The sequence below is a fragment of the Rhodococcus sp. A14 genome, assembly GCF_011603105.1.
In the GTDB taxonomy this organism is placed as follows: domain Bacteria; phylum Actinomycetota; class Actinomycetes; order Mycobacteriales; family Mycobacteriaceae; genus Rhodococcus_F; species Rhodococcus_F opacus.
The window spans coordinates 57,374-172,716 of record NZ_JAAOQS010000004.1; the positions used below are offsets into that span (position 1 = coordinate 57,374).

The 115,343-nt window shown below is 67.1% G+C and carries 104 protein-coding genes and 1 pseudogene (2 of these 105 running past the window's edge); 40 read left to right on the forward strand and 65 right to left on the reverse strand.

Going from position 1 to position 115,343, the window contains the following annotated elements; translation table 11 throughout:
• Nucleotides 1-1,141, reverse strand: partial view of a DUF4118 domain-containing protein gene (locus G9373_RS03670; protein ID WP_005260977.1) — the 5' portion only. 401 nt of this gene lie to the left of the window's left edge; only the first 1,141 of its 1,542 coding nucleotides appear in the window; the start codon lies at nucleotides 1,139-1,141; the stop codon falls past the left edge of the window.
• A 257-nt stretch (nucleotides 1,142-1,398) separates the two neighbouring features.
• Here G9373_RS03670 and G9373_RS03675 point away from each other — a divergent pair, with 257 nt between their 5' ends.
• Complete coding sequence (locus G9373_RS03675) at nucleotides 1,399-1,632, forward strand: hypothetical protein (RefSeq protein WP_005250954.1); 234 nt, start codon at nucleotides 1,399-1,401, stop codon at nucleotides 1,630-1,632.
• 10 nt (nucleotides 1,633-1,642) lie between these two features.
• Here G9373_RS03675 and G9373_RS03680 read toward each other — a convergent pair.
• The 8 genes and pseudogenes from G9373_RS03680 to G9373_RS03715 all read right to left on the reverse strand — a co-directional run bounded on the left by G9373_RS03680 (nucleotide 1,643) and on the right by G9373_RS03715 (nucleotide 9,629).
• Nucleotides 1,643-2,537, reverse strand: a pseudogene (locus G9373_RS03680) (IS5 family transposase).
• Between the two features lie 28 nt (nucleotides 2,538-2,565).
• Entirely contained in the window at nucleotides 2,566-3,165 is a 600-nt protein-coding gene (locus G9373_RS03685) for a hypothetical protein (RefSeq protein WP_054247700.1), read from the reverse strand.
• Nucleotides 3,166-3,184: 19 nt separating this feature from the next.
• On the reverse strand, nucleotides 3,185-3,847 hold the full coding sequence (locus G9373_RS03690) for a TetR/AcrR family transcriptional regulator (RefSeq protein ID WP_005260980.1): 663 nt from the start codon (nucleotides 3,845-3,847) through the stop codon (nucleotides 3,185-3,187).
• An 89-nt stretch (nucleotides 3,848-3,936) separates the two neighbouring features.
• The gene (locus G9373_RS03695) at nucleotides 3,937-5,079 is read right to left on the reverse strand and encodes an acyl-CoA dehydrogenase family protein (protein WP_167113916.1); all 1,143 of its coding nucleotides are present in this window, start codon (nucleotides 5,077-5,079) and stop codon (nucleotides 3,937-3,939) included.
• An 11-nt stretch (nucleotides 5,080-5,090) separates the two neighbouring features.
• On the reverse strand, nucleotides 5,091-6,770 hold the full coding sequence (locus G9373_RS03700) for an AMP-binding protein (RefSeq protein WP_167113919.1): 1,680 nt from the start codon (nucleotides 6,768-6,770) through the stop codon (nucleotides 5,091-5,093).
• 25 nt (nucleotides 6,771-6,795) lie between these two features.
• Nucleotides 6,796-7,530, reverse strand: a complete 735-nt coding sequence (locus tag G9373_RS03705) for an SDR family oxidoreductase (RefSeq protein WP_005260983.1) — start codon at nucleotides 7,528-7,530, stop codon at nucleotides 6,796-6,798.
• A gap of 28 nt (nucleotides 7,531-7,558) precedes the next feature.
• The gene (locus G9373_RS03710; RefSeq protein ID WP_007301580.1) at nucleotides 7,559-8,353 is read right to left on the reverse strand and encodes an enoyl-CoA hydratase-related protein; all 795 of its coding nucleotides are present in this window, start codon (nucleotides 8,351-8,353) and stop codon (nucleotides 7,559-7,561) included.
• Between the two features lie 124 nt (nucleotides 8,354-8,477).
• On the reverse strand, nucleotides 8,478-9,629 hold the full coding sequence (locus tag G9373_RS03715; RefSeq protein WP_005570194.1) for an acyl-CoA dehydrogenase family protein: 1,152 nt from the start codon (nucleotides 9,627-9,629) through the stop codon (nucleotides 8,478-8,480).
• 141 nt (nucleotides 9,630-9,770) lie between these two features.
• On the opposite strand from G9373_RS03715, the gene G9373_RS03720 reads away from it, so the two are divergent.
• The 3 genes from G9373_RS03720 to G9373_RS03730 all read left to right on the forward strand — a co-directional run bounded on the left by G9373_RS03720 (nucleotide 9,771) and on the right by G9373_RS03730 (nucleotide 11,756).
• Complete coding sequence (locus tag G9373_RS03720; protein ID WP_054247705.1) at nucleotides 9,771-10,721, forward strand: hypothetical protein; 951 nt, start codon at nucleotides 9,771-9,773, stop codon at nucleotides 10,719-10,721.
• 132 nt (nucleotides 10,722-10,853) lie between these two features.
• Complete coding sequence (locus G9373_RS03725; RefSeq protein WP_005250938.1) at nucleotides 10,854-11,465, forward strand: TetR/AcrR family transcriptional regulator; 612 nt, start codon at nucleotides 10,854-10,856, stop codon at nucleotides 11,463-11,465.
• 48 nt (nucleotides 11,466-11,513) lie between these two features.
• The gene (locus tag G9373_RS03730) at nucleotides 11,514-11,756 is read left to right on the forward strand and encodes a hypothetical protein (RefSeq protein WP_167113922.1); all 243 of its coding nucleotides are present in this window, start codon (nucleotides 11,514-11,516) and stop codon (nucleotides 11,754-11,756) included.
• Between the two features lie 369 nt (nucleotides 11,757-12,125).
• On the opposite strand, the gene G9373_RS03735 is transcribed toward G9373_RS03730, so the two are convergent.
• From G9373_RS03735 to G9373_RS03765, 7 genes are all read right to left on the reverse strand, one after another.
• Nucleotides 12,126-13,289, reverse strand: a complete 1,164-nt coding sequence (locus G9373_RS03735; RefSeq protein ID WP_120660358.1) for a thiolase family protein — start codon at nucleotides 13,287-13,289, stop codon at nucleotides 12,126-12,128.
• A gap of 30 nt (nucleotides 13,290-13,319) precedes the next feature.
• Nucleotides 13,320-14,099: a crotonase/enoyl-CoA hydratase family protein gene (locus G9373_RS03740; RefSeq protein ID WP_120660357.1), complete on the reverse strand. Its 780-nt coding sequence runs from the start codon at nucleotides 14,097-14,099 to the stop codon at nucleotides 13,320-13,322.
• Complete coding sequence (locus tag G9373_RS03745; RefSeq protein WP_120660356.1) at nucleotides 14,096-14,860, reverse strand: SDR family NAD(P)-dependent oxidoreductase; 765 nt, start codon at nucleotides 14,858-14,860, stop codon at nucleotides 14,096-14,098. Before G9373_RS03745 ends, G9373_RS03740 begins: the two co-directional genes overlap by 4 nt.
• Before the next feature lie 65 nt (nucleotides 14,861-14,925).
• The gene (locus G9373_RS03750; RefSeq protein ID WP_120660355.1) at nucleotides 14,926-16,074 is read right to left on the reverse strand and encodes an acyl-CoA dehydrogenase family protein; all 1,149 of its coding nucleotides are present in this window, start codon (nucleotides 16,072-16,074) and stop codon (nucleotides 14,926-14,928) included.
• 47 nt (nucleotides 16,075-16,121) lie between these two features.
• Entirely contained in the window at nucleotides 16,122-17,312 is a 1,191-nt protein-coding gene (locus G9373_RS03755) for a CoA transferase (protein ID WP_166680625.1), read from the reverse strand.
• Nucleotides 17,309-18,622: an MFS transporter gene (locus G9373_RS03760; protein WP_120660354.1), complete on the reverse strand. Its 1,314-nt coding sequence runs from the start codon at nucleotides 18,620-18,622 to the stop codon at nucleotides 17,309-17,311. Before G9373_RS03760 ends, G9373_RS03755 begins: the two co-directional genes overlap by 4 nt.
• A 190-nt stretch (nucleotides 18,623-18,812) precedes the next feature.
• Nucleotides 18,813-19,814 (reverse strand): LysR family transcriptional regulator, encoded by a 1,002-nt coding sequence (locus G9373_RS03765; protein ID WP_169692741.1) that lies wholly within the window; start codon nucleotides 19,812-19,814, stop codon nucleotides 18,813-18,815.
• 164 nt (nucleotides 19,815-19,978) lie between these two features.
• Here G9373_RS03765 and G9373_RS03770 point away from each other — a divergent pair, with 164 nt between their 5' ends.
• Nucleotides 19,979-20,635: a histidine phosphatase family protein gene (locus G9373_RS03770; RefSeq protein ID WP_167113925.1), complete on the forward strand. Its 657-nt coding sequence runs from the start codon at nucleotides 19,979-19,981 to the stop codon at nucleotides 20,633-20,635.
• Here the strand turns inward: G9373_RS03770 and G9373_RS03775 are convergent.
• From G9373_RS03775 to G9373_RS03845, 15 genes are all read right to left on the reverse strand, one after another.
• Nucleotides 20,622-23,339: a LuxR family transcriptional regulator gene (locus G9373_RS03775; protein WP_167113928.1), complete on the reverse strand. Its 2,718-nt coding sequence runs from the start codon at nucleotides 23,337-23,339 to the stop codon at nucleotides 20,622-20,624. The two genes, G9373_RS03770 and G9373_RS03775, sit on opposite strands and share 14 nt — an antisense overlap.
• A gap of 5 nt (nucleotides 23,340-23,344) precedes the next feature.
• Complete coding sequence (locus G9373_RS03780; protein WP_257225969.1) at nucleotides 23,345-24,562, reverse strand: cytochrome P450; 1,218 nt, start codon at nucleotides 24,560-24,562, stop codon at nucleotides 23,345-23,347.
• Between the two features lie 11 nt (nucleotides 24,563-24,573).
• A complete protein-coding gene (locus G9373_RS03785) occupies nucleotides 24,574-25,590 on the reverse strand; it encodes a PDR/VanB family oxidoreductase (RefSeq protein ID WP_120660350.1) in 1,017 nt (338 codons plus the stop codon).
• Between the two features lie 213 nt (nucleotides 25,591-25,803).
• The gene (locus G9373_RS03790) at nucleotides 25,804-27,033 is read right to left on the reverse strand and encodes an acyl-CoA dehydrogenase family protein (RefSeq protein WP_120660349.1); all 1,230 of its coding nucleotides are present in this window, start codon (nucleotides 27,031-27,033) and stop codon (nucleotides 25,804-25,806) included.
• Nucleotides 27,034-28,107, reverse strand: coding sequence for a phosphotransferase family protein (locus G9373_RS03795; protein WP_120660348.1), 1,074 nt, complete (start codon nucleotides 28,105-28,107; stop codon nucleotides 27,034-27,036).
• An 8-nt stretch (nucleotides 28,108-28,115) separates the two neighbouring features.
• Nucleotides 28,116-29,114 carry an ABC transporter substrate-binding protein gene (locus G9373_RS03800; RefSeq protein WP_167113931.1) on the reverse strand — a complete coding sequence of 333 codons (999 nt, stop codon included), beginning with the start codon at nucleotides 29,112-29,114 and terminating at the stop codon, nucleotides 28,116-28,118.
• Between the two features lie 192 nt (nucleotides 29,115-29,306).
• Complete coding sequence (locus tag G9373_RS03805) at nucleotides 29,307-30,305, reverse strand: NADPH:quinone oxidoreductase family protein (RefSeq protein WP_120660346.1); 999 nt, start codon at nucleotides 30,303-30,305, stop codon at nucleotides 29,307-29,309.
• 20 nt (nucleotides 30,306-30,325) lie between these two features.
• Nucleotides 30,326-30,547, reverse strand: a complete 222-nt coding sequence (locus G9373_RS03810) for a biotin/lipoyl-binding carrier protein (protein WP_072937218.1) — start codon at nucleotides 30,545-30,547, stop codon at nucleotides 30,326-30,328.
• A gap of 1 nt (nucleotide 30,548) precedes the next feature.
• Nucleotides 30,549-31,925 carry a biotin carboxylase N-terminal domain-containing protein gene (locus G9373_RS03815; RefSeq protein WP_120660345.1) on the reverse strand — a complete coding sequence of 459 codons (1,377 nt, stop codon included), beginning with the start codon at nucleotides 31,923-31,925 and terminating at the stop codon, nucleotides 30,549-30,551.
• Between the two features lie 10 nt (nucleotides 31,926-31,935).
• On the reverse strand, nucleotides 31,936-33,474 hold the full coding sequence (locus tag G9373_RS03820) for a carboxyl transferase domain-containing protein (protein WP_120661409.1): 1,539 nt from the start codon (nucleotides 33,472-33,474) through the stop codon (nucleotides 31,936-31,938).
• 23 nt (nucleotides 33,475-33,497) lie between these two features.
• Nucleotides 33,498-35,714, reverse strand: a complete 2,217-nt coding sequence (locus tag G9373_RS48090) for an acetate--CoA ligase family protein (protein WP_346842800.1) — start codon at nucleotides 35,712-35,714, stop codon at nucleotides 33,498-33,500.
• Nucleotides 35,715-35,866: 152 nt separating this feature from the next.
• Complete coding sequence (locus tag G9373_RS03830) at nucleotides 35,867-36,769, reverse strand: LysR family transcriptional regulator (RefSeq protein WP_120660343.1); 903 nt, start codon at nucleotides 36,767-36,769, stop codon at nucleotides 35,867-35,869.
• Between the two features lie 123 nt (nucleotides 36,770-36,892).
• Nucleotides 36,893-37,726 (reverse strand): SDR family oxidoreductase, encoded by an 834-nt coding sequence (locus tag G9373_RS03835; protein ID WP_166680628.1) that lies wholly within the window; start codon nucleotides 37,724-37,726, stop codon nucleotides 36,893-36,895.
• Nucleotides 37,714-38,586 (reverse strand): ABC transporter permease, encoded by an 873-nt coding sequence (locus G9373_RS03840; protein WP_167113937.1) that lies wholly within the window; start codon nucleotides 38,584-38,586, stop codon nucleotides 37,714-37,716. Before G9373_RS03840 ends, G9373_RS03835 begins: the two co-directional genes overlap by 13 nt.
• Nucleotides 38,579-39,670 (reverse strand): glucose 1-dehydrogenase, encoded by a 1,092-nt coding sequence (locus G9373_RS03845; protein WP_167113940.1) that lies wholly within the window; start codon nucleotides 39,668-39,670, stop codon nucleotides 38,579-38,581. The genes G9373_RS03840 and G9373_RS03845 overlap by 8 nt, the downstream gene beginning before the upstream one ends.
• 112 nt (nucleotides 39,671-39,782) lie before the next feature.
• On the opposite strand from G9373_RS03845, the gene G9373_RS03850 reads away from it, so the two are divergent.
• From G9373_RS03850 to G9373_RS03875, 6 genes are all read left to right on the forward strand, one after another.
• A complete protein-coding gene (locus G9373_RS03850; protein ID WP_166680631.1) occupies nucleotides 39,783-40,631 on the forward strand; it encodes an ABC transporter ATP-binding protein in 849 nt (282 codons plus the stop codon).
• A complete protein-coding gene (locus G9373_RS03855) occupies nucleotides 40,624-41,430 on the forward strand; it encodes an alpha/beta fold hydrolase (protein ID WP_120660340.1) in 807 nt (268 codons plus the stop codon). The genes G9373_RS03850 and G9373_RS03855 overlap by 8 nt, the downstream gene beginning before the upstream one ends.
• 51 nt (nucleotides 41,431-41,481) lie before the next feature.
• Nucleotides 41,482-43,386, forward strand: coding sequence for an NAD(P)/FAD-dependent oxidoreductase (locus G9373_RS03860; RefSeq protein ID WP_120660339.1), 1,905 nt, complete (start codon nucleotides 41,482-41,484; stop codon nucleotides 43,384-43,386).
• 47 nt (nucleotides 43,387-43,433) lie between these two features.
• On the forward strand, nucleotides 43,434-44,276 hold the full coding sequence (locus tag G9373_RS03865; protein WP_166680632.1) for an alpha/beta hydrolase: 843 nt from the start codon (nucleotides 43,434-43,436) through the stop codon (nucleotides 44,274-44,276).
• 38 nt (nucleotides 44,277-44,314) lie between these two features.
• Nucleotides 44,315-45,010 (forward strand): SDR family oxidoreductase, encoded by a 696-nt coding sequence (locus G9373_RS03870; RefSeq protein ID WP_166680633.1) that lies wholly within the window; start codon nucleotides 44,315-44,317, stop codon nucleotides 45,008-45,010.
• A gap of 163 nt (nucleotides 45,011-45,173) precedes the next feature.
• Complete coding sequence (locus G9373_RS03875; protein WP_120660336.1) at nucleotides 45,174-48,452, forward strand: protein kinase; 3,279 nt, start codon at nucleotides 45,174-45,176, stop codon at nucleotides 48,450-48,452.
• On the opposite strand, the gene G9373_RS03880 is transcribed toward G9373_RS03875, so the two are convergent.
• Together G9373_RS03880 and G9373_RS47595 are read right to left on the reverse strand one after the other, a co-directional pair.
• On the reverse strand, nucleotides 48,435-48,995 hold the full coding sequence (locus tag G9373_RS03880) for an oxygenase MpaB family protein (RefSeq protein ID WP_259465671.1): 561 nt from the start codon (nucleotides 48,993-48,995) through the stop codon (nucleotides 48,435-48,437). The two genes, G9373_RS03875 and G9373_RS03880, sit on opposite strands and share 18 nt — an antisense overlap.
• 8 nt (nucleotides 48,996-49,003) lie before the next feature.
• Nucleotides 49,004-49,267 (reverse strand): oxygenase MpaB family protein, encoded by a 264-nt coding sequence (locus tag G9373_RS47595; RefSeq protein WP_259465670.1) that lies wholly within the window; start codon nucleotides 49,265-49,267, stop codon nucleotides 49,004-49,006.
• 107 nt (nucleotides 49,268-49,374) lie between these two features.
• Between G9373_RS47595 and G9373_RS03885 the strand changes: the two genes are divergently transcribed.
• Nucleotides 49,375-50,025 carry a TetR/AcrR family transcriptional regulator gene (locus tag G9373_RS03885; RefSeq protein ID WP_054247706.1) on the forward strand — a complete coding sequence of 217 codons (651 nt, stop codon included), beginning with the start codon at nucleotides 49,375-49,377 and terminating at the stop codon, nucleotides 50,023-50,025.
• Here the strand turns inward: G9373_RS03885 and G9373_RS03890 are convergent.
• Entirely contained in the window at nucleotides 50,022-50,489 is a 468-nt protein-coding gene (locus G9373_RS03890; protein ID WP_164060435.1) for a DUF6069 family protein, read from the reverse strand. The genes G9373_RS03885 and G9373_RS03890 overlap by 4 nt on opposite strands.
• A gap of 181 nt (nucleotides 50,490-50,670) precedes the next feature.
• Here G9373_RS03890 and G9373_RS03895 point away from each other — a divergent pair, with 181 nt between their 5' ends.
• Entirely contained in the window at nucleotides 50,671-51,210 is a 540-nt protein-coding gene (locus G9373_RS03895; protein WP_007301584.1) for a nitroreductase family deazaflavin-dependent oxidoreductase, read from the forward strand.
• On the opposite strand, the gene G9373_RS03900 is transcribed toward G9373_RS03895, so the two are convergent.
• Nucleotides 51,188-51,748 carry a TetR/AcrR family transcriptional regulator gene (locus G9373_RS03900; protein ID WP_065492315.1) on the reverse strand — a complete coding sequence of 187 codons (561 nt, stop codon included), beginning with the start codon at nucleotides 51,746-51,748 and terminating at the stop codon, nucleotides 51,188-51,190. The genes G9373_RS03895 and G9373_RS03900 overlap by 23 nt on opposite strands.
• 250 nt (nucleotides 51,749-51,998) lie before the next feature.
• Between G9373_RS03900 and G9373_RS03905 the strand changes: the two genes are divergently transcribed.
• The 4 genes from G9373_RS03905 to G9373_RS03920 are packed head-to-tail and all read left to right on the forward strand — an operon-like array spanning nucleotide 51,999 to nucleotide 58,848.
• Nucleotides 51,999-53,234: a cytochrome P450 gene (locus G9373_RS03905; protein ID WP_167113946.1), complete on the forward strand. Its 1,236-nt coding sequence runs from the start codon at nucleotides 51,999-52,001 to the stop codon at nucleotides 53,232-53,234.
• Between the two features lie 26 nt (nucleotides 53,235-53,260).
• Complete coding sequence (locus G9373_RS03910) at nucleotides 53,261-53,887, forward strand: TetR/AcrR family transcriptional regulator (protein ID WP_167113949.1); 627 nt, start codon at nucleotides 53,261-53,263, stop codon at nucleotides 53,885-53,887.
• A gap of 33 nt (nucleotides 53,888-53,920) precedes the next feature.
• On the forward strand, nucleotides 53,921-55,630 hold the full coding sequence (locus G9373_RS03915) for an AMP-binding protein (protein WP_167113952.1): 1,710 nt from the start codon (nucleotides 53,921-53,923) through the stop codon (nucleotides 55,628-55,630).
• Nucleotides 55,627-58,848 (forward strand): carboxyl transferase domain-containing protein, encoded by a 3,222-nt coding sequence (locus G9373_RS03920; protein ID WP_167113955.1) that lies wholly within the window; start codon nucleotides 55,627-55,629, stop codon nucleotides 58,846-58,848. The genes G9373_RS03915 and G9373_RS03920 overlap by 4 nt, the downstream gene beginning before the upstream one ends.
• A 21-nt stretch (nucleotides 58,849-58,869) precedes the next feature.
• Here the strand turns inward: G9373_RS03920 and G9373_RS03925 are convergent, their stop codons facing one another.
• The 10 genes from G9373_RS03925 to G9373_RS03970 form a co-directional block, all read right to left on the reverse strand.
• Entirely contained in the window at nucleotides 58,870-59,871 is a 1,002-nt protein-coding gene (locus tag G9373_RS03925; protein ID WP_054245991.1) for an MDR family oxidoreductase, read from the reverse strand.
• Nucleotides 59,872-59,959: 88 nt separating this feature from the next.
• Nucleotides 59,960-61,030, reverse strand: coding sequence for an L-idonate 5-dehydrogenase (locus tag G9373_RS03930; RefSeq protein ID WP_167113958.1), 1,071 nt, complete (start codon nucleotides 61,028-61,030; stop codon nucleotides 59,960-59,962).
• 35 nt (nucleotides 61,031-61,065) lie between these two features.
• Nucleotides 61,066-62,004, reverse strand: a complete 939-nt coding sequence (locus G9373_RS03935) for a sugar kinase (RefSeq protein WP_167113961.1) — start codon at nucleotides 62,002-62,004, stop codon at nucleotides 61,066-61,068.
• Complete coding sequence (locus G9373_RS03940; RefSeq protein WP_167113963.1) at nucleotides 62,004-62,618, reverse strand: bifunctional 4-hydroxy-2-oxoglutarate aldolase/2-dehydro-3-deoxy-phosphogluconate aldolase; 615 nt, start codon at nucleotides 62,616-62,618, stop codon at nucleotides 62,004-62,006. Before G9373_RS03940 ends, G9373_RS03935 begins: the two co-directional genes overlap by 1 nt.
• On the reverse strand, nucleotides 62,615-63,994 hold the full coding sequence (locus G9373_RS03945) for an MFS transporter (RefSeq protein WP_054245996.1): 1,380 nt from the start codon (nucleotides 63,992-63,994) through the stop codon (nucleotides 62,615-62,617). The genes G9373_RS03940 and G9373_RS03945 overlap by 4 nt, the downstream gene beginning before the upstream one ends.
• A 50-nt stretch (nucleotides 63,995-64,044) precedes the next feature.
• A complete protein-coding gene (locus G9373_RS03950; RefSeq protein ID WP_133985255.1) occupies nucleotides 64,045-65,580 on the reverse strand; it encodes a mannitol dehydrogenase family protein in 1,536 nt (511 codons plus the stop codon).
• A 5-nt stretch (nucleotides 65,581-65,585) separates the two neighbouring features.
• A complete protein-coding gene (gene manD / locus G9373_RS03955; RefSeq protein ID WP_167113966.1) occupies nucleotides 65,586-66,803 on the reverse strand; it encodes a D-mannonate dehydratase ManD in 1,218 nt (405 codons plus the stop codon).
• Nucleotides 66,800-67,804, reverse strand: coding sequence for a 2-hydroxyacid dehydrogenase (locus G9373_RS03960; RefSeq protein WP_054245987.1), 1,005 nt, complete (start codon nucleotides 67,802-67,804; stop codon nucleotides 66,800-66,802). The genes manD and G9373_RS03960 overlap by 4 nt, the downstream gene beginning before the upstream one ends.
• Complete coding sequence (locus G9373_RS03965) at nucleotides 67,805-68,821, reverse strand: LacI family DNA-binding transcriptional regulator (RefSeq protein WP_005250920.1); 1,017 nt, start codon at nucleotides 68,819-68,821, stop codon at nucleotides 67,805-67,807.
• Nucleotides 68,822-68,933: 112 nt separating this feature from the next.
• Nucleotides 68,934-69,908: an LLM class flavin-dependent oxidoreductase gene (locus tag G9373_RS03970; protein WP_167113969.1), complete on the reverse strand. Its 975-nt coding sequence runs from the start codon at nucleotides 69,906-69,908 to the stop codon at nucleotides 68,934-68,936.
• Nucleotides 69,909-70,049: 141 nt separating this feature from the next.
• Here G9373_RS03970 and G9373_RS03975 point away from each other — a divergent pair, with 141 nt between their 5' ends.
• Nucleotides 70,050-71,180 carry a nitric oxide synthase oxygenase gene (locus G9373_RS03975; RefSeq protein WP_167114023.1) on the forward strand — a complete coding sequence of 377 codons (1,131 nt, stop codon included), beginning with the start codon at nucleotides 70,050-70,052 and terminating at the stop codon, nucleotides 71,178-71,180.
• Here the strand turns inward: G9373_RS03975 and G9373_RS03980 are convergent.
• Nucleotides 71,148-72,062, reverse strand: a complete 915-nt coding sequence (locus G9373_RS03980; RefSeq protein WP_167114026.1) for a LysR family transcriptional regulator — start codon at nucleotides 72,060-72,062, stop codon at nucleotides 71,148-71,150. The genes G9373_RS03975 and G9373_RS03980 overlap by 33 nt on opposite strands.
• Before the next feature lie 122 nt (nucleotides 72,063-72,184).
• Between G9373_RS03980 and mdlC the strand changes: the two genes are divergently transcribed.
• The 3 genes from mdlC to G9373_RS03995 are packed head-to-tail and all read left to right on the forward strand — an operon-like array spanning nucleotide 72,185 to nucleotide 76,680.
• A complete protein-coding gene (mdlC, locus tag G9373_RS03985; protein WP_167113972.1) occupies nucleotides 72,185-73,771 on the forward strand; it encodes a benzoylformate decarboxylase in 1,587 nt (528 codons plus the stop codon).
• 53 nt (nucleotides 73,772-73,824) lie between these two features.
• Nucleotides 73,825-75,195: an aromatic acid/H+ symport family MFS transporter gene (locus G9373_RS03990; RefSeq protein WP_082359712.1), complete on the forward strand. Its 1,371-nt coding sequence runs from the start codon at nucleotides 73,825-73,827 to the stop codon at nucleotides 75,193-75,195.
• Nucleotides 75,196-75,222: 27 nt separating this feature from the next.
• Nucleotides 75,223-76,680, forward strand: a complete 1,458-nt coding sequence (locus tag G9373_RS03995) for an aldehyde dehydrogenase family protein (RefSeq protein ID WP_005572991.1) — start codon at nucleotides 75,223-75,225, stop codon at nucleotides 76,678-76,680.
• A gap of 26 nt (nucleotides 76,681-76,706) precedes the next feature.
• Here the strand turns inward: G9373_RS03995 and G9373_RS04000 are convergent, their stop codons facing one another.
• Nucleotides 76,707-77,177, reverse strand: coding sequence for a group II truncated hemoglobin (locus tag G9373_RS04000; protein WP_005572992.1), 471 nt, complete (start codon nucleotides 77,175-77,177; stop codon nucleotides 76,707-76,709).
• 70 nt (nucleotides 77,178-77,247) lie between these two features.
• On the opposite strand from G9373_RS04000, the gene G9373_RS04005 reads away from it, so the two are divergent.
• Nucleotides 77,248-77,826 (forward strand): TetR/AcrR family transcriptional regulator, encoded by a 579-nt coding sequence (locus tag G9373_RS04005; RefSeq protein WP_005572993.1) that lies wholly within the window; start codon nucleotides 77,248-77,250, stop codon nucleotides 77,824-77,826.
• An 8-nt stretch (nucleotides 77,827-77,834) separates the two neighbouring features.
• On the opposite strand, the gene G9373_RS04010 is transcribed toward G9373_RS04005, so the two are convergent.
• Complete coding sequence (locus tag G9373_RS04010; RefSeq protein WP_054245984.1) at nucleotides 77,835-79,259, reverse strand: MFS transporter; 1,425 nt, start codon at nucleotides 79,257-79,259, stop codon at nucleotides 77,835-77,837.
• Nucleotides 79,256-79,708, reverse strand: a complete 453-nt coding sequence (locus G9373_RS04015) for a MarR family winged helix-turn-helix transcriptional regulator (RefSeq protein WP_005572995.1) — start codon at nucleotides 79,706-79,708, stop codon at nucleotides 79,256-79,258. Before G9373_RS04015 ends, G9373_RS04010 begins: the two co-directional genes overlap by 4 nt.
• Before the next feature lie 257 nt (nucleotides 79,709-79,965).
• On the opposite strand from G9373_RS04015, the gene G9373_RS04020 reads away from it, so the two are divergent.
• Both G9373_RS04020 and G9373_RS04025 read left to right on the forward strand, forming a co-directional pair.
• Entirely contained in the window at nucleotides 79,966-81,162 is a 1,197-nt protein-coding gene (locus G9373_RS04020; RefSeq protein ID WP_005572997.1) for an Ig-like domain-containing protein, read from the forward strand.
• Nucleotides 81,163-81,171: 9 nt separating this feature from the next.
• Nucleotides 81,172-82,581, forward strand: coding sequence for an FAD-binding oxidoreductase (locus G9373_RS04025; RefSeq protein ID WP_167113975.1), 1,410 nt, complete (start codon nucleotides 81,172-81,174; stop codon nucleotides 82,579-82,581).
• An 8-nt stretch (nucleotides 82,582-82,589) separates the two neighbouring features.
• Here G9373_RS04025 and ugpC read toward each other — a convergent pair whose 3' ends face one another.
• Genes ugpC through G9373_RS04050 form a run of 5 tightly spaced genes read right to left on the reverse strand, consistent with a single transcriptional unit; the run spans nucleotide 82,590 to nucleotide 87,967 of the window.
• Nucleotides 82,590-83,675, reverse strand: a complete 1,086-nt coding sequence (gene ugpC, locus G9373_RS04030) for a sn-glycerol-3-phosphate ABC transporter ATP-binding protein UgpC (protein ID WP_005569879.1) — start codon at nucleotides 83,673-83,675, stop codon at nucleotides 82,590-82,592.
• A 51-nt stretch (nucleotides 83,676-83,726) separates the two neighbouring features.
• Complete coding sequence (locus G9373_RS04035; protein WP_005261017.1) at nucleotides 83,727-84,605, reverse strand: carbohydrate ABC transporter permease; 879 nt, start codon at nucleotides 84,603-84,605, stop codon at nucleotides 83,727-83,729.
• Nucleotides 84,605-85,570 carry a sugar ABC transporter permease gene (locus G9373_RS04040; RefSeq protein WP_005569878.1) on the reverse strand — a complete coding sequence of 322 codons (966 nt, stop codon included), beginning with the start codon at nucleotides 85,568-85,570 and terminating at the stop codon, nucleotides 84,605-84,607. Before G9373_RS04040 ends, G9373_RS04035 begins: the two co-directional genes overlap by 1 nt.
• A complete protein-coding gene (locus tag G9373_RS04045) occupies nucleotides 85,567-86,892 on the reverse strand; it encodes a sugar ABC transporter substrate-binding protein (RefSeq protein ID WP_054245618.1) in 1,326 nt (441 codons plus the stop codon). Before G9373_RS04045 ends, G9373_RS04040 begins: the two co-directional genes overlap by 4 nt.
• A 52-nt stretch (nucleotides 86,893-86,944) precedes the next feature.
• Nucleotides 86,945-87,967, reverse strand: coding sequence for a sugar-binding domain-containing protein (locus G9373_RS04050; protein WP_054245619.1), 1,023 nt, complete (start codon nucleotides 87,965-87,967; stop codon nucleotides 86,945-86,947).
• Between the two features lie 150 nt (nucleotides 87,968-88,117).
• Here G9373_RS04050 and G9373_RS04055 point away from each other — a divergent pair, with 150 nt between their 5' ends.
• From G9373_RS04055 to xylB, 4 genes are read left to right on the forward strand one after another with little or no spacing between them, the layout of a single operon-like run.
• A complete protein-coding gene (locus tag G9373_RS04055; RefSeq protein ID WP_167114029.1) occupies nucleotides 88,118-89,122 on the forward strand; it encodes an NAD(P)-dependent alcohol dehydrogenase in 1,005 nt (334 codons plus the stop codon).
• Between the two features lie 10 nt (nucleotides 89,123-89,132).
• The gene (locus tag G9373_RS04060) at nucleotides 89,133-90,614 is read left to right on the forward strand and encodes a mannitol dehydrogenase family protein (protein WP_005569874.1); all 1,482 of its coding nucleotides are present in this window, start codon (nucleotides 89,133-89,135) and stop codon (nucleotides 90,612-90,614) included.
• Complete coding sequence (locus G9373_RS04065) at nucleotides 90,611-91,534, forward strand: carbohydrate kinase (RefSeq protein ID WP_054245620.1); 924 nt, start codon at nucleotides 90,611-90,613, stop codon at nucleotides 91,532-91,534. Before G9373_RS04060 ends, G9373_RS04065 begins: the two co-directional genes overlap by 4 nt.
• On the forward strand, nucleotides 91,531-92,913 hold the full coding sequence (xylB, locus tag G9373_RS04070) for a xylulokinase (RefSeq protein ID WP_167113978.1): 1,383 nt from the start codon (nucleotides 91,531-91,533) through the stop codon (nucleotides 92,911-92,913). Before G9373_RS04065 ends, xylB begins: the two co-directional genes overlap by 4 nt.
• Nucleotides 92,914-92,966: 53 nt before the next feature.
• On the opposite strand, the gene G9373_RS04075 is transcribed toward xylB, so the two are convergent.
• Both G9373_RS04075 and G9373_RS04080 read right to left on the reverse strand, forming a co-directional pair.
• The gene (locus G9373_RS04075) at nucleotides 92,967-93,974 is read right to left on the reverse strand and encodes an NADP-dependent oxidoreductase (RefSeq protein ID WP_054245622.1); all 1,008 of its coding nucleotides are present in this window, start codon (nucleotides 93,972-93,974) and stop codon (nucleotides 92,967-92,969) included.
• 26 nt (nucleotides 93,975-94,000) lie between these two features.
• Nucleotides 94,001-94,387: a DUF1304 domain-containing protein gene (locus G9373_RS04080; protein WP_005261026.1), complete on the reverse strand. Its 387-nt coding sequence runs from the start codon at nucleotides 94,385-94,387 to the stop codon at nucleotides 94,001-94,003.
• An 80-nt stretch (nucleotides 94,388-94,467) separates the two neighbouring features.
• Between G9373_RS04080 and G9373_RS04085 the strand changes: the two genes are divergently transcribed.
• Entirely contained in the window at nucleotides 94,468-95,061 is a 594-nt protein-coding gene (locus tag G9373_RS04085; RefSeq protein WP_043791435.1) for a TetR/AcrR family transcriptional regulator, read from the forward strand.
• A gap of 37 nt (nucleotides 95,062-95,098) precedes the next feature.
• Here the strand turns inward: G9373_RS04085 and G9373_RS04090 are convergent, their stop codons facing one another.
• From G9373_RS04090 to G9373_RS04115, 6 genes are all read right to left on the reverse strand, one after another.
• The gene (locus tag G9373_RS04090) at nucleotides 95,099-96,328 is read right to left on the reverse strand and encodes an allantoate amidohydrolase (RefSeq protein ID WP_167113981.1); all 1,230 of its coding nucleotides are present in this window, start codon (nucleotides 96,326-96,328) and stop codon (nucleotides 95,099-95,101) included.
• 104 nt (nucleotides 96,329-96,432) lie between these two features.
• The gene (locus G9373_RS04095) at nucleotides 96,433-97,749 is read right to left on the reverse strand and encodes an FMN-binding glutamate synthase family protein (protein WP_005250836.1); all 1,317 of its coding nucleotides are present in this window, start codon (nucleotides 97,747-97,749) and stop codon (nucleotides 96,433-96,435) included.
• 10 nt (nucleotides 97,750-97,759) lie between these two features.
• Complete coding sequence (locus G9373_RS04100; protein WP_005569860.1) at nucleotides 97,760-98,458, reverse strand: formylmethanofuran dehydrogenase; 699 nt, start codon at nucleotides 98,456-98,458, stop codon at nucleotides 97,760-97,762.
• On the reverse strand, nucleotides 98,446-99,342 hold the full coding sequence (locus G9373_RS04105; protein ID WP_167113984.1) for a glutamine amidotransferase family protein: 897 nt from the start codon (nucleotides 99,340-99,342) through the stop codon (nucleotides 98,446-98,448). Before G9373_RS04105 ends, G9373_RS04100 begins: the two co-directional genes overlap by 13 nt.
• 24 nt (nucleotides 99,343-99,366) lie before the next feature.
• A complete protein-coding gene (glnT, locus tag G9373_RS04110; protein ID WP_005255994.1) occupies nucleotides 99,367-100,728 on the reverse strand; it encodes a type III glutamate--ammonia ligase in 1,362 nt (453 codons plus the stop codon).
• A 45-nt stretch (nucleotides 100,729-100,773) separates the two neighbouring features.
• Nucleotides 100,774-101,967 (reverse strand): FAD-dependent oxidoreductase, encoded by a 1,194-nt coding sequence (locus G9373_RS04115; protein WP_167113987.1) that lies wholly within the window; start codon nucleotides 101,965-101,967, stop codon nucleotides 100,774-100,776.
• Between the two features lie 314 nt (nucleotides 101,968-102,281).
• Between G9373_RS04115 and G9373_RS04120 the strand changes: the two genes are divergently transcribed.
• Genes G9373_RS04120 through G9373_RS04140 form a run of 5 tightly spaced genes read left to right on the forward strand, consistent with a single transcriptional unit; the run spans nucleotide 102,282 to nucleotide 105,758 of the window.
• Nucleotides 102,282-102,665, forward strand: coding sequence for an ethanolamine utilization protein (locus G9373_RS04120; protein WP_005250830.1), 384 nt, complete (start codon nucleotides 102,282-102,284; stop codon nucleotides 102,663-102,665).
• A gap of 6 nt (nucleotides 102,666-102,671) precedes the next feature.
• Nucleotides 102,672-103,217 (forward strand): dimethylamine monooxygenase subunit DmmA family protein, encoded by a 546-nt coding sequence (locus G9373_RS04125; protein WP_167113989.1) that lies wholly within the window; start codon nucleotides 102,672-102,674, stop codon nucleotides 103,215-103,217.
• Nucleotides 103,214-104,191, forward strand: coding sequence for a PDR/VanB family oxidoreductase (locus tag G9373_RS04130; RefSeq protein WP_167113992.1), 978 nt, complete (start codon nucleotides 103,214-103,216; stop codon nucleotides 104,189-104,191). The genes G9373_RS04125 and G9373_RS04130 overlap by 4 nt, the downstream gene beginning before the upstream one ends.
• Nucleotides 104,188-105,186: a DUF3445 domain-containing protein gene (locus tag G9373_RS04135; protein ID WP_167113994.1), complete on the forward strand. Its 999-nt coding sequence runs from the start codon at nucleotides 104,188-104,190 to the stop codon at nucleotides 105,184-105,186. Before G9373_RS04130 ends, G9373_RS04135 begins: the two co-directional genes overlap by 4 nt.
• Complete coding sequence (locus tag G9373_RS04140) at nucleotides 105,183-105,758, forward strand: TetR family transcriptional regulator (RefSeq protein WP_167114032.1); 576 nt, start codon at nucleotides 105,183-105,185, stop codon at nucleotides 105,756-105,758. Before G9373_RS04135 ends, G9373_RS04140 begins: the two co-directional genes overlap by 4 nt.
• 45 nt (nucleotides 105,759-105,803) lie before the next feature.
• On the opposite strand, the gene G9373_RS04145 is transcribed toward G9373_RS04140, so the two are convergent.
• The gene (locus tag G9373_RS04145) at nucleotides 105,804-106,355 is read right to left on the reverse strand and encodes a HutD family protein (RefSeq protein WP_167113997.1); all 552 of its coding nucleotides are present in this window, start codon (nucleotides 106,353-106,355) and stop codon (nucleotides 105,804-105,806) included.
• A gap of 201 nt (nucleotides 106,356-106,556) precedes the next feature.
• Here G9373_RS04145 and G9373_RS04150 point away from each other — a divergent pair, with 201 nt between their 5' ends.
• Nucleotides 106,557-107,909 (forward strand): ammonium transporter, encoded by a 1,353-nt coding sequence (locus G9373_RS04150; protein ID WP_054245630.1) that lies wholly within the window; start codon nucleotides 106,557-106,559, stop codon nucleotides 107,907-107,909.
• Nucleotides 107,910-107,982: 73 nt separating this feature from the next.
• On the opposite strand, the gene G9373_RS04155 is transcribed toward G9373_RS04150, so the two are convergent.
• Together G9373_RS04155 and G9373_RS04160 are read right to left on the reverse strand one after the other, a co-directional pair.
• Nucleotides 107,983-108,594, reverse strand: coding sequence for a transcriptional regulator (locus G9373_RS04155; RefSeq protein ID WP_167114000.1), 612 nt, complete (start codon nucleotides 108,592-108,594; stop codon nucleotides 107,983-107,985).
• 57 nt (nucleotides 108,595-108,651) lie between these two features.
• Entirely contained in the window at nucleotides 108,652-109,317 is a 666-nt protein-coding gene (locus tag G9373_RS04160; RefSeq protein ID WP_005255983.1) for an XRE family transcriptional regulator, read from the reverse strand.
• A 170-nt stretch (nucleotides 109,318-109,487) separates the two neighbouring features.
• Between G9373_RS04160 and styD the strand changes: the two genes are divergently transcribed.
• The 5 genes from styD to G9373_RS04185 all read left to right on the forward strand — a co-directional run.
• Nucleotides 109,488-110,975 carry a phenylacetaldehyde dehydrogenase StyD gene (gene styD / locus G9373_RS04165; protein WP_167114003.1) on the forward strand — a complete coding sequence of 496 codons (1,488 nt, stop codon included), beginning with the start codon at nucleotides 109,488-109,490 and terminating at the stop codon, nucleotides 110,973-110,975.
• A gap of 39 nt (nucleotides 110,976-111,014) precedes the next feature.
• Nucleotides 111,015-112,130, forward strand: coding sequence for an NDMA-dependent alcohol dehydrogenase (locus G9373_RS04170; RefSeq protein WP_167114007.1), 1,116 nt, complete (start codon nucleotides 111,015-111,017; stop codon nucleotides 112,128-112,130).
• A gap of 204 nt (nucleotides 112,131-112,334) precedes the next feature.
• Nucleotides 112,335-112,904, forward strand: a complete 570-nt coding sequence (locus G9373_RS04175; RefSeq protein ID WP_167114035.1) for a TetR/AcrR family transcriptional regulator — start codon at nucleotides 112,335-112,337, stop codon at nucleotides 112,902-112,904.
• 172 nt (nucleotides 112,905-113,076) lie between these two features.
• Nucleotides 113,077-115,035, forward strand: a complete 1,959-nt coding sequence (locus G9373_RS04180; RefSeq protein WP_120660317.1) for a primary-amine oxidase — start codon at nucleotides 113,077-113,079, stop codon at nucleotides 115,033-115,035.
• Nucleotides 115,028-115,343 carry the 5' end (the start) of an APC family permease gene (locus G9373_RS04185; protein WP_065492334.1) on the forward strand. It continues 1,124 nt past the right edge of the window, so 316 of the gene's 1,440 nt are visible here — the first part of the coding sequence; the start codon lies at nucleotides 115,028-115,030; its stop codon lies beyond the right edge, outside the window. Before G9373_RS04180 ends, G9373_RS04185 begins: the two co-directional genes overlap by 8 nt.

Below are 115,343 nucleotides of genomic sequence, written 5' to 3' on the forward strand. Positions count from 1 at the left end.
AGAGTTCCCGCAGATCCTCCGACACGCCCGTGAGCCCCGAGGCGATGGCCGACAACTGCTCGCGCACGTCCCCCCACTCGGCCGGCACCGACGCCTCCGCCATCCGCACCTCCAGTCCCAGCGACACCAGCCGCTGCTGGGCCCCGTCGTGCAGGTCACGTTCCAGGCGACGCCGGGCCTCGTCGGTTGCCGTGATGATCCTGGCCCGCGAGGCGATCAGTTCGGCACGGGTCGCCGCATTGGCGATCGCGGTCGCGACGAGATCGGCGAAGTCACCGAGTCGGACCTCGGTGTCCGCGGGCAGCGGCTCGGTGCGCCGCGATCCGACGATCGCCGCGCCCCACACCCGTTTGTCCACGACGATCGGGACTCCCACGATCGATCCGAAGCCCTCGGCACGAATGCGGGTAGCAACTGCCCCACCGACATCTTCGTGGTTGTCGATCCTGGCGCCGTGGCCGGTGCGCAAGACGATCGCCCCGACGTCGTCGCCCTCCGTCGAGATCCTGTCTCCGGTGACGGGCATCCGAGTTTCCCCCGGCTCGTATCGAACGGCGACCAACGTCCCTGTGCCGTCTCCCTCGTAGCGAAGCAACACGGCGTCGACCACATGCAGCCAGAGCGCGAGTTCTTCGGCCACCGCCGTGAACACCTCCGAGGGGCTCACCCCACGCGCCGTCAACGTCGCCACCCGACGTAGTGCGGCTTGGTGTTCGGCGAGGATCGCGAGCTCGTCCCGGCTCGCCTCCGCCTCCCGGCGGCGCAGAACCGCTTCCGCGGTACGCAATCTGGCCTGGCCCGCCATGAGGTTGGCCACCAGAGCGACCGGCAGGAAGACCACGATGGCCACCCAGTCGCCGGCTTTGGCCGGAAGCAGGGTCCCCGCCACCTGAAGGTGAAAGTAGACGTAGACGAACGCGCTCACCAGAGTCGTCATTACCGACAGCGCAAATCCCCACCGAGCCGAGACCACCAGAACTCCGAGCAGGAAGACCGCACCGAATGCATTTTGCGGCGCTACCTTGTCCAGCTGATGCACCACAACGGTTTCCACGGTGATCACGGTGGCGGCGACCACGATCCCCAACCACAACGGCGGGGTCGTCGGACGCACCAGCAGCGATATCAGACGCGCAGGCATCTGGTGCGCGTCCGCGTCGAAAGCCGCCCAGGGGGCCTCCGCGCCGCGCCGCGACAGGGCTCCATGTGACCGCCGTGACCACTTTCGCGTCATCGTGCATGCTCGGATCAGTCGTGGAGTACTCGGACAGACCTCGATGAGCATCATATCGAGCTGCCGGTCCGGTCTCATCCGACCGAGTTCCCGTCACTCGGCTGACACCCGCCGATGTCGCTACGCTGGGCACAGGCCGATGCAGTAAACCTTGGGAGGAAGCGGTGGTAGCCGTACAGATACAGGTGGGTGATCTGGTGCAGGCGTCCGGTCACGCCGGTCCCTGGCTGGTGGTCGAGCTCAGCAAGGGCATGGCCTCGCTGCAGCATCCCGACGGCCATCGGCTCTCGGTCCGGACGACGGCCCTGTCCGTGGTGCACAAGGCGACGAGCCCGGCCGGCGAGGTCGAACCGGCCGACCGCGAACAGCCGGGAGAGGCCCCCACCCTCTTCGACTAGAGCGTGTCTGCTATTTACGGACGCGATGATGAATGACGAGCGCAGCGAAGAGTACGCCACCGAGGAAGCTGGTGGCGTACTTGTCGTAGCGAGTGGCGATGCCGCGCCACTGCTTGAGACGCCCGAAACCACGCTCGACGGCGTTGCGTTCGCGGTAGCGGTCCTTGTCGAAGGCCGGCGGTCGACCCCCGTCCGATCCTTTCGCCTTGCGACGTCGGATCTGGTCGCGGCGTTCGGGGATGGTGTGCGAGATTCTGCGTTCCCGCAGGTTCTTTCGGGTGCTCGGGTGCGAGTACGCCTTGTCGGCCAGCAGGCGGAACGCTGCGGTGTCGTGGGCGCGGTGCGCGTCGAGCAGCGGCGCCAGGTAGGGGTTGTCGCCTGCCTGTCCCGGCGAGAGCAGCAGCGTCAGCGGGCAGCAGAAGGTGTCGGTGAGGGCGTGGATCTTGGTGCTCAGCCCGCCGCGGGAGCGGCCGAGTGCGTGGTCGGCGGGTTCGTTGGCCAGATTCTTGTCATTCGACCGAGCCCCCTGTGTGCGCATCGGTCAGGGCGCCGGCCGAATGCTGGTGGGCGCGGACAATCGTCGAGTCGATCGACAGCAGACGTTCGAGCTGTTCCTCTCGTTCGGGGGCTGCCGCCCGCACCGCGGCGAACATCCGGATGTAGGTGCCGTCGTCGGACCAGCGGCGATGCCGTTCCCAGATCGACTGCCATGGACCGAAGTATTCGGGCAGATCGCGCCACGGTGATCCGGTTCGGAACCGCCAGGCGATTCCTTCCAGGGTCAACCGGTGGTCGTTCCACGGACGCCCCCTTCGGCCCGCCAGTGCGGGTAGGACGGGCTCGATCGCAGCCCACAGGTCATCGGAAATCTCATCGGCGCGCAACACATACCCAGCATCACGCATCAAGCATCAAACATTAAGCAGACACGCTCTAGTCGACGATCGTGGTGACGATCGACGTGGCAGCCGGGGTCCGCGGGGTCGAGCCGAACCCGAATCGGACGGGCGGATCCACCGGCTGCAGCGCGCCGAGGTCCCGGCCGCGCCAGGATGCGGACATTCCCACCACCCGCCGCTGATCGACGGCGCCGTAGTACTCCCGGCGCCCGTTGCCTGCGGTGCCGCGGGTACGCACACCACGGAGAACGACACGGGCGATCGGGTCGCTGACCACACAGAACCACGGTGCACTCGCGAGCGCCCGCGGGATCAGGTTCAGCAATCGTCCGAGCGTGGTGCGGGCGCCGAGCTCGAAACTCACGCGCAGGTCCCCGCCCTCGACGGTCCGGCTGCCGCCGGACCGCGAGCACCGGACGGACGCGATCACGGTCTCGTCGAAGACGTACGTCGCGGTGACGAAGTCGCGGACCACCTCCGACGGGGCGAGGAGTACGCGGTGACCGTCCGCGAGTTCGACCATGACATCCGTGAACTCACCGAGCGGTGATCGCGACCAGTGTCCGACGACGATGCGCACGCCCGAGCCGGTGCCCAGGCCCGTGATCTCCCCGTCGAACCGCCATCTGGTCATTTGGTCAGCGTATGCGCGGTCACTCCGTCAGGTGTCGGTACTTCGCGATGCTCCGGTCCGACAGCACGGTGCGGAGAATGAATCGTGTTTGCGCCGTGATGTATTGGTCCACCGTGTAGCGGGACGCGAAATGCCAGTGCTTGAGCGCCCACCCGTGCGCGAGCATCATCATGTCGAACGTCGTCAGATCGACGTCGAGATCGCTCGCGATGCCCGCGGCGATCGCGGCGTCGAGGGCGTCGTGGAGCGGCTTGGACGTCGCCACCTCGAGTTCCTTGATCCGCTCACGCCCGTCCTGGTCGAGCGTCCGACTCTCCCGATACGTCAGCACGACGGCATCCAGATTCTCGTCGACGATCTCGACATAGCGCCGGAACCCGGCCACCAGCCGCTCGACGGGGTCGGTTCCCGCTGCGTCCATCGCGGGCTCGAGCTGATCGCGGAAGGCGTCGAGGATGTCGACGATCGTGGCGAGGAGGATGTCCTCCTTGCCGCCGAAGTATTTGTAGATCAGCCCGACGCTCACCTGTGCCTCGTCGGCCAGCGCCTGCATGGACATCTGGTGGAAGCCGGTCCGCTGCATCACCGTGACCGCGGCGTCGAGCACCTGACGTCGCCGCGAGCTGACACGGACGGCGCGGACGGCTTCGTCGAGTGGAAGGGCGGACGTGTCCTTCGCCATGACAGATGACCTCTCCTTGCTGGCAGAACCTGCGGTGAACGAGTATTCACAGTATCCCGCGCGGGGCCGGAACCGCAGTCCGGCCCGCGTCAGATCCCGAGATCCTTCGCGACGATGGTCTTCATGATCTCGGTGGTACCGCCGTAGATCGTCTGGATCCGAGCGTCCACGAACGCACGCGCCACCGCATATTCACGCATGTATCCGTACCCGCCGTGCAGTTGCAGGCACCGGTCGGCCGCACGAACCTGCAGTTCGGTGGTCCACCACTTGAGCCGCGCCGCACGGGCCGGGGTCAGTTCTCCGCGGACGTGCTGCCGGATGCAGTCGTCGAGATAGGTCCGGGCCAGATCGAGTTCCGTGGCCAGTTCCGCGAGAACGAACTGGGTGTTCTGGAAGCCGGCGATCGGCTTTCCGAAGGCGCTGCGTTCCTTCACGTATTCCAGGGTCTGCTCGAGCACTCCCTCGGCGGCCGAGACCGCGCCGACGGACAGCGAGAGGCGCTCCTGCGGCAGATTGTGGACGAGTTGATAGAAACCCTGCCCCTCCTCGCCGAGGAGGTTGGCCACCGGCACGCGCATGTCGGCGAACGTCAGCTCGCTCGTGTCCTGAGCGTGCAGCCCGATCTTCTCCAGGTTGCGGCCCCGGGAGAATCCCGGTGTGCCGGATTCGACGACGAGCAGCGACAGCCCCCTGTGCTTGTCTGCCGACGTGCGCACGGCGACGACGAAGAGCGTGCCGTTCTGGCCGTTGGAGATGAACGTCTTGCTGCCGTTCACCACGTAGTGGTCGCCGTCGAGTACTGCCGTGGTGCGGATCCCGGTGAGGTCACTGCCGGTGCCCGGCTCCGTCATCGCGATGCCGAGAATCGTCTCACCGGTGACGGTTCCGGGAAGCCAGCGCGCCTTCTGCTCCTCGGTCGTCATGTCCGTCAGGTACGGCAGCACGACGTCGTTCTGCAGAGAGAATGCGATGCCCGCGGCGGCGGCACCCGCCCGATTGACCTCGTCGACGACGATCGCGTTGTAGCGGAAGTCCTCGACGCCGGGGCCGCCGTAGGCTTCGGGAACCGGGAAGCCGAGCAGCCCCTGCTTACCCGCGTCGGTGAACAGTGCCGGGTCGAGGCAGCTTTCCCTCTCCCACTGCTCGTGCCTCGGGACGATCCGCTCGCGCACGAAGCTGCGGACACTGTCCCGGAACTGGTGGTGCTCGGACTCGAATTCGATGGTCATGACGGTGTCCTTTACGAGCTGACGGTGTGGGATCCGCGGGCACTCGGAACGACGAACGCCCCGCTCTCGAACTCCCGGCGCGCGGTGCCGGTGGCCTTGTAGTGCAACTTCTTTCCCGTCGCCGACACGGGGAGTGACTCCACGAAACGGTAGGCCCGGGGGCGCTTGAACTGCGAGAGCATCGGGTGTCTGCGGCAGAAGTCGTCCAGATCGTCCGCGGACGGGACCGGTGCGGTGGTGACGACGTAGGCGACGACGATCTGCCCCCACTTGTCGTCGGGAACCCCGACCACCAGCGAATCCGTGACCGACGGGTGCCCGCCCAGTGCTTCCTCGATCTGCACGGGGTGCACGTTCTCGCCGCCGGACAGGAGCATGTCGTCCTTGCGGCCGACGATCGTCACGAACTCCTCGTCGTCCCACGTGGCCAGATCACCGATGTGGAGCCAGCCGTTCCGGAACTTCCGTTTCTCCTGCTCCGGGGCATCGAAGTAGGCGTTGGCGCCTTTCGGTGAGCGGACGATGACCTCACCGATCTCGGTTCCGTCCTTGGCGACCGTCTCGTGAGCGTCGGCGAGGCGGTCGTCGAACAGCCGGACCACGGCGACGTCGTCGTCGATGCAGGCCCGCCCGGCGGTCCCGGCCATCTCCGGCAGATCGATGGGCCGGAGGAAGGTGTTCCAGAACCCTTCGGTGCTGCCGTACCCGTTGAAGATGCGAGGATTCAGCACCTTCTGATAGTGCAGTGCCGCTTCCCGTTCGAGTGGCGCACCCATCGTCACGATGCCGTTGAGGGTCGACAGGTCCCGGGGCTTCTCCTCCTGTGCGCGAGCGAGCACCGCCAGGTTGGTCGGGGCACCGATCAGGAACGTCAGCCCGTATTCCTCGACGTAGTCGAGGGTGACCTCGGCGTCGAAGCTGCGCTGCGCCACCAGCGAGGCACCGAGATAGAACGTGGGATTCGGCCCGGCACAGTACAGCCCGCCGCGGTGGAACCACGGAGTCATGTTCAGTGTCTTGTCTTCCGCTGTCAGCGGGAAGTGCATGATCACGTCGTGGGCGCTGAAGATCTCGATCATGCTGTTCAGCGGAACACCCTTGGGCATGCCGGTGGTTCCGGACGTGAACAGCCGTGTGGTTTCGTCCCACACCGTGCGACTCACGTCCGGCGGTGAGGCCGACTCGGCCACGAGTTCGTCGAAGCGAATCACCTCGAAACCGTTTCCCGGCAGTGGTTCTCCGGGTCCGACGGCAACGACGAGCGCGGGCTTGTGTGTGGAGCGCGACAAGGCATCCCGCACCATCTCGCCGATCTCGGTGTCGTAGAAGAACACCGTGGGGCGGTTCGCGTCGAGGATGACCGCGGTCTCCCCGGACGCGAGCCGGAAGTTCATCGGCGCTCCGACCGCGCCGCAGGCCTGCCCGGCCAGGTACAGCTGGGCGAATTCGGAACCGTTGAACAACTGGTAGGCCACGACATCGCCTGGTGCGACGCCGGCGCGGGCAAGCCCGGTGGCGAGCCGGTCGACGCGATCACCGAGTTCGGCGTACGTCCAGCTCTCGCCGGTCGACGGGGACTGCATCGCGAGTCGATCGGCGTACCGGTGGGTGTTGCGCCGGAAGCCGTTCAGATAGGTGAAATCGTGCTCGAAGTACTGACGATAGGCGTGAGCATCGTATGTGTACGTCATGATGAGTCCTCCGTCCCGGTGCCGGTCAGCCGGCCATGGTGAGGCCACCGCTGACGCTGATCACCTGGCCCGTGATGAACGACGCGGATTCGGACGCGAAGAACAGGACCGGCGCCGCCACTTCCTCCGGGCGGGCGAGCCGCCGGAACGGAATGGCCTTCACCAGAGACTCTTTGAGCTTCTCCGGCTGCGCCTGGAACAGCGGGGTGTCGGTCGGGCCCGGGCACACGCAGTTGACGTTGATCCCGTACCGGGCCATCTCACGGGCGAGCGACTTCGACAGCGCGATCACGCCCCCCTTCGCACCGGCGTAGATGCTCTCCCCCGCACTGCCGACACGGCCTGCATCGCTCGCGAGATTGATGACGCGCCCGCCGTTACCCGCCTCCACCATGCCGGGAAGGAATGCACTGCACATGTGCACGGGCCCGAGATAGTTGATGGCGACGACCTTCTCGGCGAATTCGGTAGTGGCGTTGAGGAACTGATCGGTGCGGTCCCACCCCGCCGCGTTGACGAGGACGTTCGCGACGCCTACCTCGGCCGTCACCCGGTCGCGCAGGGCGTCGACCTGCGCCCGGTCGGCGACGTCGACGGTCATCGGAATGAGCCGGTCGGGCCGTTCGGCTGCTGTCTTCTCCGCGGCCTGCGGGTCGAGGTCGGCGACGACCACCGTGTCGCCGTGCTCGGCGAGCGCGAGGGCGATGGCCCGGCCGATGCCGGATCCTGCGCCGGTGACCACTGCGATGTTGTTGCTCATGCTTTTCCCACTTCCCGTGCTGGCGGACTCAGGCGTTCACGTATTTGTTAAAATCGGGCTTGCGCTTCTCCGCGAACGCCGCCGCCCCCTCGAGGCCCTCCGGTGAGTGCGTGAACAGGTCCAGCGCAGACATCGCGAGGTTGCTCAGCCCGGCCTGGTGATCGGTGTCGGCGTTGAACGACTGCTTCAGGAAACGCAGGGTGGTGGGGCTCTTCTCGGCGATCTCCGCGGCGACGGCCTTGGCCTCGTCGAGCAGTCGGTCGGCGGGAACCACCCAGTTGACCAGGCCCCAGCGTTCGGCGGTGACCGCGTCGTACTGGCGGCAGAGGTACCAGATTTCCCGGGCGCGTTTCTCGCCGACGACTCGCGCCAGGAAGGCGGACCCGAAGCCCGCGTCGAAGGAGCCGACTCGGGGACCGGCCTGGCCGAACTTCGCGGTCTCGGACGCGATGGTGAGGTCGCAGAGAACGTGGAGGACGTGGCCGCCGCCGACAGCGATGCCGTTCACCGCGGCGATGACGGGCTTGGGGACGTCGCGTATCAGCTTGTGCAGGTTGCCGATTTCGAACATTCCACTCTCGGTCGGGCCGTAGTCGCCGGTCTCCGCGCGCTGCTTGACGTCGCCTCCGGTGCAGAACGCCTTCTCCCCCGCACCGGTGAGGATGATCGCCTGCACCGCGTCGTCGGCCCACGCCGAGCGGAAGGCCTTGATCAGCTCCTCGACGGTCTTGCCACGAAAGGCGTTGTAGCGCGCGGGGCGGTTGATCGTCACGACCGCAGCCGGGCCGTCGACCTCGTAGGTGATGTCTTCGTAGTCGGTCACGGTGATTCCTCTCTCGGGAGTCTGCAATGAGCTGGTGTTCACAATTTGTGAAGCGTCATTCTCTGTGAATGAACGTATATTCACATCATGGAGTGTGTCAAGGGTCACCCGGCGCTCGGTGGTGCTAGAGGAAGGCGCCGACCCCGGTCTCCGCTCGTCCGATCAGCAGCTTCTGGATCTGACTGGTGCCCTCGTAGAGCGTCATCACCCGCGCGTCGCGCATGTATTTGGCGACGGGATATTCGTCGACGTACCCGTACCCACCGAAGATCTGTACTGCGTTGTTGGCGGCGCGAACCGCGGCCTCACTACAGAAGTACTTCGCCTTCGACGCGGCCGTCCCGAACGGTTCACCGCGCTCGATCAGGTCGGCGGCCCGCCAGGTGAGCAACCGCCCCGCGTCGGCGTCGACGGACATGTCGGCGATCAGGTCCTGCACGAGTTGGAACGAGGCGAGCGGACGGTCGAACTGCGTGCGCTCGCGGGAATAGGCGACGGCGGCCTCGAGGCAGCCCTGGATGATTCCGACGCAACCCGCGCCCACCGACACGCGACCCTTGTCCAGCGAGTGCATCGCGATGGAGAAACCCTGCCCCTCGGATCCGAGCAGGCAACTCGCGGGGACGCGGACGTCCGTGAAGGACAACTCGGCCGTCGCCTGCCCGCGCAGTCCGAGCTTTCCGCGGATCTCGCGCGATTCGAATCCCGGGGTGTCCGTCGGAACCAGAAAGGCCGAAACCCCTTTGGGCCCAGGGCCTCCGGTGCGCGCGAACACCAGGCACAGTTTCGCCCACGTGCCGTTGGTGATGAAGATCTTGGACCCGTTGATGACGTAGTCGTCGCCGCTGCGTACCGCCTTGGTCTTCAGATTGCCCGGGTCGGAACCGTTGTCCGGCTCGGTGAGCCCGAAGCAGGCGAGCGCCTCACCGGACGCGATGCGGGGCAGCCATTCGTGCTTCTGATCCTCGGTGCCGTGCGAGAGGATGACCTTGCCCACCAGCCCCATCGACACCGACACGATGCCCCGGACCGCGGAGTCCGCCCGGCCGAGTTCCTCCATGCCGAGGCAGTACGTGATGTAGTCGCCGCCGAGACCGCCGTACTCCTCCGGAATGGTCATGCCGAAGAAGCCGATGTCGGCGAGCTTCTCGACGATCGCGGTGTCCACCGATTCGGCGCGGTCCCACGCGGCGCGGTGCGGCACGACCTCCTTGTTCACGAAGTCGCGGGCCAGCTGCCGGAACTCCTTCTGCTCCTCGGTCAGTGTCAGGTCCATGGATGCTCCTCGATGCCGCGTTGAATACACGATCACTTTTCGTGAGTTATCACTCACTTGAAGTGAAGCTATATTCACTCCCGGGTGTCGTCAACCCCCGAGCACTGGCCCGGTGCCGCGTCGGCTGAGTAGGCTCGACTCATGCCGGTCACCTGGTCGGACGGGGTCGATGACGTCATCCGTGGCGATCTGACCTGCGGGTTCGCGTACATCACACCCGCAGGCGGGGCGGTGGTGACGGCGGTGGCACCCCTCGGGCTGAGCGACCGCGAGCGGGGAACGGTCGGCTTCACCACCTCGCTGGGGTTCGGCCGCAAGCTCGAACGCATCAAGGGTGAACCCCGGGTGGCGCTCGCCTACCACGCCCGCGAGCACGGGATCGGCGACGGTACCAATCAGCGCTACGTGCTCGTGCAGGGAGACGCGACGTTCGACCCCACCCCCGACCCGGAACTGCTCGAGGACATCGGCCGGCGCTCGACCCCCTACACGGGCGAGCCACGCCGCGGCGCGTTCTGGGACCGGTGGCTCAGCGCGTACTACGCCGACCGGGTACCGGTGACCGTGACGGTGACACGGGTCGTCGCCTGGCCCGATCTGCACCTGACCGGCCGGCCCGAGGTGTTCGGCGCACCGCTGCCCGCCGTCGACCCGGAACCCCAGACTCCACCGAAGAGGGGCACCGGCCCACGGGTGGATGCGGCCAAAACCGGTGGGCGCGCGGCGAAGCTGTCGCACCGGTTGCTCGCCTACCGTCAGGCGGACGGCTATCCGGTCGTCGTTCCGGTCGACGTCGTTTCTGCGAGCAGCGAGGGCGTGCGTCTGACGGTGCCCGCCGGCGCGCCGCAGGGCGGCCGCCGCGCCGGGCTGCTCGCCCACGCCTACCGCGCCAAGCTCGTCGGCCTCGAGTCGCGTCAGAACACCGGTTGGATCGAGGTCACGGGCACCGAGGCGCTGTATGCGCCCCATACCCAGGCCGGGTTCGCGGCGCCGCCGAACAAGACCCTCCTGCTCCTCGCCAACGGGTTTGTCGCCCGGCGGGGGCTGGCGAAGGCCCGCAAGGAGGGCCGGACCCAGGCCATGGGCGGCTGATTCACCCGTCGCACGTGGTTCACCGCCGCCGGGTTACTCGCGGTATTCTCACCTCAACCGAACCTTCGGTCGGCTCCCGTGGATGACGGCGCACCGATGCGGTGGAGTTCTGCACCTGGAAGGATTGCGCGCATGACTACGGCACGCCCCGCACGGAAGACCGGATCGCCCGGACGTCCCGGCTACGACCTCGACTCGCTGCTCGCTGTCGCAGTCAAGGTCTTCAACGACAAGGGTTACGACGGCACCAGCATGGAGGTACTGGCCCAGCGCCTGGGAATCACGAAGTCGTCGATCTATCACCACGTGTCCGGGAAGTCGGAGCTGCTCGAGCTGGCATTGTCGCGCGCGCTCAACGCCCTCTTCGCGGTCACCACCGAGGAGAAGGCGACGAGCGGCCGGTACATCGACCGTCTCGAGTATCTCGTCCGCCGCAGTGTCGAGGTCCTCGCCGCCGAGCTTCCCTACGTGACGCTCCTGCTGCGCGTTCGCGGCAACACCGCGGTGGAGCGTCGCGCACTCGCCCGCCGCCGCGAGTTCGACGCGTTCGTCAGCGACCTCGTCGTCGCGGCGGCGGAAGAGGGAGACCTGCGGCCCGGCATCGATCCCGCGCTCACCAGCCGGCTCGTGTTCGGCACGGTCAACTCGCTGATCGAGTGGTACCGCCCGCGCACCGGTGGGACCGTCGCGGACCTGGCGGACGCCGTCGTCGAGCTGACGTTCGACGGGTTGCGCCGTACCTGACCGGTCGGGCCCCCCGTCCGGCGTGCAACCCAGGTACCGGAGCAGTTCATGCTGCATCACGTGGGCCACCTTCCGCTGGTGGCACGGCGTCGGCCGGGTCCAGCCGTCGGCGTCACTCCGCGCACCACCGTCCGTGGCACCGCGTGCGCGGCGTCCAGCACGTCCCGCGTCGTCGAGTTCTTCGAGTTCTTCGAGTTCTTCGAGTTCTTCGAGTTCTTCGAGTTCTTCGAGTTCTTCGAGGCCATGATCTACCCCGCTGCTTGCCATGATCTTCAGCGAAAGAATCGATGAGGCCCGAATCGGTGCTCGATTGGCGGAACTCTCGTTCTGTCAGTGAGCCCAGGTCCTTGTCGATCCCAGCTTCGTCGTTCGCCGGTCCCGACAATCCGGCGTGCCCTGCAACGAGAGACCGGACCTCGATCGACTCGCCCGCCGCACCGCTCGTTCGGACAGTTGGGCGCGCAGCAGCACTCGAACATCGGCAGGCACTTCTCGTGCAGCGACGCTTTCCAGGATCTTCGTCAGTCTGCGGTCGAATCGCAGCGTCGTCATACCGAACCCGATCCAGATCTCGTCGGGAGGCGGACCACCGTAGGGCAGCCACCTGCACGCGAGTTCGAGTATGGCCGCATCCGCTCTCTCCACAGGTGTAGCCCGGGCTCAGACCGTGACGGCGAGGTTTTCGAAGATGGTGGCATTGGCCATGCCGCCGCCTTCGCACATCGTCTGCAGTCCATAGCGGACGCCCTCCGCACGCAGGTGATGCACCAGGGTGGTGGCGAGGCGGGCCCCGGATCCGCCGAGCGGATGCCCGAGAGCGATCGCTCCGCCGAGCACGTTGACGCGTTCTTCCGGCGCCCCGGTCGCTCGCAGCCAGGCGCCGACGACGCTGGCGAAGGCCTCGTTGACCTCGAAGGCCCCGATGTCGTCGAGGGTCAGGCCCGCACGATCGAGCACCCGTGCAGTGGCGGGGATGGGACCGGCCAGCATCGCGACCGGGTCGTCGCCGACGACGGTTGCCGTATGTACCCGCGCCAGCGGGATCAGTCCCAGGTCGCGGGCCCGGTCGCCGGACATCACCAGTAGTGCCGCGGCGCCGTCGGAGATCTGCGAGGCGTTGCCCGCGGTGATGCGGCCGTCCTCGCCGAAGGCCGCCTCCAGCTGGGCCAGTTTTTCGAGGGTGGTGGATCGGCGGATCCCCTCATCGGCGTCGAGTTTCGTTCCGTCCGGCAGGGTCACCGGCACGATCTCGCCGGCGAATCGGCCTTCGTCCACCGCCGCGGCGGCCCGCCTATGTGAGCGCAGGCTGTATTCGTCGAGCCAGCCGCGACTCAGTTCGTACCGGTCGGCGAGGATTTCGGCGCCGCGGCCCTGGTTGAACTCGATGCCCTCATAGCGTCGCCGAATCGCATCGCTGTTCGGGTCACCGAGGCCGACGCGCCGCGCCGATCCCATCGGGATGCGGGTCATCGACTCGACGCCACCCGCGACGACGATGTCGTATTGGCCGGACATCACTCCCGCGGCCGCGAAATGCAGTGCTTGCTGGCTAGATCCACACTGCCGCTCGATCGTGGTGCCGGGAACCGACTCCGGCCATCCGGCGGCCAGCACCGCGTTGCGTGCAATGTTGCCGGCCTGCTCACCGACCTGTCCGACGCATCCCCACACGACGTCGTCAACCGTCCCGGGCTCGACCCCGGCCCGGTCGAGCAGTGCGGTCAGGACTGTTGCGGACAGATCGACGGGGTGGACCTCCGCGAGACCGCCCTTGCGGCGGCCGATGGGGCTCCGCACAGCCTCGACGATGACTGCATCACGCATGGTGTGTTCCTGTTCTCTCGTTCTCGGTGATCACGTCGCGGTCCAGACCGGGGCGCGGCGTTCGGTGAAGGCGGCGGCGCCCTCGCGGGCGTCGTTCGAGTCGAAGACCGGCATCACGATCTGCCGGGTCCGCTCGAACATCTCCGCGTGCGGCCAGCCGGGAGACTCGTCGACGACCCGCTTGCTGGCCCGGACTGCGAGAGGCCCGTTGCCGGCGATCTCCGCGGCCAGTTCGAGCGCCGCCGCCAACACCTCGCCCTCGGGGGCCAGCCGGTTGACCAATCCCAGCGGGTGGAGCTGCGCGGCGGTCACGGTCTTGCCGGTGAGCACCATCTCCAGCGCCACCGCTCGCGGCAGCTTTGCGGGCAGCCGGGTCAATCCGCCCGCGGCGGCAACCAGGCCGCGGCGGACCTCGGGCAGGCCGAACGTTGCCGTCGGCGCGGCCACGACGAGATCTGCCGCCAGGACGATCTCGAAACCGCCCGCCAGCGCGGGACCGTCGACGGCGGCGATCAGGGGCTTGGCGGGCGGCGCCTCCACTAGCCCGGCGAAACCGCGACCCTCGATGCGGGGGCTCTCACCCCGCAGGAAGGCTTTGAGATCCATTCCTGCGCAGAAGTATCCGCCGGCGCCGGTGAGCACGCCGACCCTCAGCTGCGGATCGGAGTCGAGCAGTCGGACCGCCTCGGCGACGGCCTCCGCGACCGCACGGTCCACCGCATTGCGGGCGTGCGGCCGGTTCAGCGTGATGACCAGCACCGGCCCCGCCCGTTCCGTCAGCACGACCGGTGTGGGCGCCTCTGCGGTCACCTCGGTGCCATCCGGATCGCACCGTCGAGGCGGATCGTCTCACCGTTGAGCATGCCGTTCTCGATGATGTGCTCGGCCAGCGCGGCGAACTCGGACGGCTCGCCGAGCCGCTGCGGATGCGGAACCGACGCCGCCAGCGCGTCCCGGATGTCGTCGCGTGCACCCAGAAGTAGAGGCGTCGCGAACACGCCGGGCGCGATGGTGCACACCCGGATCCCGACACCGGCAAGGTCGCGGGCGGCGGGCAGTGTCATTCCTACGATGCCCGCCTTGGACGTCGCGTAGTTGATCTGCCCGATCTGGCCCTCGTAGGCGGCGACGGACGCGGTCAGGACACACACGCCACGGTCGCCGTCGAGCAACTCGTTCGCCGCCATCGCCTCGGCCGCGAACCGCAGCACGTTGAACGTCCCGATCACGTTGAGCCGGATCACCGACTCGAACGGCTCGAGGTCGGCGGCCTTGCCGTCCTTGGTGAGCACGCGCATCGGTCGGCCGCGGCCCGCGCAGTGCACGACGGCCCGCACCGGGCCGCGCTCGGCAGCAGCGGCAAAGGCCGCGGCCACCGCGTCGCCGTCGGTCACGTCGGTCGGCACGAACCGCGCTGTAGGCCCTAGCGCCTCGGCCTGCTCTGCTCCGGACGAACCGGGGAGGTCGAGCAGGGTGACAGTGGCGCCGGACTCGACCAGCCGGGTGGCGGTGGCGAGTCCGAGTCCGGATGCGCCGCCGGTGACGACGGCGTTGATGTCCTTGATCTGCATGGTGGATGAACCTTCGATGTGGCCGGGGCCCGGTGGCACCCGGAATGGTGTGGAGTGCGAGACAGCTAGAGCCCCATGGACTTCGAGATGACGCTCTTCATGACTTCGCTGGTGCCGCCGAAGATCCGGGTGACGCGGGCATCGGCGTACAGTCGCGCGATCGGGTACTCGGTCATGTAGCCGTAGCCACCGTGCACCTGCAGGCACTTGTCGATGACCCGGGCCTGCACCTCGGTGCAGAACAGCTTCACCTTGGCCGCGTCGGCGGGAGTGAGAGTGCCCGCGTCGAGGGCGATCAGCGCCTGGTCGATCAGGGCCTGCCCGGCCTGCAACTCGGTCGCGCACTCGGCGAGTACGAACTTCGTGTTCTGGAAGCCGGCGAGCGGCTTACCGAACACCATCCGCTCCTTGGCGTACTCGATCGCCAGGTCGACCGCGGCGGTGGCCGTGGCCTGCGCGGTGATCGCGATCGACAGCCGCTCCTGCGGCAGGTTGTGCGCCAGCATCTTGAAGGCGGCGCCCTCCTCGCCGAGCAGGTTTGCCGCGGGCACCCGGACGTTGTCGAAGGTGAGTTCGGCGGTATCGCTCGACTTCATCCCGATCTTGTGCAGGTTGCGACCGCGAGTGAACCCGGGCATGCCGGATTCGACCACCAGCAACGACAGACCGTTGCGGCGATTCTCGGGATCCTTCGAGGTCCTCGCGACCACGATCACGAGGTCGGCGTTGATGCCGCCGGTGATGAACGTCTTGTTCCCGTTGAGGACGTAGTCGTCGCCGTCGCGGACGGCGGTGGTGGTGACACCGGCGAGGTCGGAGCCGATGCCGGGTTCGGTCATCGCGATCGCGCTGACGAGCGCACCGTCGGCGAAGCCGGGGAACCAGCGGTCGCGTTGTTCCTCATTGGCGTATTCGAGAAAGTACGGGAGCACGGTGTTCAAATGCACCTGGAAGCCCCCGAGAGAGGCGGCCGCGTAACCGATTTCCTCGTACACGACGGTGTTGAACAGGAAGGTGTCGATGCCGCCGCCGCCGTACTGCTCGGGCACCTGCAGTCCGTTGATCCCGAGTGCCGCGGTCTTGGTGTAGAAGTCGCGGGGGATGCAGCCGGCCGCCTCCCAGTCGGGCAGGTTCGGGACGATCTCCTTGGCGATGAACTGGCGGACCACGTCACGGAAGGCATGGTGGTCGTCGGTGAAGATGGTGCGTTGCATGGTGATTCCTTCGAAAATGGGTCGACGGTGAGTGCCGTCGACGGATTTCAGCGGCCGAGCGCGACGACGCCGTCGGCGGCCAGCGCATCGAGCGCGTCGGTCGGGTAACCGAGTTCGGCGATCAGTTCGGCGGTGTGCTGCCCCAGGTCGGGCGCACCTGCCGTCGGGAGCTTCGGGACACTCTCGAGGTGCCACGGCGTGCCGAGAGCGGTCGCAGGCACGCCGTCGGGGCGGCTGACCTCGATGAAGAGCCCGGAGGCCTGGACGTCGGGACTGCGCATCGCCTCGGGATAGGTGTTGATCCGCCCGGCGACGACGCCGTTGGCGGCGAGCACGTCCATCGCCTCGTCGCTCGTCATGGTCGCGAACGCGGCGCGCAACTCGGTGAGCAGGGCACGGCGGTTGCGGACCCGGCTCTCGTTGTCGGCGAACCGGGCGTCGTCGGCGAGTTCCGCCCGGCCCAGCAGTCGGCACAGTCGCCGGAAATGGACCTCGGAATAGGCGGAGACCACGACGCTGCCGTCGCTGGTCGGCATGATGTCGGCGGCCGGGGCGACCGTCGGCTGACCGTTGCCCATTCGCCGTGGTTCGCTGCCGGTGGCGAGGTAGGCGCCCCAGTTCGGGGCCTGCAGGTGAATGGCGACCTCGAGCAGCGACACCTCGACTGTGTCGCCTTCCCCGGTGCGCAGGCGTCTGATGTACGCGCCGAGGATTGCCTGGGCACAGACGTAGCCGGTGGCTGCGTCGACGATCTGGGCACCGACCTTCTGCGGCTCGCCGTCGTGTTCGCCGGTCACCCACATCAGGCCGCTCTCCGCCTGCGCGGCGATGTCGAGGCCGGCACGATTCCTGGACGGTCCGTGCAAGCCGAACCCGCTCACCGTCGCGTACACGAGGTGCGGATGCGCGGCGCGCATCTCCTCCGCGCCCAGACCGAGCTTGTCCATCACCCCGGGGCGCAGATTCTGCACCACGATGTCGGCGCCGGCGATCAGACTGCGGGCGATCTCCTGACCGCGCGGGTCCTTGAGGTCGAGCGCGATTGCCCGCTTGCCACGGTTGTAGTTCTCCACCATGGCTTTACCGTGCGCGCCGATTCCACGTGCGGACTCACCGTGCACCGGTTCGACCTTGATCACGTCGGCGCCGAGGTCCACCAGGACCTGGGTGGCGGCGGGGGCAGCGATGAATTGACCGAAGTCGATGACGCGGACTCCGTCGAGGGGCTTGTCGATCATGCGGTCTCCTCGGCACGCCGGCGGATGAGAGTGATGTCCCGTTCGGGATTGACCATGAACACCGCGATCGCGCTACCGACGATCATCAGGATCCCGCTGATCATGAAGCCGGTGCCGTAGCCGGAGACCTTGTCGGCCGCCCGGCCGACCGAGAAACCGAGTACGAGCGGTGCGGCCATGCCCGAGATACTGGATACCGCGCCGAGGCCACCGAGGACCATGCCGCGTTTACGGGACTGCACGACGTCTGCGATCGCCGTCAAAGCCACGCCGTACGCCGCGGTGTTGAGCGAGAAGGCCAGGGACACGAGCAGGATCTGCACCGGTCCGGCAGACACCATGGTGAACCCGACCATGGTGAGGCCGGCGCCGGCGATCAGGCCGGCCGACAGGTAACCCCGCGCGACCTTCCGAGAGACACCGCGGGAGACGAGGCGATTCGAGAACCATCCGGCGCCGATCGCACCGACCGCCGCGAGTCCGTAGGGAAGCATGACCAACCGTCCGGTGGTCAGGGTGTCGTAGCCGAGACCGTCCTCGAGGTAGACGGGGAGCCAGGACACCTTGAGCGTGGTCGACCAGTACGAGCAGAACATCAACAGCGCGATCCCGATCACGGTCCCGGTGCGCAGGATCGTGCGGTACGGGGCGTCGACGGTGTCGACGACGGTTGCCGGGGTCGACTCGGCGGTCTCGCCGGGTGCGCCGCGTCCGATGACGATCCAGGCGACCACCCAGACGAGACCGACCGCGATCAGGAGGTAGAACGCGGCGTGCCAGTCCCAGCGAACGATGATCCAGGTCAGTACGGGAGCAGCGATGAGGACGCCGAGCGAGGATCCGGCGGTGACGAAGCTGCTCGGCAAGGCACGCTTCTCCGGCGGGAACCAGGAGTGGACGGCGTGGTTGGCGAGAGCGAATGCCGGGCCCTCGGCGAACCCGAGGACGAGCCGGCAGGCCACCAGGACCCCGAAGCTCACGGTGCCCAGTAGGGGAACCATGGTGGCAACCCAGAGCAGCATCAGTCCAGCCAGTAGCCATCGGATACTCACCTTGGACGAAAGCCAGCCGAAGAACAGGGCGCCGGCGGCGAACAGCCAGAAGAAGCTGCTCTGGACCATGCCGAACTGTTGCGGCGTCAGGCCCAGGTCCTTCTGGATCTGGACTCCGGCGAACGCGATGACGGACTTGTCCGCGAAATTGATGAGCATGAACACGACGAGCAGTCCGGTAATCATCCAGGCGCGCCGGATCAGCGCCGATCTGGTACGCCCGGACGATGCGGTTGTCGGCGTCGATATCTGAGTCATAGGGCCTCTTCGGAAACGAACCGTCGCGACGTGTCTGCATGGCGTGAACCAGCCCGGACGGATCTCGAATGCGACCTACTAGGTGATCGATCCGGATCCCGTCGCAACGGTGTGATCAGGTACACACCATTCAAGTCCCGAGTATCGATCAGGTCAAAGACCAGAAAAGTAGGAGAAATACTGCAATTGCCTATGAGTTCGTGGCACGTGCGTTGTCGTCGCGAATCCGGCGGTCGGACTCGGCCCGCGTCAGCTTCGCGGCCTCTACGAGGGAAACACCGGACGACATGTGCACGGCGATGGACGCGGCGAACTCCTCGAAAGACGCACGGGCGCAGGCCAGGAACTCCGTGGACGCCTGGGTCATCCGGCCGGGACGGCGGACCACGCCCATGCGGCGGGTGAGCCGCGGCGAGAGTTCACGCACGACCCCGCCGCGCAGCATCGCGTCGAGTCCGCTACGCAGGGCCACGATCGACACCCCGCCGCCCGCGAGAACGATCGGCAGCACGGCACCACGCTGACGCACCTCCACCGCGACGTCGGGTTCGACGCCGTGCAACCGTAGCGAGCGGTCGATGAAATCCCGCGTCGCCGTGCCTTTTTCACCCATGACGAACGGAACGCGAGTCAGCGCCGTGATCGGCACCGGGTCCGGCCACCGCGCGTCGGTACCGGGCGGACACACCAGGACGAGATGCTGATCGATGAGCTCCTCCCCGACGAGGTCCTCGGTCGGGAGCGGCAGTGCGAGAATGCCCAGCTCACACGCACCCGACCGGACCAGTGACACGATATCGGCGGTCTCGTCCCGTTCCTCGATGTGGAACCGCACCTCGGGGTACTGCCGACGGAACTTGGCGACCCACACCGACAGCGGATCCGACGACAGGTCGGAGAGCGAGGCGATGTCGATCCGGCCGCCGCGCATCGCCCCGACATCGCGCACAGCGTTCTCGGCCGATTCCACCTCCCGCAGGATGGAGCGCGCCGGGCCGACGAGCGCCTCGCCGGCAGGGGAAAGCACGAGGCCACGCCCGACACGATGGAACAACTCGACGCCCAGGTCCTTCTCGAGCTTGCGCACCGCCTGCGACAGCGAAGGCTGCGCCACGCGTAACTGCGCTGCGGCGCGGGTGACCCCGCCACAGTCGACAACAGCGAGGAAATACTCCATCTGCCGCATGTCCATACTCTGAATCTAGAGGTACCGGTACCGCGGCGGACGGATCTGTGTGCGACGCGGTGCCCGCAGACGCACCTCGACGGAACGGCCGACAGGGATCTCCCGAGAGTATGCGGCGACCGGCCCGAAAGGGTATGCCGCAGGTCGTCGGTCGAACTAGCCTCCCGCGAATGAGTGTTGTCCTTCTGGTCCGTCACGGACAAGCATCCTTCGGCACCGACGACTACGACCGCCTGTCGCCACGCGGCCGAGAACAGAGTCGCGCCCTCGGCACCGAACTGAATCGTCGCGGCATCGCTCCCGCCCTCACAGTCACCGGAAACATGAAACGCCAACGAGAGACGGCTCAGGAGACAAGCACGGCCGCCGCGTGGCACACGACAGACCCCGACATCGATCCGGGTTGGGACGAGTTCAACGCGAGCGACCTACTGGCTGCGAGCGGTGAGCACGATCCGCGGGCGAAGACGGATTCGCGCGCCTTCCAGCGGCTGCTCGAACGGGCTTCCACACGGTGGTCGTCCGGTGACCACGACGCCGACTACGTCGAGACGTTCGGTGCGTTCACGGCCCGGGTCGACGCGTCCCTCGACCGCGTTGCCGAAGGGCTCGAACGCGGACAGACCGGTGTCGTCTTCTCCAGCGCCGGTGCGATCGCCTGGGTGACTGCCCGGCTGCTGGGGGGCGGCTTCCCGCAATGGCTCGCCCTGAACAGAGTCGCGGTCAATTCCGGCGTCACCAAGATCGTGATCGGCGCGTCGGGGACGTCCCTCGTGGCGTTCAACGAGCACGGTCATCTCCCGGACCCCTGGGTCACCTACCGGTGAGACTGACCGCCCGCTCATGGGCCACGATCAGCTCGACCCGCGAGTTGTAGCCGGTTTTCTTGTAGAGGCGGGTGAGGTAGGCCTCGACGGTCTTGCTGCTGTAGTGGAGAACCTCGGCGATCTCCCGGTTGCTGAGGCCGTCTCGGACCAGCGTGACGAGTTGACGCTCCACATCGGTGAGAGGTCCGGGTGCCCCCGACTTGTCGACACGTCTGTCGAGGACGAGTCCGCGCGACCTGCCGACGGCCTCGACCCGCTTCAGCCACAGCGTCGCGTCCATCTTCTTGAACAATGCCCAGGCGGCCTCGAGGTGATCCGCGACGTCCCGGCCGACGACGCCCAGCGCATGGTGGGCCTGCGCCGCGATGAAGTGCATACCCTGCTCCTCGGCCTCGAGAAGTACTTCACGTGCGCGGTCCACGTCACCGAAGCTGCGGGCATGGCCGATGCCGGATGCCATCCGGGCCTTGGGCGAACCGATGTCCTCCGCAAGGCGGCAGAACTCGTCCGCAACGTGCCGAGCGGCATCGACCTCTCCCCACGCCAGGTAACCCTCGACCAGACTCGTGTGGGTGATGGTCCCGACCTCGTTCCAGCCGCGGATTCCCGCTTCCGACCGCAGTCGCTCCAGGATCGGCATGGCGTCCTCGAATCGGGACCTCGACACCTCGACCGACGCCTGCGCTGCCTGCCAGATCGCGAAGTCGATCCGGCAGGAGGCCGGCGGCTTCGTCGTTGCCAGCACGGACGCCGCACGTGGGAAATCACCTCGGCCCGTGAGGATCTGCACCTCCACACCACGCAGGCGAGCCAGATTGCTGCGCATACCCGAGAACTCGAGATGGACTGCTTCCCGGGCAATCGTCTCGGACGCCGCGGTCCATTCGCCGGCCGTGAACTCGGCGAGCGCGCGAGCCAGTACGGCTTGCCCGCCCAGGTTTCCGAATCCGGCGAGTCCGGCGGCTTCACCCGCCTTCGTCAGCAGCGCATTCGCGCGACCGGTCGCGCTTGCCGTTGCGGCGTTGTGCGCTGCCGACTCCAACGCACCGGTGCGCGTGCCCACCGGGAGTTCCCGCTCGTCGGTCCCGAGGATCGCGAGCTGGTCGACGGCCTCGAGTGCGTTCGGGAACGTCCCGACGGAGGCTTCGATCTGACCGAGGTACGTGTAGGCGATGACCTGGTCCGCCGGGGTCGACTCGCGCACCTGTGACCACGCTGTCGCGGCCAGGACGCGCGCCTGATCCGTGTCACCGAGGCGCGCCGACATCGCCGCGCGCTGCGCGAAGTACGGCGTCGGGTCCGTGACCTCCTCCACCTCCGAAACCAGCAGGTCCACAGCACTCTGTGGATCGCCCATCGCATTGTGGCAGTGCACCATTGTCGCCACGGTACGGTCGCGGGAACTGCCCGCCTCGAGGAGTCCGAGCGCTTTCCTGCCGGCTTCGACTGCCAGAGCAGGCCGCGAACCCTTCCAGTACGCCGCGGACTGCCTGCGGAGTATCTCGCCGGCGGCGGCATCCGCGCGTGGCAGCAGATCAAGCGCCCGGCCGTACCAGCGGGCAGCCGCGCGCGGCGACGTGCGCAGCGCTCGATCGGCGGCACGCAACGCCACCGTGACCGCGACCGTGTCGCCGCGCGCCGCGCCCTCGGTGGCATGCCGGGCGCGCTCCAGGGCCGGCATGCCCAGCTCGTGGTCGGTGCCCTCGATCCGCGCAGCAATCGCAGCATGTACGCGGCGGCGCTCGGCCGGACCGATCTCGTCATAGAGCAGCTCACCGATCAGTGGGTGGCCGAATTCGTACCATCCGGACCCCGTTGCCACCAGCGCACCGCTCGAGACCAATGAGTCGAAGGCGGCCCGGACCTCGCCCAGCGACCTCTCGGCCAGTTCGGCGAGGAGCGGAAGGTAGTCCAGATCCACCCGTTCGAACACCGCAACCAGACGACCCAGTACGCGGACGGCGTGATCCCGGGGAAACAGCCGGTGGAGCAACGCCGCAGCGCGCGAGAACTGGGGCGGGGAATCATCGACCAGGTAGCCGATTCCCTGTTCGATCCGAAGTGCACCCGCAGTGTGCAACGCGTTCACCGTTTCTCGGACCAGCAACGCGTTCCCCCGCGTCCGCTCGGTCAGATACCCGGTCAGTCGCTCGTCGGGCACGGCACCGAGGACCGACTCGACCAGTCCGCCGAGGGCCTGCCCCTCGACCGGCCGAACCTCGAGAACCGTCCGCGCCTGTTCGCTCACGAGGTGGCCGATCGTCGCGAAGAGACGTTCGCCGGTCATCCACGGCCGAGTCCGCGAGGCGAAGATCACGAGGAGCGGGCGGCCCGCCAAATGCCGAGCGGCGAGGGTCACGGCGACGAGGCTGTCCTCGTCCGCCAGGTGCGCGTCGTCCACAACCACGACCACTGGCGACGAATCCGTCATCGACTGCAACAGCGCCGTCACACCACTCGGATCGCTCGACACCGTGCTGTGGCCGAGGACTCCCACGAGGGTGCGCAACGTCGCGTACGGGATGTCGCGGTCGTACTCGTGCGCCGCGGCGTACAAGCACGTCCATCCACGCCTGCGGGCCGCGTCGAGCGTGCTCCGCAGGAGGTGTGTCTTTCCGGTGCCGGCCTCACCGTGAATCAGGTACGTCGAACCGGCACCGGCACTCAATCGTTCTATGGCGCAGTCGAACACGAACTCGTTCACAACATCTAGGCGAGACTCAGCCGAAGAGGCATGGCCTTCCATCCTCGCAGCGTGTTGTTGTGATAGCGACGTACGGGTGCCGCAAGTTCGATGCACGTCACACGGGTCACGAGAACCTCGAGCAGGCACTCGGCCTGGAGACGCGCCGCGTGCTGGCCCACGCACTGGTGGATTCCCATCCCGAAGGCCACGTGCCCCGAGGGATCACGCGAGAGGTCGAACCGATCAGGGTTGCCCCACCGGCGCGGGTCACGATTCGCAGCGGCGTAGCACAGCAACACCCTCGTCTCGGCCGGTATGACGGTCCCGGATATCTCGACGTCGGCCGACGTCTTGCGGAACAACATCTGGACCGGCGACTCCCAGCGCAGCGCCTCGTCGAAGGCGACTCGGGCGAGGTTGGGGTTCTGTCGAAGAGCCGCCCACTGATCGGGATGGGTGGCGAATCCATAGAGCATCGCGGAGAGACCGTAGACGGTCGTGTCGACACCTGCCGACAACAGCGAACGCGTGAGGAGCGGCGCCAGTTCGTGCATGATGTCGCCGCGGTCGGCGGCCGCCCAGATCTCGCTGCCGAATCCTTCGGGTTTCAGTGACTCCCGGGCGCACTTCGCAGTGGCCCATTCCGCCAGTGCGTCGCTCCGGCATTCCCCCTGCAGGACCCGTTCGTTTCGCGGCCCCAGGGCATTGAAGATGTGATCTGCATAGGGAACGAGATTCTCCCGCTGCTCCTCGTCGATGCCGGACGCGTCGGGAAAGAAGTTCACCGGAAACACGGCCGCGATGTCGTTGTATCCGTCGATCTCGGTCGCGTCCCCGGCAGCCGTGCCACCCAGCAGGTTGTCGATCAGCGTCTCGGCCTGCCGTGTGCAGGCATCCTTCATCGCCCGCAATGCTCGTGCGGACAGAATCGACTGCAGCACCTCGCGGGGTGCGTCGTGCTCGGGCGGATCGGTCTGAAGTAGTCCCCGGGCCCGCCATGGCTCGTTCAGGCCGACTCCGGAACCGGACGTCATGCCCTGCCAGTTCGAGAGCGCGCTGTGGACCTCGTCGTAACGCCCGAGGGCGTGGACGTTGTACCGGGGCAGGAAGACGACAGGCCCGGATTCACGCAGCCGCTCCTGGAACGGCAGCGGGTTCTCGAGCGTTTCCGGCGAGAAGGGGTCGTCGTCGAGGGACGGGGCTGTCGAACCCTGCCGTCCGGTGGTATCCGTAATCGACACTGTCTACCTTCCTAGAGATCCAGCACGAGTCGTTCGGTGATCGAACGTGACACACAGACGAACATCCGGTCCCCCTTGGCGCGTTCCGCATCGCTCAGGAGTGAATCCCGATGATCCGGAACACCGCCCACGACGCCGACTTCACATGTGCCGCAGACTCCCTCGTTGCACGAGGACAGCACCGGGACGCCGGCGGCGTCCAGGGCCTCGAGAACGGTCTCGTCGGTGCCGACGGTGACGGTCCTGCCGGAGTGGGACAGTTCGATCGTGAAGGGTTCGGTGCGGACCGGTGGCGGCTGGGAAGGCGCCACGAACCGCTCGAACCGGACGGCCCACCCGGGCCAGTTCGTGGAAGCGAATTCGACCGCCGCCAGCAGGGGCTCGGGTCCGCAGCAGTAGACCTTGGCCCCCTCGATCGGCTTGCCGAGGAAATCGAGCGGCAGGTGACCCGATTCGTCCTGCGGCCACACCGTGACGCGGTCTCCGTATCGAGCCAGTTCGCCGAGGAAGGCCATGGAACGACGCGACCGACCGCCGTAGAGCAGGTGCCAGTCGATTCCCAGCTTCTCGGCTGCGGCGATCATCGTCATGATCGGAGTGATCCCGATGCCGCCGGCGATGAATTCGAATCGGCTCGCCTGTGCGAGACCGAAATTGTTCCGAGGGGTGCCGACACTGAGCATGTCCCCGACGGCCAGATTCTCGTGAATGAACTGCGATCCGCCCTTGGAGTTCGGCTCCCGCAACACGGCGACCTCGTAGGCGGAGGCATCCCACCGGTCGCCGCACAACGAGTATTGCCGCACCTGGGAACCACCGTCCGCGGTCGGCATGACCAGGTCGATGTGCGCGCCGGGCGTCCAATGCGGGAGCCGCCCACCGGACGGCTCCTCGAGCCGCAGTTTCACGACGCCGTCTGCCACGACGTCCTTCCGCGCGACCTCGAGCGTCTGGTTTCCGGGTCGCCGTGTGACCGGCGATGCGGGCGAGGACGAGTCGACACCATGCTGAGCAAGATGATTTGGCACGTCATGATCATGCGCGGCGCCTGCTGGTGAGATCAATGTCTCAATCACTATCAAGGCGATAGCCACAGTCGCCTGCCGAACGGGCCCTACACACGACAGTGTCCCCCTCACCTGGGTTGCAGGTGAGGGGGACACGGGTGGGACGTCACGGCGAAACCGACTCGCTTCGTGGGCGAGCGGGCCGAACGAACTCAGCAGAGGCCGACCGAGGGGTCAGGCACTGCGTCGTGCGGCCTGGCGGCGAAGTTCATTGCGCGCCAGCGCGTTCTTGTGCACCTCGTCGGGTCCGTCTGCGAACCGCAGCGTGCGGACATACGCAGCTGCCGGAGCGAGGAAGAAGTCCTGTGAGAGTCCGCCGGCGCCGTGGACCTGGATTGCCTTGTCGATGATCCATTCGACGGTCGACGGCGTGGCGATCTTGATTGCCTGGATCTCGGTGTGTGCGCCCTTGTTGCCCACCGTGTCCATGAGCCAGGCCGTCTTGAGGACCAGCAGGCGCAACTGCTCGAGACGGACCCGCGATTCGGCGATCCAGTCTCGAATCACGCCCTGTTGGCTGAGTGGCTTGCCGAACGCCACGCGTTCGTCGGCCCGCTCGCACATGAGTTTGATCGCTCGCTCCGCAATGCCGATGGCGCGCATGCAGTGATGGATCCGGCCGGGTCCCAGCCTGGCCTGGGCGATCCCGAAGCCGTCGCCCTCGGTGCCGATGAGATTGGCAACCGGAACCCGCACGTCGGTGAACTCGATCTCGGCATGTCCACCGCTGTGATGGTCGTCGTAACCCAGGACCTTCATCGCGCGCGTGATGTGGACGCCGGGGGTGTCCCGCGGTACCAGGATCATGCTCTGCTGGCGATGCCTGTCGGCCGACGGATCCGTCTTGCCCATCACGATCAGGATCTTGGCGTTGGGATTCATCGCACCGCTGATGTACCACTTGCGGCCGTTGATCACGTAGTCGCCACCATCGCGAACGATACTCGTGGAGATGTTGGTGGCGTCCGAGGATGCGACGTCGGGCTCGGTCATGGCGAAGGCCGAACGGATCTCGGCCTCGAGCAACGGGGTGAGCCACTCCTTCTTCTGCTGCTCGGTGCCGAACATCGACAGCAGTTCCATGTTGCCGGTGTCCGGGGCTGAACAGTTCAGCGCGGCGGGAGCGAGGAGCTTGCTGCGGCCGGTGATCTCGGCGAGCGGCGCGTACTGCACGTTCGTAAGCCCGGCACCCTCGGCCCCGGGGAGGAAGAGGTTCCACAGCCCACGGCTGCGTGCCTCCGCTCTCAGCTTCTGCAGGATGGGAGACTCCGACCACGCGAAGCGGTTCTCGAGGCTGTCCAGCTCATCCAGGTACGCCGCCTCGGCCGGGTAGACGTGCCCGTACATGAAATCGACGAGTTCCTTGCGCAACCCGTCGGTCCGGGCGTCTGTCGAGAATTCCATCTACTTGTACTCCTTCAGTGAGTCGAGCCCGAGTTCGAGCAGCAACGGCACAGTGCTGCCACTGTCCTCGAAACCCGCACCCACGGTTTGACGATTGATGTGTCGATACCGGACGCCCTCGGAGATCGCGGCGAGCTTGAAGCAGGCCAGACCGAGGTGGAAGCCGAATCCCTCCAGTTCGCGACCGCTCTCGGCTTTGTAGTGTTCGATGATCTGTTTCTCGGTGAGGTATCCGGGTGCCAGCGTCGCGTCGTACTTGGCCGGTTCCGTCGAATCCCGTTCGGACACGATCTTCGCTCGCCGCTGATAGGTGAGCATCAAGGCCAGGTCCAGAAGCGGATCACCCAGCGTCGCCAGCTCCCAGTCGATGACCGCGGCAGGTATGTCGTCGGCGCCGACGAGCACGTTGTCCAAGCGGAAATCACCGTGGACGATGCCCGCGGCCGACTTCGTGGGGACGGCCGCGACGAGTGCCGTGTAGAGCTCGTCGGCGCCGGGGAGATCGCGGGTGTAGGACGCGTCCAGCTGCGTCTTCCAGCGTTTCACCTGCCGTCCCAGGAAGCCTTCGGGACGACCGAAGTCGTTCAGGCCCACGTCTCGCGGTTCTACCCGGTGCAGCTTTGCCAGTGTGCGTACCAGCTCGACGGAGATGGCTCGGGTTCGAGCCACGCCGAGTGGCCTGAGCTCATCGGCGTACCGATAGGGCACGCCCTCGATCCGCTCCATGACGTAGAAGTCGGTGCCGAGAACGCCCTTGTCGTCGCAATAGGCGATCATCGCCGGAACCGGGACGCCGGTGGTCCGAAGAGCACTGGCCACTCGGTATTCTCGGCGCATGTCGTGAGCCGTCGCCATGACCTCGCCCAGTGGCGCACGACGCACGATCCACTGGTTTTCACCGTCGGAGAGGTCGTAGGTCAGATTCGATTTCCCACCCTCGATCAGCCGGGCCGACAGTTCCCCTGCCACCAGGCCCGGTCGCTCCCCGGCCAGCCAGTCGGTGATTCGATCGATATCCAGCCCGGGCGGGGATTGGGGACGCGTCGGGGCGGCACCTGTCTGTGTGTACTCCATGTGAGACCTCACGCCCGTGCGAAGGCGGGGACTATCTGCTCGTAGCTGATAGCGCCTTCCTTCGCGTTCCCGAAGCGGACGGCAAGGTCGATCATGTGGTCGACCTGATCCTTGGGTGCCTTGAACATCGGTTGCAATTTCGGCGCCACATCCTGCGCGTAGTGCTCGATGTAGGCCTTGGCGATTTCGGGTGCGTTGCCGTCGAAGGTGCCGGAGTTCAGAATTTCCGCTGCATCGTCCTTGTGGGAGAGCATCCATTCGCTGCCCTCCGACTGTGCTCGAAGCCAGTTCTTCAGCACGTCCTCGTGCTCCTCGGCAAAACTTTCGCTGGTGGAAATACAGACCACGGCCTGGTTGCGCAACGTCTCGGGCATCGACGGCCTGCCGAAGTCGAGCAGCACCGATCCGCCGGTCTCCCGGGCGATGAACAGCCCCGAGCTCCATTGGACCGAGACGTAGCCGTCGAGTCGCCCGGCTTTCATGTTCGGGATCGCCGAGGCAGACGGGCCGACCGCCAGATGGGTGACGTCGGAGGATTGCATACCGGCCAGCTCCAGAGCGAGGTCCAGTTGCAGATCACCGCCCGCGCCAATGGCGCTCACCCCGATCGACTTGCCTTTCAGCGACTGCATCTTCTCTTCGAAGGTCGCGTCTTCGCCGGGCCAATTGCCGTTCGGGCCGACGACGACCCCGTAGGTGGTGGACACGTTCTTCAGACCGATGATGACCGGTCGCTTGCCCTGTGTGCTGTTGGCGTGGGCACCCATCAGCAGCAGGGTGTCGGAGCTGTAGCCGTTGACAGCGCCTGCGCACACGAGCTGTAGCGCCTGCACACCGCTCTGCGGGGTGATGAACTTCGGAACATTGAGGTTGTTCCTGGCGAAGTCGTTGTTGGCAAGATTCACCGCATCGAGGAGAAAGGTGTCACCCGGAAACGACCCGATGGTGAACTTGGCGGCCTGGCCCGAGGCACCCGCGCCCGGTCCACCCCCGCAGGCCGCCAGCAACGAGGTGGCGCCGACCGCCGCCGTTCCGAGACCGAGATACTTCAACATCGACCTTCTCGAGATGTTGCCGTCCAATGCCCGCAGTTCTCCGAAGGGCGAGTCACCTTGCTTCGACCCAAACATTCGTACTCCTAGTGATTAGTGCATGCCTGGTGGCCTGACGATGTGCTGCCCCCGGTTTCCGCAAACTGGCTACCGACCGATCCCGTTGTGCTCCATCACCACTCGGCCGACGGTCTTTCCGTCCCCCAGGCTCTGCAGGGCCGCAGGCACCCCGTCCATCGAGACCCGTTGACTGACGAAGGGATCGATGGCTCCGGAGTCCGCCAACGTGCACAGTTCCTGGTGGCATCGATCGACCGCGCCGGGATTCTTCGTGTTGTAGAGCCCCCAGTGAATTCCCAGGATCGAGTAGTTCTTGACCAGCGCGTGGTTGAGCGCCGCGGTCTGGATCTCGCCGCCCGCGAAGCCGACGACCACAATCCGCCCCTCGAACGCAATGCATTTGGTCGAACGGTGGTAGACGTCGCCTCCCACCGGGTCGTAGATGACGTCGGCGCCTCTGCCTTCGGTGAATTCCTTGACGACCCCCACGAAGTCCTCCTGCCGGCGGTCGACGACGACATCGGCACCGAGCTGCCTGGCGTAGGCGGCCTTCTCCTCGCCGCCCACGACACCGACCACCCGGGCACCGGCGGCCTTGCCGAGCTGGATGGCCGCGCTGCCGACACCGCCGGCGGCCGCGTGAACCAGGAGGGTCTCCCCCTCTTGAATCCTGGCCAGCCGATGGAGTCCGAACCAGCCGGTCTGATACCCGATGAACAGGCATGAGGCCTGCGCGTCGTCGAGTGAGGCCGGCGCCGGATGGGTCGTGCTCTGGTCCATCAAGGCGTACTCGGCGAATCCGCCGTAGGGAAGAGTGGTCAGGCCCAGAACCCGGTCGCCTACCGCTGCCCGTGCGACGTCCGGCCCGACAGCGACGACGTCACCGCAGACTTCACGTCCGGGGGTGAAGGGCAGGTCGGGGCGCACCTGGTACTTGCCACGGCACATCAGCACGTCCGGGAAATTGGCTGCGCCCGCCAGGACACGCACGAGGACCTGCCCTGCACCAGGTTCGGGAACATCACCTTCGACGAGTTGCACGACGTCGATCGGCTCGCCGAGCTGGGTGACCGACCAGGATTTCATGCGGCGGGGAATCGATGTGCTCATGCTGTCTCGAATTCGACGAGCGGCTGACCGGACGCGACGCTGTCGCCCTCGGCGACGTGGACTGCCACGATCGTGCCTGCATCTTCGGCGAGGATCGGGATCTCCATCTTCATGGCTTCGAGGATCATCAACGTCGCCTCCTCCTCCACTCGGTCACCCGGTGCGACAAGGATCTTCCACACGTTGGCACCCATATCCGACTCGATCGTCTCTGACATCTCACACACTCCTTCTGGCCAAGTTCTTCTGTCTCTGTTGGATCTTCTCGACCACACCGGTGTCGTAACGCCCGCTCGTGAATTCTTCCGAGCCGAGCACTTGTTCGAGGAAAGGCTTGTTGGTGACGAGCCCCTCGATCACGAACTCCCTGCATGCCGCGAGGGCGCGGGCGTGCGCCTCCTCACGGGTCGCGCCGAACGCGCAGACCTTGGCCAGCAACGAGTCGAAGTGAGGCGTCACCTCGGTGCCCGCCGTATAGCCCGAGTCGACCCGGATACCGGGCCCGGTCGGCTCCTGCCACACGTCGATCGGCCCCGGGCGCGGGAAGAACCTCTTGGGGTCTTCCGCGCAGATCCGCAACTCGATCGCGTGACCGCGCGAAACGGGGGCAAAACCCGGTGTGGTGGTGCCCGACTCCGCGATGCTCAGTTGCTGCTCGACCAGATCGACACCGTGAGTGAGTTCGGTGATCGGGTGCTCGACCTGGATACGGGTGTTCATCTCGAGGAACACGAAGTCGCCGGTGACGGCGTCGAGCAGGAATTCCACCGTACCTGCATTCCGATAGCCCACCGCCTGGGCGGCCGCAATCGAACTCTCGACGAGGCGCTCTCGCAGCGCCGGATCCAGGTGCGGGGCCGGGCTCTCCTCGATCAGCTTCTGGTGACGCCGTTGCGTCGAGCAATCCCGTTCTCCCAGAGCGATGATCGTGCCGTCGTTCCGACCCAGGATCTGGATCTCGACATGCCGCGCGGAGGACACATACCGCTCGACGAAGACCCGATCGGAACCGAAGCTCCGCGCCGCCATCGACTTCGTGTTCTCGAACGCCTTGCGCAGGCCTTCTTCGTCGTGAGCAACGGCCATGCCGATTCCGCCGCCGCCGGCGGATGCCTTGACCATCACCGGATATCCGAGACGCCCGGCCTCCGCGACGGCTTCGTCGCCCGTTTCGAGCGCTGCGCCGACGTCGCCGCTGATCGGCACACCGGCAGCAGCCACGACCCGGCGTGACTCGACCTTGTCACCCATCACCTCGATGACCTCGGCGCTCGGGCCGACCCACGTCAGTCCGGACTGGGCCACCAGTCGGGCGAAGTCGGCGTTCTCGGCCAGGAATCCGTAACCCGGATGCACGGCCGTGGCACCGGCTTGCTGTGCGATTCGCACGATCTGAGCGCCGTCGAGGTACGCCTGCACCGGCGTGTCGCCCTCGAGCTGAACGGCGTGGTCGGCCTCACCGATGTAGGGCAGGTCCGCATCGACCTTGTGGTAGACCGCGACGGTACGGACACCGAGCTTGTTGGCGGTCGCGATGATCCGCCGGGCGATCTCGCTGCGATTCGCGACCAGTAGGCAATCTGGAAATGAGCTCATCACATCGTCCTCAGTAACTCGTCGGCCAGGCGCGCAGCAGGTGCTCGCCGATGCCGTTGGTCCGGGCTCGGTAGTGGTCTTTCAGCGCGCCGAGGATGAAGTCACGAGTCTCGGCGGGATCGATGACCTGTTCGACGCCGAAGACGCGTGCCACGTCGTAAGCGGTAGTGCCCTTGGCCATCTCGGCGAGGCGCTGCGCATACAGCTCGGGATCCGATTCCGCGTCGACTCCGTGAACGACCGACACCGCCGATGTGGGATCCATGAAGCTCACCTCCGTCGACCACCAGCCTGCCGTCGTGTCGGCGGTCAGTCCGCCGCCCATGTTGATGTAAGCCTGGCCGTAGTTCTTGCGAAGCGTGACAGCGATCTTCGGCACGGTCACCAAGGACAGTGCGTTCATCCAGTTGATGACCTTGCCGGCGATCTTGTTTCGCTCGGCTTCCAGCCCGATCAGGAATCCCGGCTGGTCGACGAGGAACACGACGGGAATGTTGTAGGAGTCGCAGAGAACAAGGAAGCTGGTCGCCTTGTCACACGCCGGACCGTCGAGCGCCCCGCCCTTGAACATCGGATTGTTGGCGATGATTCCGACGCTCTGTCCACCGATCCGGACCAGTGAGGTCTCCAGGCTCTTGCCGTACCGTGCCTTGATCGGGAACACCGAACCGGTGTCGGCGACGATCTCGATCACCTTGCGTACGTCGTAGGTCTGGGTGCGAGCCTGGGGAACGATGTCGTTGAGTTCGGCCGCACGCTCGCCCGATCCACTCGGGATCGGCGCGACCGGCGGCGTCTCACCGTTGTGGGAAGGCAGATACGAGAGGAACCGGCGGATCAGTTCGATCGCTTCCTCGTCGGTGTCGGCGACGGCATCGGCATAGCCGGTCACCTCGGCATGGACCTTCCACCCCCCGAGCTCCTGGGCATCGACGTGCTGACCGGTGGCGCGGCTGACCAGGCCGGGGCTCGACACCGCGAGGACACTCCCCTTGCGGAAGACCGCGAAGTCGGCGGACACGGTGTGCCAGGCGGCCGATCCGAAGCAGTATCCGAATGCGGCGGATGCCCAGGGGCTTTCGCGCTGCCGGAGGAACCGTTTCTTGCTGTTGGCGGCACCCATTCCGGTCCCGCCCATCGCGTCCGGCATCCGAACGCCGGTGGACTCCGACAGGTAGACCAGCGGCATCCCGACCTGAACGACGAGTTCCTTGAAATGGGACATCTTCTTGTTGCTCACCGGACTGCTCGACGACCCCTTGACGGTGAAGTCGTAGGCGATGACGGCCGCGCGCCGACCGGCGACCTCGCCGGTTCCGGTCACCTTGCCGTCTGCGGGCGTCTTGTCGCGATCGGCGTCGACGGCCGAGGTCGTGAACAACCCGCTTTCCCGGAAGGTTCCGGGGTCGAGCAACAACGCAATCCTCTCGCGAGCGTTGAGTTTGCCCTCGGCGCGCCTCTGCTCCAGCTTCTTCGGGCCGCCCATCGCCAGCGCGGCTGCGCGACGTTCTTCGTGCTCCTGCTTGCGGCTGAGCGTGGGTTCAGCCATCACTGTGTCCTGTGACATCTCTACTACCTTCCGTCTGCGTCGCGTGACGCCTGGTATGTCCGCTGTCCCTGCTCGAGAACCGCCCGTGCGGCGAGGGCCGCGTCCTCGAAGGCCGGAAAGACCGGGATTCCGCGTGTGCGGGCGCGGTGCGCGTACGTCTTGATCAATGCCTCCGTGTCGGCGCTGCCGTCGGTCTTGAGCACGAGAAGTTGGTGGGTGTTCGACGTGGCTTCGTCCCGGGCGCCTGCGATCGAGTCGATGACGGTGCCGGTCACGTCGCCGTGGGTTTCACCGAGGTTGCGCTGGATGATGCCCACATTGAGGTGGGAGATCAGCACTGCCGGCTCGCTGCCGGCGAGGACCACCGCGAGAACGTCCTTCGCGATCGCACCGCTCTTGACGGCGAGCGTTCCCGCAGGCACGTCGATCGGATTGCGCAGTCCGTTGCCCGGCGGCAGGCCCAGGTCGTCCAGTTCCTCGACCACGGAATCGGCGAGTGGCGGTGTGGCCAGTCCCTGCCGCTCGAGCGCGTCGGCGCCGAGGACACTCGCTCCGCCACCGTTGCCGAACAGAACAGCATCACGACCGTTCGGCTTGACCCTGAGGTCGAGTGTGGACAGGGCATGCAGGGCCGTCGCGAAGTCCTCGAGTGAATCGACGAGTGTCATTCCGGCCTGCCGCGCGATCGCGGGCCACAGTCGGTGATTTCCCGCGAGGGCGCCGGTGTGGCTGGTCGCCGCCCGCGAGCCTTCGCTGGTTCGGCCACCGGCGAGAAGCACTACCGGCTTGCGCATTTCGGCCTGGGTCAGCACGTCGAGCACCTCGCGTGCCGCGGCCAGCGACTCGAGGTACAGGCCGATGACGCGGACCTCGTCGTTCCGCAGGGCGGACTCGACGAGCTCTGCAGCGGTGACGTCTGCGCCGTTCCCGATGCTGACTACGCTGTGAAAGTCGATGCCGCGCAACGATCCGACGCGGAGGATGTCGACACTCAGCCCGCCGCTCTGCGAGACCACAGCCGTCGTTCCGGGCGTCAGAGGTGCGTCGGGCACGAACGAGAGTCGACCGGCCGAGGCATGGGTGCCCAGGCAGTTCGGGCCGATCAACCGAATGCCCGCATCACGGACAGTCTGGACCAGGGTCTTCTCGAGGTCCTGTCCTTCTTCGACCTCACCGAAGCCGCTGGAGACCACCTGGGCGAATCGAACGCGGCCGGCGCCTCGGCTCAGCGCCTCGCCGACACGTGTCGCGGGCAGGGCCACGAACGCATAGTCGATCGGCTGATCGACCTCGGACAGAGACCGCACTGCGGGAAGACCTTCGATGCTGTCCGAGGTCGGGTGGATCGGCACGATGGTGCCGTCGAAGCCGCCGCCCAGAATGTTCCGGATGAACCGGTTGGCGAGGTTGGGCCGCTGGCCGCTCGCGCCGAGGACGGCGATCCTGCGCGGATGAAACAGCGGCGTGAAATCCGTGGCCCGGCCGTCATCGTCCTCGCGTGCGGATTCGGCTACTTCCACCGGACCGACGACGAAACGTGCGTCCACGGCCACTGCGCGTGTTCCGGAAACGATGACCGGGTTCAGGTCGATCTCGATCACGTCGTCCGGCAGCGACTGCAGCAGACCGTTCGGTCCGGCGAGTCGCGAGATCAGTGTCACCAAGGCCGGGATGTCTGCCCTCTCGCCGCCGCGGGCTCCGTCGAGCACCTTCATGCCACGCAGTTCGTGCAGCATGGCGAGAATCTGTTCGTTCGCGAGCGGTGCGAGACCGAACGCGACATCCTCGAAGATTTCGACCAGTACGCCGCCGAGGCCCACCATCACGGTCCAGCCCAGCCCCGGAGCCCGAACTGCTCCCACGATCACTTCGTGACCGGACGGGACCATTTCCTCGACGAGGAGGCCGTTCAAGCGGTGCCCGGCGGCGGCCAGTTGCTCGCCCATCCGTGCAGCGACCTCGTCGATCTCGTCGCGGCGAACCCCCACCCGCACGCCGCCGGCGTCGGACTTGTGGACGAGCGTGGACGAGATGGCCTTGACGACCAACGGCTCGCGAATGTCGTCGGAAATCATCTGGCCGACAGCAATTTCGATGCCCCGGGGTGTGTCGATCCCGAAGGCGGAGAGCAAGGATTTACCTTCCGCCTCGGTAAACATCGCCGATTCTCTCTCCCGTGCAATGGAAATGAGTTCGGCGACTGCGTCCCGGGTGCATGGCTGTGCTGTATCGACTGACACCTGAAGTTCCTCACTGAACGTCGGATCCGGCGGCGATCTCGCTCGCTCGGCACGTATTCAGTGTGGTCAGCCGCACAGGGCTTGGGAAGGTCCGCAGCCTTGGCGGGGTGATACGGGTGCGCTATCGGACCGCCGCCGGGTCGACCGCGCTGTCAGAAATTCTTGGCAGATTCCCGCAACAAGCCCAGGAATGCCTGCACGGCAGACGTCCGCGCTTCGTCATTTCTCACGATCGCGGATATGCGGGCATGGGCCCATTCGTACGGAAGAGGCACGAGCGCGACACCGTTGCCGCTCACCGTCGAGCTGAGAAGTGTGTTCGCCATACAGATCCCGACGCCGGCGCGCACCATGTTCTGCGACGCTTCGGCGTTGTTCGTGGCGTAGACGATCCTGGCCTCGACTCCGTCGAGTAGCTGCTCGAACGCTGTACGGAGGATGCTGGTCTCCGCCGGAAAGATCAGCGGCTCCCCCTCCAGGTCAGCGGCCTCGAAGCCGTCCTTGCTGGCGAGGCGATGATTCTCCGGGACCGCCAACACCAGCCGACCGGAGATCAAGTCGACATGGTGCAGCAAGGCCTGCTCCGCCGGAATCAGGTCTATCCCGGCCAGGCGAGTCACCAGACCGACATCGAAATGGCCGCTGAGGACGCCGCGGCTCACCATCTTCGATGGCCCTTCCTCGACTTCGAAACGCACATTGGGAAAGTCGCTCAACAGGCGCTTGACGACCCCGGGAAGTATCGTCTGAGATCCCGCCGGCACCGTGCCCAGGCGGACGGTGCCGAGTTTCAGGCCCCCGATGGCGCTGGCCTCCTCGCGCATCAGACGTTCGGCCTGAACAGCGGCGACCACGTGCGGCAGGATCCGTTCGGCCGCGTACGTCGGTCGCACGCCCTTGGCGCCACGAACCACGAGCACGACGCCGAGGTCCTCCTCGAGCCGCTGCACCTGGTTGGTGATCGTCGGCTGTGAGATGTCGAGTTCCTTGGCAGCTTGACGGAACGACCCGGTCCGAAGCGCTGCTTCCAGATATCGCAACTGCTCGAATCTCATCGGTCTCCCTCGGTGCTGCCATGCGACCTGGCCCACATTACAGCGCGCAAGGCGCTCTCCGAATCCAGCGTCGGGCGGGCGCAGCGATCGACACGTAACCTCGAGTGGACCGACCCGAGTCGTTCAGTTCAAGAGATCGTCGAGGCCGGTCGAGTCCCGCGAGAGGGAGCCGCCTTCGACGGGAATCGTTGTACCCGTGATGTATCCCGCGGCAGGCGAGAGGAGGAATGCGACGGTGGCGGCGATCTCGAAGGGCTGACCGAGCCTCCCGAGCATGGGCCGTCCGGCCAAAATCCGGGAGTCGTTCGGGCTTCGCGGTGCGGCGACGACACGTGGTGAGAGGAAGAGACCCGGGGCGACCACATTGACGCGAACGCCGCGGGGTCCGTATTCGGCGGCCAGTTCCTTGGCCCACACCTCGAGTGCCGCCTTGGCGGGGCCATATCCGGGTGCCGTTCGACCGCCGTGGGAACCCATCACACTGGAGACATACACGATCGCACCGTGGCGGATCAGCGGGGACAGCCGACGCGAAGACAGAAACGCGTGGGCCAGGTTCACCCTGAAATCCTGATCCCAGTCCGCCAATCCGTAGTCGGTGATCTGCTTGCGATGCATCCGGCCGATGACGTCCACATAGCCGTTGATATGTCCGAACTCGGCGATGGCACCGGTCTCGACGACATCGATACCCTCTTCGGTGGTCACGTCCGCCACCAGAGACGGCATCCTCAACGAGGTGGCCACGGCGTCGACCCCGTCGGGATCGATGTCCACGCACAGAACGCGACCGCCCAGGGCGACGATCGTCCTGCTGACGTGCTCACCGATCCCGCCACCTGCGCCGAGGACGACGTAGGAATTTCCGTCCAACCGGAAGAGGCTGTTGTGATCGATCGCCTCGGCGAGAAGCGGCTGATCGGGGTCGTCGATGGTCAGCGCGGTTACCTCGTCCACTTGGCGACCAGCTTCTGCAGACCGGAGATCGAGACGTCGAGGACCATGGACAGCAATCCCATGGCGATCAGGATCGCGAAGGTTTCCGCAACCTGAAAATTGTTGGTCACGACGACGAGGCGCTGCCCCAGGCCGGTGTATGCGCCGACCATTTCCGACACGACGGCGCCGAGCACCGAGTAGACCGCGCCGAGCCGGAGCCCGCCGACGATGGCAGGCAGAGCCGCAGGAATCTCGATCTTGAAGAAACGCTGGGTCCGCGTCATGCCCAGCGACTTGGTCAACTGCGCGATGTCGTGGTCGATGCTCTTCATCGCACCCATCGTGCTCGTCATCAGGACGAAGAACACGACGCTGAAGGCAACGAGAGCCTTCGGTCCGAAACCCAGGCCGAACCAGAGGATGAAGATCGGTGCCAGCGCGGGACGCGGAAGGCTGTTCATCAAGGTCAGAAATGGTGAGGCTGCGGTATGAAGGACCTGGACACGGGCGAAGACGACACCTGCGAGGATGCCGGCGATCGCACCCGTCACCAGCCCGACCATCGCTCCGCTGAACGTCGCTGTCACATCGGTCCAGAAGACGCCATCGGTCAGCTGGCCGAAGAACGCTTGCGCGACATCGAGGGGGGCGGAGATCATCATCGGGTCGATGATCTTGTTTCCGGAGACATAGGCCCATACGGAGACGAAGACTGCGAGAGCACCCACCCGAAGTGTCCAGACGAGGATCTGTTCGTTGCGTCGGGCGCGACGCCGCTCCACGAGGATCGTGTTGTCGGGATCCGCCGGCTCGTTGTTGTTCGCGGCTCCGCCGATCAATGCGACCGTGCGGGGCCCGTCACTGCGTAGATCAGACATCGAGCGCCCCCCGGACAAGCTCGACGTCGGCGGCCGAGGAGGTGTGTGGGCCGCCCGTGACCTGCAGGACCGTTCCCGTGATGAAGCTTGCGGCATCAGAGCACAGGTACAGACACGCATCGGCGACTTCTTCCGGCCTTCCGACGCGTCCGAGTGCGAGAAAGCGGCCGAACTTCTGCTCGGTTTCGGGAGATGCGAAGCGAGACGCCGGCGTCAGGGTGGCGCCGGGTTCGACGCAGTTGACTCGAATGCCGCGATCCGCCCATTCCCAGGCCATCGTCTTCGTCAGCGAGGCGAGTCCCGCTTTGGCTGCCGCATAGGCGCCGCGGAGCGGGTGTGCGTGGTTGGCCGATCCGGATCCGACATTGATGACGTTTCCGCCACCCTGGCGTTCGAAGACCGGCAGGCATGCGCGGGCACAGTGGAAGGCCCCGCTGAGATTGGTATCGATCGTCGCATTCCAGGCATTGACCGACAGGTCTTCGAGGCGCGATGCGAAGTTGCCGCCGGCATTGTTGATCAGGACGTCGATCCTCCCGAACTGTTCGAGAGCGGTCCGGACCAGATCTTCGGCAGTCTTCGGCTCGCGGATGTTGCCGGCCACGAGCGCCGCCTTTCGTCCGAGCGCTTCGACACTCTCGACTCGGTCCTGAAGCGTTTCGGCGTTGCGCCCGTGCAGGATCAGATCCGCTCCTGCTTCCGCGAACTTGTCGGCGAGAGCCGACCCGATACCTCCGGAAGCGCCGGTCACTATGACGACCTGGTCCGTGAAGTCGAAAGTGGTCTGACCCACCTTGTTGATGGTGGCGGCTTTTCTGGTCACCTGACGTCCTCCTCGTGATTCGCACCCTGTGTGTTGCAGCTTGTTACGCACTGGGATCCGTTCCCGGCAAGGTGCGTTCGAGTTAGCGTCGTGCCATTCGCGGCCGTGAACAATGACTGAATCGCTATCAAGGCGATAGCCGCGCACCCGACCGCTTTTCCTTGACACCGTCGCCGAGGTGTTCGACGATTCATGGGCCGATAGGGTGATTTTCACCACAGGGTCATGCAGCTCGGATCCACCGCGAATTTTCTGTGCCAACTCAGCAGATCGTCCGGCGCAGGAGGAAGCGATCGGTCAGCCCCGCAAACACATCATCGGATTGACGGTGTCCGATTCATCCCTACGGTCGAACAGTGAGAGTGAGAATCTTGTGACTGGTCTAACTGAAACTACGACGAGGCCCACTACCGCCAAGGGGGTCTCGGTCGAGTTCGAAAATGTCCGCCACGCGTTCCTGCACGGCAATCGACCGGTGCGCGTGCTGGACGATTTCAACCTCCGCATCGAGCCGTCCGAGTTCGTCAGCATCGTCGGTCCGTCGGGCTGCGGCAAGACCACGGCGCTCGGCATGGTCGGCAACCTCCTGAAGCCCCGCAGCGGAACCGTTCGCATCGATGGAGCGGACGTGAGGCCCGGCAGCAATGATGCGGCTTTCCTCTTTGCTCGTGATGCACTCCTTCCTTGGCGACGGGTCCGCAGCAATGTCGAACTCGGCATGGAGGTCCGAGGTGTTCCCAAGGCAGAACGACGCGAGCGTGCCGAGGAATGGCTTCGTCGCGTACGACTGCACGAGTTCGCCGACTCGGATGTTCTCCACCTCTCGCAAGGAATGCGCCAACGCGTTGCGATCGCCCGCACTCTGGTCCAGAGCCCCGGCGTCCTTCTGATGGATGAGCCGTTTGCAGCCTTGGACGCACAGACGCGCGCGATCCAGCAGGAGGAGTTCCTCCGGCTGTGGGAGGCCGAGCGACCGACGGTCATCTTCGTCACCCACGACCTCGAAGAGGCCATCCTGCTCAGCGACCGCGTCATCCTGATGGCCAGCCGGCCGGGTCGCATGGTGGTCGACATGAAGATCGAACTCGAGCGGCCGCGGCATCAGGAGATGCGCAGGTCCTCTGATCTCTTCAAATCGTATTTCCACGAAATGTCCGACCGGCTTCGGGCTGAAGTCGATCTCGCCGAACAGCGCATGATGGAAGAAGGCCAGAATGACTGAAACTCTGCAGACGGTGACGACCGCCGATGGCGCCACAATGGCCTATCGGCAATTCGGCCGAGGATCGCGCCTGATCACCTGCCTGCACTCCCTGGCATTGGACGGATCATGGTATGCGCCTTTGGCCGAGGCTCTCGGCGACGACTACCGTCTGCTCGCGCCGGATTTCCGGGGGCACGGCATGACTGCGCGCGGACGATCTGCCATCACTCTCGGTCTCATTGCCGAGGACGTCGCCGCGATGTGGGACGCCGAGAGCGTCGAGCGCTCCGTGGTGTTGGGAATCTCCCTGGGAGGCATGGTCGCTCAGGCGGTCTCGGGGAGCTTTCCGAACCGGGTCGACGCGCAGATCCTGATGGCCACCCGGGGCGCCTATGATGACGAGGCCACTCGCGGAACGTTGGCCCGCGCGGCTGAGGTTCGTGCACCTGGCGGGCTCGAGCACGCTGAGGAAATGACCATGCATCGCTGGTTCGGTGATGCATCGCGAAACGAGGCAGACCCGTTGGTTCGGAAAGCTCGCGAACAGTTCCGGGGCGCCGGTGGTGACACCATCGGCGCCTATTTCGATGCGATGACCGAGATCGGCACGTTTCACACCGAGTCGCCTCCCCCGACTCTCGTGGTAGGCGGCGTCGACGACCGAAGCACTCCTCGTGCGGTAATCGAACAGCTGGCCGCCTCGATCACGGGTGCCGAACTGCGTTTCGCCGAGGGCGGACACCTCGCCGCCTTCGACAACCCCGGCGAAGTCGCCGCCACGGTGCGGCCTTTCCTCGAGGGCCTCGACTGCTGGTAGCCGATCAGTCCACGTGCACACTGGTTCCACATACTGCCTTACGGAGACGATATGGATTTCACGCTCGATCGCGCGCTGACAGAGGATGCGCTTCGCGCACAAATTGATTCGGCCCTCACTCCCGCGCTCCTGATGTTGACGGCTCACGTCACAGGCGACGCCGGCGTACTGCGTACGGAATGGAAGCCCAACCGGGCGACGCTGCCGGCCAGTGGACTCGCACCCGAGACCGACGCGGAGATCAGAGCCTTCTGCCTGAAGCGCCTCGCCCCGTATCTCTCTTCGCAGCGGGACTGGGCTGCATCTCCGGACGATTCCGTGCGTGAGTCGATGTGCACCTGGTTGATGGACGTAGACATCGAGGACGCCCAGGCTCTGGCGGCGGTGGCCTTCACTCCCGACGGCTGTGACCCTCGCGGGCCGGAGTGGAATCTCGACGAGATCGCTCCCGACAGCGGCCTGAGTGCCGTGGTCATCGGCGCCGGATTCTCCGGTCTCCTTGCCGGACTTCGACTGAAGCAAGCAGGTGTGCCCTTCACGATCCTCGAGAAGAGCACAAATGTCGGTGGCACGTGGTACGAGAACAGCTACCCGGATTGCCGGACCGACGTCCGCAGCCACATCTACACGTACTCGTTCGTTCCGCACGACTGGGTCACGCACTTCGGCCGCCAGCAGGCCATCCACGAGTACCTGTACAACTTTGCGGCGAAGAACGGCCTCCTGGAGCACATCTCGTTCGGCACCGAAGTAACCGCGACCCGGTGGGACGAGAGCACCAACACCTGGACGATCGACACCCGCACATCCGACGGCGTCGTCGGCTCAGCCGAAGCTCAGATCGTTGTCAGCGCCGTGGGACAACTGAACCGGCCGATGATCCCCGCCGTCGACGGCCTCGAAACCTTCACCGGCCCGGTTATGCACTCCGCGGAATGGGACCACAGCATCGATTTTGCCGGCAAACGCGTCGTCGTGATCGGGACCGGCGCCAGCGCACTGCAATTCGCTCCGGCGATCGCGAAGGAAGCGGAGCACGTCACGATCTTCCAGAGGAGCGCGCCATGGCTGCGGTCGACCCCGGTGCTTCGGCAGGAGATCGACCCCGGCGAACGCTGGCTCCTCACCAATCTGAAGCACTACCGCGCGTATTACCGCTTCTCCATCTTCCTTCCTCGCCTCATCGGCAACCTGCCGGCTGCAACGGTCGATCCGGATTTTCCGCCGACCGAGGTCTCGGTGTCCGCGGCCAACGAGGCCCTTCGTGTCGAGCTGACCGACTACCTCACCGAACAGGCCGGCGACCGACTCGATCTGCTCGAGCAGATCATGCCCGACTATCCACCCGCCGCGAAGAGAATCATCTGCGACGACGGCACGTGGGTTGCCACTCTCAAGCGGGACAACGTGCGCCTGGTGAGCCAGGCCGTGCAGCGGATCGACAAGGATGGTGTCTGGATCGGTGACGAGCACGTCGCCGCCGACATCATTGTGTTCGGAACCGGTTTCAAGGCTTCGGAATTCCTCGTCCCCATGACGGTGACGGGCATCGACGGACAAGATCTGCATCAGACCTGGGGTATCGATGCCAGCGCGTACCTGGGCATCACGCTTCCCGGCTACCCGAACTTCTTCTGCATGTACGGTCCGAACACCAACACCGTCATCCACGGCAACCTGGTGTTCTTCCTCGAGTGCCAAGCCGCATACATCATCAGCGCGGTCCAGATGCTGGCCAAGGGCGGCCACCGTTCGATGGCGCTTCGACCGGACGTGTTCACCGAGTACACCGACGAGGTCACCAAGGAGAGCGCCAAGCGCACCTGGGGCTGGTCGAAGACCCACAGCTGGTATCAGAACGCCGCCGGGCGGTCCACCATCATGTGGCCACTCCCGGCTCGCGAGTACTTCGAGCGCACCAGCGCGGTGCACGACGAGGACTACTACATCCACTGACCCGCATGACGTCATCATCCGCATTTTTCACTTCACCGGAGGCTACTTTGATCACCGAGACAACGGCAGTTGTCGCCAACCTCGAAACCCGCTACCTGACGGGCGGCCCGGAAGCCGGCGTCCCCGTCGTGTTCCTGCACGACGGCGCGTGGGGCGGCAGCGCCGACGTGACGTGGGGGCAGGTCCTGCCCCTGGCCGCAGAGAAGTACCGGGTCATCGCCCCGGACTTCCTCGGTTACGGCGGATCCGCCAAGTCCGTTCGCCTGGATGTCTCACCGTTCGCTTTCCGGATCCGGCACGTGTTCGCCTTGCTCGACCATCTCGGCATCGACGGTCCGGTGCACCTGGTCGGAAATTCGTTCGGTGGATCGGTGGGTCTGCGGGCGCTGGCCGACGGTGACTACCGATCCCGGATCGCCTCGGTCACCACACTCAGTGGCACCGGCGGCCCCTGGAAAGCGCCGGACATGGGCAAGCTGCGCGACTTCGACGGTTCGGTTGCCGGTATCGAGGCGTTCGTCGACCTGCTGTGCGACGACTTCTCCGGCAGGGCCGGACAGGTGGACGCCCGATTCAGGTGGGCCGTCGCGCCCGGTCACTTCGGGTGCATGAGCGCTCCGCATCTGCCGGTACCCGAGGCGTTGCGGAAGGAGCGCCCAGCCGATCCCTACCCCGCCATACTTGCCGGCGTTCAGACCCCCGTGCTGCTCCTCGAGTGCTCCGAGGACGTGCTGCTCGAGGCGGGGTGGAGCAAACACCTCCAGGCCGAACTCCAGAATTCCCGCGCCATGGTCCTGCCCTACCGGCACTGCCCGAACATCACCCATCCGAAGGAGACGTGGGCCGTGATCGGCGAGTTCCTCGACAGCTGCGCCGGCGGTACGAACTGATGCCGCCCCCGGGCGGCAATGCCGCGACCGTGTCCACCGTGGGTTCGCTCGTTCTCACCGGCGGATCGTCCGGAATCGGCGCCGGGTTGGCGGGCGATCTGGCAGGCGAGTGGGACATCACCGTTCTCGATCGGGATCTGCCGGAAACGCCTGCCCCCGGCGTGACGTACCTCCAGGGCGACATCACCACCGACGATGCGGTCGACACGGTTCGCAAGTCCCTGACCGAGAACGGCCGGGCAACGATCGACGGCATCGTCCACTGCGCGGGCATCGGCGCATTCGGCCCCTTCATGGAGATGCCGAAGTCCGAGTGGGAACGGGTGCTTCTGGTCAACCTTCACGGAACACTCAATTTCGTCCAGGGCGTCGCCGACATGGTCGCGGACGGCGGCAGAATCGTCCTGTTCTCGTCCGGGACGGTCTTCAAGGCCCCGGCGAGCGCAGCGGCGTACGCGGCCTCCAAGGCCGGCGTGATCGGCTTTGCCCGCAGCCTCGCCGCGGAACTCGGAGCCAGGAACATCACGGTCAATGTGATCGCCCCCGGTTTGGTGCTGACCCCACTCTCGACGGCGATCGCCGCAGGTGAAGAGGCCAACATCAACACGCGAGCGATCAAACGGCCCGCAACGGTCGAGGACTTCATCGGCCCGACCCGATTCTTCCTCTCCCCCGGCTCCTCCTTCGTCACCGGGCAGACGCTCGTCGTCGACGGAGGTTCGATCCGCCGTTAGGCGGCGCCGCCCGGACCGCCGCCGGTCGCCTGCTCGACGGCCGCGTGACCGAATTCCGGATCGTCTCGGTCCGCGGCCTGGGCGGCGATAGTCTGGGAAGGGTCGTCGAGAGGTAGGCGGATGACACCACGGTTCCCAGGGCGGCACAGGGGCGGATAGCGCGTTGGCAACCGACGGCGATCCGCTCCGCACACAGCGCGATACCGACACCGCGACGACAGATGAACTGCGCGCGGCCGGGTTCGACGATGCCCGGGAGATCGGGCGTGGGGGCTTCGGCGTGGTGTATCGCTGCACCCAGGCCGCTCTGGACCGCGCGGTGGCCGTGAAGGTTCTCAGCGGCGACCTCGACGACGAGAGCCGGGCCAGGTTCCTCCGGGAGCAGCGGGCGATGGGCAGGCTGACCGGGCACCCGAACGTCGTGAGTGTGCTCGAGGTCGGCGTCACGCCGAGCGGGCTTCCCTTCCTGGTGATGCCCTACCATCCGCAGGATTCCCTCGACGCGCGGATTCGCCGTCAGGGTCCGCTCACCGTGACCGAGGCGCTGCGGCTGGGAGTGAAGATGGCTGGCGCACTCGAGACGGCGCACCGGTTCGGCATCGTGCACCGCGACGTCAAGCCCAGCAACATCCTGCTCACCGACTACGACGAACCGGCACTGACGGACTTCGGCATCGCGCACATCACCGGCGGTTTCCAGACCGCGACGGGAACCATCACCGGATCGCCCGCGTTCACCGCCCCGGAGGTGCTCGAGGGCGACACCCCGGGTCCGTCCTCCGACGTGTACGGCCTCGGGGCGACACTGTTTGCCGCGCTGACCGGACACGCGGCATTCGAGCGCCGGAGCGGCGAGCAGGTGGTCGCGCAGTTCCTGCGGATCACCACGCAACCGGCGCCGGACCTCCGAGGGTCCGGTATCGAAGCCGACGTGGCCGCCATGCTGGAACACGCCATGTCGCGAGACTCGCACGAGCGCCCGTCCGCCGCGATGCTCGGTGAAGCGCTGCAGGACATCCAATTTCGCCGCGGTGTCCCGGTCGACGAAATGGCGTTGCGCCCGGACCCCGAAGCCGGGCGAGACCCGCAGCGCCCGACGTCGACAGGACGATCATCCACCGGAACCCCCTCGGGATCGGGTGCCGACGGGACTCTTCCCCTGGACTTGACGAGCTTCGTCGGCCGACGAAAAGAGCTCGCCGAGGCCAAGAAACTGCTCTCGGCGTCACGGCTGGTCACGTTGACCGGAATCGGCGGTGTCGGCAAGACCCGACTGGCACTGCGCGTCGCGACCAACATCCGCCGGGCATTCGACGACGGGGTCCGGCTGGTCGAACTTGGTGAACTGCGCGACGGATCGTTGCTGGGAGAAGTCGTGGCGGCCGGGCTGGGATTGCGGCAGCGGTCGCCGAGACCGCTGCAGACCCTCGTCGAGTTCCTGGAGCCGCGCGACATGCTGCTCGTACTCGACAACTGTGAGCAAGTGGTGGATGCGGCAGCAGATCTGACGGAGACAGTGCTGCGTACCTGCCCCGGCCTGCGGATTCTCGCGACGAGTCGCGAAACCCTGGACGTCGCGGGGGAAGCCGCCCTGCGCGTGCGCCCACTGGCACTACCGGATTCGGACACGGAGGCGTCGCTGAAGAGTCTGCCCAGCTACGACGCGGTGACGTTGTTTGCCGAACGGGCCGCCACGGCGGTACCCGGCTTCGAAGTCACCGAGGACAATGCCGCCACCGTCGCCCGAATCTGCATCCAACTCGACGGTCTGCCCCTGGCCATCGAATTGGCGGCAGCGAGGCTGCGCTCGATGTCGCCGGAACAGATCCTGCAGCGGTTGACCAACCGGTACGAGCTGCTGACCCGCGGAAGCCGGAGTGCACCGACCAGGCAGCAGACGCTGCGGTGGAGCATCGACTGGAGCTACGACTTGTGTCTCCCCGCCGAGCAGCAGCTGTGGTCGCGGCTGTCGGTCTTCGCAGGCAGCTTCGAACTGGACGCCGCCGAGGAGGTGTCCATGTACGACGCCCAACCGGCCGGTCTCATCGATCTCGTCGCGTCGCTCGTGGACAAGTCGATCCTCATCCGCGAGGGATCGGGGGCGGTGGTGCGATTCCGGATGCTCGAAACGCTGCGCGAGTACGGCCGGGAGAAGCTCGAACAGGACGGCACCCTCCCGGACCTCCAGCGGCGACATCACAGCTGGTACCGGCAATTCGCCCTCCAGGCCGAATCCGAATGGATCGGCCCCCGGCAGGTCGCCTGGCTCGCCCGGCTCGAGCGTGAACAACCCAACCTGCGCGAAGCGATGGAGTACGGCCTGTCCAAGGCTGCCGACTCGGCCGAGGCGGGGCTGGAGATCGCGACCGCTCTGTATCCGTTCTGGGTTTCGCGTGGGCTGCTCCGAGAGGGACGCCGCTGGCTCGACCGCGCACTGGCGCAGGAGGGAGGACACGACACCGCACTCCGGGTCAAGGCGTTGCATTCGGCCAGCGTCCTCGCCAGCCGACACGAAGACCTGGAACGGGCAGCCGAACTGATCGACGAGGGGCGTGTGCTTGCCGAGACCCGGGGAAGTGCACTCGATCGCGCCCTCATGCTTCACGCCGACGGAGCGCACGCACTGCACGGCGGCAACCCGGAGCACGCCGTGAGCTCGTTCACCGAGGCTCTCGAGGTATTGCGCGGCGAGCGCAACCTCCTTGCACACGTCACGGCCCTGCATGCGCTCGGATTGGCTCACGAGATTCTCGGACACGCCGAGGCCGCCACCGGCTGTCTCGACGAGGCGATCCGGATTACCGAATCACATGGTGAATCGGTATACCTGGGCCGCTCGTCCCTGACTCTCGGGCTGGTGATGTGGCGGGAGGGCAACCGTGATCGCGCGGTGCTGCTGATTCGAAGGGGACTCGAGCTGGCCCGCTTGGTCGACGATCCGTTCGGTGCCACCTGGTGTCTCGAAATCCTCGCCTGGATCTCTTCCCGCGAGAAGCGATTCCACCGCGCCGCCGTCCTGTTGGCAGCCGCCGAGGTGCTTCGACGGAGGGTGGGTACCTCCATCGTCCAAATCCCTGACTTGACCGAATCTCACAAAGAATGCGAGCTCGTCACGCGGCGCGCACTCGGTGCCCGGGCGTTCGAGACTGCGTCCCGCGAGGGCGAGGCGCTGGGCTTCGACGCCTCCGCCTCCTATGCCCTGGGCGAACCTCTCCCGGCAGCGCCACGGCGTGGCGATCCTGCGACGGCACTGACCAAGCGCGAACGCCAGGTCGCCGACCTCGTTGCGCAGGGTTTGACCAACAAGGCGATCGCCGCCCGCCTCGTGATCTCCCAACGCACCGCGCAGGGCCACGTCGAGCACGTCCTCGCGAAACTCGGATTCTCCTCACGAGCTCAGATCGCGGCGTGGGTCGCAGAACTGTCAGCCAAGCCGGACTGACAGCTCACATCCCTGACACCGCTCGGGAACGAACCGGAATCCGATCCGCACCGCCGCGCCGAATCGCCGGAGCCTGCGCTCGTCGTCCGCAGACCACTCCCAGCCGAGCTTGTCGCGGGCGGCCGGGGGCAGCGTTCCGCGGGCGGTCCACACCAGCAGCCGTCCGAGCACGGGACCGACGAGACGCCACAGAACCGCGGGGATGCGATCGTCGGGACGGGGCGTCGGCTGCCCGTTGAGCAAGCGCGATCTGCGCACCGTCTCGGTCTTGTCGAGAACCGTGCCGACCATCTCGTCCCAGTAGTCCACGAAATCTGCGTACGTCTCGGGCAGGTTGGTGGCCGACACCCCGTAGAGCGCGTACCACTGCTTCGACTCCTGATACAGCTGCTCCTTCTCGGAGTCGCCGCGCGGTTCACCGAAGTACTCGGCGACCACGTACTGCGTGCCCAGGAACGTGGCGTGGGCCCAGAAGTACGGACCGGGATTCAGCGCGTGATACCGCCGGCCCTCGTCGGTCGTGCCCTTGATGTCCTTGTGCATGTCGCGGATCATCCGGGTTCTGCGCCCGACGGATCGTAGAGCGCGCGGATGATCGGCCCTGCGGAACGCGCCAGCCGGGCGAGCTCGTCGTCAAAGACGGTCGAGTGCTGCACGAGAGCTGCGTCGATGACGGGGTGCATCACCTGCAGCGTGCCCGACCACGAGATCAGCAGCGCGGTTCGCCAGTCGCCGAATCGGTGCCACGTCAGCGAGTCGGGCCCGAGTGGCGGCAGCGCCGAACCGCGTTGGGACGGAATCTCTGTGGTGGTCATGACGACCTCCTGAAGCCGCTCGATGCGGAACGTGGTGCATTCGGGATGACCGTTGACGTCTGGTGTGGATCCCCGATCGTTACCGGGATCGATGAGACGATGACGGCATGACCGACAGCGAGAACCCACGTGGAGCGCCACGCAAATGGCGTGGCCGGGAGCCGGCCGACCGCCGCGCCGCGAGGCGTGCGGCACTGATCGAGGCCGGCCTGCAGATCATGGGAACCGAGGGAACGGCAGCGACGACGATGCGCGCGACCTGCCGCCAGGCAGGCCTCACCGAGCGCTACTTCTACGAGAGTTTCGACAATCGCGAGGCGCTGCTCGTCGCACTCCTCGACCACGTCGTCCTGGGCGCGAGGGACACCCTGCTCAGGGCTCTCGAGACGGGCCCCGACGATCCGGGCGAACTCGTCCGCCACGTCGTGAAGGCGTTCACCGGCTACATCGCCCAGGACCGGCGGCGGGGACGCATCATGTTCGTCGAGTCGCAATCCGTGCCGGAATTGGCCCAGCGCGGCGACCAACTCATCACCGAGTTCACCACTCCCATGACGGCGGCACTGACAATGCTGGGTGTCGACGGCGCACCCCGCGACGCCGTCAACACCCAGCTGAACGCGATTGCCCTGTTCGGGGCGATCGCCTTTCTGTACCAGCGCTGGCTCACCGGCAGCCCGAAGATCTCGCAGAAGCGGATCGTCGAGCACATCGCACTCACCATCGAGGCTCATGCGCCGGTGAACAGCACCCCCTAGACGTGCGCGGCGCGAACCAGCGGTCGCCGCATCGCTTCCAGGCCCGCGACGACCGCCACGGCGATCACCACGTGCATGACCGAGAGCGCGATGGTGCTGGCGGTGTCGAAGTCGGCCTGAATGGTCAGGGCGATCGTCGCGAGCGGCAGCAGGGCGCCGATCACTTCGGCCGGACGGATGACGGCCACCCATTTCAGCGAGATCAGCGCGGCCAGTGTCATTCCGATCAGTATCGGAACGACCGTCAGGATGACGACGCCGCCGGGCGCCACACTGCTGGTCTTGCCGGCATCCGTCATCTCGAACGAACCGCCGGCAGCCAATCCCAGCAGCCAGATCACCAGGTTGGGGACGAGCGCGCCGATCGTAGTCGCGGCGATCGCCCACAGGCGGCTCAGTTCGAGCGTCATCGGGTTGATCCGTGAGGTCGAGGTTGCAGAAATCGTGGTTCCGGTGCTGGACATGTTCGTTTCTCCCTGTCGAGTGGCTCGAAGTGCTACTGACCGATCCTGCAACCTCAACCATTGTTTGGGTCAAGGCCTTAAATCGAGGTCTTCTCGGTGAGACCCGAACAGATAGACCCGGGCGGAACGCAAAACTCATCGCGGTCGGCCCCGGTCGGCCATCTGGGGAAAGATGGTCACCATGAACTCTGCCCCCACGACACCTCCCCGACCGCGGGGGCTCCGCAACCCCCTCCGCATACTCGCGCGCTGGCTCGGCACCCGCGAATGGGTGATGCGGATGGCGCCGATCATCATCTGGCTGGAGTCGCACCTGCGCGCGTGGACCGGCAACCGGGTGAGCCTGATCGGTATCGCCGGACTGCAGTCCGTGCAGGTGACGGTCCCGGGACGCAAGAGCGGCACCCCGCGCACGACGGCCCTTCTGTGCATTCCGTACGGGGACGGGTACATCGTCACCGGCTCGAATTGGGGACGTCCCGAGCATCCGACGTGGTCGGTCAATCTGCGTGCGGCCGACGAAGCCCAGGTGAAGGCCGGGTCGCACGAATCCCGGATGAGCGTCCGGATGGTCACCGGAGACGAACGCGAGAATCTCTGGAAACTCGTGGTCGACTACTGGCCCGGCTACCTCATGGAGCATCGACGGTCCGGTGGACGTGAGTTCCGGCTGTTCGTGCTCGAGCCCACCCGCTCGGCTACAGAGAGTCGCGAATCCTGAAGACCGGCTCCACGAAGCGTTCGACGGCGCGACGCTCGGCGGCCGAATCGCCCAACGGCCAGGTCAACAGCGACAGGACGACGCGCACGATCCACCCCGCCGCCTCCTCGTCGGGCGCGATGCGGGTGAGCGAGATTGCCACCCGGCCGAGTTCGGGTGCGCGGGCCAGGTACTCGTCCGTACTTCTCGACCGCGACCCGGTGAACCACCGCGCCAGCGTCGGCTCCGCGCGGATCGCGGTCACCGACGCAAGAATCGCCTCGACGATCCGCTCCGAGTTCTCGAACGATTCCAGCGACTGCTCGACGTGGGCCGCCACGGCTCCGGCGGCGCGGGACATCACGGCGTCGACGAGAGCCCGCTTGCCCCCGACGTAGCGATAGAGCGTCGCGCGCGAGCACCCTGCCCGCGCGGCGACCTCGTCCACACCCACGCCGTCGATGCCCCGCTCGCGGATGAGGTCGGCCGCGGCGGCGTGAATCCTCTCGACGGCAAGCACCCGCCGGTTGCCGCCGGTCAACCAATCCGCGTGTTCCATCCGCGCCGCCGTCCGAAACATCGTTGCCCTTGTGTCTCACAGTGAGACGAATACACGAGAAATTCTAGAACACGTTTTCCAAATTGGGGTCATGATCAGGCTCGACGGCTCCAGATCCACTCACGCTGAGACAAGGACAAATTCATCGCTGAACAGCGGAGTCGCAGTCTTCCGGCCACCCTTGACAGCACCCTCCTTCGGCGCGAACTGTGATCATCTGCAACAGGTTCTCGTCAACAAGGAGTCCTCGATGACCCACTCGCCGACCCGTGGAACCGACATCTTCGATCCTGCCCATCTCGACGAACCGAACGAGCTCTACCGGACACTCCGCGAGCACTCCCCCGTCCACCGGGTCGCCGGAACCGACTTCTTTCTGGTGTCCACGTGGGATCTCGTGACCGAGGCGGCAAACCGCACCGAGGTCTTCTCGTCGAATCTCACCGGTGTGCTGGTGCAGCAACCGGCGGGGCCGCCCGCGACGTTCGACATGGACGGCGGCGGTCAGGCCGTGCACGTGCTGGCCACCGCCGACGACCCGGCGCACCTGCACCATCGCAAGCTCGTGCTGCCGGCGCTCGGCCGCCGCATCCGCGCGCTGGCCCCGGCCGTGGACTCGCTCGTCGACACGCTGTGGGACGAGGGAATGCGGGACGGGCAGATCGACTGGGCGTCCGCGATGGCGGACCGGCTGCCGCTGGCGATGGTCGCGCATCTCATCGGCCTGCCCGAGTCGGACGTACCCCAGCTACTGACGTGGGCCTACGACAGCACGGAGCTGCTCGGCGGGGTCGTCGCCGCGGACCGCCTCGGTCCCCTCGTCACCTCCGCGGCCGAACTGGCCGGCTATCTGCGGGCGGAACTCGTGCGGGCGAGGTCGGACCCACGCGACGACCTTCTGGGCGTCCTGGCACACGCGTGCGATGCCGGTGAACTCTCCGAGGACGTGGCGACACTCGTCCTGGTCCAGTTGGTCGGCGCGGGCGGCGAATCGACCGCGGGGCTGATCGGGGGCGCCGCACGGCTCCTCGCCATCCGCCCCGGACTGCAGACCCGGCTGCGGCAACAACCCGCACTCGTCGACGCGTTCCTCGACGAGGCGCTCCGCCTCGAGTCCCCGTTCCGCGGGCATCACCGGCACGTAGTTGCCGACACCACGCTGGGCGGCGCCGATCTGCCCGCCGGTAGTCACCTGCTCCTGCTGTGGGGCGCAGCCAACCGGGATCCGGCCGTGTTCGAGCGTCCGGACGAGATAGTGCTCGACCGGCCGCACATCCGTTCGCATCTCGCGTTCGGCAAGGGCGTCCACTTCTGCGTCGGATCGGCGCTCGCCCGCATGGAGGCGCTCGCCGCCACCACCGCACTGCTCGCGCGCACCGACCGCTTCGCCCTCGCCGCCGACTCCGAGCCACGTTGGGTCCCCAGCTTGTTCGTGCGGCGCCACAGCGCGCTCCCGCTCCGACTCGAGGTGACACCCAGAGATTGACATTGACGTCAACATCAACACATACTGTGACCGTGACCACAAGTGAGGCTCAGGAGCGGGCGCGGTCGGCGCGGAAAGACAACGACGGTCCCCGCCGCCGCGAACTCCTCCGCGCCGCGAGCGCATGCTTCGCCGAACTCGGCTACGACCGGACGACCGTCGAGGTGATCACCACCCGGGCCGAAGTGTCGCGGGCAACGTTCTACGCCTACTTCTCGTCGAAGGACGAGGTGTTCCACGCCGTCGCCGCCGACGTGTGCGAGGAATTCCTCGAGTCGCAGCACGTGGAAGGACCGGCGAGCGAGGACCTGCGAGACGTGCTGCGCACCACCACGAAAGCGTTCGTGGAAGCCGTGTACACCAACGGACGCGTCCTCGAACTGATCAGGCACCGCGCCCGGCTCGACCCCGAGGTCGGCCGAAGCTGGACCACCGTGCAGACCCGGCTCATCCGCCGCTACACCCGGTTCATCGAGCGCATCGTCGCCACGTGCGACGTCACGCCGTGCGCGCCGCCTGCCCGCATCGCGCAGACCCTCGCCGACGCCCAGCTCGCGGGCGCCGCCCGGCTGGTCGACGCGACGGCCCGTGAACAGCGCCGCTACACCGCCGACCTGACCGCCATCTCCGAAAGACTCATCGGCTTCGCCTGACAACGACAATCCGCACAGAATCGGGAGTTCGGTATGCCCACCTCGCCTTCGAGTGACCCCACGGCCCTGGAATCGGCCCTCGCCGCGATACGCGAACTCCAGGACGCCGCGTGGCCACCGCAGGTACCGCGGACAGTCGAGTACCCGATCGAGGGCCGCACCGTGATCGACTACCTGCGGCACTGGGCGACGGCACGACCGCAGACTGTCGCGATCGACTTCTACGGTCGTGCGATCACCTACGCCGAACTCGACGAACTGTCCGACCGCTTCGCCGGCTGGCTCCTGCAGCGGGGCGCGTCCGCCGGCGACCGCGTCGGCGTCCATCTCACCAACTGTCCGCAGTTCCATGTCGCCATGCTCGGGATCCTGAAGATCGGCGCCGTCCACGTCCCGATCAACCCGTTGTTCCGGGAGCACGAACTCGCGTACGAACTCGACGACGCCGGCGTGGAGATCCTGCTGACGCAGGATTCGTTCGCGGCCGTGGTCGAATCCGTGCGCGGCCAGACGGCGCTGCGGCACGTCGCGATCACCGCCGTGTCGGACCTGCTGCCTGCCGTACCCAGCGTCACACCGCCGTTCGACTCGACCTCCGGGCCCACCGACTGGGCGGAGATCATGGACTCCCCACGTGCCGAGCCCATTCCGATGGACCCCGACGCGCTGGCAGCACTGAACTACACCGGTGGCACCACCGGGATGCCGAAGGGCTGCGAACACACGCAGGCGCACATGGTCTACACCGCCGCCACCGCGACACTGGCCGGCGGCAGGCAGGTCGGCGAGGCTCCCCCTGTGGTCCTCGGGTTCCTGCCCATCTTCTGGATCGCAGGCGAGGACTTCGGCATCCTGTACCCGCTGATCAACGGCGGCACCGTCGTGCTCCTCAACCGCTGGGACCCGGAGGCCGCGGCGACACTCGTCGAAAGTCGTGGTGTGACATCGATGGTCGGGACGGTCGACAACTATGTGGAGCTGATGGATCTGCCCGACTTCACCGACCGAGACTTCTCCACCCTGGACAACGCGATGGCCGTGTCGTTCGTGCTCAAGCTCGACCCCGCGATTCGCGGCCGCTGGCGCGACGCCACCGGACACGTGCTGCGGGAGGCCAGCTACGGGATGACGGAAACGCACACCGCCGACACCATCACGCTCGGATTCCAGACCGACGACGAAGACCTGCTCAGCGAACCCGTGTTCTGCGGACTTCCGGTTCCGGGCACCGACGTCCTGATCGTCGACGAGGCCGGGGTGCCCGTGCCGGTGGGGCACCCCGGACAGATCATCGTGCGCAGTCCGTCGCTGCTCACCGGTTACTACGGCAAACCCGATGCCACCACTGCTGCGCTCCGCGACGGATGGCTCCAGACCGGCGACGTGGGCAAGCTGAACGGCAAAGGCGCACTGCACTATCTGGCGCGCAACAAGGAAATGATCAAGACCAACGGGATGAGCGTGTTCCCGTCCGAGGTGGAGGCACTGCTCATGCTGCACCCCGACATCCAGTCGGCCGCCGTGGTCCCGAAGCCCGATCCGGGCAAGGGCCAGGTGCCGTTCGCGTTCGTCCAACTCCTGCCCGACCGTCAGATCTCGGGTGAGGAACTGCGGGAGTGGGCCGCCCGGAACATGGCCACCTACAAAGTCCCTACCGTCGAGGTGCTCGACGCCCTACCCATGACGGCGACCGGGAAGGTCCGCAAGGCCGACCTGTTCGCTCTGGCCGAGGAGTACAAGTGACCCTGCTGGTCGCCAATCGTGGCGAGATCGCGCTCCGCATCATCCGCACCGCCGAGGAGATGTCGGTCGACACGGTCGCCGTCTACGCGGAGGACGACGCGGACAGCCCCCACGTGCGCGCGGCAACCGAAGCGGTCGCGCTGCGCGGGTCCGGCCCGTCCGCCTACCTGGACGCTCGCGCCATTCTCGACGCGGCAGCGGAGTTCGGTGCCACGGCAGTGCATCCCGGATACGGATTCCTCAGCGAGAACGCCGATTTCGCACGCGCCTGCGCCGAGGCGGGACTGTCCTTCGTGGGTCCGAGCCCCGAAGTGCTCGACATCTTCGGCGACAAGTCGTCGGCACGCGAGGCCGCCGTGGCCGCGAAGGTGCCGGTGCTCGCCGCGACCAACGGTCCCACCGACCTGGACGGCATCCGCGCGTTCTTCACGGAACACCCGGGCGGCATCATGATCAAGGCGCTCGCGGGCGGCGGCGGTCGCGGCATCCGTGCCGTCCGCAGCGCGGACCGTATCGACGAGGAGTACCGGCTGTGCGCGTCCGAGGCGCAGCTCGGGTTCGGCAACCCCGCGCTGTTCGCCGAGTCCCTTCTCGACGGCGCCCGGCACATCGAGGTGCAGGTGGTGGCGGCACCGCACGCGGGCGTGACGCGGGCCCTGGCCGTCGGCGACCGCGACTGCAGCGTGCAGCGCCGCCACCAGAAACTCGTCGAGATCGCCCCCGCGCAGGGGCTCGACCCGGGACTGCGCAGCGAACTGCACGAGGCCGCGGCCCGGCTGTGCGCCAGTGTCGGGTACCGGGGACTCGCCACCGTCGAATTCCTGGTGTCCCGGGACGGCTTCGTGTTCCTGGAGGTCAATCCCCGAATCCAGGTGGAGCACACGGTCACCGAAGAGGTGACGGGGATCGACCTCGTCGCCGTGCAGATCGCCATCGCCCGGGGAGCCGACTACGGGGAGCTGTCACTGCCGGACGGCGTCAGCGCCGTGGGGCTCGACGCGTCGGGCACACCCACTGCTGCGCGCGGAATCGCCGTCCAGGCTCGGGTGAACATGGAGACGATGCGCCCCGACGGTCAGGCCGTCCCCGCCGCGGGCACCCTGTCCGTCTTCTCGGCGCCGACGGGACCGGGTGTGCGCGTGGACACCTACGGGCGCCCCGGACTGTCACCGAGTCCGCGGTACGACTCGCTCCTAGCGAAGGTGATCGTGCATTCGCGGGGCCCGTCGTTCTCCGCCGCGGTGCGTAAGGCCGATGCGGCGCTCGCCGAGTTCGTCGTCGAGGGCGTCCCCACCAATATCGGCTTTCTCCGGGCGATTCTGGCGGACCCCGGCTTCGCCGACGGCGTCGTCGGCACCGACCATCTCGCCGAGCGGATGAGTGCGCTCGTCGACGCCGCCCACGTGCACCAGCCGGCGGAGGTGGCGTCGGAAACACTCGAGTTGCGGGCGGGTGAGGACGTGCTGCGCGCCCACATGGCCGGGACCGTCGTAGAGGCGGCCGGAGAAGGTGCGACCGTGGAGTCGGGTGCCCAGCTCGTGGTGCTCGAGGCCATGAAGATGCAGCACGTGATCGCCGCGCCCGCCGGTGCGGTAGTCGAGCGGAATCTGGTGGCGCCCGGGCAGACCGTCAACGCCGGCGACCCGCTGGTCGTGATCCGCCGCACGGGATCGGAGGCCGGTGACGTCGCCGACAGCGCAACCGATCTGGATCGTGAGCGCGCGGACCTGGCGGAGATCCGGCAGCGACACGAGGTGACCCTCGACGCCGCCCGGCCCGCCGCGATCGCGAAGCGCACGAAGCTCGGGCGGCGCAGCGCACGCGCCAACATCGACGATCTGGTCGACCCCGGCAGCTTCGTCGAATACGGACCTCTCGTCCTGGCCGCGCAGCGTAGCCGCCGCTCCGAGCAGGACCTGATCGAGAACACCCCCGCCGACGGGCTCGTCGCCGGGCTCGCCACCGTCAACGGTGACGTGTTCGGTTCGCGCGACGCCCAGGCGGTCGTGCTGTCGTACGACTACACGGTGCTCGCCGGGACCCAGGGCATGCGTAACCACGCGAAGACCGACCGGGTGATCGAACTGGCCGGCCGCAAGCAGGTCCCGGTCGTCCTGTTCGCCGAGGGTGGCGGCGGACGGCCCGGCGACACCGACGCCGGCCCGGCAGCAGGATTGGACCTGAACACCTTCCGGTCGCTGGCGGCGTTGAACGGGAAGGTTCCGCTGGTGTCGGTGGTCTCCGGCCGCTGCTTCGCGGGCAACGCCGCCCTCGCCGGAGTCTGCGACGTCCTCATCGCCACCCCCGACGCGAACATCGGCATGGGTGGCCCGGCGATGGTGGAGGGCGGTGGACTGGGTGTGTACCGGCCGGAGGACATCGGGCCCGTCGACGTGCAGCGGCGCAACGGCGTCATCGATCTGCTCGCCCGGGACGAGGTGCACGCCGTCGAACTGGCCAAGAAGTACCTGTCGTACTTCCAGGGCGCGCTCCCCGAGTGGGAAGCCCCCGACGAGCGGCTCGCGCGCCACGTCGTCCCGGAGAACCGGTTGCGCGCCTATGACGTTCGTAGTGCCGTGGAATCCATCGCCGATGTGGGCTCGGTCCTCGAACTACGCCGCGACCACGGCGTCGGCATCGTCACCGCGCTGATCCGGGTGGAGGGTGCGCCGTACGGGCTGGTCGCGAACAGCAGCCACCACCTCGGCGGCGCGATCGACGCGGTCGCGGCGGACAAGATGGCCCACTTCCTGGAGCTGTGCGAATCGTTCGGCTTGCCCGTCGTCTCACTGTGTGACACACCGGGATTCATGGTCGGACCCGATTCGGAGAAGGAGGCCACGGTTCGCCGCTTCGGCAATCTGTTTGTCGCGGGCGCGCGGATGACCGTGCCGTACGGAACGATCATCCTGCGCAAGGGGTACGGCCTCGGCGCGATGGCCATGGCGGGCGGCTCCTTCCACGCGTCCGAGTTCACGGTCGCGTGGCCGACCGGCGAGATCGGGGCCATGGGACTGGAAGGCGCGGTGCGGCTCGGATTCCGGAAGGAACTCGAGGCCATCGACGACCCCGCCGAGCGCGACACCGCGTTCGCGCAACTCGTCGACGCCGCCTACCAGCACGGGAAGGCACTCAACGCGGCGACGATCTTCGAACTCGACGACGTGATCGATCCGGCCGACTCCCGTGCCTGGATCGTGCGCCTCCGGCGCCCGTGAGTACTTGTTAACCGCGGGACGTTAATAAGCACTCACGGGGGCGACGCCCACCACGGCCCGGCCCGAGTAGGTGCCGGCCCGCACCTGGTCGATCACCGAGACGACGTCCGCGATCGGAACGTCGTGGGTGATCGACTCGAGCCGGGACGGCGCGAGGTCGGACGCGAGACGGCCCCACAGCCGGCGCCGCTGCTCGATCGGGTACTGCACCGAGTCGATGCCGAGCAGGCTGACACCGCGCAGGATGAACGGCAGGACCGTGGTCTCCAACTTCGGTCCGCCGGTCAGCCCACTCGCCGCGACCGCACCGCCGTACTCGATGGTGCTGAGCACGTGCGCGAGGGTGGCGCCGCCGACGCAGTCGACCGCCGCAGCCCACTGCGCCTTGCCGAGCGGACGCGGTTTCGTGTCGGGCTCCGGGAGGCGGCCGATCACCGTGCTCGCGCCCAGTTCGGTGAGCAGTTCCGCCTTCTCCGGCTTTCCGCTCGACGCGACCACCTCGAAACCCGCCGCCGACAGCAGGTCGACGGCGACGGTGCCGACGCCGCCACTCGCACCGGTCACGAGCACCGGACCGTTGCCCGGCTCGACCCCACGGGACAGCAGCGCCTCCACGCTCATCGCGGCCGTGAAACCGGCGGTACCGATCGCGGCAGCGGTGCGGGTGGACATGCCGTCGAGTTTCACCACCCAGTCGGCCGGGACGCGGGCGAACTGCGCGTACCCACCGTGACGGGCGGTGCCGATGTCGTAACCGTGCGCGATGACCGTGTCACCGACGGAGAACTCCGGGGACTGCGACTCGACGACGGTGCCCGCCACGTCGATACCGGGCACGATGGGGTACTCGCGGACCACTCCACCCTTCGGTGTGAGCGCCAGTGCGTCCTTGAAGTTCACGCTGGAGTACTCGACCTGGATCGTGACCTCGCCCTGCGGCAGGAACGACTCGGCGACCGTCTCCTGGGAGAGGCCGATGGCGCCCTCGTTCTCGCGAGCGATCCAGGCGGTGAATTCCTTCATCAGCTTGCTCTCCTGACCTCGGGGGTGCGTCGAGACCATCATGCGACAGCCGTGCCCCGCAGACGAGGCCGGGGCGACGTTCCCCGGATCAGAACCGCAGGAGCACCTTGCTCGACGAGGACGCAGCCCTGGCCGACGCGAACGCGGTGAGCGCATCGGCGACGTCGTACTCGGCCGTGACGATCGGATCCACCACCAGCGAGCCCTCGGCGAGGGCGGCCACCACCTCGTCGATCTCGTCGTTGAACCGGAACGAGCCGACCAGATCCAGTTCCCGGGTGATCGCGATCGACATGGGTACCGGCTGATCCCCCGAGGGAAGCAGACCGACCATCACGACCCGGCCGCCGCGGGCCGTGCCGTGGATTGCCGATGCCAGACCGCGATGGTTGCCGGAGCATTCGATGGTGACGTCCGCTTCCACCGCCGCGACTGCGTCGGCATCGGTGGCGGTGAGTGTCGCGTCCGCACCCACGGCGCGCGCGATCCTCAGCGGGTACTCGTGCATGTCCACCGCCGTGATCTTCCCGGCGCCCGCTCGCTTCAGCACCGCCACGACGAGCGCGCCGATGGGTCCGGCACCGATGACGAGGACCGACCGGTCCTTCACCTCCCCTGCCCGCGCGACCGCGTGCCACGCCACGCTCGCCGGCTCGGCCAGTGACGCCAGACGAAGATCGAGGCCGTCGGGAAGAACCCGGAGCATGCGGGTCGGGACGGCGACGTGGCTGACGAACAACCCGTCCGCGTGCGGGAAGTGCGCCGCACTACCCAGGTACGTGCATCCGGGGGAAATATTGGGGCGATCGGCTGGATACTTCGCGCTGTCGCCGCCGGGGGTCGCGGGATGGATGGTGACGGGGGTGCCGGCGCCGGGACCGCTTCCGTCCGTCGCGCCGATCAGGACGGTGCCCGACGCCTCGTGTCCGAGCCGCATCGGTGCGCGAAGGATCGACTCGCCGGCGGCGCCGTGCTGCCAGTAGTGCAGATCGGATCCGCAGATCCCGCCGTAGGCGATGCGGATCACCGCTTCGTCCGGCTTCGGTGCGGCGATCGGCACCTCCTCCACGCGCAGGTCCTGCGCGCCGTGGGCGACGACCGCCTGCGCGTGCGTCGGAATCTCGGTGGCGTGTGAAGCGGTGGTCGGGCTGGTGTTCATGCGTGGAGTCCAGTTCTGTCGGAGATCGGAGCTGGTCATCTGGTGACGGGTTCCGTTGTGGTGAGAAGGCCGAGTTCGTCCCGGCGTGGCATGCCCTCCCAGTCGCCGGACACGGTGCACGCGAACGCCCCGACCGTCACAGCGGTTCGCAGGCGGTCGGCGGGTGCCTCACCGGCCAGTCGTTCCGCGAGGTAGCCGGCGACGAAACCGTCTCCGGCCCCGACGGAGTCGACCACGCTCACCGGCACCGCGGGCAGGGAGTACGTCTCTCCGTCGACCATCGCGAGGCATCCCTGGTCGCCCAGTTTCAGGATGCTCTCGCGTGGTCCGAGGTCGCGGATGCGGGCGACGAGTTCGGCGGGAGTGCCGTCGCCCACCGCGATGGCGGCCTCGTCCTCACCTGCGAAGACGATGTCCGACAATCCGATCAGCTCACGGAAGACGGGGCCCGCGTCGTCCGGCGACCACAGCGCGCGGCGATAGTTGAGATCGAATGACACCGGAATGCCCAGTGCGCGTGCCCGTTCGACGCAGTGCAGGGTGGTCTTCCTGGCGGTGTCGGACAGGGCGGGGGTGATGCCGGTGACGTGCAGCAGGGACGCCGACTCGAGGCGGTCGTCCGCGATGTCCGACATCGTGAGCCGTGACCCCGCGCTGCCGGTCCGGTAGTACCAGACGCGGGTGGCGGTGGCGGTTCGCCGCTCCTTCACCATCAGTCCGGTCGGAGCGTCCGGATCGCGGATGACGTCGGCGGTGATTCCCTCGGCCCGGAGTTCCCGTTCGATCAGGTCGCCCAGGCTGTCCTGGCCGACGCGCCCGATCCAGGTGACGTCGACGCCGAGTCGCCGCAAGGCGATCGCGAAGTTCGATTCGGCGCCGCCGATTCCCAGATGCAGTGTCGATGTGTGGGCGAGGGCACCGGTGTCCACCGCCCTGGTGAGGGCCATCGTCTCGCCGAACGTCAGCACCGTCATCACGCGACCTCCAGTTCGGCGACGACGTCGGTGAGGCGCCGGCATCGTTCGGCCAGCTGCCCGAGGTCGCCTCCGCGGAGTGCGTCCCCGATCAACGTTCCGCCGAGGCTGACCGCCGCCGCTCCGGCCGCGAACCACGCGGGGACGTCGTCGATGCCCACCCCACCCGAGGGGACGACCTGGATGTCGGGGAAGGGCCCGCGCAGGTGCCCGATGTACTCCGGCCCGACCACCGACGCCGGGAACACCTTCACGGCAGTGGCACCCGCGTTCCATCCGTTCCACAGCTCGGTCGGGGTGAATCCGCCCGGGTAGATCGGAACTCCGGCACGCACGGCCGTGGCGATGACGTCGAGGTTGGTCGTCGGCGTCACGAGGAAGTCGGCTCCCACGTCGAGGGCGGCGCGGGCCTGCTCGACGGTGGTGACCGTCCCGACCCCGATCTCGACGCCGTCGGGTGCGGCGCGCCGGATGCTGCTCAGGGACTCGAGGGTTCCCGGCGTGCTCATCGTCAGCTCGACGGCGCGCACGCCGTTCTCGGCGAGGACGTTCACCACCGGGGCGTACCGGTTGGCGTCCGCGGCACGCAGCACCGCGATGACGGAAGACGTCATGCCGCCGTCACCTCACGGTCGGTGGCGTTGGCGGCCAGCGTGAGGTCGCGGTCGCGGGTTTCCGGTGCCATCGCCGAGGCGATCAGAACGGTCACGGCCATCAGGATCATGTAGACGGCCACGGGGATCCACGAGCCGGAGAACGCCGTGACGAGCGCCGCACAGATCAGCGGTGCGACACCGCCGCCGAAGATCGAGGCGAATTCGCGGCCGAGTGTGACGCCGGCGTAGCGGTAGCGGGAGCCGAAGATCTCCGGGAAGTAGCTCATGGTGACGCCGACGGCGCCCTGGCAGGCCAGGATGAAGCCGACGATCATCGCCATCGTGATCAGCAGATGCGAGCCGGTGTTCAGGGCCAGGAAGGTCGGCACCGGCAGGATGATCAGGGCGATCACGATCGAGATGTACACCGGCTTGCGGCCCACCCGATCGGACAGGCGGCCGAACCCGTAGGCCGCGATGCCGCCGCAGATGGCCCCGACCAGCAGCACCTTGGGAATGAACGTGGGGTCGACGTGCACGTCGTTCTTGAGGTACGAGGCCATGAACACCTGGTACGTGTACGACTGCGCGCTGATGCCGATGGTCATGAACATGACGATGAACAGCGGCTTCTTGCCGTTCGCGAAGATCTCCTTCACCGGCGTCTTCGGAACCTGGTGCTGCTCCTTGAGTTCCTGGAACACCGGGCTCTCGTTGAGCTTGCGACGAATGACGAACGCGGCGACCGTGACGAACAGACTGCTGACGAACACGAGACGCCAGCCCCAGGACATGAGCTGCTCTTCGGGCAGGAGCTGCGCGGCGATCCACGCGACTGCGCCGAGCGCCGTGCCCAGTGCGGCTCCCGTCATCACCAGGGCGGCGAGCCTACCTCGCCTGCCTATCTGCGCCGTCTCCGTCAGAAGGGTTGCACCGCCGGACTGTTCGGCTCCCGCTCCGAACCCCTGGAAGAATCGGCATGCGACGAGGAGAGCAGGTGCGAGCAGCCCGACCTGACTGTAGGTGGGCAGCAGGCCGATACCCAGTGTCGCGCCGCCCATCAGCATCAGCGTCGCGACGAGCACCCACTTGCGGCCGAGACGCTCTCCGTACCGCGAGAAGAACAGGCCGCCGAGCGGCCGGGCGAGAAACCCGACGGCGTAGGCGCTGAAGCTCGCGAGGATGCCCGCCGCCGGCGAGATGTTCGGGAAGAACAGGGTGTTGAATATCAGCGCCGAAGCGGTGCCGTAGATGACGAAGTCGTACTGCTCGAGCGTGGTGCCGATGAGCCCCGCCCACGCCGCCCGGCGGACCGCGGACGGGTCTGCCTGGGGTGTACCGCCACCGCGGCCGGGAGTTTTCGGGTTCACCGTGGGGTCGAGTGTAGTGTCCATGGATTCCTCCATTGGTGGTCCCGGAATAGTCCGGGCAAGGGGTGAGGGAGTCAGATGGTCGCGCTGGACCGCAGCGACGTGATCGTGCCGAGGTCCGGGACCGGGTCGGATGCTTCGCCGGCGGCGACTGCCGGCCCGTGACGGACGATGATGTCGACGAAGTCGGCGATCCGCGAGACGAAGTCGGTGTGCGAAGCGAGAGTGCTGGGAAACAGACCTCCGTCGACGAAGACGGAGCGAACGAATTCGGTAGTGGACGCGGCGTTGTCGGCCATTCCTGCCAGGCGCGGTCGAGCGGGGTCGGTCATGGATCGTGCGTGGGGGCCGGGATCGAACCCGGGCGGCGGGGCGATGCAGCAGAGGTATGCCGCCACCGTCAGAGAAAGGTACTGCGGGACGGTACCGCGGCCGAGGTGTTCGAGCGCGGGAATCGGGATGCGCTGCGCCAGTTTGACCGATCCGTCGGATCCGACCTGCGAGGTGCGATGTCCCAGAGCGGTATTGGACCAACGCGAGAACAGCTGCCGGATGTAGTCGTCCGTGTCCACCGATGCGGGAACGGTGACCGTCGGCAGGTACTCGTCGCAGAGGATCCGCCGCGCTGCGTCCTCGACGAACGGCTGCGCCACGGACTCGGGGATGGTGGTGCGCCCGTCGAGTGCGCCGAGGTAGGCGATGAGCGAATGCGTCCCGTTGAGCAGTCGGACCTTCATCAGCTCGTACGGCTCGACGTCGTCGGTGAACAGCGCGCCACCGTGCTCCCAGGCGGGACGCCCGGCGGCGAACCGCTCCTCCATGACCCACATCGTGAACGGCTCCGCGGGGACGGCGATCGTGTCGCGCACGCCGAGGTGTGCCAGTGCCGCCTCGTTGTAGCGGTCCGAACCGGACGGCACGATCCGGTCCACCATCGAGTTGGGGAACGTCACGGACGAGTTCATCCAGGACAGCAGGTCGTCGCGGAGAGGCGGCGCGAAGGTGCCGACGAACTCGCGTACGAGCCTTTCGGTCTGGCGCCCGTTGGACAGCAGGTTGTCGCAGCTGAGGATCGTGACCGGGGCGGCGTGCGTGCTCGCCCGCAGGGCCAGTCCGCGGGCGATCTGCCCGATCGTGGTGCGGGGCGTCCGCATTTGGGCGAGGTCGCGGCGAACGACATCGGAGTCGAGGTCGAGGGAACCGGTCTCGGGTGAGACCGTGTACCCGTGTTCGGTCACCGTGATCGTGACGATCTTCGTCGCCGGGTCCGCGATCGCACGGACGACCGACTCCGGGTCCTGCTCGGCCACCAGCGTTCCGGTGTGTGAACCCGGGACGCTCACACGAGAACCGTCCGGCGAGATCTCGACGACGCTGTACAGGAGGTCCTGCGCGTTCATCGCATCGGCGACGGTGCTCGAGCGGCTCGCCACACCGAGAATGCCCCACGGTCCGGGTTCGCGTTCCATCGCGAGCGCGGTGTACACCGCCTGGTGTGCGCGGTGGAAGTTGCCGAGGCCCAGGTGCACGATCCCGGCGCCTTCCGGTACCCGCCGGTGGATCAGTGCCGCAGCGGGAACGTTTCGGCGCGAGAGTGTCGGTTCGGACATGCTCGTCACCAATCCGTCATGGAGCCGTCGCGGCGCCGGGCGACCGGGAGGTAGGCCTGCTCGTACGGATATTGCTCCGCGAGTTCCTCGTTCATGCTCACTCCGATGCCCGGAACGTCGCCGGGGGTGAGGTGCCCGTCCGAGAACGACCACTCGTGGGGGAAGACCTCGCTGACGAGCGGGTCGTAGCCCATGTACTCCTGGATTCCGAAGTTCGGCGTCGCAAGCCCGAGGTGCAGGCTCGCGCCCAGGGAGATCGGCGAGACGTCCGACGGGCCGTGCGGTCCGCCGCGAATCTGGTACACCTCGGCGAGCGCGAAGATCTTGCGGACGTGGCTGATTCCGCCCGCGTGGACGATGGCCACCCGGATGAAGTCGATCAGCTGTTCGGTGATCAGGTGCTGGCAGTCCCAGATCGTGTTGAAGACCTCCCCGATCGCCAGGGGTGTGGTGGTGTGGTTGCGCACCAGACGCAGCGCGTCCTGATTCTCGGCGGGCGTGACGTCCTCGAGCCAGAACAGGTCCACATGTTCGACCGACTTCCCCAGCCGTGCGGCCTGCTGCGGGGTGAGCCGATGGTGGGCGTCGTGCAGCAATTTGAGGTCGGGGCCGACGTGTTCACGGACCGCTTCGAGGATCCGGGGTGCATGGTTGAGGTAGGCATCGGTGTCCCATACTTCCTCGACCGGGAGTGCGCCGCGGCTTGCGGGCTCGTATCCGGCGGCGCCCTGGTGCACGCCGTACACCGAATCCAGGCCGGGAACCCCGGACTGCACTCGAATCGCCTGGAAGCCCTTCGCGCGCTTGGCGTCGACGGAGTCGAGTAGCGCGGGCGCGTCCCACCCGGTCGCGTGGGTGTAGGAGAGCACCCGGTCGCGGACGGCGCCGCCGAGCAGCTGGTAGACGGGCTGGCCGAGGGTCTTGCCCTTGATGTCCCAGAGTGCGACGTCCACGGCTCCGATCGCGGCCATCGTGACGGGCCCGCGCCGCCAGTACACGCCGCGGTAGAGGTACTGCCAGGTGTCCTCGATCCGCGCCGGGTCGCGCCCGATCAGCAAGGGCGCGACATGGTCCCGGAGATACGACGCGACGGACAGTTCACGGCCGTTGAGCGTGGCGTCACCGTAGCCGACGACGCCGTCGGCCGTGGTGATCTTGACGGTGACGAAGTTGCGGGTGGGGCTGCAGATCAGCACGTCCGCGGAGATGATCTTGTCGGTCATGCTCGTGATCCTTTCGAGCCGACGGCGGGGGCGACGACGTTGCGCAGTTGCTCACCGCGCGTGAGTCGAGTGATGTTGTCGGCGATGTCGTCGACGCGTCCGACGAAAGTCTGTTGTGAGACTCCCGAAGAATGCGGTGTCATCAGGATGTTGGGGAGTTCGGAGAACGGCAGAGCGCTGGGCGTCCCTCGACCGTCGGGTCCGGGATAGTCGTACCAGACGTCGATGGCCGCGGCCGCGATGGTCGACGAGGACAGTGCGTCGAACAGTGCCTGCTCCTGGACGAGAGGTCCGCGGCCCACATTCACCAGCACACCGTCGCTACCGAGTGCGCGCAATTCGTCGGCGCCGATCATGCCCCGCGTACGGTCGTCGAGCGGTGCGGACACCACGACGACATCGGATTCGACGAGGAGACGCCCGAGTTGGGACACGTCGGCCGCCCAGTCCAGTCCCGCACTCGGCGCGTCGACGTTGCCACGACCGGTCACGGCCGCTCCTGTCGCGCCGAATGCTCGGAACAGATTCCACGTGGCGTGGCCGATGTGGCCGAACCCCACGAAGCCCACTCGCGCGCCCTGCAGCGAATTCGACTGCGTAAGACGGTCGTCGTAGACCGAGGTGGCCCAGACGCCCTGCCGGAGTGCCTTGTCCTGCGCGACGAAGCCGCGTCGAAGCATCACCGCGGCCGCCACGACGTATTCCGCGATCGACTTCTCGTGATGGAAGGTGTTCGCCACCAGCACGTCCTGCGCCAGGGCATCGAAGGTGATGTTGTCCGTGCCGGCACCGGCGACGTGGACGAGGCGCAGCCTCTCGGCAGCCGACGCCATGGACGGTGTGAACTTTCCCCCGACATAGACGTCGGCGTCGCGCAGATCCTCGATCAGGGCGGCCTCGTCGAAGCCGCCGTGCCAGGACAGCCGCGATTCGGACGGAACTGCGGCCTCGAGCCGGGATCGGTGCGGAATCAGGTTGCTGTCGGCAACAACGATTTTCATCTAGCGGCTCTCTTTTCCGGGGCGAAACACCCGATCGTGCGCCGGTCCGGCCGAAGCCCGGACGACCAGTTGAGTGGGGAGGTGGATTTCTCGGATATCGGAGTCCGGCTCGTTCGCGCGCTGGAACACCAGGTCCAGACTCAGCACTCCGGCTCGTGCCATCGGCACATTGATGCTCGTGAGCGCGGGGCTGGCGAGTTCGGCCAGCGGCGAGTCGTCGATGCCGACGACGCTCAGGTCCGCCGGCACCGAGAAGCCCATTGCGCGGACGCCGTTCATCACTCCGATGGCCATCGGATCGTTGTGTGTGATCACGGCGCTCGCGCCCGTCGCGATCACGCTCGCCGCGGCGGCATGACCGCCCGCGAGGGTTTCCTGCTGCCAGCCGAGTAGACTCAGCTGCACATCCCTGGCCTTGCAGAATTCCTCGACCGCGGCGACACGACGCTGGTTCGACCAGGACTGCGGCGAGCCCTGGACGTAGGCGAGGTGCTCGTGCCCGAGGGCGACGAGGTAGTCGATGGCCTGGCGAATTCCGTCTTCGGAATCCGCCACGATGCAATCGCATTCGGGTGACGAGCGGTTGACGAGCACCAGGGGGGTGTCGCCGGCGAGCTGCACGATGTCCGATGCGGGCAGCCGCGGAGCGCAGACCACGAGTGCGTCGACGCGACCCTGCAACTCGCCGAGAACCTCACGCTCACGGTCGGCGCTGCCGTCGGTGTCGGTGAGGAGCACCGTCTGGCGCCGGTGCCACCCCTGAGCCTGCGCCGCCTTCACGAAGCTCGCGAACACCGTGTGTCCGATGTCGGGCACCACGACCGCGACGGTGGTGGCGGTGGGGCGCACGACGTCGGTGCGGGTCGGTGACGCCGCCCGGTAGCCGATCTCGTCGGCGACCGCGATGATCCGCGCGAGCGTGTCCGGTCCGATCCGGTCCGGGGCACTGAACGCCCGTGACGCGGTGGACAGGGATACCCCTGCGCGTTGTGCGACCTCGGTCAAGGTGGGTGCCACGGTGCTACCGCCTCGCTGTTCGTTGTGACTGCCGACACACACTATCCACCGGCTTGCGCAAGGTTGTCAATAGTTGCGCAAGGCTTGCAGCAAACCTGTGCGGCGTGCGTGTTCACACGTCCAGAAGCGATAACTGCCGATCGGATTCGAACAGCGCGGCCCGGTCGAACGTCGACGTCGAGGCCAGGAGTTCGTCCGCACCGGTACGCGCGGCCAGGGCCTCGAGCGCGAGCCGCACCTGCTCGGCGGTGCCGTGGACCGACGACGCGATCGAGGCGTCGACCTGTTCGCGCAACCGCGGAGTCCACGCCCGACCCCGGATGTCCGCGACCGATTCGAGCGGCGGGAACTCGCCGGTCCGGCTCGACTGCGCCAGCGCCCACGCCTCCGGAAGCAGCAGCTCACGGGATCGATCTGCGTCCTCGGCGATCATGACCTCGAGTGAGACGATCACGTACGGGGACGGATTCCCCGCGGACGGGACGAAGCTGTCGCGGTACCGGTCGAGTTCCGGGACGCGGGCGCCCGGCGCTCCGAGGATCGGCCCACCGACCACCACCGGCAGACCCGCTTTCGCGGCGAAGTCGAGCCCGCGCCGGGTAGCGAGAACGAACATCGGCGGTGGACTCGTCACGTGAGGCCGGGCCGTCACGGCGCCCTTGCCCTCGAGGTAGCTCCGCACCTCGTCGAGGTCGCCGGCGAACGTGTCGGGGGCGTTGCGGTCGCGGCGCAGCGCCTCGCGTACCGGCTTCGTGAATCCCAGCGACCGTCCGACGCCCAGGTCGATCCGGCCCGGGTACATCGCCTCCAGCATCAGGAACTGCTCGGCCACCACGAGAGGCTGATGATTCGGCAGCATCACACCACCCGAGCCCAGCCGGATCCGGGCGGTGCGGGCGCCGAGGGCAGCGAGCAGCACCGGCGGCGACCCACTCGCGATGCCCGGCACGGCGTGATGCTCGGCCACCCAGAACCGATGGAACCCCAGATGCTCGGCATGCACCGCACGCTCGATCGTCCCGGTCAGCGCGGCAGAGTCGGGCGCACCCCGGCGCGTGCGGGACCGGTCCAGAATCGACAGCTTCACCCCCGGGGCAACGGTCCGCCGGCCGACGGTATTTCCTCACCCCGTCCGCACTCGGTGGACGAGTGTGCGCGCTTCGCTGACATACTGACCGCCGCACGATCCACGATCGCTGGGAGGTCAATGGTGAGCAGCACAGGGACTATGTCGTCCTCGCTGGACGTCACGTCGCGGTCCGCAGCGCAGATGCGGGAGTGCGCAGAGTTCTTCAGTGAGCCCGAGCTGGCCCACCTGCCCACGGCCCGCCTCGCGGACGCACTGGAGTCGCTGGCGGAGACGGGCCGCTACGAGCACACCGTGGAGGAACTGGAAGTCGGCTCGCAGCTGGCCTGGCGCAACCACGCCCGGTGCGTCGGTCGCAAGCACTGGCGCACGCTGAAGCTGATCGACGCCCGGCACGTCACCACCGCGGACGAGATTGCGGAGGCGTGCTGGGAGCACCTGCGGGTCGCGACGAACGGCGGCGCGCTGCGCTCGGTCATCACGGTCGGTCCGCTGCCGCTTTCCGACGGTCGCGAGTACAAGATCGTCAGCCCGCAACTGATCCGGTACGCGGGCTACCGCCACGCGGACGGGACGGTGACCGGGGACCCCGCGCAGGTCGGCATCACCGAGGCGGTGACGAAGATGGGGTGGCGGGGCGCAGGCACGCCGTTCGACGTGCTGCCGCTGCTGGTCAGCACCCCCGACGAGACGCTGCGCTGGTACGAGATTCCATCCGAGCTGGTGCTCGAGGTCCAGATCGAGCACCCCGACTACGCCTGGTTCGCCGATCTCGGTCTCAAGTGGCATGCCGTTCCCGCCGTGTCGAACATGAGTTTCTCGGTCGGCGGGCTGACCTACCCGCTCGCCCCGTTCAGCGGGTGGTACGTGAGCACCGAGGTCGGGGCCCGCAACCTCAGCGACCAGGATCGGTACGACATGCTGCCCGCCATCGCCGAACGGCTGTGCCTGGACACGGCGTCGGAGCGGACGCTGTGGCGCGACCGCGCACTGGTCGAACTGAACCGCGCCGTGATCCACAGTTACCGGCAGGCCGGTGTGCACATGGTCGATCATCACACCGTCGCCAAGCAGTTCATCAGCCACGTCGAACGAGAAGAGTCACTCGGCCGGAAGTGCCCCACCGACTGGTCGTGGATCAACCCGCCGATGTCGGCGGCACTCACGCCCACCTTCCACCGGCTCTACGACGCCCCCGACATGGACATCCGCCCTAACTTTCTCCCGGCCGCCACGGCATCAGGATGTCCGATCGGCGGCGGGAGCCTGTAGGACGTCGGCTATCAACTCCCGCAACCAATCGACGCCCGGCGACGGGAGAGCCCGCCGCACGGTAAAGAGCGACACCTCGACGTTCGGTATCTCGACAGGTAGCGCGAACGTGCGGACGGGCGAGGACCGGGTGAACAGTTCCGCGACCCGGCTCGGCACCACGGCGAGGTGCCGGGTCTGCGCCACCAGTTCCGGCAGCACCGCGAAGTGCGGTACCCGCACGGCGATGTCACGGCGACGCCCCATCCTCGCGAGGGCTTGATCAGCGTCCACGTGCCCGGCGGCGGCGTCGACGACGATGTGCCGTTCGGCAAGGAAATCGTCCAGGCCGGGTTCGACTCCGATCCGCGGATGCCCGAGTGCGCACAGTCCGAGATAGCCTTCCCGAAACAGGGGGTCGCGGCGCAGATCCGGCGCGTCGATGCGCGGTGTGCAGATGACGGCGTCAGCACGACCCTGACGCAATTCCTCTGCGGCACTGGCAAAATCGAGCGGCGTTACTTGCACGGCGCAGCCGGGAGCGCGGGTTTCCAGCGCCGCGAGCACTCCGGGGAGCAGTGAAATCTCCCCGAGATCGGTGGCGCAGATCCGAAAGGTTCGGTCCGACGTCTCGGCGTCGAATTGACCGACACCGGAGACGGTCTCGTCGATGACCTCCAGCGCCTGATGCAATTGCGGGTACATACTCGCCGCCAGAACCGTGGGCGCCAAGCCGTCCGGCGACCGGATGAATAGGTCGTCGTTGAACTGCCGCCGCAGTCGGCGGAGCGAATGGCTCACCGACGGCTGCGTGATGAACAGCAGCTCCGCCGTACGGGTGACGCTCCGCGTTTCATACAGCAGCACGAAGGTCCTGATGAGGTTGAGGTCCACGTCGGCCATACCGATAATATAGATCCTGTCTATGTGCTGATCGACAGCATTCATTGGACCTATAGGGCGCGGCTCCCTACCGTGGTTCACGTCACACCGCGAGAACCATGCGAAGAAATGGAGAACACCTGATGGCCGACGTCAGCGAAGCGACCTATGACCTACTGCGGGCGCATGGCCTGACCACGATCTTCGGCAACCCCGGATCGAACGAGCTCCCCTTCCTCGCCGGGATGCCCGACGACTTCCGCTACATCCTGGGTCTGCACGAAGGCGCCGTCCTGGCCATGGCCGACGGGTACGCCCAGGCCCGCGGCGGCGCGGCCTTCGTCAATCTGCACGCCGCCGCGGGCACCGGCAACGCGATGGGCGCGCTCACGAACTCGGTCTACTCCCACAGCCCGCTGATCATCACCGCCGGGCAACAAGTCCGCTCGACCATCGGCCAGGAGGTGATGCTCGCCAACGTGGACGCGCAGTCGCTGCCGAAACCCCTGGTCAAGTGGTCCTGCGAGCCGGCGTGCGCGCAGGACGTGCCGCGGTCGATCAGCCAGGCCATCCACATCGCGAACCTGCCCGCGAAGGGTCCGGTCTATGTGTCGGTGCCGTACGACGACTGGGCGCAGGAAGCACCCGCCGAGACGAAGCACCTCCTCACCCGCGCCACAACCACTGCCGGTTCCCTCAGTGCGGATCAACTCGCCACCCTCGTCGACGCCCTCGACCACGCCGAGAACCCGGTCCTCGTACTCGGACCGGAAGTCGATGCCGAGTACGCCAATGACGACGCGGTCCGTCTCGCGGACGCACTCGGCGCCCCCGTCTGGATCGCGCCGTCCCCGTCACGATGCCCGTTCCCCACCCGCCACCGCAGCTTCCGCGGGGTCCTGCCCGCCGCCGTCCAGGGCATCACCGACGCACTGGTCGGGCACGACCTGATCCTCGTCGCGGGAGCACCCGTGTTCCGGTACCACCAGTTCGTCCCCGGCGAGTACCTGCCCGACGGCGCCCGGCTCATCCACCTCACCAGCGATCCCGGCGAGGCCGCCCGCGCCCCGATGGGTGACGCACTGGTCGGCGGTGTGCGGGATGCGTTGTCCCGCCTCGCCGACAGCGTGACGCCGGGCCGCCGCCCGGTCCTGCCGCCGCTGCCCGACATCCCACAGGCCAGGACGTCGTCCGAGCGCGTGCATCCGGAGGAGCTGTTCGAGCTGTTGCGCGGCACTGCGCCGGACGACGCCGTGTACGTCAAGGAGTCGACGTCCACCACCGGCGCGTTCTGGTCGCAGGTCGACGTCTCCCGCCAAGGCAGCTACTTCTTCCCCGCATCGGGCGGGCTTGGATTCGGACTGCCCGCCGCAGTCGGTGCCCAGCTGGCGAATCCGGACCGTCAGGTGATCGGCCTGATCGGAGACGGCTCGGCCAACTACGGCATCACCGCCCTGTGGACGGCCGCGCAGTACGACATTCCGGTGATCATCGTCATCCTCAAGAACGGGACCTACGGCGCACTGCGCTGGTTCTCGACGGTGCTGGGGTCCGGCGAGACCCCCGGCATGGACGTTCCCGGGATCGACTTCACCGCCATCGCTGCGGGGTACGGCGTGACGGCCACCGCGGTACGGACCGGCGACGACTTCGTCCGCGCCTTCAAGACCGCCCTCGGCAGCGGAAAGCCTGCCGTGATCGAGGTCGAGACCGACCTCACCGAGCCGTGATAGCCCCACTCGTTCCCACGGCAGCAACGCTGCCCCGCATCGGGAGTATGCCCTTGTCTCAGAACCCGCTGTCCCAGAACCCGCTGTCCCAGAACACAGTTACCTCGATCATCTCCAACGCCCGACTGCGGCCGTTCCATTATGGTGTCGTAGCCCTGTGCTCACTGCTGATGATCATCGACGGATACGACATGGTCTCGTACGGCACCGTGATCGTCCATCTGATGGACGAGTGGAACATGGACCCGGTCACCGCCGGCACCCTCGGATCCGCGGCGCTCGTCGGCATGCTGATCGGCGGACTGTTCGTCGCCCCGCTCGCCGATCGGTACGGCCGCCGTCCGCTCATGCTCATCTGCGTGACGGTGGCGAGCGTGGCGTCGTTCAGCTGCGCCTTCGCCGGCGCCCCGGCGCAACTCGGCATTCTCCGCCTCGTCGTCGGTGTGTCGCTCGGCGCGCTCGTACCCAACTTCACGGCACTGATCGCCGAGCTCGCCCCACGCACGTCGAAGGCACTGCTCGTCACGTTCGTGTCGTCGTTCTACTCCGTCGGTGGCATCGCCGCCGCGGTCTTCGCAATCAACGTGGAGCCGCTCTGGACGTGGCGCGGTGTGTTCTACGTCGCCGGTCTGCCGCTCCTGTTGTTACCCGTTCTGCTGAGGTACCTGCCGGAGTCGCCGGAGTTCCTCGCCATCAACGGTCGTCAGGACAAGCTGGAGGCTGTGCTGTCCAAGGTCGACCCGGGTCGCGACCTGAGCGACGTCGTGGCCACGCCACGTCCGGAAGCTCGGAAGGCGCCCGTCGCGCAGCTCTTTACCAACGGAAACGCCCTGAACAGCTTCCTGATTTGGGTCTTCTTCGCGATGTGCATGTTGTTGAGTTACGGGCTCAACACGTGGCTACCGAAACTGATGCAGACCGCCGGCTACGCTTTGAGTTCCGCGCTGTGGACCCTGGTGGTGCTGAATCTCGGGGGCATCGCCGGCGCGATCTTCGGCGGCTGGCTGGCCGACCGCTGGTCCTACCGCAACACCCTGATCACGTATTTCTCCCTGGCATCCCTGTCGCTGGTGGGACTGTCCTTCGACCCGGCCGCCGCACTGCTCAACGTGCTGCTGTTCGTCGCCGGTGCGGCGACCATCGGCGCGCTCGCCATCATCCACGCGTTCGCCGTCGAGTTCTACCCGACCGAGGTACGGTCGACGGGCGTCGGGTGGGCTGCGGGCATGGGACGGATCGGTGCGATCGGTGGCCCCACCCTCGGCGGCGCGCTCCTCGCTCTTCATCTACCGTTCCAGCAGAACTTTCTCGCCGTCGCCGTCCCGGGAGTCGTCGGCGCGGTCGCGGTGGCAATCGTCGCCAAGCGGAAGTTCCGCTCGCCCCGCACCGAATCCGCGGCACCGTCACCCGCACTCGCGTCCTGACCGACCTCACCGAAAGAAGGATCGACCATGAGCCTGCTCGACATCGACTGGGAGAAGAAGGTCTTCACCGGCAGCTGGACCGCCGCCGAAGGCGCGTTCTCCGAGGTCGTGGAGCCCGCGACGGGCAGCACCCTCGGTCACGTCGGCACCGCGACCGCCGCCGACGTCGCCGCGGCCTGCACCAAGGCCGCCGAGGTCCAGCGCCGCTGGGAGAAAATGCCTTTCGAGGATCGGGCCGCGATCCTGCGCCGCGCCGGTCGGCTCTTCGAGGAGCACGCCTCCGAGATCGAGACGTGGATCGTCCGGGAGGCCGGATCGATTCGCGCGAAAGCGAGCCTCGAGACGCACGTCGCAGCGCAGGAATGCTACGAGGCGTCGGCGTTGCCTTCGCATCCCAAGGGTGAGGTGTTCCCGTCCGCCGACGGACGTCTGAGTTTCAGCCGTCGGATCGCGGCGGGTGTCGTCGGCGTGATCGCTCCGTTCAACTTCCCCCTGATCCTCTCGATCCGCGCAGTGGCACCCGCACTGGCACTGGGCAACTCGGTGGTTCTGAAACCCGACACCCGGACCGCGGTGTGCGGCGGTGTGGTGCTGGCGGCCGTGTTCGCGGCCGCCGGGGTACCGGACGGCGTCTTCCAGATGCTGCCCGGCGGCGCCGATGCCGGTGCCGCCCTCGTCACCGACCGGCACACCCGCGTCATCGCGTTCACCGGCTCCACGTCGGCGGGACGGAAGGTCGGCCAGACCGCGGCGGCGCACCTCACGCGGGCACACCTCGAACTCGGCGGCAACAACGCCCTCATCGTCCTTCCCGACGCCGACGTCACCAAGGCTGCGTCGGCCGGAGCCTGGGGCGCATACCTCCACCAGGGCCAGATCTGCATGGCCGCAGGCAGGCACCTGGTCCACGAATCGGTTGCCGACGAATACGTGGCGGTGCTCGCCGAGAAGGCGCGAGCGCTCCCCGTCGGCGACCCGTACACCAGTGAGGTGGCACTCGGCCCCATCATCGACGCGGTGCAGCGCGACAGCATCCACCGACTCGTGACCGAGAGCGTCTCGGCCGGAGTGACCCTCGTCGAGGGCGGCACCCACGACGGGCTGTTCTACCGCCCGACCGTCCTCGACCACGTGCAGCGCGACACCCCCGCGTTCTGCCAGGAAGTGTTCGGCCCCGTCGCTCCCGTGCTGCGCTACTCGACGATCGACGAGGCCGTCGAGATCGCGCGCGACACCGAGTACGGATTGTCGCTGAGCGTCCTCGGCTCGGATGCGATGGCGGCCTGGGAAGTTGCGCGGCAGATTCCCACCGGGCTCGTGCACATCAACGACCAGACCGTCGGCGACCACGCCCACATCCCGTTCGGCGGAATGGGATCCTCCGGAAACGGCGGACGAGTCGGCGGCGCCGCAGCGAACCTCGAGGCGTTCACCGAACTCCAGTGGGCCACCATCCAGGGGCCGATTCAGCAGTACCCGTTCTGATCGGACAGGCTGACACCCTGCCCTACTCAGCCGCGGTAGGGCGGGGCCACGCCCCAACCCCAGTGCGGGACGGGTGCGTGCTCGATCACCTCGGCACCGGGGCTCGAGTTCTGCAGCGCGAGTCTGGTCCCCCACTCGACGTATGCCATGAATGCGGAACGGAATTCGGGATCCGACGGGAGGCCGGCGTCGTCGGCGGCGAGGCTCATCGTCGACGCGAAGCGGTGCCGCTGCTCCGGGCTGATGGCGAGGCCGATGTGGTGGCGCAACATTCGTTCGTAACCGCCCAGCTGTTCGCTGTAGCCCGGCGGGCCGCCGAACACCTCGCACCACCAGAGAGTCACGTTGCGCCGATGCTCCTCGTGCACGCCGCCGGGGAACATCGGCGACAGCAGTTCGTCGCCCTCCACCCGGTCGTAGAAGGCGTCCATCAGCCGCCGGAACGACGGCTCACCGCCCGCCCACTCGTACAGGGACGGTGTTTCCTGATCACTCATGGGAGCTCCCGATCTCCGTCGTCTGTCCATTACAATACACACCAGTATTGGATTGAAAAGAGGATCGAGCATGAGTGTGGCCGGGCGCAGTCGCGACACCGATATCGACACCCGGGTTCTGAAAGTGGCGGGCAGGCAGTTGTCCTGCGCCGGCTACGACGCGATGTCGCTCGCCGCGATCGCCGCGGAGGCAGGCACCACCCGGCAGGCGCTGTACCGGCGGTGGGCGTCGAAGTCGGAGCTCGCCGCGGCAGTCGTGGCGCAGTTGGCCGACGAACAGTCGGGGAGGGCGTCGGCCGATCCGTTCGGGGATCTGGTCCGCGAGCTGACCGACTTCCGGCGCGGGGTGTCGCGGAGCGGCCGGTTGTCGCTCGTCGGCACGATGCTGCAGGACACGATGGACGCCGACGTCCGCGCGCAGTACCGCGCCCGGGTGGTGGCGCCGCGCCGCCGCCGCATCCGCGCCATCCTGGACCGCGCCGCCGAACTGGAGCTGATCGACGCGGACGCCGATCTCGACGTCGCCGTCACCATGACCACCGGCAGTTGGTACGGCCGGGCGCTGGCCGGTGATCGCCCACCCGCCGACTGGCCTGCCCGGACCGCGACACTGATCTGGCGGGCCGTCGGCGGGGTGCCGCCGACCTGACGCGGCTGCTACGCCGTCGACGCGCTCGTCGACCGCCGGTCTCCCATGTTCCGTGACATCAGGACGCCGATGAGGAGGAGAACGCCCGCGACGGCGATGAACCAGCCCGTGCGGTGCAGTCCGTCGTCGCCGATGACGTGACCGGCGGTGGTCTGCAGCACGACGGCCGACAGGTTCGCTCCGATGTACTGCACGGTGCGGTACATCCCGATCGCCGTGCCGACTTCCTCGACGGACGTGACCGAGCTGATCAGATTCTGATTACCGATATTGTTGAATCCATTGGGAATCCCCAGCACCGCGGCCACCAGGAGTAGCACGACGATCGGGGCCGTACTGCTCTCCACCGACGCCAGGAGCAGTCCTCCCACCAGGAGCGCACACGTTCCGACCGTGAGCGTTCGGCGCACCCCGTGTCGCCGATACGTACGTGACGCGAACAGCGTGGAGCCGATGCCGACGACGGCGACGGGCAGCATCGTCAGACCGGCTTCGGTGGCGCTCATTCCGCGGGAATACTGCAGCCACTGCGGGATTCCGAAGAAGATGCAGTAGAACGCCGTGTACGTGAGGAGGGTGCGGGAGAGTGTGGCGCTGAGCGCACGGTTCCGGGCCAGGGCCCGAACGTCGATGAACGGTTCGTCCGCACGACGTTCCCAGTGGACGAACAGGGCGAACACCAGCGCCCACACCGGGATCAGCCACCAGACGGGATCGGTGGTGAGCGACAGCAGGAACAGCATCGTCGACGAGACGAGCCCGAGGAACAGCAGGACCCCGGCCACGTCGAGCGCGTGCAGCAGTTGCCGACCGCTGACCGAGATGCCGCCGACGAAGCCGACCTTCGCGAATTTCGTGACCGCCACCGCGCTGAACGCGACGATCGGCAGGTTGATCCACATGATCGACTGCCAGCCGAACGCCCCGACGAGCAGTCCGCCGAGCGTCGGGCCCAGTGCCACGACAGCCTGGCTGCAGATCGCGAGGGTCGTGATCGCGGTGCGCGGCTGCGCGCCGTGTCGGTCCGCGTACCCGCGAATCATCGTCATCGCATTGGGATACTGTGTGGCGGTTCCGATTCCGACGAGGATGCGGGAGAAAATGAGCCAGCCGACGCTGGGGGCGAGCAGACCGGCGATCGAGCCCAGCGCCACCAGGGCGAGGCCCCCGAGGTAGACCTTCCGGGCTCCGAGCAGCGCGCCGAGCTTGCCTGCCATCGGAGCGGTGACGGCCGTGGCGATGTAGAGCCCCGAGATCACCCATGCGATCCCGGACGAGGAGCCGAACTGGGCGGCGATGCCGACGATCGCCACCGCGATCATCGACGAGTTCAGCGGTTGAAGGATGCTCCCGGTGGCGACGGAGCCGCTGACCCGGAACGGTACGGACGGGGACTTCTGCGCGAGGCCGGTATCGGCGACGGTCGCGCTCACGAGTTCATCAGTGACTCCTGCGGCGCCGGCTCGGGAGTTCCGGCGAGCCGACGAAGTAGCCGTCCGGCGATGAAGAGGAGGTCACGTTCGGCGTCGGTGCATTCGGCGGCCAGCGCGGCCGTCAGCCACTCGCTACGCCGCGACCGGTCGTCGACGAGCGTCTGCAATCCCAGCGCGGTGACCGCGACGATGCTCGCGCGCGCATCGTGGGGGTCCACGGTCCGGGAGACCATTCCGGACTCCTCGAGGATCGAGACGGTCCGCGCGATGGACTGCGGCGCGACCTGCTCGAGATCGGCGAGAGCGCGTGCGCTCATCGGACCTTCCCGGTCGAGGTGCGCGAGGGCTTGGAGTTGCGAGGGGGTGAGCAGGTGCCCGGAGCGCTGGGTTCGGATACGTCGGTTGAACAGAACGACGTCCTCGCGGAACTGATCGACCATCTGGTCCATGGCGGCCTCCCTCTCACAGTCAGATTCATTAGCCAGTCTAGCTGTTCTATTTACAGCCTTCAATAGATCGATTAACGCTGTAAACAGACGATTCAGTCACAATTTTTCATCAGCACTGCTGTCTAATGCCTTGAGGGGAGACCCCGCGACCTCGAATTTCTGCAGGTGGGGCGGGCGCAGCGAGCGTCTCACAGGAAAGTCCGAGGCGATCGCTGGCAGTATGAGGACGGCGAGCGCTGATCCAGATCCGAAAGAAGGTGGTCGTGACTCTTCGCACACGGACAGCCGGCATTGTCGCGGTGGTGGCCCTGACGTTCCTGGCCACGGCGTGCACCATCGGAGACACCGGCACGTCGGAACCCCCGACAACGTCACAGTCCGCGCCCGCCTCGATTGTCGTCCCCGCTGCCGACGGGGCGCCGATCAATCCGACCACCCCGATCGTGGTCACCGCGACAGGCGGCAAGCTGACCGCCGTGACCGTCACGAATCGCGCGGAGCAGAACACCCCGGTCGCCGGAAATCTCACGCCCGACGGCACGAACTGGACGAGCAGCCAACCACTCGGCTACGGCTCCACGTACACAGTCGTCGCGGACGCGGTCAACCCCGACGGCGCCCCGATCGAACAGACCTTCACCGTCACGACGTTGACGCCCGGCACCACCGCGTACGCGAACGTCGTCCCGGCACCCGAGGTCGTCGCCGACACCGGCATCGGCGTCGGCCAGCCGATGGTCTTCCAGTTCACCGCACCGGTCGTGAACAAGGCCGAGGTGCAGCAGCGACTGCACGTGACGACGACACCGCCGCAACCCGGCGCCTGGTATTGGACCGACGACCAGAACGCGCACTATCGAGCGGCGGGATACTGGGCGCCCGGCACCAAGATCCACATCGAGGCCGACGTGTACGGCGTCGATCTGGGCGACGGGGCCTTCGGCGCCGAGAACAACTCCGCCGACTACACCGTGCACGACTCGTGGGTGGCCAAGGCGGACGGCGCGAGCAAAATGCTCACCGTCTTCCACAACGGCGTCCAGGAGAACGCGATGCCGATGAGTCTCGGCACCCCCGACCACCCCTCGCACGAGGGTCCGCACGTGATCTCCGACAAGCAGCAGAGCATCATCATGGACTCCTGCACGTACGGGGTGTGCGCCGGCGATCCCGACTACTACCGCGAAAAGGTCGATCTCAACCTGCGGATCTCCAACGACGGCGAGTTCGTCCATTCGGCGCCGTGGTCGGTGGGTGATCAGGGCAGCAGCAACGTCTCCCACGGCTGCGTCAACCTGGCACCCGCCAACGCCCAGTGGATGTTCGACCATTTCGGTATCGGCGACGTCGTCGAGATCACCAACTCGGGCGGGCCGCTCCTGCCCGTGTGGGACACGTACGGTGACTGGGAGGTCCCGTGGGATCAGTGGCAGGCAGGTAACGCAACGGGATAGGAGGTGCTCGTGAGTTCACCATCCGCGGAATGTGTCGCACAGTTGAAGGCGGTTCTCCCGCACCGGGTTCATCTGCCGGACACCGACGACTACCGCACCGCGCTGGGCAGAGTGTTCTTTCCCGATGCCGCGAGACGCCGTCCGTCCTGCGTCGTCGAACCGGCGTCCGTGGAGGAGGTCTCCACCGTCATGAGGGTCGCGCACCGGACGGGCGGCACCGTCACCGTCCGCGGCGGCGGGCTGAGTTCCAACTGCGTCGCCGACGATGCCGTCATGCTCGACCTGTCGGCGCACCTGAACACGGCCCGACCCGAGGACGACCGGGTGGTCGTCGCCGGCGGCGCCACCGTGGGAACCATGCTGGACGCCCTCGCACCCACCGGCCGGGTGGTGCCGGTGGGGATCGTGGGCCACGCCGGATTCGGACTCGTCACCCGCGGCGGCGTCGGATACCTCACGCGCAGTCTGGGATTGACGATCGATCAGCTCGTCGAGGCCGAACTGGTGCTTCCGTCCGGTGAGGTCGTCCACCTGTCCGATGCCAGCACCGGCGACGAGGCGGACCTGTGGTGGGCGGTCCGGGGTTGTGCACCGTGCTTCGGCGTCGTGACGTCGGCAGTGCTGCGCACACACCCGGTGGGTCCGGTGTGGGTCGACCGGATGGTGCTCGGACTCGAAGCGCTCGCCACCTACTTCCTTGTCGCACCGACGCTTCCGCGGGACACGACGATGGGCGCGGTACTCGGTTACAGCGCACTGTCTCCCGACGAGCCCGTCCTCTTCGTGTACACCGCGTGCGCGAGCGGGGACGAGTCCGGCATCGACCGCGCCCGATCCGCCGCCACCACGGTCGCCGACGTGTCGGGCAAGGTGCTGTACCGATCCGAGATGTCCGGTACGTACCTCACCGGGTTACCCGAATTCGCGCCACCCGGCCCCGACGGCGAAGAACCGGAACCGATCCGGCTGCCCGAACCGGGCGAGCGCCGTGGGTCGTTCTTCGGGAAGGCCGTCTTCACCGGACCGACCCTCGACTCCGAACTCGCGGAGGCTCTGGCCACCCAGATCCGTGGGGCGCCGACACGGGAATGTCGTATCGACTTCCAGCACACCGGCGGTGCCCTCGCCGACGTCGGTGACGGCGACACCGCGTTCTGGGGCCGAAGCGGCGAGTGGAACATCCCGCTCAACGCCGTCTGGTCCGACCCCTACGACGGAGCCGCCTGCCTGTCGTGGGCGGGCGGCACCCTCGACGCGCTCGCACCCCACACGATCGGCGTCTACAGCGTCGAGGTCCGGCCCGGCTTCCCCGAGACCGGCGCCGAGATCGACGCAGCCTACGGTGGAAACCTTCGCCGACTGCGCCAACTGCGGCAGAGGCACGATCCGATGGGGGTGCTGACGCACTATCCGCTCTAGGACATGCCCTAGTCGCCGATCCGCTCCCCCGTCTCCGGGTGGAACAGGTGGACCGCTCCGTCCCGCTTGTGCAGGGACACCGTGTCGGCCAGCCGCGCGGGGGTGCGGGTCAGTGACCGGGCGGTGAGTTGCGTTCCGTCACCGGCGATGTGGGTGTGGACGTAAGATTCGCTCCCGAGTTCCTCGACCAGGTCCACGATCACCTCGATGCCACCGTCCCCGGTCGACAACTCCAGCTGCTCGGGGCGCACACCGACCGTGACGGTCTCCAGTCCGGCCGCGTGCAGCGCCGACAGCTGGTCGCGCTCGAGCGCGAGCGTCGAGTTCCCGAGGCGCACGCCGTCACTGACTATGGGCATCGTCATCAGGTTCATCGCGGGCGAACCGATGAATCCGGCGACGAACGCGTTCTTCGGGCGATCGTAGAGTTCGGTCGGCGCCGAGAACTGCTGCAGCTTGCCGTTCTTGAGGACGGCCACCCGGTCACCCATGGTCATCGCCTCGACCTGGTCGTGGGTGACGTACACGGTGGTGGTGCCGAGCCGGCGCTGCAGCGCCGCGATCTGCGTGCGGGTCTGGACGCGCAGCTTGGCGTCGAGGTTCGACAGGGGCTCGTCCATGCAGAACACCTGCGGCTCCCGCACGATCGCTCGACCCATCGCGACGCGCTGGCGCTGACCGCCGGACAGCTTGCCGGGCTTCCGGTCGAGGTAGTCGGTCAGGTCGAGTAGTTTGGCGGCATCGGCCACCTTCTTCTTGCGTTCCTCCACACCGACTCCGCGCATCTTCAGAGCGAAGCCCATGTTCTCGCCCACCGTCTTGTTGGGATAGAGGGCGTAGTTCTGGAACACCATCGCGATGTCACGGTCCTTCGACGGCACCCCCACCATGTCCTTGCCACCGATCTCGATGGTGCCTTCGTCGATGTCCTCGAGGCCGGCGAGCATCCGCAGTGCGGTGCTCTTGCCGGAGCCGGACGGGCCGACGAGGACGATGAACTCGCCGTCTTCGATGTCGAGGTCGAGCGAATCGACCGCCAGCGTGTCGGCGTTCTCGTAGAGGCAGGATGCGCCCTTGTACGCGATGTCAGCCATGATTGCTCCTCAGGTGGGTACGAACGGTGGGGGAAGTGGTTGCCGGGGCGATCATTTGATCGCACCGAAGGACAGGCCGCGGACCAGTTTGTTCTGTGCGACCCAGCCGGCCAGGATGACCGGGAGCGCCGCCAGCGTCGCCGCCGCCGACAGCCGGGCCCAGTACAGGCCCTCACCGGTGATGAACCCGACGAGGAACACCGGAATGGTCTGAGCCTGAACGGCGGTGAGGTTGACCGCGAAGAAGAATTCGTTCCACGAGAAGATCACGCAGATCAGTGCGGTGGCCGCAATGCCGGGTGACACGAGCGGAAGGATCACCTCACGCACCGACGTCCAGAGGCTTGCACCGTCCATGCTCGCGGCCTCGAGCAGTTCGCCCGGGACCTCGAGGAAGAACGAGCGCATCATCCACACCGCGATGGGGACGTTCATCGCCGTGTACAGGATGACCAGCGCCCAGATGTTGTCGAGCAAGCCGATGTCGTTGACGATCACGTACAGCGGGATGATCGCGGCGACGATCGGGAGCATCTTCGTGCTGATGAAGAAGAACAGGGCGTCCTTCGTCTTGCGGACCGGACGCAGCGACAGCGCGAACGCCGCCGGCACACCGAGCACCAGCACGAGGATCGTCGACATGGCGGTCGCGAACGCCGAATTCAGCAGTGCCGTGCCGATTCCGCTGTCGAGGACCGCCTTGAACTGGTCCAGGGTGGGCGTGAAGAACAGCTTCGGCGGGGTCGTGTAGGCGTCGCCCTCCTGCTTGAACGCGGTGAGCACCATCCACGCCACCGGGAAGAAGAAGCCGAGCGCCACGATCCACGCCACCACGCTCCACGGGCTGAACTTGCGGTGCTTGCGCGCCCGCTTCGTCTCCGGCGCGGTGGGGGTGGACTCCACCGGTGCCGCCGCAGTGTCGGTACTCATCACGCTGCCTCCTCGTTACCGGTAAAGCTCTTGAAGATCAGGCGCAACGCCAGGGTCGCGACGACGATGGTCGCGATCACGACGATCACGCCCATCGCGGCGGCCTGCCCGATGTCGAAACCGAGGAATGCGCGCTGATAGATGTAGAAGGGAAGATTGGCGCTGGCCGTGCCCGGCCCGCCCTGGGTCATCATGTAGATGGCGTCGAACGTGTTGATCAGGTAGATCGCGCCCAGCACCGCGCCGAGTTCGATGAACCGGCGAAGATGCGGGAGCGTCAGTTCACGGAACATCGCGATCGGCTTGGCGCCGTCCACCCGTGCCGCCTCGAGGATGTCGCGCGGCATGGACTGCAGACCGGCCAGGATCAGCAGCATCATGAACGGGGTCCACTGCCAGATCAGGTTCACCATGACCGCGGCGAGCGGGAACTTGCTGACCCAGTCGACCTGTCCCACCCCGAACGGGGAGAGGACGAAGTTGACGATGCCGAACACCGGGTCGAACATCGTGGTCTTCCACAGCAGCGCACCGGCGACCGGGGTCACCAGGAACGGGGTGATGAGCAGGGTCCGCACGATGCCGCGGCCCAGGAAGGCGCGGTCGAGCAGCAGTGCCAGCAGCAGGCCCAGCACCACCGAGATGATCACGGTCCCGACGATCAGGATCACGGTGTTGACCGCGACCTCACGGAACTGGCTGTCCTGGAACACGTCCACGTAGTTCTGCAGTCCGACGAAGGCCTGGGACCCCGGACGGACCAGGTTCCAGGACTGCGTCGAGTAGTACAGCGTGAACAGGAACGGGATCTGGGTCACCACGATCATGAAGATCAGGGCGGGGAGCAACGGTCCCCGGCGACGCCATCCCTCGGCGCGGGAGACGCTGTCGTCCTTGGCCTCCCGCAGTTGCCGCACCCGGTCGGCGGTGCCGTCCGCGGTGGGTTTCTCGGCGATGGTTGTCATCGTTCCTCCCGATACGTCGCGCCGACCACCTCGGCGTACTGCTGTGCCTGGGCGAGCGCCTCGGGCACGGTCTGCTGTCCTGCGATCGCCGCGCTGATCTGCTGGCTGACGCGGGTTCCGAGATCCTGGAACTCCGGGATCGCCAGGAACTGCACGCCGGTGTACGGAACCGGTTGCACGGTGGGCGCTTCCGGTGTCGCGTTCTCGATCGCCTCGAGCGTCAGCGGACCGTAGGCCGCCGAGGCCTCTTTGTACTCGGGAATCTCGTAGGTCGACAGCCGGCTGCCCGGAGGCACCCGCTCCCAGCCGAGATCCTCACCGACCGTGCGTATGTATTGCTTGTCGGTCATCCACGAGATGAACTTCCACGCCGCATCGGGATTCTCGCTGCTCTCGGGAATGCCGAGCGACCAGCTGTACAGCCAACCGGAGTTGTCTTTCACCTCGATCGGCGCTGGCGCGTAGCCGATCTTGCCGACGACGGCGCTCGACGCCGGATCCTCCAGCGTGGACACCGCGGACGTCGAGTCGTACCACATCGCCACCTGACCCTGAGCCAGCTGCGTGGCGCACTCACCGAAACCGCTCGTCGCGGCGCCCGGCTCGCCGTACTCGCGCACCAGGTCTACGTAGAACTGCACCGCGCGTTCCACCTCCGGGCTGGTCAGCTGAGCGTTCCAGTCCTCGTCGAACCAGCGGCCACCGAACGTGTTGATGACGGTGTCGAGGGGTGCGAGCAATTCACCCCAGCCCGGCTTGCCACGCAGGCAGATGCCGGCCATGTCGTCGGAGTCGAGTTGCTTTGCCGCCGCTGCGACCTCGGTCCAGGTCGGCTTCTCCGACAGGGTGATTCCGGCCTGCTCGACCAGGTCCTTGCGGTACATCAGGAACGAGGATTCGCCGTAGAACGGCACCGAGTACATGTTCCCCTCGTAGGACAGGGATTCGCGCAGGGTGGGGATGAAGTCGGCCTCGTCGTAGCCCTCGGTGGCCTGCGCGTACTGCGACAGGTTCTTCAGCCAGCCGTACTTGGCCCACTGCGGGGTCTCGTAGTTGCTGATCATCACGACGTCGAACTCGCCGCCACCGGTTGCGGTGGATGCCGTGATCTTCGCGCGCGCCTGGTTCTCCGACAGCGTCACGAACTTCAGGTCGATGTCGGGATTCTCTTCCTCGAACTGCGAGGCGAGCTTCTGGGCATCCTGCATCTGTGAGTTGGAGACCATCGCGATGGTGATGGTCTGGTCCGACGCGCCCAGCGTTCCTGCGCCCGCGCATCCGCTCAGCGTGAGGCAGAGCGCGCCCGCGCCGGCTACCAGCATCGTCGCCGGTTTCCTGTTTTTCTTCACCGATCTTCACCTCTCTTGCGTGGTGCTACTGATCGAGCAGCCAACGCGCGCATTCGATGTCGCAGACCAGCATCTTGGCCAGTCCGCCGTGGAGGGCACCCAGTGCCGCTTGGTGTTTGGCGACGCCACCCGTGACGAGGATCGATCCCCCGCACGCGCGGATGTCGTCGAGTGGAACGGACATGGCCCGTTCGTCCAGAGGGCCGGCGACTTCGGTTCCGTCGAGCCGGTAGAAGCGCCCACCGACTTCGCCGACCGCGCCGAGGCCGGTGAGCACGGACAGCATGTCCGTGTCGATGAAGCTGCCCTCGAACAGGGTGGTCGACGTGGAGACGGCGCCCGTGCCGAACATCATCATCTCCGCCGTCCGCCCAGCCTCGAGCGCCTTGGAGATGACGGAGTCGCCCCGCATGGATACCACGGTCGATGCGTCCGCGTACAGGGGAACGGGAAGCCGAACAGTGTTGGCCTGCAACTGCTCCGCGCACCTACCCAGGACGTACTCCGTTCCGGTCTGGTAGTTGATGGCACTCACCGAACCGTCGAGCTGGACGACCGACGCGCACGTGGCCGCCCCGGACGGCAACCCCTGCGCGACGGCGACCGTCTCGGGCCCCCACGTGAATCCGAGGGTGTCGCCTTCCCGGATCCGGCGCACCAGCAGGGACGCGGCGGCGCGCCCGACCCCGGCGAAGCTGTTGTGGTCGTCGATCGAACCGGCGGCGTCGACGGAATCGGCGACCACCACCGCCTCGACGAGGCTGTACTTCTCCTCGAGCGCACGCTCCTCGTCCGAGCGCAGCGAATCCCGCAGATGCGCGGGAGCCTGCACCTCGATGCGTACCAGGCCCTGCGTCCGGGCCCGTGCCACCAGCCGGCCCGCCGTCGGGCGGGAGACACCGAGGCGTGTCGCGACCTCGGCCTGCGTCATTCCGTCCAAGTAGTACAGCGTTGCAGCGCGCAACGCGAGGCGTAGATCCTCCGTCGTGGACGGCGGCGGCGACGCGATGAGAGACGGCGTCTGGGCCGTCGGATTGGGGGACGTCACTGATTCTCCTCGCCATGATCCCGAGCCCGTCGAGTGTGTCTTCGGAGCCTCGAGAAACCGTGAGCAAATGATCACTATGCGTTCATCTGCTCAATACGCTAGCATCGAAGTGTGACCCACACAACACTCCCTTCCGATATCCCCAGGACGATGCGTGCCAGCGTGCTGGTCGAGCCGGGTGTCATCGAGATCCGGGAACGGCCCGTCCCGACTCCCGGCCCCGGCGACGTCCTGGTCCGCGTGGCCTCGGTAGGCGTCTGCGGATCGGATGCCCACTACTACCGCGAGGGCCGCATCGGCGAGTTCGTGGTCGACCAGCCGATCGTGCTGGGCCACGAAGCGTCGGGCACCGTCGTGGGTGTCGGTGCCGGAGTCCCGGCAGCGCGGATCGGGCAGCGAGTCTCCATCGAACCGCAGCGCCCCGACCCGGACAGCGACGAATCGCGGCGCGGTCTCTACAACCTCTGTCCGCACATGCAGTTCTATGCCACCCCGCCGATCGACGGGGCGCTGGCCGAATACGTGACCATCGGCTCGGCGTTCGCCCATGCGATTCCGGACGAGATGTCGGAGGACGCGGCCGCGCTGTGTGAGCCGTTGTGCGTGGCCATCGCCACCACCCGCAAAGCCGGCGTGACGGCCGGATCCCGCGTCCTGATCGCGGGAGCGGGACCGATCGGGATCGCCATGGTGCAGACGGCCCTCGCATTCGGCGCCACCGAAGTGGTCGTCTCGGACCTCGATCCCCGGCGACTCGACGTCGCAACGAAATTCGGTGCCACCGCGGTGCTCGACCCCCGCGAGCAGGACGTCGCGGGACTCCACGTGGACGCGTTCGTCGACGCGTCCGGCGCCCCGAGCGCGGTGCTGGCCGGGATCCAGGCCGTCCGGCCCGCGGGATCCGTGGTTCTGGTGGGCATGGGCGCCCCCGAGATGACACTGCCGGTCCAGACCATCCAGAACCGGGAGTTGGTGCTGACCGGGGTATTCCGCTACGCCAACACCTGGCCGACGGCGATCGCCCTCGCGCGGTCGGGGCGGGTCGACCTCGATTCGATGGTCACCGGAAGATTTCCGCTCGCCGAGGCGGAGCAAGCACTGAACGCAGACCGGACGCCGGGCAGCCTCAAGGCCGTCGTACGCGTCCAGGAATGAGGAGAGACCGATGCAACTGTGCGCGCAGGCATTGCAGCAGTTCGACGACACCGTGCAGGTGCCGAATTACGATCGAAGCGACATCACCGTAGGGATAGTGCATTTCGGTGTCGGCGGATTCCACCGCGCACATCAGGCGATGTACGTCGACCGGTTGCTGCGACGCGGGGAGGCCCGCGAGTGGGGCATCTGCGGGGTCGGGGTCCTGCCCGGTGACCGGCGGATGAAGGACGTCCTCGACGCGCAGGACGGCCTGTACACGCTGGCGCTGCGACACCCGGACGGCACCTGGGACGTGAGCGTCATCGGGTCCATCGTCGACTACCTCTTCGCTCCGGACGATCCCGAGGCCGTGATCGAGAAGATCGCCGCGGAGACCACGAAGATCGTCTCGCTGACGATCACGGAGGGCGGCTACAACTTCACCCACGACACGGGCGAGTTCGATGCCGAGAACCCGGACGTCGTGCACGACCTCACCGACGGCGCCGCCCCGCGGACCACGTTCGGACTCGTCATCGAGGCCCTGGCCCGGCGCCGCGCGCGCGGCTTGCCGTCGCCGACCATCATGTCCTGCGACAACATTCAGGGCAACGGCGACGTGGCCCGCAAGATGTTCCTGGCCTACGCAGAGTTGAAGGATCCCGAACTGGCGGCGTGGATGCGCGAGGAGACGTCCTTCCCCAACTCGATGGTCGACCGCATCACGCCCGTCACCACCCCCGAGGTGACCGAGGCGCTGTCGTCGCGGTTCGGCATCGACGACCGGTGGCCCGTCGCCGCCGAACCGTTCACGTCGTGGGTGCTCGAGGACGCCTTCCCGCTCGGTCGCCCGGCATTCGAGGACGTCGGCGTCCAGGTGGTCGACGACGTCGAACCCTACGAACTGATGAAGCTGCGCCTGCTCAACGCGAGCCACCAGGGCCTCTGCTACTTCGGATACCTGTCGGGATACCGGCTCGTGCACGAGGTCGCGCAGGATCCGCTCTTCGCCGACTTCCTGCTCGCGTACATGGACGAGGAGGCCACGCCCACCCTGGCGCCGGTGCCCGGAGTCGACCTGGACGACTACAAACGCACGCTCATCGAGCGCTTCTCCAATCCCGAGATCCGCGACACCGTCGCCCGCCTGTGCGCCGAGTCCTCCGACCGCATCCCGAAGTGGCTGCTGCCGGTCATCCGCGAGAACCTGGTCGCCGACCGCCCCGTTCGACTGTCCGCCGCGATCGTGGCGAGCTGGGCCCGGTATGCCGAGGGAGTCGACGAGAACGGCGAACCCATCGACGTCGTCGACCAGTTGAAGGACTCCCTCGTGCCGATCGCGCGCAGCCAGCACGAGAATCGCACGGCCTTCATCGAGAACCAGTCGGTCTTCGGTGACCTGGCCGAGAATCCGCGCTTCGTCACCGCGTATCTCTGGGCGCTGGACTCGCTGTACAGCGTCGGTGCACGGAAGACGCTCGAGGCTCTGCGTGAGAAGGTGCAGTCATGAGTCTGGTCATCGGTGAAGCCCTCATCGACATCGTCACGGCGAGCGACGGCACCACCACCGAGTACGTCGGCGGTAGCCCGCTCAACGTCGCGGTCGGTCTCGGCCGGCTGGGCCGTCCGGTCGAATTCGTCACCCGGATCGGTGACGACACGAGGGGCGGTGCGATCGTTCGGCACCTCGAGCAGTCGGGGGTGAGCCTCGCGCCCGGCAGTGTCACCGCGCAGCGAACGGCGACGGCCCACGCCACCCTCGATTCCGCCGGATCCGCCACCTACGAGTTCGACATCGAGTGGGACCTTCCCTCCCCCAGCGGGTCATCTACCCCGTCGCTCGTTCACACCGGTTCCATTGCCGCCGTGATGGAGCCTGGCTGCGACGTCGTCGCAGACATGCTCCACCGCCGCCGCTCGTCCGCGACCATCAGCTACGACCCCAACGTGCGACCGGTGTTGATCACCGACAAGGCACGTGCCCGGCAGCGGATCGAGCACCTCGTATCGATCTCCGACATCGTCAAGGTCAGCGACGAGGACCTCCGCTGGTACGACCCCGACCGAAATCCCGTCGACATCGCCCGCGAGTGGCTGTCCCGCGGACCGGCGATGGTCGCGGTGACGAAGGGCGCCGAGGGCGCATTCGCGGTCTGCGCGGCCGGACTCGTCGAGGTCGCGGCCCGCAACGTCGAGGTGGTCGACACGGTCGGCGCGGGCGATGCGTTCATGGCCGGACTCCTCGACGGGTTCTGGTCGCACGGCTTCCTCGGCGCGGAGAGCCGCAACGCACTCCACGCGATCGCCCCGGAGGAGGTGCGGAACGTACTGGACAATGCCGTGCTGATGTCGGGTCTCACGGTCGCGCGTGCCGGGGCGGATCTGCCCACCCGCGAGACACTGGACCGCGCGGCAGGTGTCCGGCAATGATCCTCGTCGCGGGCATCGATTCGTCCACCCAGTCGTGCAAGGTGATCGTCTGCGACGCCGACACCGGTGAGTTCGTCCGCGAGGGCAGGGCGCCGCATCCGGACGGCACCGAGGTCGACCCGCAGGCGTGGGCTGCGGCTCTCGACAACGCCATCGCCGCCGCCGGCGGACTGGACGACGTCGCCGCGGTGTCGGTCGGTGCGCAACAGCACGGCATGGTGTGCCTCGACGACGCCGGAACGGTCGTGCGTCCGGCGTTGCTGTGGAACGACACTCGCTCCGCCGACGCCGCCGCACAGCTGGTGGACGATCTCGGTGGTCCGGACGCGTGGGCGGACGCGGTGGGGGTGGTGCCCCTCGCCGCGATCACCGTCAGCAAGCTGCGCTGGCTGGCTGATTCCGAACCGGCGAACGCCGACCGGACGTCCACGGTGTGCCTGCCGCACGACTGGCTCGGCTGGCAGCTCACCGGCAGGTCCGCTCTCGGCACCCTGGCCACCGACCGCGGTGACGCCAGCGGAACCGGATACTTCTCCGCGGCAACGGATTCCTACCGCCCCGACCTGCTGTCGCTGGCACTGCGCGGACGCACCGCCGCCGTGCCGCGCGTGGCCCGCCCGGCCGAGCGGATCGGGGAAACCCGATGGGGCGCCGCCGTCGGTCCCGGCACCGGCGACAACGCCGCCGCCGCACTCGCCCTCGACGCCCAGGAAGGCGACGTCGTCGTCTCGGTGGGAACGTCGGGTGTCGTATCCGCGGTGTCCGTGACACCGGCGAACGATCCGGGCGGTTTCGTCGCCGGCTTCGCCGACGCCACCGGACGTCAACTGCCCCTCGTGTGCACGCTGAACGCCGCCCGGGTGCTCGACGCGACCGCCTCGCTGCTGGGCGTCGATCACGAGGAACTGTCGCGGCTGGCGCTGTCGGCGCCGTCCGGCAGTGGCGGGCTGGTGATGGTGCCGTATTTCGAGGGTGAGCGCACCCCCAACCGTCCGAACGCCACCGGCTCCGTCCACGGACTGCGGCTAGCCAATTCGACCCCCGCTCACCTCGCTCGCGCGGCAGTCGAGGGGCTGCTGTGCGGCCTGGCGGACGGCATCGACCACCTGATCGCCCAGGGGGTCACGGTGCGTCGCATCCTCCTCGTCGGGGGCGGCGCCCGCTCACAGGCACTGTGCGAACTCGCGCCCGCGATCTTCGGGGCGCCGGTCCTGGTGCCGCAACCGGCGGAGTACGTCGCGATCGGCGCCTGCAGGCAGGCGGCCTGGACGCTGGCCGGGACCCCGGAACCACCCAAGTGGGATCAGACGTCCACCCAGCGTTACGAGGCCGACCCGGCACCCGAAGTGCGCGAACGGTATTCCTCCGTGAGGCGCTGACGCGCCTGTGCGCCTTTCCGGTTGCTCCAGCTACCAAAAAGGCGCACGGGTGGCTACGCCACCTTCACCAGCATCTTCCCGACATTTCCGCCGTGCATGAGCTGCAGGAACGCGTCGACCGAGTTCTCGATGCCGTCGACGACGGTCTCGTCGTGGACCACGTCGCCGGACGCGAGCCACGGTCCCATCTTGGCGGCGAACTCGGGGAAGACGTGCGTGTAGTTGCCGAGGGTGAAGCCCTCGAGGGTGAGCCCGCGGCTGATGATGTTCACCATGTTGTCGGGGCCCGGCGTGCGCTCGGTGGCGTTGTACGCGGAGATGGCACCGCAGAGGGCGGCGCGTCCGCCGTTCCGCATGACGTCGAGCGCGGCCTCGAGGTGGTCGCCGCCGACGTTGTCGAAGTAGACGTCGATGCCGTCACCGGCGAGTCCGCGAAGCTGCTCGCGCACCGGTGCCTGCTTGTAGTCGAATGCGGCGTCGTATCCGTAGCGGTCGGTCAGCAGGGCGACCTTTTCGGCGGACCCGGCGGATCCGATGACGCGCGACGCGCCCTCGAGTCGTGCGATCTGCCCGGCGGCGGTCCCCACCGCACCCGCGGCGCCGGAGATGAACACGGAGTCGCCGGGCTTCAGGTGGGCGATGTGGACGAGTCCGACGTAGGCCGTGAGCCCGGTCAGTCCGAGAATCCCCAAATAGGCCGAGATCGGCACTCCCGGAATCTCTTCGACGACGCGGAACGCCGAGGCGTCACCCTGCGCGACGTCCCGCCACCCGAGGTCGTGAACCACCACCGAGCCGACCGGATGCGTGGCGGCGGTGGATTCGACGACGCGACCGACAGCTCCGCCGGTCATCGTCTCGCCCAGCGCGAACGGCGGGATGTACGACTTCACGTCGTTCATCCGGCCGCGCATGTACGGGTCGACCGAGACGAACTCGTTGGCCACGCGCACCTGGTCGGGCCCGAGGTCGGGCAGCTCGACGGTCGCGGTGCGGAAGTCGTCCTGGGTGGGCCAGCCCACCGGCCGGTTGATCAGCTGAATCTGGGTGCTCGTCGTCATGGGTGTTCCTTTCGATACTTCTGAGGTCACAGCGCCAGTCCGAGCGCGAGGAGGAGTACCGCGAGCAGCGGAAGTGTTCCCTGCGTGATCGCCGCGCGAGCCTTGTCGGGCGACGACAGCAGGAGCACGAGGGCCGCGAGGAGCATGGATCCCGCGCCGGCGAAGACGAGAGCCGCACCGACGGCGGTCGCGCCGATGATCACGGCGACGATGCCGACTGCCGTCACGATCGCCAAGAAGAGGTTGTAAAAGCCCTGGTTGAAGGCAAGCTCCTTGGTGGCCGCGGCTTCTTCGGCAGTGGTCCCGAACGTCGCGCGGGTGCGCGGAGCGGTCCAGAGGACGGACTCGAGCACGAAGATGTACACGTGCAGCGCACTGGCGAGCGCGGCAAGAACAAGACCCGCGGCGACCATACGAAACTCCTCCTCGTTCTGAACTGACCATTTCAATATATACTGAAATGGTCGTTTCACAACCAGGAGTGAGGATCGTCATGCCGCGCACGCAGGATTTCGACACGGCCGAAGTGGTCGGCCGCGCCCGCGACCTGTTCTGGGACAAGGGCTTCGAAGCCACGTCGATACCCGACCTCGAGCGCGTCACCGGACTGAATCGGTCGAGCCTGTACAACGCGTTCACCAGCAAACGCGGACTCTTCGACGCCGCCGTGCACGACTACCTGGACCGGGTGGTTCGCCCGCGCCTCCGCATCCTGACCGACGAGCCGACCCGCCCCGACGCCGCCGAGCGCTACTACCGCAGCCTCGCCGGCGCCCTCGCGTCCCTCCCCGACGAAACCCCCGGACGCGGCTGCCTGCTGCTCAACAGTGCCGCAGGTTTCGCCGCACACGACGACACGCAACGGTCCGTCGTCGACGCATACCAGCGCGAACTGTCCGGAGCGCTCGCCCACGCTCTCCGGGCCCACGACCCGGACGCGTCGACGGCCACCCTGGCACACCGGACCCGGCTCCTGACATCACTGTCCGTCAGCGCGCTCCTGCTGTCGCGGGTCAACCGGGACGAAGCCGTCGCGGTCGCGAACACCGCTGTCGAGCAACTGGAGGAATGGCGGCCCACCTCCTGACGTGAGTGGCAAAGTGTGCCCCCACACGCTTTGCCACTCACATGGCGGTGACCCAGTCCGCCATCACGTCCGCCAGCGCCTCGGCGCCGCGGTTGCAGTCGTCCGCTTCGGCGAACTCGTCGGGCGAGTGGGACACGCCGGTGGGGTTGCGGACGAACATCATCGCGGTGGGCACCTTCGCGGACAGGATTCCGGCGTCGTGCCCGGCAGCGGTCGGGAGGACGGGAATGTCACCCAGGTGGGCGAGTGAGCGGCGCAGTCGTTCCCGGGTCGAGTGTGGGAACTCGACGATCGGCGTGACCGATTCGGCGTCGACCTCGAGACCGATAGCGTCGGCGGCCGCGTAGGCCTGCGCCTCGGCGGTGATCTGCTGCACCAGCTTCGTCAACGTCTCCTCGTCGGCGGCCCGCGCGTCGAGCCACGCCCGCACCTCCGACGGAATGGCGTTGGCACCGTTGGGAAGTACCCGCACCTTGCCGAACGTCGCGACCGCCTCGTGCAGCGTCGCGGCGGTCCGGGCCGTGTGGACCGAGGACGCGAACGCGAGCATCGGGTCGCGGCGGTCGACGAGCCGGGTGGCGCCGGCGTGGTTGGCTTCCCCCGAGAACACGAACTGCCACCGGCCGTGCGGCCAGATCGACGAGGCCACGGCGATGGGACTGTCGATCAGGTCGAGGGCGCGTCCCTGCTCGACGTGCAACTCGACATACACGCCGACGCGGTCGACCAGGTCGGGGTCCTCGCCGAGATGGCGCGGGTCGCGGCCGGCGCCGACCAGTGCTTCGCCGAGGCTGATGCCGTCGTTGTCCCGCAGCGCCAGGGCGCGTTCGGGTGCCAGTGCCCCGGTGGACAGTTGCGAGCCGACGCACGCGACACCGAACCGTGCGCCCTCCTCGTCGGAGAACGCAGTGACCGCCACCGGACGCGTCGGCGTGATCCCCCGCTCGCGAACGAGGTCGATCGCGGCGAACGCGGACACCACCCCCAGCGGTCCGTCGTAGGCGCCGCCGTCGGGCACCGAGTCGAGGTGCGATCCGGTGACGAACGCGTCGCGAGGATCGCCGTCCCAGCCCTCGGGCATCCACCACGCCCACAGATTGCCGTTGCGGTCCTCCTCGACGCTCATGCCACGAGCCTGCCCACAGTCCGAAAACCATTCGCGCAGCGTCATGTCGGCGTCGTTCCACGCGAATCTTCGGTATCCCCTGGTCGACTTGTGCTGTCCCACATCGAGGATGCTCGCCCAGAGCGAATCGAAGGAAGTCATGTTCTCGGTCCTCTACTCATAGTTCCAAGCCGGTAGGCGCTTCGCGCCCGTGCGCCTTTCTGGTTGCTCCAGCTACCAAAAAGGCGCACGGGTGGCGGAGCCGCCTACAGGGCGCCGGGGATCCAGGTGGTTCCGGCGAGGGGCACGCGGGCCATCGCCGACGCCTCGACGGTGAGGGCGACGAGGTCCTCGGGTTCGAGGTTGCGCAGGTGCGACTTCCCGCAGGCGCGGGCGAGGGTCTGCGCCTCCATGGTGAGCACCCGCAGGTAGTTCGCGAGCCGGCGTCCGCCCTCGACGGGGTCGAGGTTCTTCGACAGTTCCGGGTCCTGGGTGGTGATGCCGGCGGGGTCCTTGCCGGCTTGGAAGTCGTCGTAGAACCCGGCCGCCGAGCCCAGTTCCTCGTACTGCTTCGCGTAGCGGGGGCTGTTGTCGCCCAGCGCGATCAGGGCGGCGGTGCCGATGGCGACGGCGTCCGCCCCGAGCGCCATGGCCTTCGCGACGTCGGCGCCGCTACGGATGCCCCCCGACACGATGAGCTGTACCTTGCGATGCACCCCGAGTTCCTGCAGCGCCTGCACCGCCTGCGGGATCGCGGCCAGGGTGGGGATGCCGACGTGCTCGATGAACACGTCCTGGGTGGCGGCGGTGCCGCCCTGCATGCCGTCGACCACGACGACGTCGGCGCCGGCCTTCACGGCGAGCTTCACGTCGTAGTAGGTGCGGGTGGCGCCGACCTTGATGTAGATCGGCTTCTCCCAGTTGGTGATCTCGCGCAGTTCGATGATCTTGATCGCGAGGTCGTCGGGACCGGTCCAGTCGGGGTGCCTGCAGGCCGACCGCTGGTCGACACCCATCGGGAGGGTGCGCATCCCGGCGACGCGTTCGGTGATCTTCTGTCCCAGCAGCATTCCGCCGCCGCCGGGCTTGGCGCCCTGGCCGAGGACGATCTCGATGGCGTCGGCCTTGCGGAGGTCGTCCGGGTTCATCCCGTACCGGGACGGCAGGTACTGGTAGACGAGGTTCTTCGACTGCCCGCGTTCCTCGGGGGTCATGCCGCCGTCACCGGTGGTGGTGGACGTGCCGACCTCGCTGGCGCCGCGGCCGAGGGCTTCCTTCGCCTGCCCGGACAGTGCCCCGAAGCTCATGCCGGCGATGGTGATCGGGATGTCCAGGTGCAGTGGGAACTTGGCGTTGCGGTCGCCGAGCACGACGTCGGTGTCGCACTTCTCGCGGTAGCCCTCGAGCGGGTACCGCGACATCGACGCGCCGAGGAACAGCAGGTCGTCGAAGTGCGGCAGCGTGCGCTTGGCACCCCAGCCGCGGATGTCGTAGATGCCGGTCTCGGCGGCCCGCTGGATCTCGGAGATGACGCCGCGGTCGAACGTCGCCGATTCGCGCAGGGCCGGGTTCGGGGTGTTCATGACGGTTCTCCTAGTACGCGCTGGCGTTGTCGACGTGGAAGTTGTAGAGCTTGCGGGCAGAGCCGTAGCGGGTGAACTCGGACGGGTCGGCGTCGAAGCCGGCCAGATCCAGCAGTTCCCGCAGTTCCGTCAGGTGCTCCTCGCGCATTTCCTTCTTGATGCAGTCGGCGCCGAGGGAGGCGACGGTACCGCGCACGTAGATGCGGGCCTCGTACAGCGAGTCGCCGAGGGCCTCGCCGGCGTCGCCGAGAACGACGAGACGGCCGGCCTGACCCATGAACGCGGACATGTGGCCGATGTTGCCGCCGACGACGATGTCGACGCCCTTCATCGAGATGCCACAGCGCGCAGCGGCATTGCCGTCGATCACGAGGAGGCCGCCGTGGGCGGTGGCGCCCGCGGACTGCGACGCATCACCCTTGACGTGCACCGTTCCCGACATCATGTTCTCGGCGACCCCGACTCCGGCGTTGCCGGTGACGGTCACCGTCGCGTGCTGGTTCATGCCGGCGCAGTAGTAGCCGACGTGCCCGTCGATGGTGACGTCGATGTCGGAGTCGAGGCCGCAGGCCAGCGCGTGCGCGCCCTGCGGGCCGGTGACCGTGACCGTCTTCGGGGCTTCTGGGGAGGTGAGCCGCTCGTTGACGGCACGGGTACTCGACGTCTCGAGGTTCAGGACAGTCGCTTCGGTGGTGGCTACCGGTGCCATACGTACACCTCTTCCGGTTCGGGCTCGAAGATTCGGGCGTTGTCGACGCCGGGCAGGTTCGCCAGGGCGCGGTATTCGGAGGCCATCGCGACCCACTGATCGGTCTCGGCGATGACGGCGGGCTTGCAGGAGATGGCGTCCCGGACCACGGCGAACGAGTCGGCCGTCGAGACGAGTAGGGTGTAGAAGCCGTCGAACGCCTCGTTCAGCATCAGCAGCGCCTTCTCCAGGTCGACGCCCTCTGCGAGCTGCTTGGCGACGAACCGCGCCCCGACCTCGGTGTCGTTGGCGCTGTCGAACGCGACGCCGTCACGTTCGAGCTGATGCTTGATGCTCATGTGGTTGGAGAACGAGCCGTTGTGCACGAGGCACTGGTCGGGGCCGACGGAGAACGGGTGCGATCCCTCGGCGGTCACCGCGGATTCGGTGGCCATGCGGGTGTGCGCGACACCCTGCCAGCCGCTCGCCGACGGCAGCCCGAACCGGTTCGCCAGGTCGATGGGGTTTCCGACGCCCTTGAGAACGGTCAGGTCGTCACCGAAGCCGATGACCCGCGCCGACGGCACCACGCTGCGCACTGCCGCCGCGAGATCCTCGGCGCCGACGACGCCGTGCAGGATCGTCGTCGGCTGCAGGTCGATTCCGGTGACGGTGGTGTCGAGGGACGCCGACAGCGTTGCGGCGAGTTCCGCTGCGGGGACGGGGCAGTCGAGCAGCGAGACCGTGGACTCACCGACCGGCGACCAGGCCTGGTCCCCGTAAATCGCCATGCCTGCGGAATCGGGTCCGCGGTCGCACATCTGACCGAGCATGTCGGTGAGCAGGGCGCCGAGTTGTGGGTAGAGGGACGGCTCACGCAGGTGAAGTCCGACGATTCCACACATGGATGTCTCCTTTCGGGAGGTCTGTCAGAACGCTGTCAGGTAGTGGTCGAGTTCCCAGGGGGAGACGGTGTTGTGCCAGGCGAAGAACTCCTCGCGCTTGAGTGTCGCGAAGTACTCGGCGACCCCGGGGCCCGCGACGTCCAGGGCGCCCGTCACGACCGGATCCGATTCCAGGGCGTCCATCGCGTGCAGCAGCGTCATCGGCAGCATGTCGCTGGGACTGTCGCCGGAGCCGGGGGTGCCGGGGTCGAGATCGCGTTCGATGCCGTCCAGGCCGGCGGCGATGGCGGTGGCCGCGGCGAGGTAGGGATTGGCCGAGCCGTCGCCGCCGCGCAGTTCCACCCGGTTCTTGTCCGGCACCCGGAGGTAGTGGGTGCGGTCGTTGCCGCCGTACGTGGCGTAGCGAGGCGACCAGGTGGCGCCGCTGCTCGTCGACGTGGCGCCGGTCCGCTTGTACGAGTTGACGGTCGGCGCGATCACACCCTGCAGCGCGCACGCGTGCTCCAGGATCCCCGCGATGAACGCGTACGCCGTCCTCGACAGTCCCAGCCCCTTCGGATCGTCGCCGTCCGGAAACACCGAACCGGCGTCGTTCCACAGCGACAGGTGCAGGTGCATGCCGGACCCGGTGCGGTCGGAGAAGGGTTTGGGCATGAACGTGGCCTTCATGCCGCGCTTCTCGGCGATCACCGACAGCAGGTACCGGGCGGTGATCACCCGGTCGGCGGTGGTCATGGCGTCGGCGTAGTCGAAGTTCTGCTCGAACTGCCCGTTGCCGTCCTCGTGGTCGTTGGCGTAGTTACCCCAGCCGAGCGCGTTCATGGCCGCGGACACCTCGGTCAGATGGTCGTACATCCGGGTGACGTCGCGGGCGTCGTAACACGGCTGACGGCTGACGTCGGCGGTGTCCGCGGTGGTGAGGGCGCCGTCTCCGACGCGGTGGACGAGGAAGTACTCGATCTCCGCGCCGACGTTGACGGACAGGCCGAGATCGGACGCCTTCTTCAGCGTCTCCTTCAGGATCACCCGCGGCGCATACGGCCAGGGTTTACCCTCCACGTGCGGGTCGCAGTGCACGATCGCCAGTCCGGGCTTGACGAACGGGATCGGCGTGAACGACGAGACGTCCGGTACGGCAACGAGATCGGAATCCTTGGGCTCCTGCCCCATGTGCCCCGCCGCGTACCCGGCGAAGCCCACGCCGTCGTCCTGAAGCTGCTCGACGGCCTCGATCGGGACCAGTTTGGCGCACGGCTTGCCGGACAGCGTCACGAACAGGGCGAGGATGAAGGTGGTTCCGGTGGCCCGGGCCACCTCGGACAAGGTCTGCGGTGGGGTTGTCACGATGTTCTGCGCGGTGAACGCGTCAGCAGTGTCGACAGCCATGGGTAGCTCCTGAACTGGTGGTCTACGGGTGAGGGGGTCTGTGGGTCAGCGCATCTCGCCGGCGCCCTCATAGGGGTGCAGGCTGAAGAGGAGGTCGTCCTCCTCGAAGCGTGAGTAGCGGAAGTCGGACGGCTCGACGTTCGGGAGGCTGGTCGTGCCGTCGTCGAGGAGCATGTCGGCGACGAGGCGGCCGACCGCCGGCGAGATCTTGAAACCGTGACCGGAGAACCCGGTGGCCAGGAACAGTCCGTCGACCGGTGCGGGTCCGATGATCGGGTTGTAGTCGGGAGTGACGTCGTACGCGCCGACGTAGCTCGAGGTGATCCGCGGATCGGGCATGTCGGGCAGACGGTTCCCGAGCTTGCCGATGTTCTTCTCGATGGTGCTGTCGTCCGCGCGGTTGCTGTACTTGTCGGGGTCGATGTATTCGGGCGCAGCGTGGTCGCTGTTGCCGACGAGCAGTTCTCCGTTCGGCTCGCGGCAGATGTACTGCAGTCCGGCCAGGTCCGACAGCACCGGCACCTCCGGAGTCGGAACACCCTGATCGATCAGGACAAGCTGCGCCCGTTGGGCTTTCACCGGGATGTCGACGCCGACACCGGCGCCGAGTTCGGGGGCCCACGGACCGGTCGCGAGGATCACCTGCTCGGCATGCACTTCGTCGCCGTTCGCGAGCGTCACCCCGTAGACGCGGCCGTCCGCGTTCTGCAGCAGCGACGCCACCGGCGTGCTCTGGCGGATCGTGACGCCCAGCTTGCGGGCCGAGGCACCGAACGCCATGCCGGCCATGTACGCCTCACCGCGGCCACCGAGGGGCTCGTACGCGAAGGCGGCGAAGTCGTCGAGATGCAGCCCCGGCCACAGTTCGGCCATCTTGTCGTGGCCGATGTAGTCGACGTCGATACCGAGGCCCTGCATCATCGCGACGTTCGCCTTCAGCGGGTCGATGTTGTTCTCACCGACGCCGACCACGTATCCGCACTGGCGGAATGCCATGTCGTCGCCGAAGATCTCGGTGGCCCTGGTGAAGATGTCGACGCCGTACCACGACATCGCCGCCAGCGACGGCGACCCGTAGTGGCACCGGACCACGCCACTGGACTTGCCGGTCATACCCGAGCACAGGGTGTCACGCTCGAGGACCAGGACATCGGTCTCTCCGCGGTCCGCGAGCGACCACGCGATGGCGAGACCTTCGAGTCCCCCACCGACGATCACGAACTTTGCTGTCTGTGTCACGTTGCTTCCTTCATTCGGCCGGATGATCGGGCGCTGTCGGCTTGGGTAGCGGTTCGTTTCATGTCATGAATCGCTGTTGTTCACTATGAAACAGTTCTACTATGTCGATCGTGTTACGGCAACGTTGTTGGTGCATCACCAATTTACGGCGTTCAAACGCTCTTTCAATGAATATCCTCGCTCTGATCTGCACGTTTTCGGCTCTGTCCGATTGATTTACGTCATCGAAATACGTCGTGTGGTTTCCTGTTGCTACTCCTCGTTTCATACAGAGGAGGTCGCGGACCCAACTCACCACACCTTCAGGAGAACCCATGACCACGACCGACAAGCCCACCGCCGTCCCGTTCCGCGTCACCGCTGGATTCCACGAGAACCTGCCTCAGATGCCGGTCTCGGAGTACCCGGGCACCAAGGGATACATCGACGACGTCTTCGCCAACCCGGACGGCTCGGAGATGTCGGCCGGCTACTTCGAACTCCAGCGCACCGACGCCCCGCTCGACTACTACTACGCCTACGACGAGATGAAGGTCGTCCTCGAAGGGGAGTTCACCCTCGAGAACCTCGACACCGGCCAGGTCGAGGTGGCGAAGGCGAAGGATGCGATCTTCTTCCCCAGGGGCTCGCGTATCCGCTTCACCACCCCCGACCGCGCACTGGCCTACTTCGTCGGCCACCGTTCCTTCGCTCCCTGATCCGCGATGGCGGTATCGATGAGGTCGACCAGCGTCCCACGGTGGCGATCCGACTACTCGGCCGTCGACGACCTCGCAGCGGGCGCTCTCGTCACCCGCTACGTACTGGTCTCGGAGCGCTCGGTCAGCGCGCAGGTCATCCGCGAGCTGTCCGAGCGCGTGGCGCCCGTTCCCACTCGCACGGTGATCGTGGACGACGGGGCCGGATCCGGGTTCGGCGGGTTCGGCGGGCTCGGCGAACTGCTGTCCGAGGCGCGCATCGGGTGGCGGTTCGTCGTGGCGGGCCCCGAGCGCATGGTGGGGGCGGTGCGTGCCCGGCTGATCTCCGCGGGCGCGTTGCCCGCCGAGATCGCCGCGATCATCGACCCCGACGCCCCGGTGCGCGACGTGTTCTGCGCGCACTGCCACACCACGTCGCCCTCGGTGCCGGTCGCCATCGGCGGCCGGACACCGTGCGCCGGTTGTTCCGCCGAACTCACCGTCTACTACCACTACTCCCGACGCCACAGCGCCTACCTGGGATATCGAGCCGACTCGGAGGAACTGCCATGACCACGGCCCTCGAAACAGTTGCGGGCGAGAGCATCACCGGAGGGCTCACCCTGACAGTGCGCGAGGCACGGCTGCTGTGCCCGGGCATCCGTCACGTCGTCCTCGCGGACCCGGCAGGCCGCACCCTGCCGTCGTTCACCCCGGGCAGCCACATCGCCGTCACCTGGGCCGAGGGTCGGCAGAATTCCTACTCGCTCACCGGCCCCTCGATCGAGCCGGACCACTACGCGATCTCGGTCCGGCTCGACGAGAACGGCCACGGGGGTTCGCGCTGGGTCCATGACCTCCAGCCGGATCAGCGCATTCGTGTGAGCCTTCCGCGGAGTGCGTTCGCGCCCGCGCTCAATGCTCGGCACCACCTGCTGGTCGCGGGCGGAATCGGCGTCACGCCGATCCTGTCGCACGTCCGGGCCGCGCTCGAGTGGGGTCGTTCGTTCGAAGTGATCTACTCTTTCCGCGACCAGTCGGGAGCGCACGCCGACGAGTTGGCGGTGCTGTGCGGTGACCGGATGATCACGGTCTCCACGCCCGGAGAACTCGCGGACCGCCTCGTCCCGAAGCTGGCGGACCAGCCACTCGGTACCCACGTCTACACGTGCGGTCCCGCGCCGATGATCGCGGCGGTAGCCGAGTGGGCCCGCGACTGCGGCTGGCCTCCGGGGCGCGTGCACTCGGAGGCGTTCGGGGCGGGCCCGCTGCCCGAGGGGGCGCCCTTTGCCGCCACGCTCGGGCGCACCGGAATGATCGTGCCCGTGCCCTCGGGAACCAGTCTCCTCGAAGCGTTGCTGGACAAGGGAATCAACGTTCCGAACCTCTGCCGGCAGGGTGTGTGCGGCGAATGCCGGCTGTCGGTTCGCGGCGGTGAGATCGAACACCGCGACCTCTTCCTCACCGAGGAGGAGAAGGCCTCCGGAGATTCGATCATGCCGTGCGTATCACGTTCCGCAGGAGACCGATTGGAGCTGGATCTGTGACAACCACCGACTCGCGCGCCGACCACATCGCGCGCTTTCCGTTCCCCTTTCCCCGCGACCAGTACCGCTACAGCACCAACGTCGAACCGGCCGGACACTCGACCGACACCGCCACCGGCAGCTGGGGTGAGACCCGCATCGCCATCGACGCCGACTACCACCGCGAACTCGCCGAACGCGAGCGCATCCTGGCCGAGGATCCGTCGCGGCACCAGTGCCTGCCCCACATGGTCCCCGCCGCGTGGGACGCGATGCTCACGCTGATGCGCATGCTCGCCGACGAATACCCCGGCACCATGACCCTCGAACGGCGCGAGGGCAGCTGGTTCTGGAAGAACGACCTCCTCGGGATCGAGCACAGCTTCGTGTTCGGCGATCTCGACACGTCGCCGGCGCCGCCGCTGATGTACATCTGCGGCCAGATCCAGGAAGACGTCGTGCTGCTCGACCAGCGTGAGGGCGAATTGTGGGGCGACGCCGGACTGGTGACGTTCGCGGCGGACTGGTCCTTCGGATTCGACGTGGGCATGAGCTTTCTCGAAATTCACGGCCCCGTCCCGCGAATTCACAGCGAGAAGATCATCACCCGCGCACACAACTTCCTGATGCGGCTCGAGCCCGGCCAGAGCTATCGGCGCACCAACTGGTCGTTGACCGTGGACGGCAAACTCGACACCTCGACCGAGACCTATCCCCGGTGGGGGAAGGACCGGCGCACCCTCGCCGACGGTCCGCTGGACGAGGTCGGGGACCGCCTGTTCCTGAGAACCGAAGTGCAGCATCTGATCCGGCTCGCGCACTCCGGCACCGTCATGTTCCTGATCCGGACGTATCTGCTTTCGTTCCGGGACGTCGCATCCGTTCCGGAGTGGGGCGATCGGCTGTACCGGGTGCTCGAGGACCTCCCGGTGGACATGGCCGAATACAAGGGCATCAGCCGCACCCGGGAACCCGGCATGAGATGGCTGCTGACCCATGGGAACGTCGCACCGTGACGCTGGCCGACGGGCGACCGCGAAGGCCGGCACCCCAGACCGATCCGGCTCTCGGCCTCGTTCTCGCGACGGTCTCCGTGATCGCCCGCAACGGCCTGCGCGGTCTGACGACCCAGGCCGTCGCACGTGAGGCCGGCGTTTCGGACGAGGCCGTCCTGCACAGTGTCGGATCGACGGACGCCCTCGTCGACGCCGCACTCCGTTACGCACTGGACAAGAGCGCGAGCGTCTTCGCCGACATCGCCGCCGGATCGTCGCTCGACCACTTCGTCGAACACCTCACCGACCTCGTCGCCCGCGACCCCGACCTCCAGGTCTTCCAGTACGAGTTGATGCTCGAGTCCCGGCGCACGCCACGCCTCGACCCGCACGTGAAACTGCTGTACGCCACGTACATCGAGGCGACGTCGCAGGCACTGACCCGGCTGGGCATCACCGCCGACGAAGACCTGACCCTGCTGGTGTACTCGGCGATCGAGGGATTCATCATGCACCAGCTCGTCGCGAAGGACCGTCCCGCAACGGAACGTGCAATCGAGCGGCTACGCCGGATTCTGTCGACCGCGAGGTAGTCCCTGCACGTGAGTGGCAAAGTGTGCCCCGGCACGCTTTGCCACTCACGTGCGGTCGAGGATCTCGGCGATCACGACCGACGCCGGTCCGGAGACGCGCACCGACCCCCGCTCGACGAGGAGGCAGTCGCCCGGCTCGACGAGACCGAGGTCCGTCGTCAGCCGCCCACCGAGGACCAGGGCGAGAGCGGCCAGCCGTCCGTCGGCGGTCACGTCCCGCGCCGCTCCGATGTCGACGATGTTCACGGAGGCCGCGGTGGTGGTCCGGTGGACCATGACGTTGAACGCCTCGGTCGGCCCTTCCGCCACGCAGTCGGGGCCGCGCTCACCGGCGAAGGCCGTCGGACTCAGGCGCGGAATCACGGTGGGGCCGCCGCCGAAGTCGAGTGACACGGGCTGGTAGCCGATCACCGTGAATATCCGATCCACCCCGGGAAACGGCGAGAAAGTCGAGCCCGCGTCGAGCGTCGCGACGCTGAAGCGCCACCGGGACGCGGCACCGGCGGCGATCTCCGCAGTGGTGCCCGCGCCGTTGGCCCATGGGGTGGTCCGGCGATCCGAGCGCCGGATGATGCGGGCCTCGCGAACTGTGGTCACTCCTTCTCCTCACCTAGAGAGTTCACTGTCAAGATACTTTGTTTCGCACATCGGCACGCAGGCGCACGCCGAATTCCGTTACGCAGTTGTCACGCGGCGAACCATTTCCGCAATCTCCGCTTTGGTTCACTGACACTAGACATTGATTCCCAAAGGCGGACACGACAAGTGTCGCGCCATCCTCGATCAAGGTGGACGACTATGAACGAAGCAGTCGCTGCGGCCGACACCGCCTGGATTCTTGCAGCCTTCACGGCAGTGAGCCTCATGGTGCCGGGCCTGGCAATGTTCTACGGCGGAATGGTCAGCGTGCGCAACACCCTCAACATGGCCATGATGACGTTCGGCGCGTTCGCCGTCGTCGGCGTGCTGTGGATCGTGTTCGGCTACTCCGCCGTGCTGGGTAACTCCCTCGGCGGTCTCGGCATCCTGGGCGACCCCCTCGAGTACTTCGGCTCCAGTTCATTACTGGAGGCCCCCGCCGAACCCGGACTGCCGCCCGCCCTGGTCTCCGGATTCCAGCTGTTGTTCGCCGGCATCACCGTCGCGCTCATCTCCGGAGCGCTGGCCGACCGGATGAAGTTCGGTGCCTGGATGGTGTTCGCCGGACTGTGGGCCACGTTCGTCTACTTCCCGATCGCACACTGGGTCTTCGCGTTCGACTCCGAGGACGGATCGGTGATCGGTGGATGGATCGCAAACACCCTCGGCGCCGTCGACTTCGCCGGCGGCACGGCCGTGCACATCAATGCCGGCGTTGCCGCTCTCGCGGTCGTCCTGGTCCTCGGGGCCCGCAAGACGTTCCCCGTCTCGCCGCGCCCGCACAGCCTTCCCCTGACCATGCTCGGCGCAGGAATCCTGTTCTTCGGTTGGTTCGGGTTCAACGGTGGCTCGGCTCTCTCCGCCGGAAACAGTGCGTCCGTCGTCATCCTCAACACCGTCGCCGCGTCGTGCGCCGGCATCTGCGCCTGGCTCGTCGTCGAGAAACTGCGCGAAGGCCACGCCACGTCGCTGGGCGCCGCGTCGGGTCTGATCGCGGCGCTGGTCGCCATCACGCCGGCCTGTGGCGCCGTCTCACCCCTCGGCGCGCTGGTCGTGGGAGGCGCGGCCGGCGCGGTTTGCTGCTTCGCGGTCTCCTGGAAGTACCGGCTCGGCTACGACGACGCACTCGACGTCGTCGGCGTGCACCTGGTCGGCGGCATCCTCGGTACCGTTCTGATCGGTTTCCTCGCGGATCCGGCCGCTCCCAGCGGCGCGACGGGACTCTTCTACGGTGGTGGCGTCGACGTGCTGTGGCGCCAATGTGTCGCCGTGGCAGCCGTTCTCGCGTACTCCTTCGCGGTCACGCTGGTGATCGTCCTCGCACTGAAGAAATTCATGGGCATCCGCGCCGACCAGGAAAGCGAATACGACGGTCTCGACGTCTCCGTCCACGGCGAGACGGCCTACGTGCTCGATGCCGTCGGCCTGACCGGCGCCTCGAAGCACGGCACCGACGCGGTGCTCGGTGCAGAAGCGATCACGACCAGGGCGGCGGACCCCGCGAAGGCCTGATCCAGCGTCCGACACAGACAGTGGCCCAGCCCCGCGGAATGCTGCGGGGGCAGGGCCACTGCCTGTGTCCCAGCTAGGTCAGGCTCTGAGCCAGACCCCGAAGCCTCGCGCTGTAGTTGTTCGGCTGGGCCGAAAGGAACTGACTCAGCACGATCAGGTCGAATTCCTGCATGGCAGCCGAATCGGCAGTAATCGAGGCATGATTCGTCACTTCGTGCTCCAGTAGTTCGACCGCCTCACGCCACCCACGGATCGCGGGTCTTCCGAGTTCCATCTGCGGCTCGAATCGCAGTGGTTCGACGAGTGGGCTGCCGAGAATCTCCTGCAAGTGCTCCTCGAGGCTTTGGCGCGCGAGTCGGATGATCAGCTGAGTCTGCCCTTCGTGCCACTGCATGGTTGCCGGGCGGCCCGGCTGCAGAATCGACGCGACCGATATCGTCGAATCGAACTCCTCTGCGCCAGAGGTGATTCGGGCCGTACCCGACAGCGGGATCTGAACGACGTAGAAATCGCCGGGATCGTTCGGGTTCATCCGCGCATCGGTCCCGTAGTCGAAATAGTAGAGACCGATCGTGCCCGCGGTGGCCAGGTGAACCGGCTCGAGGCGGTCGAAGGGCAGCGCGGCCTTCTCTTCGGACGCTATCTGAACTGTCGATATCACGGTAACCACAACCTTTCGAACCATCCGCCACTCTACGCGCCGGCGCGGGGGCGAAGGAAGGTCGAAATCCCGATTCTGCCGTCAGTCCTCGTGATGGTCCGGGTACGCCGTGACGGCGAGGAACCGGATGGGCAACCGCACGAGATCGTTGGGCCCGTGCAGACCTTCACCGTCGAGCAGCAGCGAATCCCCCGGCCGCAGCGTGTACTCGGCTTCACCGTGCCCGTAGACCATGACACCTTCGAGCATGTAGAGCAGCTCGGTGCCGGCGTGCTGGAACAGCGGAAACGTCTCGCTGGAGTCGGTGAGCGTGACCAGAACCGGCTCGAGTCGCTTGTGCTGCCCGCGCAGTGCGCCGAGAAGTTCGTAGTGGTGCCCCACCCGGGTGCCTCGCCCGACGATGACCGCACCGTGGCCCGCCTCGACGTACACGGCGTCGCGTGCGGTGTCGGCACCCCGGAACAGGGAGGTCACGGGCACGTCGAGTCCGGCCGCCAGACGCGCCAGCGTCGACAGACTGCACGAGGTCTGCGAGTTCTCGATCTTCGACAGCATGGCCTTCGAGATTCCGACTTTGGCCGCCATGTCCCCCACGGAGAGTCCACTGGCTTTACGAAGCGACCGCACCTGCCTGGCGATCACCTTCTCGAGATCGGGCCCGGTCGGCGTATCGGACGGCACCTCACGCTCGACGGGCGCTGGGTCTCCCGTGTCGCGGTGGACCTCGGTCTCGGGTCGAGTGGTCACGTCCGCATCGTAGCAGCGCCGTTTACTGTCAGGAAACCGCGACTCACTACGCCGGACGGTGAATCGGTGCGCATACGAGCAACAACCATGCGCATGCGTGCAAGACGACGCCGCGCCCGCGCCCGCATGCTTGTGACAGCCATCACAACACCACCGGGAGAGTTGACGCTATGACCGCAGTACACGAGAACGTCAGTGCCACAGGACTTCCTGATGGAACCGCGACCGAGTTGTTCATCGGCGGGCAGTGGCGCGCGGCGTCGGACGGCGGGACGTTCACGGATCTGAACCCGGCCACCGGTCGCCCCCTCGCCCAGATCGCGTCCGGCACCGCCCAGGACATCGACGACGCGGTCCGGGCCGCCCGCACGCAGCTGAACGGTGAATGGGGTTCACTGCCCGGCGCCGCCCGCGGACGAATCCTGAACAAGGTCGCCGATCTCATCGAACGCGACGGCGAGATCCTGGCCCGGCTCGAGGCCCTCGACGTCGGCAAGCCCGTCGGCCAGCCCACCATGCTCGACATCCCGATGGCCGCGGGCACGTTCCGTCACTTCGCCGGCTGGGCCGACAAGATCACCGGCCAGTCCATCCCGACCGCCGGCTACTTCGGCCAGCCCACCCACTCGTACACCGTCCGCGAACCGGTCGGCGTGATCGGCGCGATCGTCCCGTGGAACACCCCGCTGATGATCTCGGCATGGAAGATCGCCCCCGCACTCGCTGCCGGGAACACCCTGGTGGTCAAGCCACCGGAGGACGCACCGCTGTCGATCCTGCACCTCGCGACGCTGCTGGAGGAGGCCGGACTCCCCGCAGGCACCGTCAACATCGTGCCCGGGCTCGGCGAGGTCGCGGGTGACGCGCTCGCCGGCCACCCCGGCGTCGACAAGATCAGCTTCACCGGCAGCCCCCGCGTCGGCCGGATCATCGCCAAGCGCGCCGCCGACACGTTCAAGCGCACCACCCTCGAACTCGGCGGCAAGTCCCCGCAGATCATCCTCCCCGACGCCGACCTCGAGGCCGCCATCAACGGCACCGCGATGGGACTGTTCTTCAACCAGGGCGAGGTCTGCGCCGCGGGCACCCGCATCCTGGTGCACCGCTCGCTGTACTCGCAGGTGGTCGACGGTCTCGCCGCCGCCGCTGCCGCGCAGGTCCTCGGCGACCCGTTCGATCCGGCCACCACGATGGGCGCCCTGGTGAACGCGAAGCAGCGTGACACCGTCCTCGGCTACATCGAGGCCGGACGCAGCGAAGGCGCACGGGTCGCCGCCGGCGGTGGCCGCCCGGACGGGGACGGGTTCTTCGTCCAGCCGACCATCTTCGCGGACGCGAACAACGACATGAAGATCGCGCGGGAGGAGATCTTCGGCCCCGTCGGCACCGTCATCGCGTTCGACACCACCGCCGAGGCGATCGCGATCGCCAACGCCACCGATTACGGGCTCGCCGCCTCCATCTGGACGCGCGACGTGTCCCACGCCCACACCCTCGCCGGCAAGGTCCGCGCCGGAGCGGTCGCGGTCAACGGCTGGGCACCCATCGACCCCGCCCTGCCCTGGGGCGGCATGAAGACCAGCGGCACCGGCCGCGAACTCGGCTGGGCCGGAATCGAAGCCAACACCGAGGAGAAGGTCGTCACGATCATCCTCTGACCCCCACCGCATCGACGTCGTCGGACAGGAGCAGGACTTATGAAGACCCAGGCAGCAGTGCTGTGGGAACCCGGTCAGCCGTGGCAGATCGAAGAACTGGAACTCGACCCGCCGAAGCACGGAGAAGTGCTTCTGCAGTTGGCGGCGTCGGGGATGTGCCACTCGGACGAGCATGTCCGGGACGGCAGCCTGCCGCTCGGGTACTACCCGTTCATCGGTGGCCACGAGGGCGCCGGAGTCGTGCTCGAGGTCGGGCCCGGTGTCACCAGCGTCGAGAAGGGCGATCACGTCGCTCTCGGATTCATCCCCGCGTGCGGCCGGTGCCGGCAGTGCGCGACCGGCCAGTCCAGCATCTGCGACCTGGGAGCCCACCTGCTCGAGGGCTGGCAGATCTCGGACGGCACGGCGCGGCATCACGTTCGCGGCAAGGACGCCGCCATCCAGTGCCTGATCGGGACGTTCTCGCCGTATACGGTGGTCAACGAGGCGTCGTGCGTCAAGATCACGAAGGACATTCCCCTCGACAAGGCAGCGCTGGTCGGCTGCGGCGTCACCACCGGCTGGGGGTCGTCGGTGTACGCGGCCGGCGTCCAGGCCGGTGAGACCGTCGTCGTGATCGGCATGGGCGGCGTCGGGTGCGGGGCGGTCCAGGGCGCAGCGCTCGCCGGGGCGCGGCACGTCGTGGTCGTCGACCCGTCGGAATTCAAGCGGGAGCAGGCCAAGATCTTCGGCGCGACCCACACCGCGGCGAGCATCGACGAGGCGCTGCCGCTCCTCCAGGATCTGACGTGGGGCCAGCTCGCCGACAAGGTGCTCATCACCGTCGCGAATGCGAGTGGCCGCATCATCGCCCCGGCGATGGGCCTGGTGGCCAAGGGCGGCACCTGCGTCCACGTGTCGGTCGGCGACGTCACGCAGAACGACGTCGACCTGAACCTGTTCGATCTGACGGCGATGCGCAAGACCCTCAAAGGCGCGTGGTTCGGCAACGCGAACATCCGGTTCGACATCCCTCATCTGCTGCGCCTGTACATGGAGGGTCAGCTGAAGCTCGACGAGATGATCACGAGGACATACACACTCGATCAGATCAACGACGGCTACGAGGAGATGCGGAAGGCCGAGAACGTCCGCGGCGTCATCATGTACTCGTAGATCGGCACAGTCGGGAGCGGTGGGGCGCTGCACGCCTCTCCGCTCCCGTCATGGCTCCCTGTCCCATGCCGTACGTGTTCCTGATTGCCGCGATCGCCGCCGGTCTCGTCGTCTCGGGAGTGGTCGTTCTCAATCTCGGCGGAGCTCATTGATACCGTGGTCGCATGATCGCTGGTGGGGTAGGTACGTATCGTGCCTAAGCTCGTGGATCACGACGAACGTCGGCGAAGCATCACCGCCGCCGCCTGGCGGCTGATCGCCGCCCGCGGTATCGACGCCGCCAACATGCGCGACATCGCCACCGAGGCCGGCTACACCAACGGCGCCCTGAGTCACTACTTCGCCGGCAAGGACGAGATCCTCCGGACGTCGTACGAGCACATCTCCGAGGCCACCGACCGCCGGATCGAGGAGGCGCTCGGCGACGCGACCGGGCTCGACGCGCTGCGCATCCTGTGCCGCGAAGTGATGCCGATCAACGAGGAGCAACTCCTCGAGGCGCGGATCGCCGCCTCGCTGTGGCCCCGGGCCATGTACGACGAGCAGATGGCCGCGACCAACCGCCGGACGATGGACAATTGGCGCGAGCAGATGGCCGTCTTCCTGGATCAGGCGCGCGAGGAGGGCACTGTTGGCGACATCGACGTCAGCATCGTGGTCGAGCAACTCCTGAACATGATGATGGGCATGCAGATTCTGGGTGTCCTCACGCCGGGCGAAACGTCGGCGGCACGTCAGCTGGAGATGCTCGAGCAGTTCGTCGCCGCGCTCTGAGCCGGCCGCGGCTCGACCAAAAACGTTGCCCCGGAATCTGTTAGCTCGGCATTATTGACCGAACGGTCAGTATGTTCGGGCGCGAAACTCACTGTTTACACGAGGGCACCTCGGCTGTAACGTACGTCACTAAGCTTTTTATTCAACACCCGTAGAACCAAAGGATCGCGACATGCCCACCCTTTCCCCTGCGCGTATCGACCACCCGCTGTCGCTGCCGACCGTCGAAGAAATCGCCTCCCTCCGCGAGATCCTCGAGGCCGCCGACGCGCTGACCGAGCAGACGAGATTCGTCTACGTCGGCCTCGAGGAACCGGACAAGTCGACGCTGTACACGGCGGAGGCCCCGGAGACCGATCGCCGATTCCGCGTTCTGCTGCACGACATCTCGTCGCCGAACGCGGTGGACGTCGTGGTGTCCGTGACCCAGCGGTCGGTGATCAGCTCGGTAACCCTCGACGCCGTCCGCGACGGTCAGATGCCCGTCCTGGACGAGGAGTTCGAACTCGTCGAACAGGTGCTGGCCGCCGACGAACGCTGGCTCGCCGCGCTCGCCGCCCGCGGACTCGACGTCGCCGACGTCCGGGTCGCTCCCCTCTCCGCGGGTGTCTTCGACTACCCCGGCGAGACGGGCACGCGGATCCTCCGGGGGCTCGCGTTCCGCCAGGACCACCCGAAGGACCATGCCTGGGCCCACCCGATCGACGGGCTCGTCGGATTCGTCGACGTCATGAACCGGACCGTCACCGACGTTCTCGACCTCGGCGCCGTCCCGGTCCCCGAGGAATCGGGCAACTTCGACGACCTCGCCGTCACCGGCCCCCTGCGCACCACCCAGAAGCCCATCGAGATCACCCAGCCCGAGGGCCCCAGCTTCGTCGTCGACGGCAACCGCGTCGACTGGGAGAAGTGGTCGTTCCGTGTCGGTTTCGACGCCCGCGAGGGTCTCGTCCTCCATCAGCTCGGATTCGCCGACGGCGACCGGGTCCGCCCGATCATCCACCGCGCGTCCATCGCCGAGATGGTGGTGCCCTACGGCGATCCCTCGCCGGTCCGGTCGTGGCAGAACTACTTCGACACCGGCGAGTACATGGTGGGCCGCTACGCGAACGCCCTCGAACTCGGCTGCGACTGCGTCGGCGACATCACCTACTTCGACGCCGTCATCGCCGACGAGTTCGGCACCCCCAAGACGCTGAAGAACGCCGTGTGCATGCACGAGGAGGACTTCGGCGTGCTGTGGAAGCACACCGACCTGTGGGCCGGCTCCGCCGAGACCCGCCGCCAGCGCCGTCTCGTCATCTCCTTCTTCACCACCATCGGCAACTACGACTACGGCTTCTTCTGGTACCTGTACCTCGACGGCACCATCGAATTCGAGGTCAAGGCCACCGGCATCGTCTTCACGTCGGGTCATCCGGGCGGCGACTACCCGTATGCCTCGGAGATCGCCCCCGGCCTCGGCGCCCCGTACCACCAGCACTTGTTCAGCGCCCGCCTCGACATGATGATCGACGGCGACCGCAACTCCGTCGAGGAGGTGCAGACCAAGCGGGTGAAGATGGGCCCCGGGAACCTGCACGGAAACGCGTTCACCCTCGAGCGCACGCCGCTGACGAAGGAATCCGAGGCGCAGCGCCTCGCGGACAACAGCGTCGGACGCGTGTGGCACATCAGCAACCCGAACAAGCTGAACCGTCTGGGCAAGCCGGTGGCGTACGCACTCCACCCGGAGGGTCAGCCGATCCTGCTGGCCGACGACGACTCCTCGATCGCGGCGCGGGCGACGTTCGCCACCAAGCACCTGTGGGTCACCCAGTTCGACGAGAAGGAGCGTTACGCGGCAGGGGATTTCGTGAACCAGCACGCGGGTGGCGCCGGACTGCCCAGCTTCGTGGCCGGCGATCGGGATCTGGAGAACGAAGACGTCGTCGTCTGGCACACGTTCGGCCTCACGCACTTCCCGCGACCGGAGGACTGGCCGATCATGCCCGTCGACTACACCGGATTCACGTTGAAGCCCAACGGCTTCTTCGACCGCAACCCCGCTCTCGACGTTCCCCGCACGACGTCGAAGCACTGCGCGACCGGAGGCGGCAGCTGCCACGCGGACGGGGGAACAGATGTCTGACACCACCACGGGTTCGGGAGCCGGCACGTTACGCGGATCCATCGGCGTCGTCGGGATCGTCTTCCTCGTCATCGCCGCGGCCGCACCGCTGACCGCGATCGGCGGCGCTCTGCCCGTCATGATCGCGATCGGCAACGGCGCGGGCGCCCCGACCGCCTATCTCATCGCCGCACTGGTCCTGCTCGTCTTCAGCGTCGGATACGCGGCCATGAGCAGCCACATGGTCGACACCGGCGCCTTCTACGCCTACGTCGCCAAGGGGCTGGGCGAATCCTGCGGGCTCGGGGCCGCCGGGCTCGCACTTCTGA

Excerpts from the sequence above, each read along its gene's own strand:
- G9373_RS03685 (WP_054247700.1), bottom strand. The coding sequence starts at position 3,165 with ATGACCAGATGGCGGTTCGACGGGGAGATCACGGGCCTGGGCACCGGC.
- G9373_RS03690 (WP_005260980.1), bottom strand. The coding sequence starts at position 3,847 with ATGGCGAAGGACACGTCCGCCCTTCCACTCGACGAAGCCGTCCGCGCC.
- G9373_RS03695 (WP_167113916.1), bottom strand. The coding sequence starts at position 5,079 with ATGACCATCGAATTCGAGTCCGAGCACCACCAGTTCCGGGACAGTGTC.
- G9373_RS03700 (WP_167113919.1), bottom strand. The coding sequence starts at position 6,770 with ATGACGTACACATACGATGCTCACGCCTATCGTCAGTACTTCGAGCAC.
- G9373_RS03705 (WP_005260983.1), bottom strand. The coding sequence starts at position 7,530 with ATGAGCAACAACATCGCAGTGGTCACCGGCGCAGGATCCGGCATCGGC.
- G9373_RS03715 (WP_005570194.1), bottom strand. The coding sequence starts at position 9,629 with ATGGACCTGACACTGACCGAGGAGCAGAAGGAGTTCCGGCAGCTGGCC.
- G9373_RS03720 (WP_054247705.1), top strand. The coding sequence starts at position 9,771 with ATGCCGGTCACCTGGTCGGACGGGGTCGATGACGTCATCCGTGGCGAT.
- G9373_RS03725 (WP_005250938.1), top strand. The coding sequence starts at position 10,854 with ATGACTACGGCACGCCCCGCACGGAAGACCGGATCGCCCGGACGTCCC.
- G9373_RS03730 (WP_167113922.1), top strand. The coding sequence starts at position 11,514 with ATGCTGCATCACGTGGGCCACCTTCCGCTGGTGGCACGGCGTCGGCCG.
- G9373_RS03735 (WP_120660358.1), bottom strand. The coding sequence starts at position 13,289 with ATGCGTGATGCAGTCATCGTCGAGGCTGTGCGGAGCCCCATCGGCCGC.
- G9373_RS03745 (WP_120660356.1), bottom strand. The coding sequence starts at position 14,860 with ATGCAGATCAAGGACATCAACGCCGTCGTCACCGGCGGCGCATCCGGA.
- G9373_RS03750 (WP_120660355.1), bottom strand. The coding sequence starts at position 16,074 with ATGCAACGCACCATCTTCACCGACGACCACCATGCCTTCCGTGACGTG.
- G9373_RS03755 (WP_166680625.1), bottom strand. The coding sequence starts at position 17,312 with ATGATCGACAAGCCCCTCGACGGAGTCCGCGTCATCGACTTCGGTCAA.
- G9373_RS03760 (WP_120660354.1), bottom strand. The coding sequence starts at position 18,622 with ATGACTCAGATATCGACGCCGACAACCGCATCGTCCGGGCGTACCAGA.
- G9373_RS03765 (WP_169692741.1), bottom strand. The coding sequence starts at position 19,814 with ATGGACATGCGGCAGATGGAGTATTTCCTCGCTGTTGTCGACTGTGGC.
- G9373_RS03770 (WP_167113925.1), top strand. The coding sequence starts at position 19,979 with ATGAGTGTTGTCCTTCTGGTCCGTCACGGACAAGCATCCTTCGGCACC.
- G9373_RS03790 (WP_120660349.1), bottom strand. The coding sequence starts at position 27,033 with ATGGAATTCTCGACAGACGCCCGGACCGACGGGTTGCGCAAGGAACTC.
- G9373_RS03795 (WP_120660348.1), bottom strand. The coding sequence starts at position 28,107 with ATGGAGTACACACAGACAGGTGCCGCCCCGACGCGTCCCCAATCCCCG.
- G9373_RS03805 (WP_120660346.1), bottom strand. The coding sequence starts at position 30,305 with ATGAAATCCTGGTCGGTCACCCAGCTCGGCGAGCCGATCGACGTCGTG.
- G9373_RS03810 (WP_072937218.1), bottom strand. The coding sequence starts at position 30,547 with ATGTCAGAGACGATCGAGTCGGATATGGGTGCCAACGTGTGGAAGATC.
- G9373_RS03815 (WP_120660345.1), bottom strand. The coding sequence starts at position 31,925 with ATGAGCTCATTTCCAGATTGCCTACTGGTCGCGAATCGCAGCGAGATC.
- G9373_RS03820 (WP_120661409.1), bottom strand. The coding sequence starts at position 33,474 with ATGGCTGAACCCACGCTCAGCCGCAAGCAGGAGCACGAAGAACGTCGC.
- G9373_RS03830 (WP_120660343.1), bottom strand. The coding sequence starts at position 36,769 with ATGAGATTCGAGCAGTTGCGATATCTGGAAGCAGCGCTTCGGACCGGG.
- G9373_RS03840 (WP_167113937.1), bottom strand. The coding sequence starts at position 38,586 with ATGTCTGATCTACGCAGTGACGGGCCCCGCACGGTCGCATTGATCGGC.
- G9373_RS03855 (WP_120660340.1), top strand. The coding sequence starts at position 40,624 with ATGACTGAAACTCTGCAGACGGTGACGACCGCCGATGGCGCCACAATG.
- G9373_RS03860 (WP_120660339.1), top strand. The coding sequence starts at position 41,482 with ATGGATTTCACGCTCGATCGCGCGCTGACAGAGGATGCGCTTCGCGCA.
- G9373_RS03880 (WP_259465671.1), bottom strand. The coding sequence starts at position 48,995 with ATGCACAAGGACATCAAGGGCACGACCGACGAGGGCCGGCGGTATCAC.
- G9373_RS47595 (WP_259465670.1), bottom strand. The coding sequence starts at position 49,267 with ATGACCACCACAGAGATTCCGTCCCAACGCGGTTCGGCGCTGCCGCCA.
- G9373_RS03885 (WP_054247706.1), top strand. The coding sequence starts at position 49,375 with ATGACCGACAGCGAGAACCCACGTGGAGCGCCACGCAAATGGCGTGGC.
- G9373_RS03890 (WP_164060435.1), bottom strand. The coding sequence starts at position 50,489 with ATGTCCAGCACCGGAACCACGATTTCTGCAACCTCGACCTCACGGATC.
- G9373_RS03895 (WP_007301584.1), top strand. The coding sequence starts at position 50,671 with ATGAACTCTGCCCCCACGACACCTCCCCGACCGCGGGGGCTCCGCAAC.
- G9373_RS03900 (WP_065492315.1), bottom strand. The coding sequence starts at position 51,748 with ATGGAACACGCGGATTGGTTGACCGGCGGCAACCGGCGGGTGCTTGCC.
- G9373_RS03905 (WP_167113946.1), top strand. The coding sequence starts at position 51,999 with ATGACCCACTCGCCGACCCGTGGAACCGACATCTTCGATCCTGCCCAT.
- G9373_RS03915 (WP_167113952.1), top strand. The coding sequence starts at position 53,921 with ATGCCCACCTCGCCTTCGAGTGACCCCACGGCCCTGGAATCGGCCCTC.
- G9373_RS03925 (WP_054245991.1), bottom strand. The coding sequence starts at position 59,871 with ATGAAGGAATTCACCGCCTGGATCGCTCGCGAGAACGAGGGCGCCATC.
- G9373_RS03930 (WP_167113958.1), bottom strand. The coding sequence starts at position 61,030 with ATGAACACCAGCCCGACCACCGCTTCACACGCCACCGAGATTCCGACG.
- G9373_RS03935 (WP_167113961.1), bottom strand. The coding sequence starts at position 62,004 with ATGACGGTGCTGACGTTCGGCGAGACGATGGCCCTCACCAGGGCGGTG.
- G9373_RS03940 (WP_167113963.1), bottom strand. The coding sequence starts at position 62,618 with ATGACGTCTTCCGTCATCGCGGTGCTGCGTGCCGCGGACGCCAACCGG.
- G9373_RS03945 (WP_054245996.1), bottom strand. The coding sequence starts at position 63,994 with ATGGACACTACACTCGACCCCACGGTGAACCCGAAAACTCCCGGCCGC.
- G9373_RS03950 (WP_133985255.1), bottom strand. The coding sequence starts at position 65,580 with ATGTCCGAACCGACACTCTCGCGCCGAAACGTTCCCGCTGCGGCACTG.
- manD (WP_167113966.1), bottom strand. The coding sequence starts at position 66,803 with ATGACCGACAAGATCATCTCCGCGGACGTGCTGATCTGCAGCCCCACC.
- G9373_RS03960 (WP_054245987.1), bottom strand. The coding sequence starts at position 67,804 with ATGAAAATCGTTGTTGCCGACAGCAACCTGATTCCGCACCGATCCCGG.
- G9373_RS03975 (WP_167114023.1), top strand. The coding sequence starts at position 70,050 with ATGTCGTCCTCGCTGGACGTCACGTCGCGGTCCGCAGCGCAGATGCGG.
- G9373_RS03980 (WP_167114026.1), bottom strand. The coding sequence starts at position 72,062 with ATGGCCGACGTGGACCTCAACCTCATCAGGACCTTCGTGCTGCTGTAT.
- mdlC (WP_167113972.1), top strand. The coding sequence starts at position 72,185 with ATGGCCGACGTCAGCGAAGCGACCTATGACCTACTGCGGGCGCATGGC.
- G9373_RS03995 (WP_005572991.1), top strand. The coding sequence starts at position 75,223 with ATGAGCCTGCTCGACATCGACTGGGAGAAGAAGGTCTTCACCGGCAGC.
- G9373_RS04000 (WP_005572992.1), bottom strand. The coding sequence starts at position 77,177 with ATGAGTGATCAGGAAACACCGTCCCTGTACGAGTGGGCGGGCGGTGAG.
- G9373_RS04005 (WP_005572993.1), top strand. The coding sequence starts at position 77,248 with ATGAGTGTGGCCGGGCGCAGTCGCGACACCGATATCGACACCCGGGTT.
- G9373_RS04015 (WP_005572995.1), bottom strand. The coding sequence starts at position 79,708 with ATGGACCAGATGGTCGATCAGTTCCGCGAGGACGTCGTTCTGTTCAAC.
- ugpC (WP_005569879.1), bottom strand. The coding sequence starts at position 83,675 with ATGGCTGACATCGCGTACAAGGGCGCATCCTGCCTCTACGAGAACGCC.
- G9373_RS04035 (WP_005261017.1), bottom strand. The coding sequence starts at position 84,605 with ATGAGTACCGACACTGCGGCGGCACCGGTGGAGTCCACCCCCACCGCG.
- G9373_RS04040 (WP_005569878.1), bottom strand. The coding sequence starts at position 85,570 with ATGACAACCATCGCCGAGAAACCCACCGCGGACGGCACCGCCGACCGG.
- G9373_RS04045 (WP_054245618.1), bottom strand. The coding sequence starts at position 86,892 with ATGCTGGTAGCCGGCGCGGGCGCGCTCTGCCTCACGCTGAGCGGATGC.
- G9373_RS04055 (WP_167114029.1), top strand. The coding sequence starts at position 88,118 with ATGCGTGCCAGCGTGCTGGTCGAGCCGGGTGTCATCGAGATCCGGGAA.
- G9373_RS04060 (WP_005569874.1), top strand. The coding sequence starts at position 89,133 with ATGCAACTGTGCGCGCAGGCATTGCAGCAGTTCGACGACACCGTGCAG.
- G9373_RS04065 (WP_054245620.1), top strand. The coding sequence starts at position 90,611 with ATGAGTCTGGTCATCGGTGAAGCCCTCATCGACATCGTCACGGCGAGC.
- xylB (WP_167113978.1), top strand. The coding sequence starts at position 91,531 with ATGATCCTCGTCGCGGGCATCGATTCGTCCACCCAGTCGTGCAAGGTG.
- G9373_RS04075 (WP_054245622.1), bottom strand. The coding sequence starts at position 93,974 with ATGACGACGAGCACCCAGATTCAGCTGATCAACCGGCCGGTGGGCTGG.
- G9373_RS04080 (WP_005261026.1), bottom strand. The coding sequence starts at position 94,387 with ATGGTCGCCGCGGGTCTTGTTCTTGCCGCGCTCGCCAGTGCGCTGCAC.
- G9373_RS04085 (WP_043791435.1), top strand. The coding sequence starts at position 94,468 with ATGCCGCGCACGCAGGATTTCGACACGGCCGAAGTGGTCGGCCGCGCC.
- G9373_RS04090 (WP_167113981.1), bottom strand. The coding sequence starts at position 96,328 with ATGACTTCCTTCGATTCGCTCTGGGCGAGCATCCTCGATGTGGGACAG.
- G9373_RS04095 (WP_005250836.1), bottom strand. The coding sequence starts at position 97,749 with ATGAACACCCCGAACCCGGCCCTGCGCGAATCGGCGACGTTCGACCGC.
- G9373_RS04100 (WP_005569860.1), bottom strand. The coding sequence starts at position 98,458 with ATGGCACCGGTAGCCACCACCGAAGCGACTGTCCTGAACCTCGAGACG.
- G9373_RS04105 (WP_167113984.1), bottom strand. The coding sequence starts at position 99,342 with ATGTGTGGAATCGTCGGACTTCACCTGCGTGAGCCGTCCCTCTACCCA.
- glnT (WP_005255994.1), bottom strand. The coding sequence starts at position 100,728 with ATGGCTGTCGACACTGCTGACGCGTTCACCGCGCAGAACATCGTGACA.
- G9373_RS04120 (WP_005250830.1), top strand. The coding sequence starts at position 102,282 with ATGACCACGACCGACAAGCCCACCGCCGTCCCGTTCCGCGTCACCGCT.
- G9373_RS04125 (WP_167113989.1), top strand. The coding sequence starts at position 102,672 with ATGGCGGTATCGATGAGGTCGACCAGCGTCCCACGGTGGCGATCCGAC.
- G9373_RS04130 (WP_167113992.1), top strand. The coding sequence starts at position 103,214 with ATGACCACGGCCCTCGAAACAGTTGCGGGCGAGAGCATCACCGGAGGG.
- G9373_RS04150 (WP_054245630.1), top strand. The coding sequence starts at position 106,557 with ATGAACGAAGCAGTCGCTGCGGCCGACACCGCCTGGATTCTTGCAGCC.
- G9373_RS04155 (WP_167114000.1), bottom strand. The coding sequence starts at position 108,594 with ATGGTTCGAAAGGTTGTGGTTACCGTGATATCGACAGTTCAGATAGCG.
- styD (WP_167114003.1), top strand. The coding sequence starts at position 109,488 with ATGACCGCAGTACACGAGAACGTCAGTGCCACAGGACTTCCTGATGGA.
- G9373_RS04170 (WP_167114007.1), top strand. The coding sequence starts at position 111,015 with ATGAAGACCCAGGCAGCAGTGCTGTGGGAACCCGGTCAGCCGTGGCAG.
- G9373_RS04180 (WP_120660317.1), top strand. The coding sequence starts at position 113,077 with ATGCCCACCCTTTCCCCTGCGCGTATCGACCACCCGCTGTCGCTGCCG.